This window comes from Streptomyces violascens, assembly GCF_014649955.1.
Classification (GTDB): Bacteria; Actinomycetota; Actinomycetes; order Streptomycetales; family Streptomycetaceae; genus Streptomyces; species Streptomyces violascens.
Genome location: NZ_BMUA01000031.1, coordinates 1 through 84,199, shown reverse-complemented (window position 1 = coordinate 84,199; position 84,199 = coordinate 1). Strand labels below are relative to the sequence as shown.

76 protein-coding genes and 3 tRNA genes are annotated in these 84,199 nt (G+C 69.0%); 49 read left to right on the top strand and 30 right to left on the bottom strand.

The annotated features are described in order from the left end of the window. Nucleotides 1-177: 177 nt before the first annotated feature. Together IE206_RS36250 and dnaB are read right to left on the bottom strand one after the other, a co-directional pair. Nucleotides 178-831 carry a class I SAM-dependent DNA methyltransferase gene (locus IE206_RS36250; protein WP_189969919.1) on the bottom strand — a complete coding sequence of 218 codons (654 nt, stop codon included), beginning with the start codon at nucleotides 829-831 and terminating at the stop codon, nucleotides 178-180. An 81-nt stretch (nucleotides 832-912) separates the two neighbouring features. Next, nucleotides 913-2,406 carry a replicative DNA helicase gene (gene dnaB / locus IE206_RS36245; RefSeq protein ID WP_189969917.1) on the bottom strand — a complete coding sequence of 498 codons (1,494 nt, stop codon included), beginning with the start codon at nucleotides 2,404-2,406 and terminating at the stop codon, nucleotides 913-915. Between the two features lie 423 nt (nucleotides 2,407-2,829). Here dnaB and IE206_RS36240 point away from each other — a divergent pair, with 423 nt between their 5' ends. Continuing rightward, nucleotides 2,830-4,179, top strand: a complete 1,350-nt coding sequence (locus IE206_RS36240) for an MATE family efflux transporter (RefSeq protein WP_189969915.1) — start codon at nucleotides 2,830-2,832, stop codon at nucleotides 4,177-4,179. A gap of 167 nt (nucleotides 4,180-4,346) precedes the next feature. On the opposite strand, the gene rplI is transcribed toward IE206_RS36240, so the two are convergent. The 4 genes from rplI to rpsF form a co-directional block, all read right to left on the bottom strand. Continuing rightward, nucleotides 4,347-4,793: a 50S ribosomal protein L9 gene (gene rplI, locus IE206_RS36235; RefSeq protein ID WP_114038679.1), complete on the bottom strand. Its 447-nt coding sequence runs from the start codon at nucleotides 4,791-4,793 to the stop codon at nucleotides 4,347-4,349. 18 nt (nucleotides 4,794-4,811) lie between these two features. Continuing rightward, nucleotides 4,812-5,048 (bottom strand): 30S ribosomal protein S18, encoded by a 237-nt coding sequence (gene rpsR, locus IE206_RS36230; RefSeq protein WP_005315025.1) that lies wholly within the window; start codon nucleotides 5,046-5,048, stop codon nucleotides 4,812-4,814. Nucleotides 5,049-5,092: 44 nt separating this feature from the next. Continuing rightward, nucleotides 5,093-5,683, bottom strand: coding sequence for a single-stranded DNA-binding protein (locus IE206_RS36225; protein WP_189969913.1), 591 nt, complete (start codon nucleotides 5,681-5,683; stop codon nucleotides 5,093-5,095). A gap of 74 nt (nucleotides 5,684-5,757) precedes the next feature. Then, the gene (gene rpsF, locus IE206_RS36220; RefSeq protein ID WP_053724701.1) at nucleotides 5,758-6,048 is read right to left on the bottom strand and encodes a 30S ribosomal protein S6; all 291 of its coding nucleotides are present in this window, start codon (nucleotides 6,046-6,048) and stop codon (nucleotides 5,758-5,760) included. Between the two features lie 265 nt (nucleotides 6,049-6,313). On the opposite strand from rpsF, the gene IE206_RS36215 reads away from it, so the two are divergent. From IE206_RS36215 to IE206_RS36205, 3 genes are all read left to right on the top strand, one after another. Continuing rightward, on the top strand, nucleotides 6,314-6,628 hold the full coding sequence (locus IE206_RS36215) for a hypothetical protein (protein WP_189969911.1): 315 nt from the start codon (nucleotides 6,314-6,316) through the stop codon (nucleotides 6,626-6,628). Nucleotides 6,629-6,774: 146 nt separating this feature from the next. After that, nucleotides 6,775-7,893, top strand: a complete 1,119-nt coding sequence (locus IE206_RS36210; protein WP_189969909.1) for a lipid II:glycine glycyltransferase FemX — start codon at nucleotides 6,775-6,777, stop codon at nucleotides 7,891-7,893. Nucleotides 7,894-7,959: 66 nt separating this feature from the next. Beyond that, on the top strand, nucleotides 7,960-8,991 hold the full coding sequence (locus IE206_RS36205) for an alanine racemase (protein WP_189969906.1): 1,032 nt from the start codon (nucleotides 7,960-7,962) through the stop codon (nucleotides 8,989-8,991). Nucleotides 8,992-9,080: 89 nt separating this feature from the next. Here IE206_RS36205 and IE206_RS36200 read toward each other — a convergent pair whose 3' ends face one another. After that, nucleotides 9,081-10,589, bottom strand: a complete 1,509-nt coding sequence (locus tag IE206_RS36200; protein ID WP_189969904.1) for a glycosyltransferase family 87 protein — start codon at nucleotides 10,587-10,589, stop codon at nucleotides 9,081-9,083. Nucleotides 10,590-10,723: 134 nt separating this feature from the next. After that, nucleotides 10,724-13,396 (bottom strand): transglycosylase domain-containing protein, encoded by a 2,673-nt coding sequence (locus IE206_RS36195; RefSeq protein WP_189969902.1) that lies wholly within the window; start codon nucleotides 13,394-13,396, stop codon nucleotides 10,724-10,726. Nucleotides 13,397-13,771: 375 nt separating this feature from the next. Here IE206_RS36195 and IE206_RS36190 point away from each other — a divergent pair, with 375 nt between their 5' ends. The 4 genes from IE206_RS36190 (at nucleotide 13,772) to IE206_RS36175 (ending at nucleotide 17,513) form a co-directional block, all read left to right on the top strand. Further along, nucleotides 13,772-14,455, top strand: coding sequence for a PadR family transcriptional regulator (locus tag IE206_RS36190; protein WP_161245733.1), 684 nt, complete (start codon nucleotides 13,772-13,774; stop codon nucleotides 14,453-14,455). Nucleotides 14,456-14,505: 50 nt separating this feature from the next. Then, the gene (locus IE206_RS36185) at nucleotides 14,506-15,588 is read left to right on the top strand and encodes an inositol-3-phosphate synthase (protein ID WP_189969900.1); all 1,083 of its coding nucleotides are present in this window, start codon (nucleotides 14,506-14,508) and stop codon (nucleotides 15,586-15,588) included. 83 nt (nucleotides 15,589-15,671) lie between these two features. Beyond that, nucleotides 15,672-16,940 (top strand): MFS transporter, encoded by a 1,269-nt coding sequence (locus IE206_RS36180; protein WP_189969899.1) that lies wholly within the window; start codon nucleotides 15,672-15,674, stop codon nucleotides 16,938-16,940. A 105-nt stretch (nucleotides 16,941-17,045) separates the two neighbouring features. Next, a complete protein-coding gene (locus IE206_RS36175; protein ID WP_189969897.1) occupies nucleotides 17,046-17,513 on the top strand; it encodes an LppU/SCO3897 family protein in 468 nt (155 codons plus the stop codon). 87 nt (nucleotides 17,514-17,600) lie between these two features. Here the strand turns inward: IE206_RS36175 and IE206_RS36170 are convergent, their stop codons facing one another. Beyond that, nucleotides 17,601-19,043, bottom strand: coding sequence for a CCA tRNA nucleotidyltransferase (locus IE206_RS36170; RefSeq protein ID WP_189969895.1), 1,443 nt, complete (start codon nucleotides 19,041-19,043; stop codon nucleotides 17,601-17,603). 193 nt (nucleotides 19,044-19,236) lie between these two features. Between IE206_RS36170 and IE206_RS36165 the strand changes: the two genes are divergently transcribed. The 7 genes from IE206_RS36165 to trxA all read left to right on the top strand — a co-directional run bounded on the left by IE206_RS36165 (nucleotide 19,237) and on the right by trxA (nucleotide 28,790). Then, entirely contained in the window at nucleotides 19,237-21,555 is a 2,319-nt protein-coding gene (locus IE206_RS36165; protein ID WP_189969893.1) for a DUF6049 family protein, read from the top strand. Between the two features lie 45 nt (nucleotides 21,556-21,600). Continuing rightward, nucleotides 21,601-23,769: a murein biosynthesis integral membrane protein MurJ gene (gene murJ, locus IE206_RS36160; RefSeq protein ID WP_189969891.1), complete on the top strand. Its 2,169-nt coding sequence runs from the start codon at nucleotides 21,601-21,603 to the stop codon at nucleotides 23,767-23,769. Nucleotides 23,770-23,897: 128 nt separating this feature from the next. Continuing rightward, nucleotides 23,898-25,622 carry a protein kinase family protein gene (locus IE206_RS36155; protein ID WP_189969890.1) on the top strand — a complete coding sequence of 575 codons (1,725 nt, stop codon included), beginning with the start codon at nucleotides 23,898-23,900 and terminating at the stop codon, nucleotides 25,620-25,622. A gap of 26 nt (nucleotides 25,623-25,648) precedes the next feature. Continuing rightward, the gene (sigM, locus tag IE206_RS36150; protein ID WP_189969888.1) at nucleotides 25,649-26,353 is read left to right on the top strand and encodes an RNA polymerase sigma factor SigM; all 705 of its coding nucleotides are present in this window, start codon (nucleotides 25,649-25,651) and stop codon (nucleotides 26,351-26,353) included. Further along, nucleotides 26,350-27,306 (top strand): anti-sigma factor family protein, encoded by a 957-nt coding sequence (locus tag IE206_RS36145; RefSeq protein ID WP_189969886.1) that lies wholly within the window; start codon nucleotides 26,350-26,352, stop codon nucleotides 27,304-27,306. Before sigM ends, IE206_RS36145 begins: the two co-directional genes overlap by 4 nt. A gap of 139 nt (nucleotides 27,307-27,445) precedes the next feature. After that, nucleotides 27,446-28,405 carry a thioredoxin-disulfide reductase gene (trxB, locus tag IE206_RS36140; RefSeq protein ID WP_189969884.1) on the top strand — a complete coding sequence of 320 codons (960 nt, stop codon included), beginning with the start codon at nucleotides 27,446-27,448 and terminating at the stop codon, nucleotides 28,403-28,405. A gap of 49 nt (nucleotides 28,406-28,454) precedes the next feature. Continuing rightward, nucleotides 28,455-28,790 (top strand): thioredoxin, encoded by a 336-nt coding sequence (gene trxA / locus IE206_RS36135; RefSeq protein WP_053724716.1) that lies wholly within the window; start codon nucleotides 28,455-28,457, stop codon nucleotides 28,788-28,790. Between the two features lie 79 nt (nucleotides 28,791-28,869). On the opposite strand, the gene IE206_RS36130 is transcribed toward trxA, so the two are convergent. From IE206_RS36130 to rpmH, 9 genes are all read right to left on the bottom strand, one after another. Further along, entirely contained in the window at nucleotides 28,870-29,487 is a 618-nt protein-coding gene (locus tag IE206_RS36130; RefSeq protein ID WP_189969882.1) for a GNAT family N-acetyltransferase, read from the bottom strand. A 306-nt stretch (nucleotides 29,488-29,793) separates the two neighbouring features. Then, nucleotides 29,794-30,891 (bottom strand): ParB/RepB/Spo0J family partition protein, encoded by a 1,098-nt coding sequence (locus tag IE206_RS36125; RefSeq protein ID WP_189969880.1) that lies wholly within the window; start codon nucleotides 30,889-30,891, stop codon nucleotides 29,794-29,796. Beyond that, a complete protein-coding gene (locus IE206_RS36120) occupies nucleotides 30,888-31,964 on the bottom strand; it encodes an AAA family ATPase (protein ID WP_189969878.1) in 1,077 nt (358 codons plus the stop codon). The genes IE206_RS36125 and IE206_RS36120 overlap by 4 nt, the downstream gene beginning before the upstream one ends. A gap of 293 nt (nucleotides 31,965-32,257) precedes the next feature. Then, nucleotides 32,258-32,983, bottom strand: a complete 726-nt coding sequence (gene rsmG / locus IE206_RS36115) for a 16S rRNA (guanine(527)-N(7))-methyltransferase RsmG (RefSeq protein WP_189969876.1) — start codon at nucleotides 32,981-32,983, stop codon at nucleotides 32,258-32,260. A 109-nt stretch (nucleotides 32,984-33,092) separates the two neighbouring features. Beyond that, entirely contained in the window at nucleotides 33,093-33,605 is a 513-nt protein-coding gene (locus IE206_RS36110; protein WP_189969874.1) for a Jag family protein, read from the bottom strand. A 14-nt stretch (nucleotides 33,606-33,619) separates the two neighbouring features. After that, nucleotides 33,620-34,906, bottom strand: a complete 1,287-nt coding sequence (gene yidC, locus IE206_RS36105; protein WP_189969872.1) for a membrane protein insertase YidC — start codon at nucleotides 34,904-34,906, stop codon at nucleotides 33,620-33,622. Between the two features lie 3 nt (nucleotides 34,907-34,909). Then, entirely contained in the window at nucleotides 34,910-35,245 is a 336-nt protein-coding gene (gene yidD / locus IE206_RS36100; RefSeq protein ID WP_078966182.1) for a membrane protein insertion efficiency factor YidD, read from the bottom strand. Then, the gene (gene rnpA, locus IE206_RS36095) at nucleotides 35,242-35,613 is read right to left on the bottom strand and encodes a ribonuclease P protein component (protein WP_078966183.1); all 372 of its coding nucleotides are present in this window, start codon (nucleotides 35,611-35,613) and stop codon (nucleotides 35,242-35,244) included. The genes yidD and rnpA overlap by 4 nt, the downstream gene beginning before the upstream one ends. A 19-nt stretch (nucleotides 35,614-35,632) precedes the next feature. Continuing rightward, on the bottom strand, nucleotides 35,633-35,770 hold the full coding sequence (gene rpmH, locus IE206_RS36090) for a 50S ribosomal protein L34 (RefSeq protein WP_006381191.1): 138 nt from the start codon (nucleotides 35,768-35,770) through the stop codon (nucleotides 35,633-35,635). A gap of 381 nt (nucleotides 35,771-36,151) precedes the next feature. Between rpmH and dnaA the strand changes: the two genes are divergently transcribed. The 9 genes from dnaA to IE206_RS36045 all read left to right on the top strand — a co-directional run bounded on the left by dnaA (nucleotide 36,152) and on the right by IE206_RS36045 (nucleotide 48,781). After that, a complete protein-coding gene (dnaA, locus tag IE206_RS36085; protein WP_189969870.1) occupies nucleotides 36,152-37,975 on the top strand; it encodes a chromosomal replication initiator protein DnaA in 1,824 nt (607 codons plus the stop codon). A gap of 936 nt (nucleotides 37,976-38,911) precedes the next feature. Beyond that, nucleotides 38,912-40,042, top strand: a complete 1,131-nt coding sequence (gene dnaN, locus IE206_RS36080) for a DNA polymerase III subunit beta (protein WP_053724723.1) — start codon at nucleotides 38,912-38,914, stop codon at nucleotides 40,040-40,042. Between the two features lie 132 nt (nucleotides 40,043-40,174). Further along, the gene (gene gnd / locus IE206_RS36075; RefSeq protein WP_114038654.1) at nucleotides 40,175-41,050 is read left to right on the top strand and encodes a phosphogluconate dehydrogenase (NAD(+)-dependent, decarboxylating); all 876 of its coding nucleotides are present in this window, start codon (nucleotides 40,175-40,177) and stop codon (nucleotides 41,048-41,050) included. A 42-nt stretch (nucleotides 41,051-41,092) separates the two neighbouring features. Further along, the gene (gene recF / locus IE206_RS36070; protein ID WP_189969868.1) at nucleotides 41,093-42,214 is read left to right on the top strand and encodes a DNA replication/repair protein RecF; all 1,122 of its coding nucleotides are present in this window, start codon (nucleotides 41,093-41,095) and stop codon (nucleotides 42,212-42,214) included. After that, nucleotides 42,211-42,753 carry a DciA family protein gene (locus IE206_RS36065; RefSeq protein ID WP_189969866.1) on the top strand — a complete coding sequence of 181 codons (543 nt, stop codon included), beginning with the start codon at nucleotides 42,211-42,213 and terminating at the stop codon, nucleotides 42,751-42,753. The genes recF and IE206_RS36065 overlap by 4 nt, the downstream gene beginning before the upstream one ends. Nucleotides 42,754-43,265: 512 nt before the next feature. Continuing rightward, nucleotides 43,266-45,329, top strand: coding sequence for a DNA topoisomerase (ATP-hydrolyzing) subunit B (gene gyrB / locus IE206_RS36060; protein WP_308433975.1), 2,064 nt, complete (start codon nucleotides 43,266-43,268; stop codon nucleotides 45,327-45,329). A gap of 44 nt (nucleotides 45,330-45,373) precedes the next feature. Beyond that, nucleotides 45,374-47,971 (top strand): DNA gyrase subunit A, encoded by a 2,598-nt coding sequence (gene gyrA, locus IE206_RS36055; RefSeq protein ID WP_189969862.1) that lies wholly within the window; start codon nucleotides 45,374-45,376, stop codon nucleotides 47,969-47,971. A gap of 87 nt (nucleotides 47,972-48,058) precedes the next feature. Next, on the top strand, nucleotides 48,059-48,610 hold the full coding sequence (locus tag IE206_RS36050; RefSeq protein ID WP_226598919.1) for a DUF3566 domain-containing protein: 552 nt from the start codon (nucleotides 48,059-48,061) through the stop codon (nucleotides 48,608-48,610). Nucleotides 48,611-48,707: 97 nt separating this feature from the next. After that, nucleotides 48,708-48,781: transfer RNA gene (locus IE206_RS36045), tRNA-Ile, on the top strand. A 343-nt stretch (nucleotides 48,782-49,124) separates the two neighbouring features. Here the strand turns inward: IE206_RS36045 and IE206_RS36040 are convergent. Continuing rightward, a complete protein-coding gene (locus IE206_RS36040) occupies nucleotides 49,125-49,553 on the bottom strand; it encodes a DUF6344 domain-containing protein (protein ID WP_189969858.1) in 429 nt (142 codons plus the stop codon). A 222-nt stretch (nucleotides 49,554-49,775) separates the two neighbouring features. Here IE206_RS36040 and IE206_RS42825 point away from each other — a divergent pair, with 222 nt between their 5' ends. Then, nucleotides 49,776-49,910 (top strand): DLW-39 family protein, encoded by a 135-nt coding sequence (locus tag IE206_RS42825; protein ID WP_003958712.1) that lies wholly within the window; start codon nucleotides 49,776-49,778, stop codon nucleotides 49,908-49,910. 136 nt (nucleotides 49,911-50,046) lie between these two features. Then, nucleotides 50,047-51,348 (top strand): hypothetical protein, encoded by a 1,302-nt coding sequence (locus IE206_RS36030; RefSeq protein WP_189969856.1) that lies wholly within the window; start codon nucleotides 50,047-50,049, stop codon nucleotides 51,346-51,348. A gap of 8 nt (nucleotides 51,349-51,356) precedes the next feature. Here IE206_RS36030 and IE206_RS36025 read toward each other — a convergent pair whose 3' ends face one another. Next, nucleotides 51,357-52,712 (bottom strand): serine/threonine-protein kinase, encoded by a 1,356-nt coding sequence (locus tag IE206_RS36025; protein ID WP_189969854.1) that lies wholly within the window; start codon nucleotides 52,710-52,712, stop codon nucleotides 51,357-51,359. Nucleotides 52,713-52,742: 30 nt separating this feature from the next. Beyond that, nucleotides 52,743-53,291: a helix-turn-helix domain-containing protein gene (locus IE206_RS36020; RefSeq protein WP_189969852.1), complete on the bottom strand. Its 549-nt coding sequence runs from the start codon at nucleotides 53,289-53,291 to the stop codon at nucleotides 52,743-52,745. 152 nt (nucleotides 53,292-53,443) lie between these two features. On the opposite strand from IE206_RS36020, the gene IE206_RS36015 reads away from it, so the two are divergent. From IE206_RS36015 to IE206_RS36005, 3 genes are all read left to right on the top strand, one after another. Beyond that, a tRNA-Ala gene (locus tag IE206_RS36015) sits at nucleotides 53,444-53,516 on the top strand. 146 nt (nucleotides 53,517-53,662) lie between these two features. Next, the gene (locus IE206_RS36010; protein ID WP_189969850.1) at nucleotides 53,663-53,887 is read left to right on the top strand and encodes a hypothetical protein; all 225 of its coding nucleotides are present in this window, start codon (nucleotides 53,663-53,665) and stop codon (nucleotides 53,885-53,887) included. A gap of 119 nt (nucleotides 53,888-54,006) precedes the next feature. Continuing rightward, nucleotides 54,007-55,338, top strand: a complete 1,332-nt coding sequence (locus IE206_RS36005) for a helix-turn-helix domain-containing protein (protein ID WP_189969848.1) — start codon at nucleotides 54,007-54,009, stop codon at nucleotides 55,336-55,338. Between the two features lie 14 nt (nucleotides 55,339-55,352). Here IE206_RS36005 and IE206_RS43295 read toward each other — a convergent pair whose 3' ends face one another. Continuing rightward, nucleotides 55,353-55,475, bottom strand: a complete 123-nt coding sequence (locus tag IE206_RS43295; protein ID WP_264198218.1) for a hypothetical protein — start codon at nucleotides 55,473-55,475, stop codon at nucleotides 55,353-55,355. 465 nt (nucleotides 55,476-55,940) lie between these two features. On the opposite strand from IE206_RS43295, the gene IE206_RS36000 reads away from it, so the two are divergent. The 8 genes from IE206_RS36000 to IE206_RS35965 are packed head-to-tail and all read left to right on the top strand — an operon-like array spanning nucleotide 55,941 to nucleotide 63,236. Next, nucleotides 55,941-56,642 (top strand): heme oxygenase-like domain-containing protein, encoded by a 702-nt coding sequence (locus IE206_RS36000; RefSeq protein ID WP_189969846.1) that lies wholly within the window; start codon nucleotides 55,941-55,943, stop codon nucleotides 56,640-56,642. A gap of 1 nt (nucleotide 56,643) precedes the next feature. After that, a complete protein-coding gene (locus IE206_RS35995; protein WP_189969844.1) occupies nucleotides 56,644-57,900 on the top strand; it encodes an ATP-grasp domain-containing protein in 1,257 nt (418 codons plus the stop codon). After that, nucleotides 57,893-59,194, top strand: coding sequence for an ATP-grasp domain-containing protein (locus IE206_RS35990; RefSeq protein WP_189969842.1), 1,302 nt, complete (start codon nucleotides 57,893-57,895; stop codon nucleotides 59,192-59,194). Before IE206_RS35995 ends, IE206_RS35990 begins: the two co-directional genes overlap by 8 nt. Before the next feature lie 55 nt (nucleotides 59,195-59,249). Then, a complete protein-coding gene (locus IE206_RS35985) occupies nucleotides 59,250-60,347 on the top strand; it encodes an LLM class flavin-dependent oxidoreductase (protein ID WP_189969840.1) in 1,098 nt (365 codons plus the stop codon). Continuing rightward, nucleotides 60,347-61,717 (top strand): MFS transporter, encoded by a 1,371-nt coding sequence (locus IE206_RS35980; RefSeq protein WP_189969838.1) that lies wholly within the window; start codon nucleotides 60,347-60,349, stop codon nucleotides 61,715-61,717. Before IE206_RS35985 ends, IE206_RS35980 begins: the two co-directional genes overlap by 1 nt. After that, nucleotides 61,714-62,238 (top strand): flavin reductase family protein, encoded by a 525-nt coding sequence (locus IE206_RS35975; protein WP_189969836.1) that lies wholly within the window; start codon nucleotides 61,714-61,716, stop codon nucleotides 62,236-62,238. Before IE206_RS35980 ends, IE206_RS35975 begins: the two co-directional genes overlap by 4 nt. Before the next feature lie 18 nt (nucleotides 62,239-62,256). Beyond that, entirely contained in the window at nucleotides 62,257-63,114 is an 858-nt protein-coding gene (locus tag IE206_RS35970) for a 2-hydroxyacid dehydrogenase (protein ID WP_189969834.1), read from the top strand. Beyond that, nucleotides 63,093-63,236 carry a hypothetical protein gene (locus IE206_RS35965; protein WP_189969832.1) on the top strand — a complete coding sequence of 48 codons (144 nt, stop codon included), beginning with the start codon at nucleotides 63,093-63,095 and terminating at the stop codon, nucleotides 63,234-63,236. The genes IE206_RS35970 and IE206_RS35965 overlap by 22 nt, the downstream gene beginning before the upstream one ends. 73 nt (nucleotides 63,237-63,309) lie before the next feature. Here the strand turns inward: IE206_RS35965 and IE206_RS35960 are convergent, their stop codons facing one another. Beyond that, nucleotides 63,310-64,062: a DUF5324 family protein gene (locus IE206_RS35960; protein WP_189969830.1), complete on the bottom strand. Its 753-nt coding sequence runs from the start codon at nucleotides 64,060-64,062 to the stop codon at nucleotides 63,310-63,312. Between the two features lie 258 nt (nucleotides 64,063-64,320). Between IE206_RS35960 and IE206_RS35955 the strand changes: the two genes are divergently transcribed. Together IE206_RS35955 and IE206_RS35950 are read left to right on the top strand one after the other, a co-directional pair. Then, a complete protein-coding gene (locus IE206_RS35955; protein ID WP_189969828.1) occupies nucleotides 64,321-64,854 on the top strand; it encodes a peptidylprolyl isomerase in 534 nt (177 codons plus the stop codon). An 85-nt stretch (nucleotides 64,855-64,939) separates the two neighbouring features. Further along, nucleotides 64,940-65,827 carry a rhomboid family intramembrane serine protease gene (locus IE206_RS35950; protein ID WP_189969825.1) on the top strand — a complete coding sequence of 296 codons (888 nt, stop codon included), beginning with the start codon at nucleotides 64,940-64,942 and terminating at the stop codon, nucleotides 65,825-65,827. A gap of 277 nt (nucleotides 65,828-66,104) precedes the next feature. Here IE206_RS35950 and crgA read toward each other — a convergent pair whose 3' ends face one another. Beyond that, nucleotides 66,105-66,359, bottom strand: coding sequence for a cell division protein CrgA (crgA, locus tag IE206_RS35945; RefSeq protein ID WP_053724735.1), 255 nt, complete (start codon nucleotides 66,357-66,359; stop codon nucleotides 66,105-66,107). Between the two features lie 137 nt (nucleotides 66,360-66,496). Between crgA and IE206_RS35940 the strand changes: the two genes are divergently transcribed. The 6 genes from IE206_RS35940 (at nucleotide 66,497) to IE206_RS35915 (ending at nucleotide 70,798) form a co-directional block, all read left to right on the top strand. Then, nucleotides 66,497-67,276 carry a DUF881 domain-containing protein gene (locus IE206_RS35940; RefSeq protein ID WP_189969823.1) on the top strand — a complete coding sequence of 260 codons (780 nt, stop codon included), beginning with the start codon at nucleotides 66,497-66,499 and terminating at the stop codon, nucleotides 67,274-67,276. A 22-nt stretch (nucleotides 67,277-67,298) separates the two neighbouring features. After that, a complete protein-coding gene (locus IE206_RS35935) occupies nucleotides 67,299-67,982 on the top strand; it encodes a class E sortase (protein ID WP_189969821.1) in 684 nt (227 codons plus the stop codon). A 68-nt stretch (nucleotides 67,983-68,050) separates the two neighbouring features. Then, the gene (locus tag IE206_RS35930) at nucleotides 68,051-68,230 is read left to right on the top strand and encodes a hypothetical protein (protein ID WP_053724737.1); all 180 of its coding nucleotides are present in this window, start codon (nucleotides 68,051-68,053) and stop codon (nucleotides 68,228-68,230) included. Next, complete coding sequence (locus IE206_RS35925) at nucleotides 68,227-68,865, top strand: aminodeoxychorismate/anthranilate synthase component II (protein ID WP_189969819.1); 639 nt, start codon at nucleotides 68,227-68,229, stop codon at nucleotides 68,863-68,865. Before IE206_RS35930 ends, IE206_RS35925 begins: the two co-directional genes overlap by 4 nt. Then, complete coding sequence (locus tag IE206_RS35920; RefSeq protein WP_226598918.1) at nucleotides 68,862-70,031, top strand: class E sortase; 1,170 nt, start codon at nucleotides 68,862-68,864, stop codon at nucleotides 70,029-70,031. Before IE206_RS35925 ends, IE206_RS35920 begins: the two co-directional genes overlap by 4 nt. Further along, on the top strand, nucleotides 70,028-70,798 hold the full coding sequence (locus IE206_RS35915) for a class E sortase (protein ID WP_189969815.1): 771 nt from the start codon (nucleotides 70,028-70,030) through the stop codon (nucleotides 70,796-70,798). Before IE206_RS35920 ends, IE206_RS35915 begins: the two co-directional genes overlap by 4 nt. A gap of 112 nt (nucleotides 70,799-70,910) precedes the next feature. Here the strand turns inward: IE206_RS35915 and pknB are convergent, their stop codons facing one another. The 6 genes from pknB to IE206_RS35885 all read right to left on the bottom strand — a co-directional run bounded on the left by pknB (nucleotide 70,911) and on the right by IE206_RS35885 (nucleotide 79,077). Continuing rightward, complete coding sequence (gene pknB, locus IE206_RS35910) at nucleotides 70,911-72,953, bottom strand: Stk1 family PASTA domain-containing Ser/Thr kinase (RefSeq protein WP_189969813.1); 2,043 nt, start codon at nucleotides 72,951-72,953, stop codon at nucleotides 70,911-70,913. A gap of 188 nt (nucleotides 72,954-73,141) precedes the next feature. Then, the gene (locus IE206_RS35905; RefSeq protein ID WP_189969811.1) at nucleotides 73,142-74,605 is read right to left on the bottom strand and encodes a penicillin-binding transpeptidase domain-containing protein; all 1,464 of its coding nucleotides are present in this window, start codon (nucleotides 74,603-74,605) and stop codon (nucleotides 73,142-73,144) included. Then, entirely contained in the window at nucleotides 74,602-76,023 is a 1,422-nt protein-coding gene (locus tag IE206_RS35900; protein ID WP_189969809.1) for an FtsW/RodA/SpoVE family cell cycle protein, read from the bottom strand. Before IE206_RS35900 ends, IE206_RS35905 begins: the two co-directional genes overlap by 4 nt. A gap of 26 nt (nucleotides 76,024-76,049) precedes the next feature. Continuing rightward, nucleotides 76,050-77,531, bottom strand: coding sequence for a Stp1/IreP family PP2C-type Ser/Thr phosphatase (locus IE206_RS35895; protein WP_226598916.1), 1,482 nt, complete (start codon nucleotides 77,529-77,531; stop codon nucleotides 76,050-76,052). A gap of 129 nt (nucleotides 77,532-77,660) precedes the next feature. Continuing rightward, nucleotides 77,661-78,197 carry an FHA domain-containing protein FhaB/FipA gene (locus tag IE206_RS35890; protein WP_161248201.1) on the bottom strand — a complete coding sequence of 179 codons (537 nt, stop codon included), beginning with the start codon at nucleotides 78,195-78,197 and terminating at the stop codon, nucleotides 77,661-77,663. Between the two features lie 10 nt (nucleotides 78,198-78,207). Next, a complete protein-coding gene (locus IE206_RS35885) occupies nucleotides 78,208-79,077 on the bottom strand; it encodes an FHA domain-containing protein (RefSeq protein ID WP_189969805.1) in 870 nt (289 codons plus the stop codon). A gap of 378 nt (nucleotides 79,078-79,455) precedes the next feature. Between IE206_RS35885 and IE206_RS35880 the strand changes: the two genes are divergently transcribed. The 4 genes from IE206_RS35880 to IE206_RS35865 all read left to right on the top strand — a co-directional run bounded on the left by IE206_RS35880 (nucleotide 79,456) and on the right by IE206_RS35865 (nucleotide 83,972). After that, nucleotides 79,456-79,538, top strand: a tRNA-Leu gene (locus IE206_RS35880). Nucleotides 79,539-79,809: 271 nt separating this feature from the next. Further along, nucleotides 79,810-81,504, top strand: coding sequence for a sensor histidine kinase (locus IE206_RS35875; RefSeq protein ID WP_189969803.1), 1,695 nt, complete (start codon nucleotides 79,810-79,812; stop codon nucleotides 81,502-81,504). 91 nt (nucleotides 81,505-81,595) lie between these two features. Beyond that, complete coding sequence (locus IE206_RS35870) at nucleotides 81,596-82,255, top strand: response regulator transcription factor (protein WP_189969799.1); 660 nt, start codon at nucleotides 81,596-81,598, stop codon at nucleotides 82,253-82,255. Between the two features lie 241 nt (nucleotides 82,256-82,496). Beyond that, a complete protein-coding gene (locus IE206_RS35865; RefSeq protein ID WP_189969797.1) occupies nucleotides 82,497-83,972 on the top strand; it encodes a DUF2252 domain-containing protein in 1,476 nt (491 codons plus the stop codon). Nucleotides 83,973-84,199: the final 227 nt, after the last annotated feature.

Below are 84,199 nucleotides of genomic sequence, written 5' to 3'. Positions count from 1 at the left end.
CTGATAACCGAGCAGTTACAAACGTACACAGCTGAGCAGATCAGAGAGTACGCGGACAGTCGGCCTCTCCCGCTCATCGCGTCCCCCGGCCCGGAACATCAGGAGCCGTCGGCGTGGGTGAACTCAGTTGATTGCGGCCGCAGTTGATCAGTGGGCACCAGCGAGGGAGTCCGTCCACTACTGACTGCCAGTCCGGCGACGCGCGAAGACAATTCCGCCGAGCGGGCTCTCGGCCGAGCTGAGCGTCATCTGCGCCTCGACCGTGAAGCCCGCGTCATCGAGCCAGGCGGAGACTTGGGCCGGCTGACGACGATGCACGTGGACCTTCATCGCGTGACCTCCGTAACCTCGCGTCTTCAGCCTCGACTCATCTCCCACATGAAAGCCGAGCAGCAGCAGTCCACCGGGCCGCACCACCCGCCGGAAGTGGCCGAAGACCGGCCCGACCTCGTCGTCAGGGACGTGGATCAGGGAGTACCAGGCCACCAGCCCCGCCACCGAGGCATCGGCGAGGTCCAGGTCCGTCATGGAACCGACCTCGAACCGCAGGCCGGGGTGCTCACGCCGGGCCGTCTCGACCATCGCGGGCGACAGATCGATCCCGAACGCGTCCAGGCCGAGGCTTCGCAGATGGGCCGTGATCCTCCCCGGCCCGCACCCCACGTCCGCGACAGGACCCCCGTCAGTGGCTTGCACAAGCTCGGCGAACAGCGCCAGGACGGAGCGTTCGTACGGCGTTTCGTCCAGGAGGTCCCGCACCTGGTCCGCGTAACTGGTGGCGACGGTGTCGTAGGACGTGCGAGTGTCGGCCAGCCAGCTTTCGGTACTCATGCCCGGAGACGCTAATCCACCGGCCGAGGCCAGTGAACCCGCCCGGGCGCACCTGCCGAGCGGAGTCGGCCCGTCCCGGGATCAGGTCGCCGCCATGTCCACGAAGCGCGAGTAGTGGCCCTGGAAGGCCACAGTGATGGTCGCGGTCGGGCCGTTACGGTGCTTGGCCACGATCAGGTCCGCCTCGCCGGCGCGGGGCGACTCCTTCTCGTAGGCATCCTCACGGTGCAGCAGGATGACCATGTCCGCGTCCTGCTCGATGGAGCCGGATTCACGCAGGTCGGACACCATCGGCTTCTTGTCGGTGCGCTGCTCGGGGCCACGGTTCAGCTGCGAGAGCGCGATCACCGGCAGCTGAAGCTCCTTGGCGAGGAGCTTCAGGTTTCGCGACATGTCCGAGACTTCCTGCTGACGGCTCTCGGCGCGCTTCGAGCCGCCGGACTGCATCAGCTGCAGGTAGTCGATGACGACGAGGCGGAGGTCGTTGCGCTGCTTCAGGCGGCGGCACTTGGCGCGGATTTCCATCATCGACAGGTTTGGCGAGTCGTCGATGTAGAGCGGCGCCTGGGAGACATCGGGCATACGGCGGGCCAGGCGCGTCCAGTCGTCGTCGGTCATGGTGCCGGAGCGCATGTGGTGCAGCGCTACCCGCGCCTCGGCCGACAACAGACGCATCGCGATCTCGTTGCGCCCCATTTCGAGCGAGAAGATCACGCTGGGCAGGTTGTGCTTGATCGAACAGGCTCGCGCGAAGTCCAGCGCCAGCGTGGACTTACCCATCGCGGGACGGGCGGCGATGACGACCATCTGGCCGGGGTGCAGCCCGTTGGTGAGCGAGTCGAAGTCGGTGAACCCGGTCGGCACTCCGGTCATCTCGCCGCTGCGCGAGCCGATCGCCTCGATCTCGTCGAGCGCGCCTTCCATGATGTCGCCGAGCGGCAGGTAGTCCTCGCTGGTGCGCTGCTCGGTGACCGCGTAGATCTCGGCCTGCGCGGAGTTGACGATGTCGTCGACGTCGCCGTCCGCCGCGTATCCCATCTGCGTGATCTTGGTGCCCGCCTCGACGAGCCTGCGGAGCACCGCCCGCTCGTGGACGATCTCCGCGTAGTACGAGGCGTTGGCCGCCGTCGGCACCGACTGGACCAGCGTGTGCAGATACGAGGCGCCGCCGACCCGGGTGATCTCGCCGCGCTTGACCAGCTCGGCGGCGACCGTGATGGGGTCGGCGGGCTCGCCCTTGGCGTAGAGGTCGAGGATCGCCGTGTAGACGGTCTCGTGCGCGGGCTTGTAGAAGTCGTGGCCCTTGATGATCTCCACGACGTCCGCGATGGCGTCCTTGGAGAGCAGCATGCCGCCGAGAACGGACTGCTCGGCGTCGATGTCCTGGGGGGGCACCCGCTCGAAGCCGGGGGACCCGCCGTCCCAGTCGTCCTGGCCGCGGTCGTGCTGGTCGTCACGGCCCCTGCCGCGACCACGGCCTCGGCCCTCACTGTCGCCGCGCTGGCGGGAAACAGGCAGACGGTCACTTGGACCGGTCTCGGCCCAGGGCTCGTCCAACGGCTCGGGAATGCTCACCGGGCCACCTCCTCCCGTCCGCTCCGCGGACCTAGCCGTGCCACTCTTTCTACGGCACGACACTGACAAAACGAGAAGCCCGACTCCGGTTCCGGCGCGTCGGGCGCCGGACCACGTTAGGCCCGCCGGCGGCGTCAGCCAATCTGGTTATCCACAGGGCATGTGGACGAACGACCGGATGCTGTGGAGAAGTCTTCGGAACCTGTGCACGGACCGGGGGACAGCACTGTGGACAAAGTCATAACCCTTCGACGATGACCACTCTGACCTGCACTTTCTCCATCCACTGGCTGTGGGGGAGAAAAACTTTCCCGACTGGCTCAAGATCTCGGCGAACGACACCCACAAGAAGCGGGCTCCACCTCCGAAGTAAGGATCACAGATGCATTGCGTCCATTACCTGTGGAAGATTAGATTGACCCCATGAAACAGGCCCCCGCGACACCGGAGAGCGACCGGCGCAGCTCCCGGCGCCGCCCCGATCGCGAGATCGTGGCCCTCGCCGTTCCCGCCTTCGGAGCCCTCGTAGCCGAGCCGCTCTTCTTGATGGCCGACAGCGCGATCGTGGGCCACCTCGGCACCCCGCAACTGGCCGGTTTGGGTATTGCCTCCCCCTTGCTCACCACTGCCGTGAGCATCTTCGTCTTCCTCGCGTACGCCGCCACCGCAGCCGTCTCCCGCAGGGTCGGCGCCGGCGATCTGCGGGCCGCGATCCGCCAGGGCATGGACGGCATCTGGCTCGCGCTGCTCCTGGGCGCCGCGGTCGTCGCCGCCGTACTGCCCACCGCCCCCTGGCTGGTCGGCCTCCTCGGCGCCTCGGACACCGCCGCTCCGTACGCCACGACCTATCTCCGCGTCTCCGCCCTCGGCATCCCGGCAATGCTCGTCGTGCTCGCCTCGACCGGTGTACTGCGCGGCCTCCAGAACACCAGGACGCCCCTGTACGTCGCCATGGGCGGCTTCGCAGCCAACGGCGTGCTCAACCTGGGCCTTGTCTACGGCGCCGGGCTCGGCATCGCCGGGTCGGCCTGGGGCACCGTCATCGCCCAGTTCGGTATGGCCGCCGTCTATCTCACCGTGGTGGTGCGCGGGGCCCGACGCCACGGCGCCTCTCTCCGGCCGGACATCGCAGGCATCAGGAACAGCGCCCAGGCCGGCGTACCGCTCCTGGTCCGCACGCTCTCGCTGCGTGCCGTCCTGATGATCGCCACCGCTGTCGCCGCTCGCCTGGGCGACGTCGACATCGCCGCCCACCAGATCATCCTGTCCCTGTGGAATCTGATGGCCTTCGCCCTCGACGCGATCGCCATCGCTGGGCAGGCGATCATCGGCCGCTATCTGGGCGCCGGCGACGCCAAGGGCGCCAAGCAGGCCTGCCGTCGCATGGTGGAGTGGGGCGTCGCCTTCGGAGCGGTGCTCGGCGTGCTCGTGGTGGCGGCCCGCCCGCTCTTCATCCCGCTCTTCACCAGCGACGGGACCGTCCAGGACACCCTGCTGCCGGCTCTGCTCGTGGTTGCCCTCATCCAGCCGGTCGCCGGCGTCGTCTTCGTACTCGACGGCGTGCTCATGGGCGCGGGTGACGGCCCCTATCTGGCCCGGGCCATGCTGGTGACCCTGGTCGTCTTCGCCCCGGTCGCCCTGCTCGTGCCGGCCCTCGGCGGCGGGCTGACCACGCTCTGGTGGGCCATGGCCCTGATGATGACGGTCCGCATGCTGACCCTCGGCTGGCGGGCTCGCTCCGGACGCTGGCTGGTCACCGGCGCGACGCGCTGAGCGTCGGCGCCACGGGGCGGCCACGCGGAGCCCGTGAAACTCCCCGCACGACGTTTCACGTGAAACACAGTCCTCCGCTCGCTGCAGCTCGGTGTGTTTCACGTGAAACACAGCAGAATGGGCCGCACCCCGAGGGGTGCGGCCCATTCTGCTGTGCTGTGCAGTGCTTAGGCGGCGATGACCTCGACGCCAAGCTTCGCGACAACGTCGGCGTGCAGACGCACGGACACCTGGTGGGCACCCAGGGTCTTGATCGGCGCACCGAGCTCGACGCGGCGCTTGTCCACGTCCGGGCCACCGGCAGCCTTGATCGCCGCAGCGACGTCGGCCTGGGTGACGGAGCCGAAGAGACGGCCGGCGTCGCCGGAGCGAACGGCCAGACGCACCTTCACGCCCTCGAGCTGGGCCTTGACCTCGTTGGCCTGCTCGATGGTCGCGATCTCGTGGATCTTGCGCGCACGACGGATCTGCGCGACATCCTTCTCGCCACCCTTGGTCCAGCGGATCGCGAAACCACGCGGGACCAGGTAGTTGCGAGCGTAGCCGTCCTTGACGTCAACGACGTCGCCGGCAGTGCCGAGGCCAGAGACCTCGTGGGTGAGGATGATCTTCATTTTTCGGTCACCCTTCCCTTATCGCGCGGTGGACGTGTAGGGCAGCAGCGCCATCTCACGGCTGTTCTTGACGGCCGTGGCGACGTCACGCTGGTGCTGCGTGCAGTTGCCGGTCACGCGACGGGCACGGATCTTGCCGCGGTCGGAAATGAACTTCCGCAGCATGTTCGTGTCCTTGTAGTCCACGTAAGCGGTCTTGTCCTTGCAGAACGCGCAGACCTTCTTCTTAGGCTTGCGCACAGGCGGCTTCGCCATGGTGTTTCTCCTGTGTGATCAAGAAGTGGGGGTTACGAGCTGCCCTAGAAGGGCGGCTCGTCCGAGTAGCCGCCGCCGGAGCTTCCGCCCCAGCCGCCACCGCCGCCGCTGCCACCCTGCGGCTGTCCGCCGCCGGTCGGCGCGCTGGAGGCCCACGGGTCGTCGGCGGGAGCACCGCCGCCACCCTGCTGGCCACCGCTGGGGGCTCCGCCCCAGTTGCCGCCGCCCTGCTGCTGACCGCCGCCGCCGTACCCACCCTGGCCACCGCGACCGGTGGTCTTGGTGACCTTGGCCGTGGCGTTCTTGAGGCTGGGGCCGACTTCCTCGACGTCCAGCTCGTAGACCGTGCGCTTGATGCCCTCGCGGTCCTCGTAGGACCGCTGCTTCAGCCGGCCCTGCACGACGACGCGCATGCCTCGCTGGAGCGACTCGGCGACGTTCTCCGCCGCCTGACGCCAGACCGAGCAGGTCAGGAACAGGCCTTCGCCGTCCTTCCACTCATTGGTCTGACGGTCGAAGGTGCGGGGAGTCGACGCGACACGGAACTTCGCGACGGCCGCACCCGAGGGGGTGAAGCGCAGCTCGGGGTCGTCGACGAGATTGCCGACGACCGTGATGACGGTCTCGCCTGCCATGGATGAACCTCTCGGCGGGGATTGCTGCTGGCTGCTGTGTTGCTACTCGGACCCGATTACCTCTGAGCGGAAGCTCAGTGGGTCTCGGGACGGAGGACCTTGGTCCGGAGGACCGACTCGTTCAGGTTCATCTGACGGTCGAGCTCCTTGACGACCGCAGGCTCGGCCTGAAGGTCGATGACCGTGTAGATGCCCTCGGGCTTCTTCTTGATCTCGTAGGCGAGACGACGACGGCCCCAGGTGTCGACCTTCTCAACCTTTCCGTTGCCCTCGCGGACGACGGAGAGGAAGTTCTCGATCAGGGGAGAGACAGCGCGCTCCTCCAGATCGGGGTCGAGGATGACCATCACCTCGTAGTGACGCATGTGGAACCCACCTCCTTTGGACTCAGCGGCCACGGTCGTTCCGTGGCAGGAGGGTCGTGATGCGTAAGCAACGGTATCGGCCCCCACTGACAATCCCCCTCCGAGAGGAGCGGGACGGCATGCGGGCACGGCTGACACCGGTGCAGACCGTCCAGAGTACCTGTTGACCCGCTTCCGGTTGAAATCCAGTGGGCAGGGGACGCAATCTGTACACATCGGGTGTGTGCGGCGTCACCCTTCGCCGCCTTCCGCCAGGAGGTGCCCCATGGCACAAGCAGTGCGACCGAACGCCGTCTCCCTCTTCGCCACCGACGGCAAACCCCATCCGCTCCAGGACACGTTCGCGGCCGTCACGGTCGTCCTGGGCGTGCTGGCCTTCACCACGGCGTGGTTCTACAACCTCCACCTGGTCAGCTCGTGGGCCGGCCTCGTCGGCATCCTCACGGGCGCCTACGGCCAGTTCATCTCGGCGACGACGCGCGAACGATTCCTGTTGATCCTCGGCCTCGGCGCATCCGCTGTCGGCTTCTTCCTCGGCATGGCCCACGGCGGCCTCTTCGGCGGTGTCGTCGGCGGCTGAGCGACGCGCGGCACCCCCCACCACCGGATGGTCGTACAGCCCATCGCCGTACGGCCATCCGGGGCGCTCCTGCGGCCCAGTAGGCTTCGGCACGAGAGCCGGAGCCCCTGTACCCATGGGGACACACCTGCCGAGGAGCGCCCCGCATGAGCCTGACCCTGAGGACCATCAGCCGTGAGCAGCATCTGGCGTACATCCAGAGCCTGCCCGCGGCGAGCCACTGCCAGGTCCCGGCGTGGGCTGACGTCAAGACGGAATGGCGTTCGGAGAGCCTCGGCTGGTTCGACAAGAGCGGCGAGCTCGTAGGCGCCGGCCTGGTCCTCTACCGCCAGCTCCCCAAGGTCAAGCGCTACTTGGCGTACCTGCCCGAGGGCCCGGTCATCAACTGGTACGCGCCCAACCTGGACGAGTGGCTGAAGCCGATGCTCGCGCACCTCAAGCAGCAGGGCGCGTTCTCGGTGAAGATGGGGCCGCCGGTCGTCATCCGCCGCTGGGACTCGACGGCCATCAAGTCGGGCATCCAGGACCCCGATGTGAAGCGTCTGCGCGATGTCGAGGCCACCCACATCGAGCCGCGTGCCTTCGAAGTCGCCGACCGGCTGCGGAAGATGGGCTGGCAGCAGGGCGAGGACGGCGGCGCCGGGTTCGGCGACGTCCAGCCGCGCTACGTCTTCCAGGTCCCGCTGGCCAACCGCTCGCTCGATGACGTCCTCAAGGGCTTCAACCAGCTGTGGCGCCGCAACATCAAGAAGGCCGAGAAGGCCGGCGTCGAGGTCGTCCAGGGCGGCTACGAGGACCTCGCCGAGTGGCAGCGCCTGTACGAGATCACCGCGGTGCGCGACCACTTCCGGCCGCGTCCCCTGTCGTACTTCCAGCGCATGTGGACGGTCCTCAACTCCGAGGACCCCAACCGGATGCGGCTCTACTTCGCGCGCCACAACGGAGTGAACCTCTCGGCCGCGACGATGCTCGTCGTCGGTGGCCACGTCTGGTACTCCTACGGCGCCTCCGACAACATCGGCCGCGAGGTGCGGCCCTCCAACGCGATGCAGTGGCGGATGCTCCGCGACGCCTACGCGATGGGCGCGACGGTCTACGACCTGCGCGGCATCTCCGACTCCCTCGACGAGACCGACCACCTCTTCGGCCTCATCCAGTTCAAGGTGGGCACCGGCGGCGAGGCGGCCGAGTACCTCGGCGAGTGGGACTTCCCGCTCAACAAGCTGCTCCACAAGGCGCTGGACATGTATATGTCGCGCCGCTGACCGGTTGCGTAACCTCGTTCTTCGTACCTCCGACACATCGCAGCCATCAGAAAGGTCCGGACGGCCATGGCGCTCACCCTCTATGTCGACTCCGCTCGCTGGCGGGCGCACCAGAAGTCCGTGATCGACCAGTTCCCGGGCATCGTCCCGGTCTGCAAGGGCAACGGCTACGGCTTCGGCCACGAGCGGCTCGCGGACGAGGTGTCCCGCTTCGGCTCGGACATCCTGGCGGTCGGCACCACCTACGAAGCCGCCAGCATCAAGGACTGGTTCAGCGGCGATCTGCTCGTCCTGACGCCGTTCCGGCGCGGCGAGGAGCCGGTGCCGCTGCCCGACCGCGTCATCCGCTCGGTCTCCTCGGTGGACGGTGTGCACGCCCTGGTGGGCGCCCGCGTGGTCATCGAGTGCATGAGCTCGATGAAGCGGCACGGTGTGAAGGAGGAGGAGCTCGGCATGCTCCGCTCCGCCATCGAGGACGTACGGCTCGAAGGCTTTGCGCTGCACCTTCCGCTGGACCGCACCGACGGCTCGGACGCCGTCGAGGAGGTCATCGCGTGGATGGACCGGCTGCGCGCGGCCCGGCTGCCGCTGCACACCATGTTCGTCAGCCATCTGCGCGCCGAAGAGCAGGCCCGGCTGCAGCAGCAGTTCCCGCAGACCCGCTTCCGCGCCCGCATCGGTACGCGGCTGTGGCTCGGCGACCACGAGGCAACCGAGTACCGCGGCTCCGTCCTCGACGTCACCCGGGTCGCCAAGGGCGACCGGTTCGGCTACCGCCAGCAGAAGGTCGCCTCCGACGGCTGGCTGGTCGTGGTCGCCGGCGGCACCTCGCACGGTGTGGGCCTGGAGGCCCCGAAGGCCCTGCACGGCGTGATGCCGCGGGCCAAGGGCGTCGCCCGCGCGGGGCTCGCCACCGTCAACCGCAACCTGTCCCCGTTCGTCTGGGCGGGCAAGCAGCGCTGGTTCGCGGAGCCGCCGCACATGCAGGTGTCGATCCTCTTCGTGCCGTCGGATTCTCAGGAGCCGCACGTGGGCGACGAGTTGGTGGCCCACCTGCGCCACACCACCACGCAGTTCGACCGCCTGGTCGAGCGCTAGACAGAACCGCCCGCAGGGCGCTCAAGACATCGGGCCCCTGGCCGACGACAGCCGCCGTCGGCCAGGGGCCCGAGCTTTTCCACGAGCTTTCAGGACGCGGGGGTTCTCGTCCCCCACTCGACCCGCGGGCCCTCTTCGAGCGTCGCCGCGTGCCGCGGGGGATGCGCCGCCTGTCCCAGCACGAACACGTCCTCGGCCCGGTCCAGAACCCCGCCCGACGGGTCGTCCGAGCCGTCCCGCCGTACGACGTCCCGCTCCGGCATCAGGATGTCGCGCACCACGACGGCGCACAGATACAGCGTGGTCAACAGATGTGCGGCGATGGCCAGTTGATAGCCCTCGGGCGGCAGGCCCTGGTGCTTCTCGCCGCTCATCGTGTAGGCGAGATACAGCCAGATACCCAGGAAGTAGACGACCTCGCCGGCCTGCCAGATCAGGAAGTCCCGCCAGCGCGGCCGGGCGAGCGCGGCCAGCGGGATCAGCCACAGGACGTACTGCGGCGAGTAGACCTTGTTGGTGATGATGAACGCGGCGACGACCAAGAAGGCGAGCTGCGCAAACCGCGGGCGGCGCGGCGCGGTGAGCGTGAGCACCGCGATTCCCGCGCAGGCGAGAACCATGAGGAGCGCGGCAAGAGTGTTCACCATGTCGGTGTCCAGGCCCTTGCCCGTACGCTGCGAAATGATCAGCCAGAACGAACCGAAGTCGACGGACCGCTCCTGGCTGAAGGTGTAGAACTTCTTCCACCCCTCGGGGGCGAGCATCATCACCGGCAGGTTCACGATCAGCCAGGCACCGGCCGCACCCAGCATCGCAGCCCCGAATTCCCGCCATTTCCCGGCCCGCCAGCACAGCACGAGCAGCGGCCCGAGGATCAGTACGGGGTAGAGCTTCGCGGCCGTCGCCAGGCCGATCAGGATGCCGAAGGCGAGCGTCCGGCCACGCGACCACATCAGCATGGCGGCCGCGGTCAGCGCGACGGCGAACAGGTCCCAGTTGATGGTGGCCGTGAGTGCGAAGGCGGGGGCCAGCGCGACAAGGAGGGCGTCCCAGGGGCGGCGGCGGTGCGTGCGCGTGACACAGACGGCGATGACGGCCGTGCAGGCCATCAGCATCCCCGCGTTGACCAGCCAGTACATCTGCTCGCGGTGCTGCATGTCGCCGCTGCCCGGCGTCAGCCAGGAGGCGACCTCCATGAACAGTCCGGTCAGCACCGGGTACTCGAGGTAGTTCATGTCGCCGTTGAGGCGGTCGAAGTACGGCACCAGGTTGTCGGCGAAGCCGCGGAGCGAGTACAGGTGCGGGATGTCGGAGTAGCAGGCGTGCGTGTACTGCGAATTGGCGCCGCGGAACCAGGCCCAGTCGTAGCACGGCAGCTTCTGGGCCATACCCAGGGCGAACATCCCGATCGCGACGAGCACCACGATTCTGATCGGAGTGAGCCAGTGGTAGCCGGGCCTGGCCCAGCGGCCGAGCGGTCCACCGATCAGCTGGCTGCCGGCCGCGGCGACCTCGTCCTGTTCCGTGGGGCGCACGACGGGTTCCGCGGAGTCTCCGCGGCGGTCCTCGTACACACGGGGGCTCGTCTCGCTCGTCATGCCCGACATCCTGCCGTACACCGCTGTGGATACGGGGAGCGGCCGTGTTTCACGTGAAACGAAGACGCTGTTTCACGTGAAACGAGGGGTGGTGTTTCACGTGAAACACCACCCCTCGTCTTCAGTCGGCGCGTCTAGCCGTTGGGCCCTGCGATCCAGCCGCCGGGGCCATTACCGGGTTTCGATCTGCTGGGCGTCGGGCTGGGACTGATCCCGCCGTCCACTCCACCGTTCGTCGGACCCTGATTGGTGCCGCCGGTGTCGTTACAGGTCCAGTCCCACTTGCTGCAGGAACTGCTGGGGCTGGGGGACGGGGACATCGACGGAGTGCTGGAGGGCTTACCGGACGGGGACTGCGAGGGCGAGGGGCTCGAGGACGGGGGTGCGCTGGGTGCGGGCGACATGCCACCGCCGTAGACCTTGTCGCCGATCTTCTCGGGAGCCGGGAAGGTCTCGGCGGGGGAGTTGCCGAGCGCCTGCTCCATGTAGTCGTGCCAGATGGTCGAAGGGAACGACGCGCCGTGGATCTTCTCCTGGCCGCCAGTCCCGAACATCTTCAGGAACTCGCGCTTCTTGCTGGTCTCGTTGTCGTCGAGGCGGTACATGCCGACGGCGGTCGAGTACTGCGGGGTATAGCCGACGAACCACGCCGACCGGTTGCCGTCGGTGGTGCCGGTCTTGCCGGCCACCTGACGCCCGCTGAGCTTGGCGTTCGTGCCGGTGCCCTTGTCGACCACGCCCTTCAGGACGTCCGTGACGTTGTTGGCCACGGCGGCGGGGAAGGCGCTCTTGGTCTGGTCCTCGTGCTTGTAGATCGTGTTGCCGTCCTTCTTCACCGACGTGACGGAGAACGGGTCGCGCTGGGTACCGCTGGCGGCGAAGGTGGCGTACGCACCGGCCATCCGGATCGCGCTGGGCGACGACGTACCGATGGAGAACGACGGCACGCTGGAGGAGGCCATGCTGGTCTTGCTGTCGCGCAGGCCCGCGGCCATGGCGGCCTGCTTCACCTTGTCGGTGCCGACGTCCATGCCGAGCTGGACATAGGGAGTGTTCACCGATTCCTGCATGGCATAGCGGAGGTCGATGGCGTAGCTCGGCGGGTTGTAGGACTCATCACCATCGTTGGTCTGCAGCCACTCGCCGCCGTTCTGGTCCTTCCAGATCGTCCCGTCGTAGTTCTTGATCTTCAGCTTGTTCTTGCCGCTGTAGATGCTGTCCGGCGAGACGGGCGTCCGGGACGAGTCGCTCTGCGACGCCGGCTTGTTCGGGTCGCGCTTTCCGTACTGCATCCCGGCCGCGAGGACGAACGGCTTGAAGGTCGAGCCGACCTGGGCACCGGTTTCGTCGGCATTGTTGGTGAAGTGCTTGGTGGCGTCGTCACCGCCATAGATGGCTACGAGGGCCCCGGTCTTCACATCCACCGAAGCCGCGCCGAACTGGACGAACGTGTCGTACTTGGGTCGCTTCTTCGGATCGATGTTCTTGTCCCGGACCTGCTTGACCACGCTCTCCATCTCCTGGACCTTCTTCTTGTCGAAGGTCGTGTAGATCTGGTAGCCGCCCTTGGCCAAGTCGATGTCCGGGTTGTTGTTCTTCGCGGACGCCTGGGCGAGAGACACGAGGTAGCCGATCTGGCCGCCCAGATTCGCGTTCTTCTTCGGCTTGTCGGGCATCGGGAAGACCTTGTACTTGGCGCGCTCGGCCGCATCCATGTGCTTGTCCTTGACCTCCTGGTCGAGGATCCAGCCCCAGCGCTCCGTGGCGTTCTTCGTGTTCTGCTCGGCGGTGGCCGCCGGGTCGATCTCCGGTGCGCCGGCCGGGTCGAAGTAGGTCGCGCCCTTGAGGAGCGAGGCGAGGAAGGCGCACTGGCTCGGGTCGAGGTCCTTGGCGTCCTTGCTGTAATACGTGCGGGCCGCAGCCTGCAGGCCGTAGGCGCCGCGGCCGTAGTACGCGGTGTTCAGGTACCCGGCCATGATTTCGCTCTTCTGCCTGGTCGCGCCGACCTTGATGGAGATGAAGAGCTCTTTGAACTTACGGGTGATGGTCTGCGACTGGTCGTTGAGCTGGGCGTTCTTCACGTACTGCTGCGTAATGGTCGAGCCGCCCTGGGTCTGGCCGCCCTTGGCCATGTTCAGCACGGCGCGGGCGATGCCCTGGGGGTCGACGCCGCTGTCGGTCTCGAACGTCTTGTTCTCGGCCGAGATGACGGCGTACCGCATCGCCGCCGGGATCTGCTCGTACGGGATGATCTGGCGGTTGACCTCCCCGCCCGTGGCGACCATCTGCGAGCCGTCGGCCCAGTAGTAGACGTTGTTCTGTGCTTTCGCCGCCTGGGCCACATCCGGGATGGCCACCATGTAGTAGGCCACGCCGATGAAGGCGACCAGCAGGCCGAGACAGCCCAGGCAGCAGGCGCTCACAAGCTTCCAGGACGGCACCCAGCGGCGCCAGCCCTGCTTGCCGGAGCGCGGGTAGTCGATGAACCGCTTCTTGGGCGGCCGGCCACCGCCCGCACCGCCCCGGCCCGCCCGGCGTCCCGGTCCGCCCGGAGGCCCCGCGCCGTCGGGGCCGCGCCTGCGGCCGCCTCCGCGCTGGGCCCGGCGGGCCTCGGCCCGGCCACCATGGCTGGACTCCGCATGCGGGGCCGACGGCGATCCGTACGAACCGGACGGCGAGTGGGCCGAAGTGTCCGGGGATCCGGTCGGCCGGGCCGCCCTACGACCGGAGGGCTGTTGCGCGGCGCGCCGGGCCGCGGCACGTCCACCGCCCTGGGGCTGCGGCGGTTTGCGACGGTGCTCGCTCATCGAACGACTACTCCTCGGGCAGGCGAGAGCGCCTGGAAACGGCAGCTGATTTCCTGTCCCCCCGGCGTGAGCGGCTACCCCGTGAAGGGCACGGCCACGCCACAGCCCATGTGCCGATGGCGCTGGACACGCCGACGCCCCCTGACGTCACTCGGCACACAGTGATCTGCATGGCGCACAGACTACGCACGCTCAAAACCGCCCTAGGGCCGAAGTTCACCCCAAATCAGGCATGTTGCTGGCTATGAATTGAGGATGTGACGCCGTTCACCATGGTCCCTCTTGTCGCAGCTGCGGCACCGCTCTATCGTGCTGATGTATCGAGTCGATACATCAGCACGGCATAAAGGTCCCCGAAGGCTGAGGAGGCGAAGGATGAGCAGGCGCTCCGGCATCCTCGAATTCGCCGTACTCGGGCTGCTCCGCGAGGCTCCGATGCACGGTTACGAGCTGCGCAAGCGGCTCAACACCTCGCTGGGGATCTTCCGGGCCTTCAGTTACGGGACCCTCTACCCCTGCCTCAAGACGCTGGTCGCCAACGGCTGGTTGATCGAGGAGCCGGGCAGCGCTCCCGAGGACGCGCTCGCCGCTTCACTCGCAGGGCGCCGCGCCAAGATCGTCTACCGGTTGACGGCGGAAGGTAAGGAGCACTTCGAGGAGCTGCTCTCCCACACCGGCCCCGACACCTGGGAGGACGAGCACTTCGCCGCCCGTTTCGCCTTCTTCGGCCAGACGGAGCGAGAGGTGCGGATGCGCGTGCTGGAAGGTCGTCGCAGCCGCCTGGAGGAGCGCCTCGAGAAGATGCGCGCTTCCCTGGCCCGTACGCGCGAGCGCCTGGACGACTACACGCTCGAGCTGCAGCGCCACGGCATGGAGTCCGTGGAGCGCGAAGTGCGCTGGCTGAACGAGCTCATCGAGAGCGAGCGGGCGGGACGGGATCAGCGATCCGGTCCCGCCACCGGCTCCGCTCAGCAGGATCACACATCAGGAGAGACGGGCGGCCTGCCCCGGCACCGGGACAGCACCCGGCCGGATCCGTCCGAGGACACCGCCAACTGAAGGCCCTGCACACGCAGGACTTCGAAGAGATCGAACAGGGAGCAACCGGAATGGGTTCGGTTCGTGTAGCCATCGTCGGCGTGGGCAACTGCGCCGCCTCGCTGGTGCAGGGCGTCGAGTACTACAAGGACGCCGACCCGGCCACCAAGGTCCCGGGTCTGATGCACGTCCAGTTCGGCGACTACCACGTCGGTGACGTGGACTTCGTTGCCGCGTTCGACGTCGACGCCAAGAAGGTCGGTCTCGACCTCTCGGACGCCATCGGTGCCAGCGAGAACAACACCATCAAGATCTGCGACGTCCCGAACAAGGGCGTCACGGTCCAGCGCGGCCACACCCTGGACGGTCTCGGCAAGTACTACCGCATGACCATCGAGGAGTCCGCCGAAGCTCCGGTCGACGTCGTCCAGGTCCTCAAGGACAAGCAGGTCGACGTTCTGGTCTGCTACCTGCCGGTCGGTTCCGAGGACGCCGCGAAGTTCTACGCGCAGTGCGCCATCGACGCCAAGGTCGCGTTCGTCAACGCTCTCCCGGTCTTCATCGCCGGCACCAAGGAGTGGGCGGACAAGTTCACCGAGGCGGGCGTCCCGATCGTCGGCGACGACATCAAGTCGCAGGTCGGCGCGACCATCACGCACCGCGTGATGGCGAAGCTGTTCGAGGACCGCGGTGTCCGTCTTGAGCGCACCATGCAGCTCAACGTGGGCGGCAACATGGACTTCAAGAACATGCTGGAGCGCGACCGCCTGGAGTCCAAGAAGATCTCGAAGACGCAGGCCGTCACCTCGCAGATCCCGGACCGCGACATGGGCGAGAAGAACGTCCACATCGGTCCCTCGGACTACGTGGCCTGGCTGGACGACCGCAAGTGGGCGTACGTGCGCCTCGAGGGCCGTGCCTTCGGTGACGTTCCGCTGAACCTGGAGTACAAGCTCGAGGTCTGGGACTCCCCGAACTCGGCGGGTGTCATCATCGACGCCCTGCGCGCCGCGAAGATCGCCAAGGACCGCGGCATCGGCGGCCCGATCCTGTCGGCGTCGAGCTACTTCATGAAGTCCCCGCCGGTGCAGTACTTCGACGACGAGGCCTTCGCCAACGTCGAGAAGTTCATCAAGGGCGAGGTCGAGCGCTAGAGCTCGCACCCCTGAGGACTGCCGAAGGGTCCCCGTGCGCCATCCGCGCACGGGGACCCTTCGGGTATGTGACGCTTGCTCACATGCCCGTCGTACGTGATCTCCGCGTGCTCCTGCGCCTGAAGCATTTCCGGCACCTGCTGGCCGTACGACTGCTGTCCCAAGCCGCGGACGGCGTCTACCAGGTAGCCCTCGCCGCGTACGTCGTCTTCTCCCCCGAAAAACAGGCCTCGCCCGGCGCGATCGCCTCCGCCATGGCCGTCCTCCTCCTCCCGTACTCGCTCGTCGGCCCGTTCGCGGGAGTGCTGCTCGACCGCTGGCGACGGCGCCAGGTCTTTCTGTACGGCAATCTCCTGCGGGCCGCACTGGCCGGCTGCACCGCGCTGCTCGTCCTCGGGTCCGCGCCGGACTGGCTCTTCTACGCCTCCGCGCTCGCCGTGACGGCCGTCAACCGCTTCGTCCTGGCCGGGCTCTCGGCCTCGTTGCCCCGGGTGGTGGACGCCGAGCGGCTCGTCATGGCCAACTCGCTCTCCCCGACCGCGGGGACGCTGGCCGCCACCGCCGGAGGCGGCCTGGCCTTCGCGTTGCGTCTCGTGATCGACGCGGATGCCGCGACCGTCGTTCTGGGCGCCGTCCTCTATCTCTGCGCATCCCTGGCCTCCCTGCGCCTGCCGCCCGGCCTGCTGGGGCCGGACCCCACGGCCGTCCAGCCCGGCCTCGTCGCGGTGATCCGCTCCACGGCACGCGGACTGGCCGACGGCGTACGGCACTTGAACCGGTGCAGGCCGGCCGCCCGGGTCCTCACGGCGATGACGCTCATGCGGTTCTGCTACGGGGCACTGACCGTGATGCTCCTGATGCTCTGCCGGTACGCCTGGGCCGACCGGCCCGGAAACGATGCCGGGACCGATGGTCTCGCGCTGCTCGGGCTCGCCGTGGGCATCTCGGGAGCGGGTTTCTTCGCGGCGGCCGTCATGACCCCATGGGCGGTGGCGCGGCTCGGGCAGTACCGATGGATCGTGGTGTGCTCGGCCACCGCCGCGATCCTCGAACCGGCACTCGGCCTGCCGTTCGCCCCCGCGCCGATGCTGGTCGCCGCCTTCGTCCTCGGCCTCGTCACCCAGGGCGCGAAGATCACCACGGACACGGTGATCCAGTCCACGGTGGACGACTCGTTCCGGGGCCGGATCTTCTCCCTCTACGACGTCCTCTTCAACATGGCGTTCGTCGGCGCCGCCGCGGTCGCCGCCCTGATGCTCCCCCCGGACGGCCGCTCACCCTCCCTCGTCATCACGGTGTCCCTCATCTATGCAGCGGTAGCAGCGTTTATGACCCGTTTTCCGCGCGCGTAAGTGTCACATCGGGGCCACAGAGTGGGCCGCGGTATCGGCGTTGACCTGGGGGCCCGCTAACTTACGGGCGTCATACATCGCCATCTTTATAGGGGGACCCTCTCCGTGACCACGCCGCCCCAGGGCCAGAACCCGTACGCCCAGAACCCCAACGCACCGTACGGGCAGCCCGGACAGCCCGGCTTCCCGCCGCAGGGCGCGCCCTACCAGGGTGTTCCGATGGCCCCGCAGGGCGTCCCGACCCGAGGTGGCGCCAAGAATGCGTTCAAGGCGATCGGCATCGTCGTCGCCCTGATCGTCATAGGCGGCTTGTGGCTCTTCAACCACGACAGCAACGAAGACGCCAAGCAACTGGCCGTCGGCGACTGCCTGTACAACAAGGGCACCGACAGCAGCCCCGACATCCAGCAGGTGAGCTGCACGGACAGCAAGGCGACCAACAAGGTGCTCAAGAAGAGCCCCGGCGCCAGCGTTCCTCAACTGACCTGCCAGAACGTCACCGGAACCACGGCAGCCTTCACGTGGAAGGAAAGGGGCAACTCCTTCACGCTCTGCCTGGGCGACACCAAATAGCACCCTGCACGCGGGGGCGGTGTTTCACGTGAAACACCGCCCCCGCGTCATGCTGTCACCCGGTCATGTTTCACGTGAAACACGACCTCAGCCCTGCGCCGCCCACCATTCCTTCAGAGCCGCGACCGCAGCATCGTGCTCCATCGGCCCGTTCTCCAGGCGCAGTTCCAGCAGATGCTTGTACGCCTGACCGATCGCCGGGCCGGGGCCGATGCCCAGGATCTCCATGATCTGGTTGCCGTCCAGGTCGGGCCGGATCGAGTCCAGCTCCTCCTGCTGCTGAAGCTCCTCGATCCGCTCTTCGAGGCCGTCGTAGGCCCGCGACAGCGCGCTCGCCTTGCGCTTGTTGCGCGTGGTGCAGTCCGAGCGGGTCAGCTTGTGCAGCCGCTCCAGGAGCGGGCCCGCGTCGCGGACGTAGCGGCGCACCGCGGAGTCGGTCCATTCACCGGTGCCGTAGCCGTGGAAGCGCAGATGCAGTTCCACGAGCTTCGAGACGTCCTTGACCATGTCGTTCGAATACTTCAGCGCGGTCATCCGCTTCTTGGTCATCTTCGCGCCGACCACCTCGTGGTGGTGGAAGGAGACCCGCCCGTCCGACTCGAAACGCCGCGTCCTCGGCTTGCCGATGTCGTGCAGCAGTGCTGCGAGCCGCAGCACCAGGTCCGGCCCGTCCTGCTCCAGGTCGATCGCCTGGTCCAGAACCGTCAGCGAGTGCTCGTAGACGTCCTTGTGCCGGTGGTGTTCGTCACTCTCCAGCCGCAGGGCCGGCAGCTCCGGCAGTACGTGGTCGGCGAGCCCGGTGTCGACGAGGAGCCGCAGCCCCTTCTTCGGATGGGCCGAGATCAGCAGCTTGTTCAGCTCGTCCCGCACGCGCTCCGCGGACACGATCTCGATGCGGCCCGACATTTCCGTCATGGCCGTGACGACCTCAGGGGCCACCTCGAAGTCCAGCTGGGCGGCGAAGCGCGCGGCGCGCATCATCCGCAGCGGGTCGTCGGAGAAGGACTCCTCGGGCGTCCCGGGCGTGCGGAGCACCCGCGCGGCCAGGTCCTCAAGGCCTCCGTGCGGGTCGACGAACTCCTTCTGAGGCAGTGCCACCGCCATCGCGTTGACGGTGAAATCGCGGCGGACGAGGTCTTCCTCGATGGAGTCGCCATAGGACACCTCGGGCTTGCGCGACGTCCGGTCGTACGCCTCGGAGCGGTACGTCGTCACCTCGATCTGGTAGCCGTCCTTCTGGCAGCCGACCGTCCCGAAGGCGATCCCGACCTCCCAGACCGCGTCCGCCCACGGCCGCACGATCTTCAGCACGTCCTCGGGCCGGGCATCGGTCGTGAAGTCCAAGTCGTTGCCGAGCCGCCCGAGCAGCGCGTCCCGGACCGAGCCGCCCACGAGGGCGAGCGAGAACCCGGCCTCCTCGAATCGGACGGCGAGGTCGTCCGCGACTGGGGAGACCCGCAGCAATTCGGTCACCGCGCGGCGCTGCACCTGGCTCAGTGCACTGGGATTGTCTTCGTTGGCGTTCGGCACAACAGAAAAGGGTACGTGGCCCGGCCGACCGGGGCGTCACCGTTTATGACCGGCCCCGGTACGCACGCTCCCTCGCCGGTACGGCAATCTTCCGATCATGTGGAGCAGTCCGCGGCACTTCGCCACAGTCCGCCTCGTTACCATGCGTGGACGCAGCAACCGACAGCGACGACAGCGAGGGACGGGCGAGCGCGTGGCCGAGGCGGCAGATTCCCAGGGGATGACTCCCTCTCCTGCCCGCCGGTGGTTGCGCCGCACAGCGGCGCTGCTCGTCGGCGCCCCGTTGTTCGCGGGCCTGCTGTCCGCGACGGCCGCCCCTGCGGCGCACGCGGCCGAGGACGCGGTGGGCGGCCAGAGCGTCCAGGTGTCCCTCGACTCGGTGGCCCCCAAGGCCCCCGTCAAGAGCGACACGCTGACGATCTCCGGCACGGTGACCAACAAGGGCAAGCAGGCCGTCACCGGCGCCCATGTGGGGCTCCGGGTGGGATCGAAGCTGTCCGGACGCAGCGGGATCGACGAGACGGCCGGCCGCACCGGCTACGCGCCGGGCACCGACGCCGCGGAGGTCGCCGACGGCCCCACGGTCAAGTTCGCCAAGCTGGAGGCGGGCGTCAGCCAGGACTTCACGCTCTCGGTGCCGGTCTCCAAGCTGGGCCTGGGCGAAGACGGGGTGTATCCGCTCGGCGTCTCGCTGTCCGGCCAGACCCCGACCCAGCAGTACGACCAGGTGCTCGGCATCCAGCGCACGTTCCTGCCGTGGCAGCCGGACGCCGTCGAGGGCAAGAAGAGCCAGCTCACCTTCCTGTGGCCGCTGATCTCCTCGTCCCACCTCACCGCCCAGACGGGCTCGGACGCCCAGCAGACGCCGGTGTTCGCCGACGATTCCCTGGCCAGGGACATCGGCCCCGGCGGCAGGCTGGAGCAGATGGTCTCGCTCGGCAAGCAGCTGCCCATCACCTGGGTGATCGACCCCGATCTGCTGGCCACCGTCGACGCGATGACCCGCAACTACAAGGTCAAGGTCGGCGACAGCCTGGTCAACGGCACCAGCCAGGACGTGGCCAAGGCGTGGCTGAGTTCACTGGAGGCCGCGGTGCAGGGCGAGAAGGTCGTCGCGCTGCCGTTCGCCGACCCCGACCTGGCCTCGCTCGCCCACCACGGCCGGGACGTCCCGGGCTCGCTGGGGCATCTCCAGAGCGCCACCGAGGTCGCGCAGAAGACCATCGACACGATCCTGCACGTGACCCCGTCGGTCGACTACTCCTGGCCCGTGGACGGCGCCGTCGACCCGTCGATCGTCGACGTGGCCACGTCGGCCGGCGCCCACAACGTGATCGCACGCAGCGACAGCCTGCGGGACACCCTCGCGTACTCGCCCACGGCGACCAGGCCGATCGGCGGCGGCGTCAACGCCATCGTCGCCGACGCCCGGCTCTCCACCGCCTTCCAGGGCGATATGTCCATGGCGGACACCTCGGCCCTGGCCGAGCAGCGATTCCTCGCGCAGACCCTCTCGATCACGCTCCAGGACGCCGACAAGCAGCGCAGCATCGTCGTCGCCCCCCAGCGGATGCCGTCCGTCAGCCAGGCGCAGACGATGTCCGCCGCGCTGCACGCACTGGACCCGCAGCGCTGGACCCAGCCCCTCGACCTGTCCGCGGCGGCCACGGCCAAGCCCGACCCGCTCGCCACCACGAAGGTGCCCGGAGCGGGCGCGTACCCGGACGCGCTGCGCCGGCAGGAACTGCCGCTCGACGCCTTCCAGGACATGAAGAACACCCAGGGCACCCTGGACCGGTTCAAGGTCATCCTGAGCGCGCCCGACCGGGTGGTCACGCCCTTCGGCAACGCGATCAACCGGGAGATGTCGACGTCCTGGCGCGGCGACTCGGGCGGCGCGCAGAACTACCGGGCCGGCGTTCAGCTCTACCTGGACGGTCTGGCCGACCAGGTCCACCTCATCCAGAAGTCGACCGCCACGATGTCGGGGCGCAGCGCCACCATCGCCGTCACCGTGCAGAACAAGCTGGTGCAGGGCGTCGACCACCTGGTGCTGAGACTCCAGCCGAAGAGCCCCACCCGCCTGCAGCTGGGCGAGGACGGCGACGCGATCGGCGAACAGCCGGTCAAGGTCGACGGCGACCGCAGCCAGTCGGTGAAGTTCACCGCCATCGCCAACGCCAACGGCCCCGTTCCGGTGACCGCGCGGCTCTACACCGAGGACGGCACGCCGTACGGTGAGCCGATGGAGTTCACCGTCCAGGTCTCCGAGATCACTCCGACGGTGATGCTGGTCATCGCCGGCGGTGTCCTGCTCCTGGTGCTCGCCGGCATCAGGATGTACACCCACCGCAAGCGCTCCATGGCTCGCGAGGAGTCCGAGGGCGATGACGACCCCGGTCAGTCGAACGGTTCGGCGGACGCCGATCCCGGGCAGCCGAGTGACCCGACACCGGACACCGGTCCGGAAAGCGGGGACGCACCCGGCCCGGGTGAGAAAGTGGACCATTGAGCTATGTCGTGGCCGGTCGGCCGGGGACGATGAGGTGGGGTAACCATGAACGCGCCGTACGACGGTGACCGTGGGCAGGGCGCTGGCAGCGGTGCCGCGCCCTCCGGGGGCATGCCCCCGGCACCCGCCCAGCCGGGCCAGGTCCCGCCGCCGCAGTCCGCGCCCGACCCGTATGTCCAGGACGCCTACGCCTATGACCCCTACCGGTCGCAGGACCTCTCCGCCCAGGACCCGGTGGCCGAGGCGCTCTACGACCGCGCCGCGCACCCACCGCCGCCCCCGGGCACCTACGCCGAGCAGCCGTCGCTCTACCAGCAGCCGGCCGCCCAGCAGTACGCGCCCGACCCGCGGATCTGGGCGCAGACCCCGCCGCCCGAGCCCGAGGGTCCCTCGCGCCATCTGCCCTACGGCGACGACGCGAGGACCACGCAGTTCGTGGGCGTCGACGACCTGGTCACCCAGGCGGGTGAGGAACTGCCCGAGCAGGACGCGTTCGCCCACCTCTACCGGGACCAGCAGCAGGCGGGCCAGCCCCCGGCTCCCTCGGCGCCGGAACAGGCCCCCGAGCCGCCCCCGAAGCCGGCCGGACGCGCCTCCAGCCTGATGAAGTCCAGCGCCGTGATGGCCGCGGGCACCCTGGTGTCCCGCCTCACGGGCTTCGTACGCAGCCTGGTGATCACCGCGGCGCTGGGTGCGGCCCTGCTCGGTGACACGTTCACCATCGCGCTCACCCTGCCGACGATGATCTACATCCTCACCGTCGGCGGCGGTCTGAACTCGGTGTTCGTGCCCCAGCTGGTGCGCTCCATGAAGGACGACGAGGACGGCGGCGAGGCCTACGCCAACCGTCTCCTCACCCTCGTCATGGTGGCGCTCGGCACCATCGTCGCGCTCGCCGTCGTCGGGGCGCCGCTGCTGATCCAGCTGATGTCGCCGACCATCGGCAACGACGCGGCCGCCAACAGCGTCGCCGTCACGTTCGCCCGCTACTGCCTGCCCACGATCTTCTTCATGGGCGTGCACGTGGTGATGGGCCAGATCCTCAACGCCCGCGGCAAATTCGGCGCGATGATGTGGACCCCGGTCCTCAACAACATCGTGATGATCTGCACGTTCGGCCTGTTCATCTGGGTGTACGGCACTTCCGCCGAGTCCCACATGGGCGTCCAGACCATCCCGCAGGACGGTGTCCGGCTGCTCGGCATCGGCACCCTGCTCGGCCTGGTCGTGCAGGCCCTGGCGATGCTTCCCTACCTCCGCGAGACCGGCTTCCGCTTCCGGCCGCGCTTCGACTGGAAGGGCCACGGGCTCGGCAAGACGGTCAAGCTCGCCAAGTGGACGGTGATGTTCGTGCTCGCCAACCAGGCCGGCGTCATCGTGGTCACCCGGTTCGCCACGGCCGCGGGCAAGGAGTCGGGGCGCTCCGGCGCCGGCTTCCTTGCCTACTCCAACGCCCAGCTGATCTGGGGCATGCCGCAGGCCATCATCACCGTCTCGGTCATGGCCGCACTGCTGCCGCGCATCTCGCGTGCCGCGCACGACAACGACCCGGGCGCGGTCCGCGACGACATCTCGCAGGGCCTGCGGAACTCGGCGGTCGCGATCGTGCCGGTCGCCTTCGCCTTCCTCGCGCTCGGCGTCCCCATGTGCACCCTGCTGTACGCGTCCAGCGGTGTCGAGGCCGCCCAGTCCATGGGCTTCATCCTGATGGCGTTCGCGCTCGGCCTGATCCCGTACTCGGTGCAGTACGTCGTCCTGCGCGGCTTCTACGCGTACGAGGACACCCGCACGCCCTTCTACAACACGGTCATCGTGGCCGCCGTCAACGCGGCCGCCTCGGCCGCCTGCTACGTAGTGCTTCCCGCCCGATGGGCGGTCGTGGGCATGGCCGCCGCATACGGGCTTGCCTACGCCGTGGGCGTCGGGGTGGCCTGGCGGCGGCTGCGCAACCGGCTGGGCGGCGATCTGGACGGTGCGCACGTCCTGCGTACGTACGCCCGCCTCTGCCTCGCCGCGGTGCCGGCCGCGCTGGTCGGTGGCGCGGTCGGCTTCGGCCTCCTCAGGTTCCTGGGCGAGGGCGCGGGAGGATCGGTCGTGGCGCTGGTCGTCGGCGGTGCCGTGCTGCTGGGCGTCTTCTTCCTCGCGGCCAAGCGGATGCGCATCGAAGAGCTCAACGCCATGGTCGGTATGGTGCGCGGGCGGCTCGGCCGCTGAGGCCGGAGCCCGCGCACAACCATCGTCGGTCACCGCGTGTCGTGCATAGTGCCGGACTGTGGGCACAATTGGCATGACTTTGCATGGCTGGCCTACAGCACGCAACGGATGGGGAGGCAGGAGCGACGGTGGCGGAACGTAGCACGGCTGCCGTCGACGTGGCCGACAACAGCGGCGACAACCCGCTGACCGCCAAGGCGGACAAGGCGACGACCGACGGGGTGACGGAGTCCATCGACACGGCAGAGCAGAGCCCTAACGGCACCGGCGGCGAGCGCAAGGCCACCGAGCCGACGATCGCGACGCCCGAACTGCACAGCGGCCACAAGCTGGCCAGACGCTACCGTCTCGAGGAGTGCGTCACCCGTCTGGACGGTTTCAGCAGCTGGCGTGCCGTCGACGAGAAACTCCGCCGGGCTGTCGGCGTCCACCTGCTGCCCGCCGACCACCCGCGAGCGCGCTCCGTGCTGGCCGCCGCCCGCTCTTCCGCGCTGCTCGGCGACCCCCGCTTCGTGCAGGTCCTGGACGCCGTGGAGGAGAACGACCTCGTCTACGTGGTGCACGAGTGGCTGCCCGACGCCACCGAGCTGACCGCCCTGCTCGCGCTCGGCCCGCTGGAGGCGCACGACGCCTACCAGATGGTCACGCAGGTCTCCCAGGCCATGGCGGCCGCCCACCGCGAGGGCCTCGCCCACCTCAGGCTCACCCCGAGCGCGGTCCTGCGGACCTCGACGGGGCAGTACCGCATCCGCGGCCTCGCCGTCGCCGCCGCGCTGCGCGGCATCAGCTCCGACACCCCGCAACGAAGCGACACCGAGGCCATCGGCGCCCTCCTGTACGCCGTCCTCACCCAGCGGTGGCCCTACGAGAGCGATGCCTACGGTCTGCACGGGCTGCCCAAGGGTGTCGGCCTGATCGCCCCCGACCAGGTACGGGCGGGCGTGCACCGGGGCCTCTCGGAGCTCGCGATGCGGGCCCTGGTCAACGACGGAGCCACCGCGTCCCGCCAGGAGCCGCCCTGCACCACCCCGGACGAGCTGGTCAAGGCCGTCGGGGAGATGCCGCGCATCCGCCCGCCGGAGCCCGCGTTCACCGCGCCACCCGAGTACCAGCGCACCACCTACCAACAGGGGACGTACGGCCGCCCGGCCGCCGGCCCAGGCCCCTCCGTCACCCAGACCGTGACGCCCCCGCCCCCGGCGCTCCAGGGACGCACCGGCAAAGCTCTCAAGTGGGCCGTCTCGGCGCTCCTGATCGCCGCGCTGGGCCTCGGCAGCTGGCAGCTGGCCGACGCGCTGCTGCACCGCGACAAGAGCGGCTCCAACGAGACGGGCAACACCCAGACCACGGACCACGGCGACGGAGACAAGCCGAAGGCTCCCCTCCCGATCAAGATCCAGGACGCCGAGGAGTACGCACCTGACGGGTCGCCGCAGAACGCGGCCGACGTGAAGAACACGTACGACAGCAGTACGACAAGCTACTGGCGCACCAAGAAATTCAACGACGGCCCCGACCTGGTGCCGTCGGTGAAGGCCGGCGTCGGCATCGTCTACGACCTCGGCTCGGCCAAGGATATTTCGACGGCGTCGATACTGTTGCGCTACGGCGGCGATCACACCACCATCACGCTGTACGCGACGGACTCGCTTTCCCCGTCGACACCGGTCAAGTCGATGAAACAGATCGCCACGGTCAAGACCAGTGAAACCAAGGCAGACCTCAAGGCGAGCACCCCGGTCAAGTCGCGGTACGTACTGCTCTGGATGACGGCCATGCCCTACTCGTCCCAGGACAATTACAGCGGCGAGGGCTACAAGCAGGCCATCACTGACGTGAAGTTCGCCGGCTGACCGAACGGCAGGGGGGAGGCTCACCGTTGGACGAGGCCACACTGGGCGACATGAGCGACCAGGACCTCCTGGCTCGCCATGTCGCCGGCGACCCCGACGCCTTCGGTGAGATCGTGCGGCGGCACCGCGACCGGCTGTGGGCGGTGGCGCTGCGCACGCTGGGAGACCGTGAGGAAGCCGCTGACGCCGTCCAGGACGCCCTCGTCTCCGCCTACCGGGCTGCCCACACCTTCCGCGGTCAGTCGGCCGTCACCACGTGGCTGCACCGCATCACGGTGAACGCCTGCCTCGACCGGGCCCGCAAGGCGGCCTCCCGCAAGACGTCCCCGGTCGACGACACCGAACGTCTGGACCAGCTCCTCGAGCCGCACGAGTCGGCCGAGGCTCCCGCCGAACGGCAGGATCTGCACCGGCAGCTCATGGAAGCCCTGGGCACCCTCCCGCCGGACCAGCGCGCCGCACTCGTACTCGTCGACATGCAGGGGTACCCCGTGGCGGAGGCGGCCCGCATGCTCGATGTCCCCACCGGGACGGTGAAAAGCCGGTGTGCTCGGGGGCGGGCACGGCTGTTGCCGCTGCTCACTCATCTGCGTGCTGACGCGGGGGGTAGCGGTGAGTCCGGTGGGGGAAGGAACCGGACGCCGGGGACATCCGTCCCACCGGCGTCGGGCACAAACGATGCAGGACCGAGCGGTTCGGCTGCCGTGAAGGGCGGAGGTGGGCGCACGTGACATCCACGACCGGAACGACACAACACCCGGACGTCTCGGAGATCTCCGAACTCACCGAGGGCCTTCTGTCTCCGTCGCGTACCGCGGACGTCCGTCGGCACTTGGAGGACTGCGCTCTCTGCGCCGATGTACGGGCCTCCCTCGAAGAGATCCGTGACCTGCTCGGCACGCTGCCCGGGCCGCAGCGCATGCCCGCCGACGTAGCCGGACGCATCGACGCGGCGCTCGCCGCGGAAGCACTGCTGAACGCCACGGCCCCCGACGAACCCGCCCGTGAAACCACGCATGTTTCACGTGAAACAGCGACTGCCGCGACCGAACCGGCACGCCAGGCCACCCCGGTCTCCGCCGGCGCCGGCCTCGCATCGGCCGGCCGGCCCGCCGGGCACGGCCGCGCGGCCACCGGCCCCGGTCGCGCCGCCAAGGCACGACGACGCCGTGCGGTCGTGCTGAGCGCGGTGCTCGGGGCCGCGGCCATCGGCGCGGGGATCTTCTTCGTGCAGAACAGCCAGTCGCCGACGTCGCCCTCCCGCGCCGACCACACCACGTCCGGCACGCCCGTGCCCGGCGGCACCGTCTACTCCTCGGGCATGCTCGAAGGGCGGGTCCAGTCGCTCGTTGCAGCTCAGCACGGCCAGACCGCCCAGAACGCGCCCTCGGCGAAGATCGCACCGTCAACGAAGAACGCGCCCAGCGACGAGAACTCTTCGGACAGCGTGCGCTCCGCCGTCAGCGTCCCCGCCTGTGTCCAGGCAGCGACCGGGCAGACCTCTCAGGCGCCCCTGGCAGCCGAGCAGGGCACGTATGAGGGAGCCAAGGTGTATCTCGTCGTGCTGCCCGATCAGGCGAATCCCGCCAACGTGGCGGCGTACATCGTCGACGCGGCCTGCGAGAGCGCCGGCCCCTCGGCCCAGGGGAAACTGTTGCTGACGCATTCCTACCCGCGCCGCTGAGACCTCGCGAAGGCCGCGTCTCCGCGCTGCCCGTCCGGCTCGGGAATGCATCCCCCGTAGGATCCGTTGGGTGGGGTGAGAGTCCTGGACCGGGGCCCCGACAGGCAGTAGGCAGTCCGCAGAGACGAGGAAGAAACCCGTGAGCGACGTCCGTAACGTGATCATCATTGGCTCGGGCCCGGCCGGATACACAGCCGCGCTGTACACCGCACGTGCGTCGCTGAAGCCGCTGGTGTTCGAGGGCGCCGTCACCGCCGGCGGTGCCCTGATGAACACCACCGAGGTGGAGAACTTCCCGGGCTTCCAAGACGGCATCATGGGCCCGGAGCTCATGGACAACATGCGCGGCCAGGCCGAGCGCTTCGGCGCCGAGCTGGTCCCGGACGATGTCGTCGCCGTCGACCTGACCGGTGGGATCAAGACCGTCACGGACACCGCCGGCACGGTCCACCGCGCCAAGGCCGTCATCGTCACCACCGGCTCGCAGCACCGCAAGCTGGGACTGGCCAACGAGGACAAGCTGTCCGGCCGCGGTGTCTCGTGGTGCGCCACGTGCGACGGCTTCTTCTTCAAGGACCAGGACATCGCCGTGGTCGGCGGCGGCGACACCGCGATGGAGGAGGCGACCTTCCTCTCGCGCTTCGCCAAGTCGGTCACGATCATCCACCGCCGCGACAGCCTGCGCGCCTCCAAGGCGATGCAGGAGCGTGCCTTCGCCGACGAGAAGATCAAGTTCGCGTGGGACAGCGAGGTCGCCGAGATCCACGGCGACCAGAAGCTCTCCGGTCTGACGCTGCGCAACACCAAGACCGGCGCCACCTCCGAGCTGCCGGTGACGGGTCTCTTCATCGCCGTGGGCCACGACCCGCGCACCGAGCTCTTCAAGGGCCAGCTCGACCTGGACGACGAGGGCTACCTGAAGGTCGACGCCCCGTCGACCCGCACCAACCTGACGGGTGTCTTCGGCGCCGGCGACGTCGTCGACCACACCTACCGGCAGGCCATCACGGCCGCCGGCACCGGCTGCTCCGCCGCCCTCGACGCCGAGCGCTTCCTCGCCGCCCTGGCCGACAGCGAGAAGGCCGCAGCCGGCGTCTGATCCGCCCGTTCCAGCTCCCCCCTCCCCCCAACCCCCTTAGGAGACTGCCGTGGCCGGCACCCTGAAGCACGTGACCGACGCCGACTTCGACGAGGTCGTCCTCAAGAGCGACAAGCCCGTCCTCGTGGACTTCTGGGCCGAGTGGTGCGGCCCCTGCCGCCAGATCGCCCCGTCGCTGGAGGCCATTGCCGCCGAGCACGGCGACCAGATCGAGATCGTCAAGCTCAACATCGACGAGAACCCGACGACCGCCGCCAAGTACGGCGTGATGTCGATTCCGACGCTCAACGTCTACCAGGGCGGCGAGGTCGCCAAGACGATCGTCGGTGCCAAGCCGAAGGCCGCGCTGCTGCGTGACCTCGACGTCTTCATCGCCGAGAAGTAAGTCTCGACGCGCTCGCTGTTTCACGTGAAACGGGCCCGCTCCCTCATGGGGGCGGGCCCGTTTCGCATGGGAACACCTTCTACAGCGGCCTGAGGGCCGGCTCCTTCTGGACCGCGCCGAGCAGCCGGTCCAGGGCCAGCTCGACGTCCTCCTTCCAGGACAGCGTCGTTCGCAGTTCGAGTCGCATCCGCGGATATCTCGGGTGGTGCCGTACGGTCTTGAAGCCGACCGCCAGCAGATGATCGGCCGGCAGCACACAAGCGGGCTCCCGCCAACGCGCGTCTCCGAACGCCTCGATGGCCTTGAAATTGCGGCGCAGCAGATCCTTGGCGACCGTCTGCACCAGCACTCTCCCCAGCCCCTGCCCCTGATAGCCCGGCATGATCCACCCCGTTATCAGCTGTACGGCGTCGGCGGACACCGGGCTCGTGGGAAACGCGGTGGATCGGGGCACGTAGGCCGGGGGCGCGTAGAGCACATAGCCGACCGGGATGTCGTCGACGTAGACGACCCGGCCGCAGGAGCCCCATTCCAGGAGCACTCCTGAGATCCAGGCCTCTTTCTCCAGTTCGGGTCTGCCCGCCTTTACCGCGGCTTCTCCGCTGACCGGATCGAGTTCCCAGAAGACGCAGCCTCGGCAGCGCTTGGGGAGGTCCGGAAGGTTGTCCAGCGTGAGCGGTACGAGCCGACGCCCCATGGAGGCTGTTCCTCACTTCCCTCGCCTGCCGCACTCTGCGCGGCCGACAGCGCGCTCCGTTCCCGGAGCAGACTGCCGACGAATCCGCCGACCGCCCCGAGACCGAGCCCGGCCGTCACCAGTCGAGTGCGGCTCACCGTTCGCATGGCCCCTGCCCTCCTTAGAGGATGGATCAAGGTGGATGTGCCATACCAGAACGCATCGTATCCACCGCATCACGGCGGGGATACCGTCCGCATGCAAAGGGCGGGCCGTGTTCCGGTATGAACCGGCACACGGCCCGCCCTCAAGCGGCGCCGAACGGACTCAGCTGTCGTCGTCCTCCGAAGCGTCCTCGGCCAGGCCCTTCTCCAGGACCCGTCCCTCGCCCGGGGCGAGGGTGCCGAGAATCCTCTCCAGATCGTCCATCGAGGCGAACTCGACGACGATCTTTCCCTTCTTCTGGCCCAGGTCGACCTTCACCCTCGTCTCGAAGCGGTCCGAGAGCCGGGTCGCCAGGTCGGAGAGTGCCGGAGAGAGCCTCGTCCCCGCCCTCGGCCCCTTGGCCTTGGGAGCGGCCTGGGGCTCCGAGGACATCAGGCTGACGATCTCCTCGACCGCCCGCACCGAGAGCCCCTCGGCCACGATGCGGTGGGCGAGCCGGTCCTGCTCTCCTGTGTCCTCCACCGAGAGCAGCGCCCTGGCGTGGCCCGCCGAGATGACACCGGCGGCGACCCTGCGCTGCACGGGGGCCGAAAGACGCAGCAGACGCAGCGTGTTGGAGACCTGCGGCCGCGAGCGGCCGATGCGGTCCGCCAGCTGGTCATGGGTGCACTTGAAGTCCCTGAGCAGCTGGTCGTAGGCGGCGGCCTCTTCCAGTGGGTTCAGCTGGGCCCGGTGGAGGTTCTCCAGGAGGGCGTCGAGCAGAAGCTTCTCGTCATCCGTCTCCCGGACGATCGCGGGGATCCGCTCAAGGCCGGCCTCACGGCAGGACCTCCAGCGCCGCTCGCCCATGATGAGCTCATAGCGCTCGGGGCCGGTCTGCCGGACGACGACGGGCTGGAGAAGGCCAACTTCCTTGATGGAGGTGACCAGTTCGGACAGCGCATCCTCGTCGAACACCTCGCGCGGCTGGCGCGGGTTGGGCGTGATCGAGTCGATCGGCAGCTCGGCGAAGAACGCACCGGCCGGGGTAACCGGCTCCGGCACGGCCTCCGGCTCGGGCTCCGGAGCTGTTTCACGTGAAACAGGGGCCGGCGGCAGCGTCGCCACCTTGGCGGCCGCCACCCCTCGCTCCGCCGTCAGAACCGGCACCGCCGACGGGGACGTGGAAGCCGTCCCCACCGAGGAGCCCGGCTTCTCCTGCGTGGCGGACGGGATCAGCGCACCGAGCCCACGCCCCAATCCTCTGCGTCGCTCGCTCACTGGATCCCCTCCGACATGCTGTGCTGGTTGTTCTGGTTGACCACATGCGAGTGCGTGGGGTCGTACTGCACTCCGACACCGCGCAGGGCGATCTCGCGGGCAGCTTCGAGATACGAGAGCGATCCGCTGGAGCCCGGGTCATAGGTGAGCACCGTCTGCCCGTAGCTCGGCGCCTCGGAGATGCGGACCGAGCGCGGAATGCTGGTCCGCAGCACCTCCTTGCCGAAGTGGCTGCGCACCTCGTCGGCCACCTGCGAGGCGAGCCGGGTCCTGCCGTCGTACATGGTGAGCAGGATCGTCGACACATGCAGCGCCGGGTTGAGGTGGCCTCGTACGAGATCGACGTTCCTCAGGAGCTGGCCCAGGCCCTCCAGTGCGTAGTACTCGCACTGGATCGGGATCAGGACCTCGGCCCCCGCGACCAGCGCGTTGACCGTCAGCAGGCCCAGCGAGGGCGGGCAGTCGATGAGGATGTAGTCCAGCGGCTGCTCGTACGCCTGGATGGCGCGCTGCAGTCGGCTCTCCCGCGCCACCAGGGAAACGAGCTCGATCTCCGCACCGGCGAGATCGATCGTGGCCGGTGCGCAGAAGAGACCCTCGACGTCCGGGACGGGCTGGACCACTTCGGCAAGCGGCCTGCTCTCGACCAGGACGTCATAGATCGAAGGGACTTCGGCGTGGTGGTCGATACCCAGCGCCGTCGAGGCGTTGCCCTGCGGATCGAGGTCGACGACCAGGACCCGTGCGCCGTGCAGCGCAAGGGAAGCGGCGAGGTTGACCGTGGTGGTGGTCTTTCCTACGCCGCCCTTCTGGTTGGCAACGACCATGATTCGGGTCTGCTCCGGCCGGGGCAGACCCTCGCCGGCACGGCCGAGAGCTTCCACCGCCAGCTGGGCAGCGCGACCGATGGGGGTGTCGTCCATCGGGGGCGGTGTTTCACGTGAAACATCCTCCCCCACCGATTCGGTTCGGGGACCGGGGACCGGATCGGTCATCGGTCCCGCGATGTTGGCGTCGGACCGCAAGGATTCACTCTCCTCGACTTCAGGCTCGCAATGAACAGAGCCTCCCATGTCTTCGGGGTCGTGAACCAGCGAGGCCCGGTCTTCTGTGGATGAATCCACCTCTGTGGACAACTCCGTAGCCCCCGCGGGGGACTCGGGGCCCCCTGCGAACGGCCTACGGTCGCGCGGCGAGGAAGCCGCACGGCCGCGGCTGATGATTCCGTGCAGCAGTGAGCGACGTTTCACGTGAAACACGATGCATCCGCGCTACCTGGAGACCGTTACGACACTCCGAAATGCGTACGTATGCCGCCTTCTATGGAGCATTCGTCCACTGAACGCCCCTGACCGGAGGCGAAAGCTCAGCGACGACGCCGGGTGCGGCTGGTCCTGGCGGCCTTGGCACGCTTCGCGGCGAACCGCACACCGCCGGGGCTCTCGCCGACCTCGACCCGTACGACCGTGGACAGCGGGTCCACAATCCCCTCGCCCACGTGAAGCACCGTGGTCTCCACCACACCGAGCTTGCTCAGTGCGGCGCGCGCACCCACGATCTCCTCCTCGGCCGTGTCGCCCTTGAGCGCGAGCATCTCGCCGTACGGACGCAGCAGCGGCACACCCCAGCCGGCCAGCCGGTCCAGCGGTGCCACCGCACGGGCGGTCACCACGTGAACCGGTGCGACCTTGCCCAGCATCTCCTCGGCGCGGCCGCGCACCACGGTGACATGGTCGAGGCCCAGAAGCTCCACGGCTTCCTGGAGGAAGTTGGTGCGCCGCAGCAGCGGCTCCAGCAGCGTGATCTTCAGGTCCGGGCGCACCAGCGCCAGCGGGATACCGGGCAGCCCCGCGCCCGAGCCGACGTCGCAGACCGTGACGCCCTCCGGGACGACCTCGGAGAGCACCGCGCAGTTGAGCAGATGCCGCTCCCACAGACGCGGCACCTCACGCGGCCCGATGAGACCTCGCTTGACCCCCGCATCCGCGAGCAGCTCCGCATACCGCACGGCCTCCGGGAAGAACTCACCGAAAACCGCCCGCGCCTCTTCGGGCGCCGGGGGAAGCTCCGCTGCTGCCTCTGCCTCCGTCACGGGGACCGTCCTTCCCTACCTCGCGTTACCGCACTGTGGTGGCTGACTATCAGGCTGACAAAGATCGGCCCCGCCTGCGAACAGACGGGGCCGAGAAAGCAATGACCGCTCAGGCGGGCAGCACGACGACGAAGCGCTGCGGCTCCTCGCCCTCCGACTCGCTGCGCAGTCCCGCCGCCGCGACGGCGTCGTGCACGACCTTGCGCTCGAACGGCGTCATCGGGTCCAGCTTCACCGGCGCGCCGGTGCTCTTCACCTCGTCCGCCGCCTTGGCACCCAGCGCGGCGAGCTCCGTACGCTTCTTGGCCCGGTAGCCGCCGATGTCCAGCATCAGCCGGCTGCGGTCACCGGTCTCACGGTGCACCGCGAGGCGCGTGAGTTCCTGGAGCGCCTCCAGCACCTCGCCGTCCCGGCCTACGAGCTTCTGCAGGTCACGGCTGTTGCTGTCACTGATGATCGAGACCGCGGCCCGGTCCGCCTCGACGTCCATGTCGATGTCGCCGTCGAGGTCGGCGATGTCGAGCAGGCCCTCGAGGTAATCGGCGGCGATCTCCCCTTCCTGCTCCAGGCGGGAGAGGGTGTCGACGCCCTCAGCGGCCGGGGAGGTGGTGCCTTCCGTCACGGATGGACTCCTTCTTACTTCTTGGACGGGTGCTTGGGCCGCTGCTGACCCTTGCGCTGACCCGACTTGGCTCGTGCCTGGCCGGCGGTGGGCTTGCCCTGCTTCGGCTTGGCATCCTGCTTGGGCTTGGCGTCCTGCGGCTCGGCCTTCTCCTCGACGGCGTCCGAGGTCTCGGAGGAGTCCTTCGACAGCGAGGTCTTCGCGGCCGCGTCGTCCTGCTGAGCCCCGCCCGACTGCCGCTGCGCCTTGGTCTGCCGCTTGGGCTGCTGACGCTTGGGAGCCGCCGCGCCCTCGGCCTCTGCGGCCGCCGTGTCGCTCTTCACCACGGAGCCGTCCGCCTGGGCCGCGAAGCCCTGCTTGGAGAGCGTGGTGACGAACTTGCGCTCGTTGTCGTTGCGGTCCGGGCCCTTGGCCACGATGGCCTGGACGACGGCACGGCGCCGCTTGCCGCGGACCTCGCCGTGCGCGGAAACGCTCTTGACCAGGCGGTCCAGGTAGTGCGCCTGAGCCTTGGAACCCGGCGTCGGATTCTGGTTGATGACGTACATCTGCTGGCCCATGGTCCACACGTTGGTGGTCAGCCAGTAGACGAGGACACCGACGGGGAAGTTGATGCCCATCACGGCGAACATGACGGGGAAGACGTACATCAGCATCTTCTGCTGCTGCATGAACGGCGTCTTGACCGTGAGGTCGACGTTCTTCGTCATCAGCTGGCGCTGGGTGAAGAACTGCGAGGCCGACATCAGCACGATCATGATCGCGGTGACGACCCGGACGTCGGTCAGCGTCGCGCCGAGGCCCTCGACCTTCGAGGCGCTGTCCATGAACTTCGCGGCCAGCGGGGCACCGACGATGTGGGCCTTCTGGGCGCTCTCGAGCAGCGGCTGGTTGATGACGCCGATGGTCTTGCCGTTGGCGATGCCGGCGAGCACGTGGTACAGCGCGAAGAAGAACGGCGACTGAGCGAGGATCGGAAGGCACGAGGAGAGCGGGTTGGTGCCCGTCTCCTTGTACAGCTTCATCATCTCTTCGGACTGACGCTGCTTGTCGCTCTTGTACCGCTCCTGGATCGCCTTCATCTTCGGCTGGAGCGCCTGCATGTTCCGGGTCGACTTGATCTGCTTCACGAAGAGCGGGATCAGGCAGATACGGATCAGCACCACAAGGGACACGATCGACAGGCCCCAGGCCCAACCCGTGTCCGGCCCGAAGATCGCGCCGTACAACTTGTGGAACTGGACGATGACCCAGGAAACAGGCCAGGTGATGAAGCTGAACAGACTGGCAATCGTGTCCACTAATCAGGCTCCTTGAGCATTGGGCGGGGTCTCTGCGGCCGGGCTTGTCTCGGTCTCAGCGGCGGACTGCCCGCCCTTGTCGCCGCGCCAGGCAGCGCGCAGCGCCTCGTGCCATCGAGGGCGCTTGCGCTCCGGTACGTAGTCCACACCGCCCGGCGACCACGGATTGCACCGCAGAATGCGCCAGGCGGTCAGGGCCGTGCCTTTGACGGCACCGTGCCGGTCGATCGCCGTATATCCATAGTGGGAACACGACGGGTAGTACCTGCAGACGGGCCCCAGAAGTGGGCTGATCGTCCACTGGTACAGCTTGATCAGGGCCAGCAGCGGGTACTTCATCGCGCGCCCCCTCCCAGCAGCCGCGCGAGGGCGGCGTCCAGGTCTCGGGCCAGCTGTGCATGGTCTGCATCACCCGCACCGGGCAATGCCCGTACGACCACCAGGCTACCGGCGGGCAACTGGGGCAGCCGTTCGCGCATGAGATGGCGAAGCCTGCGCTTCACCAGATTGCGGACGACAGCCACGCCGACGGCCTTGCTGACAACGAAACCCGCACGCGTCGGGGGAGCGCTCTCCCCAGGCGCGTGCGGGTCCGTTGTACCGCTGCGTAGATGGACGACGAGGAGCGGGCGGCCGGCCCGGCGTCCTCGGCGTACCGCGGTCGCGAAGTCCTCGCGCCGCCTCAGCCGATTCTCGGTAGGCAGCACGTCATGACCTGTTAGCTGATTACGCGGACAGGCTGGCGCGACCCTTGCCACGGCGGTTCGCGAGAATCGCGCGGCCGGCACGGGTACGCATCCGCAGGCGGAAGCCGTGGGTCTTGGCGCGGCGACGGTTGTTCGGCTGGAAGGTGCGCTTGCTCACTCGGGGGCTCCAGAAATGATTCGTTGGCGGCGGGACATCGCCTGGCTGTCACCGTGCGCCCACGAGTAGCTCGCGTATACGCCCGTGTGCACCGCTTCACGATCACAGATCGTGATCTTTGCCCATCGGAGGCAGGCGGCAGCAGCCATCGACAACTCGACCTGGTTACGGTACGCGCGGCTACGCCATCCGGTCAAACCGGCGTCCTGCCGGGCCCCGGTATGCACAGGCTGTGGACAACAACTTGAACCACGTCAGTGGGCCCGACTACCGTGGCTGAACTCCGAATCTTTTCCCGATCTGTCCTTGCCTGTCTGTCTGTGCCAACCCATCCCGTCCCGAGAACCACACATTCGTGGGACCTGCGAGAGAGCGTGCCCTGTGGCTGACGTACCTGCCGATCTTGCCGCAGTGTGGCCACGAGTGCTGGAGCATCTCCTCGGGGAGGGGCAGCAGGGCATCGAGCCCAAGGACAAGCAGTGGATCGAGCGCTGCCAGCCGCTCGCGCTGGTGGCGGACACCGCGCTGCTCGCCGTGCCCAACGAGTGGGGCAAGCGCGTCCTGGAGGGCCGGCTCGCCCCGCTGATCAGTGAAACGCTGAGCCGTGAGTGCGGCCGCACCATCCGGATCGCGATCACCGTCGACGACTCGGTGGGCGAGCCCACGCCGCCCGCCCCCCAGCAGCCTTCCCAGCAACAGCAGCAGCCGCGCTACCAGGACGACCCCTACGCCCGGCCCGCCGACGACGGCCTGCCCACCGCGCGCCCCGCCTACCCCGGCGAGTACCAGCAGCGCTCCGAGCCGGGCTCCTGGCCGCGCGCCCAGGAGGACCTCTGGCAGCAGCCCCGCCTCGGCGGCTTCCAGGACCGCGACTCCTCGGGCGAGCAGTGGCGCGAGCCCTACGGCGGCGCCCGCCCGCAGCAGCCCCAGCACGACTACCGCTCGCAGCAGCTGCCCGAGCGCGGTCAGTACGACCAGGACCGCGGCCAGTACGAGCAGGGCCGCCCTTCCTACGACCAGCCCAAGACGCAGCCGTTCGAGCAGCAGCGCCACGAGCAGCGGTCCGAGCGGCGTGAGCTGCCGGACGCGCAGCCCCCGCAGCGCGGCGGCTCCGGTCACCTCGCGCCGTCCCCGTCCGGCGGGGCGCCCGCGCAGGGCGGCCCGGGCGAGCCGCACGCGCGGCTGAACCCGAAGTACCTCTTCGACACCTTCGTCATCGGCTCGTCGAACCGGTTCGCGCACGCCGCGGCCGTGGCGGTCGCCGAGGCGCCGGCGAAGGCGTACAACCCCCTCTTCATCTACGGGGAGTCAGGCCTGGGCAAGACCCATCTGCTGCACGCCATCGGGCACTACGCCCGCAGCCTGTACCCCGGCACCCGGGTGCGGTACGTGAGCTCCGAGGAGTTCACCAACGAGTTCATCAACTCGATCCGCGACGGAAAGGGCGACACCTTCCGCAAGCGCTACCGCGATGTCGACATCCTGCTGGTCGACGACATCCAGTTCCTGGCGAGCAAGGAGTCGACGCAGGAGGAGTTCTTCCACACCTTCAACACGCTGCACAACGCCAACAAGCAGATCGTGCTGTCCTCGGACCGGCCGCCCAAGCAGCTGATGACCCTGGAGGACCGGCTGCGGAACCGTTTCGAGTGGGGCCTCACCACCGATGTGCAGCCGCCCGAGCTGGAGACGCGTATCGCGATCCTCCGTAAGAAGGCGGTGCAGGAGCAGCTCAACGCCCCGCCGGAGGTGCTCGAGTTCATCGCGTCCCGCATCTCGCGGAACATCCGTGAGCTGGAGGGCGCGCTGATCCGGGTGACGGCGTTCGCCTCGCTGAACAGGCAGCCGGTGGACCTGGGGCTCACCGAGATCGTGCTCAAGGACCTGATCCCCGGCGGCGAGGACTCGGCGCCCGAGATCACCGCGAGCGCCATCATGGCGGCGACCGCCGACTACTTCGGTCTGACGGTGGAGGACCTCTGCGGATCCTCACGCAGCCGCGTCCTGGTGACGGCCCGCCAGATCGCCATGTACCTGTGCCGCGAGCTCACCGACCTCTCCCTGCCCAAGATCGGGGCCCAGTTCGGCGGCCGCGACCACACGACGGTGATGCACGCCGACCGCAAGATCCGCGCGCTGATGGCCGAGCGCCGCTCCATCTACAACCAGGTCACCGAGCTCACCAACCGCATCAAGAACGGCTGACGAAGCCGGCACGGACACCCGCAAGGGCGCCCAGGGATCCATTCTCCGGGCGCCCTTCGTCGTTCCCGGCGCCCGATCGGCCCCCCGGTCCGGCCCGTCCGGGCGCCGGGGAGGCCCCCGAAACGCCTCCGTGAGGCCCCTGAATACGTGCGTACGACGCCGAAGGAAGCGTGTGTACGAGTCCGGCGGAGCCCCCGGCGTTCGAATACCGGCTGGTCGGAGGCGGTTCTCCACAGATCTGGGGACTTTCCTCCGTCCACACCCTGGGGACTGCGAAGTTGTCCAGATTGCTTCCACAGGCACGGCGGCTGATACTCCATCACCCCAGGTCAACAGCCTGTGGATTTGTGGGCATCCCTGCTCCACAGCTTGTGGACGAATCTTCTGTCCACAGCCTGTGGGTTCAGTTGTCCACCGGCGGCCCACAGGTCTTGATCCGTTGTCCCCAACTTCTCCACACCCCTGTCCACTGTTCGGCAACGAAACACCCGTGATCACCGGACCGAGTGAAAGCCGTCACACGAAGGGGACGGGTTGGCCTGTGGGGAACCTGGGTAAAGCTGGGGACAGCGTTGGGGAGAAGTACCCCTGTCCTGTGCATTGGATGTGCAGAACTTTCGGGCATCCACAGAAACCATGAGTTGTCCACCGGCTCCACCCACAGGCCCGGTGGACAAAAAAGTGGGTGTGACCTGCGTAAACGGGGTTATCCACGGTTTCCACAGGCCCTACTACTACTCCCACATAGAGTTAGCTCGGAATCCGTTTCGAAGTGGGGCCTGTGCACAACTGGCCGCCGGAGCTCCGGGCGCCGCTCGACGCGACTTGACCCCGACTCGCACCGACTGTCAGCGGCGTACGTCAGACTGGTCCCCGGCGATACAGCCGACGACGAAAGCCAGCAGGGCGAGCCAGCAACAGCAGGAGGCGGTTCCGGTGAAGATCCGGGTGGAGCGCGATGTACTCGCGGAGGCGGTGGCCTGGGTGGCCCGCAGCCTCCCGGCCCGTCCGCCCGCGCCCGTACTCGCGGGCCTTCTTCTGAAGGCGGAGGACGGCGCGCTCAGCTTCTCCAGCTTCGACTACGAGGTCTCGGCGCGGGTCTCGGTGGATGCCGAGGTCGACGAGGACGGCACGGTGCTCGTCTCCGGCCGCCTTCTTGCCGACATCTGCCGCGCCCTGCCCAACCGCCCGGTGGAGATTTCCACAGACGGTGTACGGGCGACCGTGGTCTGCGGCTCCTCGCGATTCACACTCCACACCCTTCCTGTGGAGGAGTACCCGGCGCTGCCGCAGATGCCGACCGCCACGGGCACCGTTCCCGGTGAGGTCTTCGCCTCCGCAGCCGCCCAGGTCGCCATCGCGGCCGGCCGCGACGACACGCTGCCCGTCCTGACCGGCGTGCGCATCGAGATCGAGGGCGACACGGTCACGCTGGCCTCCACCGACCGCTACCGCTTCGCGGTCCGCGAGTTCCTGTGGAAGCCGGAGAACCCGGAGGCCTCCGCGGTCGCCCTGGTGCCCGCCAAGACGCTCCTGGACACCGCCAAGGCGCTCACGAGCGGCGACACGGTCACCCTGGCGCTGTCGGGCTCCGGTGCCGGTGAGGGCCTGATCGGCTTCGAGGGCGCCGGCCGTCGCACGACCACACGCCTTCTCGAGGGCGACCTGCCGAAGTACCGCACTCTTTTCCCCACCGAGTTCAACTCGGTCGCGGTGATCGAGACCGCCCCGTTCGTCGAGGCCGTCAAGCGCGTGTCCCTGGTGGCCGAGCGCAACACCCCGGTGCGGCTGAGCTTCGAGCAGGGCGTCCTCATCCTGGAGGCCGGTTCGAGCGACGACGCACAGGCTGTGGAAAGGGTCGACGCCAACCTGGAGGGCGACGACATCTCGATCGCCTTCAACCCGACCTTCCTGCTCGACGGCCTGAGCGCCATCGACTCGCCGGTCGCCCAGCTCGCGTTCACCACCTCGACCAAGCCGGCGCTGCTCAGTGGAAAGCCCGCCCTGGACGCCGAGGCGGACGACGCGTACAAGTACCTGATCATGCCGGTGCGCCTTTCCGGCTGAGTGGCTTGAAGACGTACGCCCCAGGCCTCCCGGGGCGTACGTCTGAGCGGCTGACCCCGCAGGTGTGTACCAAGGCCCCGGCGTAGGCTCGGACGCGGGTACGAAAACGCCACAACGTCAAAGGATCATGTGATGGAGCTCGGTCTCGTCGGCCTCGGCAAGATGGGCGGCAACATGCGCGAGCGCATCCGCCGCGCAGGCCACACCGTCATCGGTTACGACCGCAACCCGGACGTCGCCGATGTCCACAGCCTCAAGGAGCTTGTGGACAGTCTCAAGGGCCCGCGGGTCGTGTGGGTGATGGTCCCGGCGGGCGCCGCGACGCAGTCCACCATCGACGAGCTCGCCGAGCTCCTGTCCCCCGGCGACATCGTCGTGGACGGCGGCAACTCCCGCTGGACGGACGACGAGAAGCACGCCGTCGAGCTGGGCATCAAGGGCATCGGCTTCGTCGACTGCGGCGTATCCGGCGGCGTCTGGGGCCTGGAGAACGGCTACGCGCTGATGTACGGCGGCGACGCCGAGAACATCGCGAAGGTCCAGCCGGTCTTCGACGCGCTGAAGCCCGAGGGCGACTTCGGCGCGGTGCACGCGGGCAAGGTCGGCGCCGGCCACTTCTCGAAGATGGTCCACAACGGCATCGAGTACGCCATGATGCAGGCCTACGCCGAGGGCTGGGAGCTCCTGGAGAAGGTCGACTCGGTCACCGACGTCCGCGAGGTGTTCCGCAGCTGGCAGGAGGGCACGGTCATCCGTTCCTGGCTGCTCGACCTGGCGGTCAACGCCCTGGACGACGACGAGCACCTCGACAAGCTCAAGGGCTTCGCGCAGGACTCCGGCGAGGGCCGGTGGACCGTGGAGGCCGCCATCGACAACGCCGTGCCGCTGCCCGCGATCACCGCTTCGCTGTTCGCGCGCTTCGCGTCCCGGCAGGACGACTCCCCGCAGATGAAGATGATCGCCGCGCTGCGCAACCAGTTCGGCGGCCACGCGGTCGAGTCCAAGTAGCTGTACAGAGCAGTAGGTAAGCCGGGGGAGGTCGGCGACACCATGCACGTCACGCATCTCTCGCTGGCCGACTTCCGCTCGTACGCCCGGGTCGAGGTTCCGCTCGACCCGGGCGTCACCGCTTTCGTCGGGGCGAACGGGCAGGGCAAGACCAACCTCGTCGAGGCCGTGGGCTACCTCGCCTCGCTCGGCAGCCACCGCGTGTCCTCGGACGCGCCGCTGGTGCGCATGGGCGCAGAGCGCGCCGTGATCCGCGCCGCCGTCACCCAGGGCGAGCGCTCCCAGCTGATCGAGCTCGAACTGAACCCGGGCCGCGCCAACCGGGCCCGCATCAACAGGTCCTCGCAGGTCAGGCCGCGCGATGTGCTGGGGATCGTACGCACCGTGCTCTTCGCGCCGGAGGATCTGGCGCTGGTCAAGGGCGACCCCGGAGAGCGGCGCCGGTTCCTGGATGAGCTGATCACCGCGCGCTCGCCGCGGATGGCGGCCGTACGGTCCGACTACGAGCGGGTGCTCAAGCAGCGCAACACCCTCCTGAAGTCCGCCGCGATGGCGCGCCGGCACGGTGGCCGTGGCATGGACCTGTCCACCCTCGACGTGTGGGACCAGCACCTGGCCCAGGCCGGCGCCGAGCTCCTCGCCCAGCGCCTCGACCTGATCGCCGCGCTCCAGCCCCTCGCCGACAAGGCCTACGAGCAACTCGCTCCGGGCGGCGGCCCGTTGGCCCTGGAGTACAAGCCGTCCGCGCCCGGCGACGGGCACACCCGCGAGGAGCTGTACGGCCAGCTCATCGCGGCCTTCGCGGACGTACGCAAGCAGGAGATCGAGCGCGGAGTGACGCTGGCGGGGCCACACCGCGACGACCTGGTGCTGCGCCTGGGCGAGCTGCCGGCGAAGGGATACGCGAGCCACGGCGAGTCCTGGTCGTACGCGCTTGCGCTGCGGCTCGCCTCGTACGACCTGCTGCGGGCCGAGGGCAACGAGCCGGTGCTCGTGCTCGACGACGTGTTCGCGGAGCTGGACGCCCGGCGCCGTGAGCGGCTCGCGGAGCTGGTGGCTCCGGGCGAGCAGGTCCTGGTGACGGCCGCGGTGGACGACGACGTTCCGGGGATCCTCGCGGGCGTCCGGTACGAGGTCGCGGCGGGCGAGGTGACGCGGGTATGAGCGAGGAATCCGGACGGGCCGAGCAGCCGAAGGTGCCCGAGGCCTCCGGCATCGACCTGGCGCGGGTCGCGCTGCGCGCGGCCAAGGAGCAGGCCAGGGCGCGGGGCCAGGCCGCGCAGGACAGGAAGCAGGTCCGGTGGGGCAACGGACTGCGTTCGGGCGCCCGCGCGGACGGGCGCGATCCGTTGCCGCTCGGCTCCGCGATCAACGGGCTGATCAGGGAGAAGGCCTGGGAGACGCCGACCGCGGTGGCCGGAGTCCTTGGCCGCTGGCCGGAGATCGTCGGCGAGGAGCTCGCCAAGCACACGGAGCCCGGCCCGCACGACGCCGAGGAGGGGATCCTCGTCGTGCGGTGCGACTCGACGTCCTGGGCGACCCAGCTGCGGCTGCTCGCCCCCCAGCTGGTGGCGCGCATCAACGCCGACCTGGGCCACGGCACGGTCCGGCTGATCAAGGTCTACGGCCCCAGCGGGCCGCCGCAGCGCTACGGCAAGCTGCGCGCGCCCGGGAGCACCGGGCCCGGCGACACCTACGGGTGAGCCGCCGCGGCGTGCCCCCGGCCGAGCCGGTCGGGGGCACGCCGCGCCCACGTCTTCACGGCTTGTGCCCGCCTCTTGAAGGAGGGCGTCGCGCCCGCTTCCTGAGGAGGCGGGCGTTCGTGCTTCCCGAACGTCTCCCACGCCCCTCCCTGGCACCCCCTGTGACGTGCGAAAACGGGGTGCGAGAGGGCTCTGGAAACCGGTGGGCAACATGAGGCGTCCCTCACGGTAGTCGGAGGTTGACAGGCCGAAGCGCTGAAAGCCCGTGTGAGGCTCTTGGGGCCCCTCCCCGAATATGGGGAGTCGGTCGGCGCCCGCTCAGGGCGGCACATGCGGACTCAGGTACCGGCAAACCCCCATTCATGTCGGCGCTACCGGTAGACTGGTCAATAATCCCGCCGTCCTCGCGGGACCCACCGAAAGACGCGGTCGGACGCTTGCCCCCTCGGCAACGCCCGACGCTGACCATCGCTGAACGACGCAGCCGCTCCTGCCTGTACAGGGGAAGGCTTGTGCTGTGCCAGAAAGGGCGCTTCGTGGCCGATTCCGGCAACCCCAACGAGAACTCCCCGTCCACTGCCGTCGGCGAGAACGGCGAGGTCACCGCCTCGTACGACGCCAGCGCGATCACCGTCCTCGAAGGTCTGGACGCGGTCCGCAAGCGACCCGGCATGTACATCGGCTCGACCGGTGAGCGGGGTCTGCACCACCTGGTGCAGGAGGTAGTCGACAACTCCGTCGACGAGGCCCTCGCCGGTCATGCGGACACGATCGACGTCACGATCCTGCCGGACGGCGGCGTGCGCGTGGTCGACAACGGCCGTGGCATCCCCGTGGGCATCATCCCCTCCGAGGGGAAGCCCGCTGTCGAGGTCGTCCTCACCGTCCTGCACGCGGGCGGCAAGTTCGGCGGCGGCGGTTACGCCGTCTCCGGCGGTCTGCACGGCGTCGGTGTGTCCGTCGTGAACGCGCTGTCCACGAAGGTCGCGGTCGAGGTCAAGACCGACGGCTACCGCTGGACCCAGGACTACAAGCTCGGTGTCGCGACGGCACCCCTCCTGCGCAACGAAGCCACCGAGGAGACCGGCACGTCGGTCACCTTCTGGGCCGACGGCGACATCTTCGAGACCACCGAGTACTCCTTCGAGACGCTCGCCCGGCGTTTCCAGGAGATGGCCTTCCTCAACAAGGGCCTGACGATCAAGCTGACCGACGAGCGCGAGTCGGCGAAGGCGGTCTCGGGCGCGGACTCCGCGGAGGAGTCCGAGGAGCAGCAGCCCCTCTCGGTGACGTACTTCTACGAGGGCGGCATCGTCGACTTCGTGACGTACCTCAACTCGCGCAAGGGCGAGCTGATCCACCCGACCGTGATCGACATCGAGGCCGAGGACAAGGAGCGACTTCTCTCGGCCGAGATCGCGATGCAGTGGAACTCTCAGTACAGCGAGGGCGTTTACTCCTTTGCGAACACCATCCACACGCATGAGGGGGGTACGCATGAGGAGGGATTCCGCGCCGCGCTCACGGGCCTGGTCAACCGGTACGCCCGGGACAAGAAGCTGCTGCGCGAGAAGGACGACAACCTCTCGGGCGAGGATATCCGCGAGGGTCTGACGGCGATCATCTCCGTCAAGCTGGGTGAGCCGCAGTTCGAGGGCCAGACCAAGACCAAGCTGGGCAACACCGAGGCGAAGACGTTCGTCCAGAAGGTGGTGCACGAGCACCTCACCGACTGGTTCGACCGCAACCCCAACGAGGCCGCGGACATCATCCGCAAGTCCATCCAGGCGCAGACGGCCCGCGTCGCCGCCCGCAAGGCGCGCGACCTGACCCGCCGCAAGGGGCTCCTCGAATCGGCGTCGCTGCCCGGCAAGCTCTCGGACTGCCAGTCCAACGACCCCACCAAGTGCGAGATCTTCATCGTCGAGGGTGACTCCGCCGGTGGTTCGGCGAAGTCCGGCCGCAACCCGATGTACCAGGCGATCCTGCCCATCCGAGGCAAGATCCTGAACGTCGAGAAGGCGCGGATCGACAAGATCCTGCAGAACACCGAGGTCCAGGCGCTGATCTCGGCGTTCGGTACCGGGGTCCACGAGGACTTCGACATCGAGAAGCTCCGCTATCACAAGATCATCCTGATGGCGGACGCCGACGTCGACGGCCAGCACATCAACACCCTGCTGCTGACCTTCCTGTTCCGCTTCATGCGGCCGCTGGTCGAGGCCGGGCACGTATACCTGTCACGCCCGCCGCTCTACAAGATCAAGTGGGGCCGGGACGACTTCGAGTACGCGTACTCGGACCGGGAGCGCGACGCGCTCGTGGAGCTCGGCAAGCAGAACGGCAAGCGGATCCGCGAGGACTCGATCCAGCGCTTCAAGGGTCTGGGCGAGATGAACGCCGAGGAGCTGCGCGTCACCACCATGGACACCGAGCACCGGGTGCTCGGCCAGGTCACCCTGGACGACGCGGCCCAGGCCGACGACCTGTTCTCGGTGCTGATGGGCGAGGACGTCGAGGCACGCCGCTCGTTCATCCAGCGCAACGCGCGGGACGTCCGCTTCCTCGACATCTGACTCGGTCTGTCGCTGACCGCTTCGAAAGGACTTGAGAACCAGCAATGGCCGACGAGAACACTCCTACGCCCACTGAAGCCACCGAGGCAGGCCCCGCTCTGCGCATCGAGCCCGTCGGGCTCGAGACGGAGATGCAGCGCTCCTACCTCGACTACGCGATGTCCGTCATCGTCTCGCGTGCGCTGCCGGACGTACGGGACGGCCTGAAGCCCGTCCACCGCCGCGTCCTGTACGCCATGTACGACGGCGGGTACCGGCCCGAGAAGGGCTTCTACAAGTGTGCCCGCGTCGTCGGTGACGTCATGGGTACCTATCACCCGCACGGCGACTCCTCGATCTACGACGCGCTGGTGCGCCTCGCCCAGCACTGGTCGATGCGCATGCCGCTGGTGGACTCCAACGGCAACTTCGGCTCCCCGGGCAACGACCCGGCCGCCGCCATGCGGTACACCGAGTGCAAGCTGATGCCGCTGGCTATGGAGATGGTCCGGGACATCGACGAGGAGACCGTCGACTTCACGGACAACTACGACGGCCGCAACCAGGAGCCGACGGTCCTGCCGGCGCGCTTCCCGAACCTCCTGGTCAACGGCTCGGCCGGCATCGCGGTGGGCATGGCCACCAACATCCCGCCGCACAACCTGCGCGAGGTCGCCGAGGGTGCCCAGTGGTACCTGGCGAACCCGGAGGCCTCCCACGAGGAGCTCCTGGACGCGCTGATCGAGCGCATCAAGGGCCCCGACTTCCCGACCGGCGCGCTGGTGGTGGGCCGCAAGGGCATCGAGGAGGCGTACCGCACCGGGCGCGGCTCCATCACGATGCGGGCGGTCGTCGCGGTCGAGGAGATCCAGAACCGTCAGTGCCTGGTGGTCACGGAACTGCCGTACCAGACCAACCCGGACAACCTCGCGCAGAAGATCGCCGACCTGGTCAAGGACGGCAAGGTCGGCGGCATCGCGGACGTTCGCGACGAGACGTCCTCGCGCACCGGCCAGCGCCTGGTGATCGTCCTGAAGCGGGACGCGGTCGCCAAGGTCGTCCTGAACAACCTGTACAAGCACACCGACCTGCAGACCAACTTCGGCGCCAACATGCTGGCGCTGGTCGACGGCGTGCCGCGCACGCTCTCGATCGACGCGTTCATCCGCCACTGGGTGACGCACCAGATCGAGGTCATCGTCCGGCGTACGAAGTTCCGGCTGCGCAAGGCCGAGGAGCGGGCGCACATCCTGCGCGGCCTGCTCAAGGCGCTGGACGCGATCGACGAGGTCATCGCGCTGATCCGGCGCAGCGACACCGTCGACGTCGCGCGCGAGGGCCTCATGGGCCTGCTCTCCATCGACGAGATCCAGGCCAACGCCATCCTCGAGATGCAGCTGCGCCGCCTCGCCGCCCTGGAGCGCCAGAAGATCGTCGCCGAGCACGACGAGCTCCAGGCGAAGATCGACGAGTACAACGCGATCCTCGCGTCGCCTGAGAAGCAGCGGGCGATCGTCAGCGAGGAACTGGCCGCGATCGTCGACAAGTTCGGCGACGACCGGCGCTCGGCCCTGGTGCCGTTCGACGGCGACATGTCCATCGAGGACCTGATCGCCGAAGAGGACATCGTCGTCACCATCACCAACGGCGGCTACGTCAAGCGCACCAAGACCGAGGACTACCGCTCGCAGAAGCGCGGCGGCAAGGGCGTGCGCGGCACCAAGCTGAAGCAGGACGACATCGTCGACCACTTCTTCGTGTCCACCACGCACCACTGGCTGCTGTTCTTCACCAACAAGGGCCGCGTCTACCGGGCCAAGGCGTACGAGCTGCCGGACGCCGGACGCGACGCGCGCGGCCAGCACGTCGCCAACCTGCTGGCGTTCCAGCCGGACGAGAAGATCGCCCAGATCCTCGCGATCCGCGACTACGACGCGGCGCCCTATCTGATCCTGGCCACCAAGGCCGGCCTGGTGAAGAAGACGCCGTTGAAGGATTACGACTCGCCCCGTTCGGGTGGTGTCATCGCCATCAATCTGCGGGAGACCGCGGACGGTGGCGACGACGAACTGATCGGCGCGGAGCTCGTGTCGGCCGAGGACGATCTGCTGCTCGTCAGCAAGAAGGCGCAGTCCATCCGCTTCACGGCGACGGACGACGCGCTGCGCCCGATGGGCCGCGCGACGTCCGGCGTCAAGGGGATGAGTTTCCGCGAGGGAGACGAACTGCTCTCGATGAATGTCGTCCGGCCCGGTACGTTCGTCTTCACCGCAACCGATGGCGGGTACGCGAAGCGCACTCCCGTCGACGAGTACCGCGTCCAGGGTCGCGGCGGCCTCGGCATCAAGGCCGCCAAGATCGTGGAGGACCGGGGCTCGCTGGTCGGCGCGCTGGTGGTCGAGGAGACGGATGAAATCCTCGCCATCACGCTCGGCGGCGGTGTGATTCGTACGCGAGTCAACGAGGTCAGGGAGACGGGCCGTGACACGATGGGCGTCCAACTGATCAACCTGGGCAAGCGCGATGCCGTGGTCGGCATCGCCCGTAACGCCGAGGCGGGCAGCGAGGCCGAAGAGGTCGACGGGGCCGACGACGCCGAGGGCGCTACTGCCGAGGCTGCTGCCGAGGGCGCCCAGCCCTCGGCCGGGGAGCACGAGGAGTAAAGCGTGAGTGGAGCCACGGGCGCCGGAGCGGCCGCTTCCGGAGCGAACGGTGCCCGTGGCCCTGCCGCGGACTCCCAGGGGGTAACGGTGACGGACACCCGGGGCCCTCAGGGCCGGGCGGAGTACGAGGCCGGGGCGCTGCCCGGCGAGCGCGAGAAGCCGATCGGCGGGCAGCAGCAGCCCTATCACCCGCCGCAGGCGTATCCCGCGCCGCAGCGAGGCGCCGAGGGCGCGCGCCGGCCGCGCACCGGGGCGCGTACGGCGCCCCGTACGCGCAAGGCGCGCCTGCGGGTGTCCAAGGCCGACCCGTGGTCGGTGATGAAGGTCAGCTTCCTGCTGTCCATCGCACTCGGCATCTGCACGGTGATCGCGGCCGCGGTGCTGTGGATGGTCATGGACGCCATGGGCGTGTTCTCCACGGTCGGCGGCACGATCAGCGAGGCCACCGGCTCGAACGAGTCCAACGGCTTCGACCTCCAGTCGTTCCTGTCGCTGCCGCGGGTGCTGCTCTTCACGTCGGTCATCGCGGTGATCGACGTGGTGCTCGCCACGGCGCTCGCGACGCTCGGCGCGTTCATCTACAACCTCTCGGCCGGTTTCGTGGGCGGTATCGAGCTCACTCTCGCCGAGGACGAGTAGCCGCAGTTCACAGCCGCTCGGCTATCGATTTTGGGACTGGCCGTCCCGTGCGCTAATCTTCAGAGGTCAGCGCGCGGGACATCCCGCAAAGCGCGGCGGGGCTATAGCTCAGTTGGTTAGAGCGCATCCCTGATAAGGATGAGGCCACAGGTTCAAATCCTGTTAGCCCCACAGTGACGAAGACCCCCGAGGCGAAAGCCCGGGGGTCTTCGACGTTTGCGGGGGCGGGGCGTGGCGTGGTCGCTCGGGGGACGGCGCGGTCCCGGCTGGACGTGGTGGTTCCGGCTACGGGCGACTTGCGGACCGTACGACTGTGGTGTGCGCCCGGACCAGGGGGTGTGCCGGGTGGCCAAAGAAGAAGGCCCCGGGTGTGCCGGGTGGTGCATGAAGAAGGTCCCGGGCGCCGGGGGCGGGGACGGCGGGGTGTCCGTACGGCGCAGGGCCCCCAGGACACCGAAGAGCCCGGCAACTCGGGGGAGTTGCCGGGCTCGCAGCTCGGGCGGAGCGGGGTGGGTCAGCGGCCAGGGCCGTCGGCCCTGGCCGAGTCGTCCGGGGCCTCCTCGGAGGTGTCGCCGCTGGGTGCCGCCGGGGCGTTGGGCGCTTCCACGGCGGTGTCGCCGCCGGGCGCCGACGGGTCGTAGGCCGGGTCGTCGGTCGAGTCGCGGTCGTCGGCGCGGTGACGCGAGGAGGGCGAGGCGCCGTGGGCCTCGGCACGGATGCGCTGCTTCATGGTGGGCGGCAGGGCGGACGGGGCGGGGACGGCCCAGTGCACGGCCGGAGCAACGGGGATGTCCGGTTCGCTGCGGTTGTACGTCGCGTCGTGCTGCGGTACGGAAGCCGCGGGGGCGGCGGTGGCCTGGCCGGCCAGGCCGAGGGAGGCGAGGAGGGCGACGAGCGCCCCGATGAGTGCGGTCCACCAGGTCGTGAGCTTGCTGGTTGCCATGACGTCCTCGCTTCTTCCGTAAACAGCGTGTGCTGATGGGTTGCCCGAATTGCGTTGTATCCGATGATGTGCGGGGGGTGTCCAGGAGGCGAGGAGCGACGCACCGTATCGGTGGATGTTCCGATGAACTACACACGGATGGAGCATCACCGATTGATATCGATCGGTGTGTATAGTCGGGCGGCAGAGGTCCCTTACGTCAAGGAAAGACGAGGTCGCGCGGTGAAGAAGCTTCTCCTGGTCGCACTGGCCGCCATCGGCGGGCTCCTCGTGTACCGCCAGATCCAGGCGGATCGCGCCGAGCAGGATCTGTGGACGGAGGCGACCGACTCCGTGCCCGCAGGTTCGGGTGTGTGAGACCGAAAGACCCGGTTGCGAAGCCCCGGCCACTGAGGTGGCCGGGGCTTCGTGCTGTCCCGGGGATGCCCCGGGCGCTGTTGAGTTCGCGTGAGCAAATAGTTGACTTGCGAGGGCAAAGGTGGGGCGGGGCGACGTGAGGACGAGGCACAGCAGGGCCCGGCGGGCGGCACGAAGGATCGGGGCGGCGGTGGCCGCGCTCGCCGCGCTCCTTGCGACGCCGGGACCCGTGCACGCGGCCGGGCAACCGTCTTCGTACCGGTTTCCCGACGGCGTGCAGGACGTGTCGGGGGGTGCGAACAACACCGACGGGCCGGTGCTGAAGGCCGACACCGCCTATAGGTCGGTCATCAAGCCCGGTGGCAAGCTCTATTTCCAGCTGGTTCTGGACGGCGAGAACGACGCCTACGCGTCGGTGGTCGCCCTGCCGGGGCCGGCGGGCGCGAAGCTCGCCTACGGCGACTCCATCAAGGTGTCGCTCCAGGACGCCAACGGCGAGGACTGCGACTCCCAGCGCCGTTCGATCGGATCGGCGCAGTATCCGCACCCCATCGCCGCGTACGCCTACCGCGCCCTGCGCAAGAGCCTGTCGGCCTGTCAGGAGCCGGGCACCTACTCCATGGTGGTGGAGCGTCAGAGCGACGCGGCCTCCCCGCCCGCGGACTGGGCCCTCGACCTGCGCTACTCGACCGAGCCCACCCGCAGCGGGGCCGGACCGAGCACGGCGCCCTCCGGCTGGTCCTCCGCGTCACCCGCCCCGCAGACCGCGACCCCGCGCCGCGCCCACGGCGGCACCGGCTTCCACGACGCGACCGCGCTGTCCCCCGGGCAGTGGAAGGACACCATCCGGCCGGGCGAGACCCTCTTCTACCGGGTGCCGCTCGACTGGGGCCGGCAACTCTTCGCCGGCGGAGGCCTGGGCAGCCTCCCGTCCGCAAAGGACGGCTACGTAGGCACCGCCCTCTCCCTGCAGCTCTACAACCCCGCGTGGGGCTTCGTCTCCGGGGCGTCGGCGCCGTACGACGGAAAGCAGAAGGAGGCCGCGCTCGACCCCCTTGCGCCGGTCGCCTACGAGAACCGCTACTCGACCACCGACGAGACCTCGGCGATGCGGCTCAGCGGCTCCTACTACCTGGCCGTCTCCCTCAGCCCCGAGGTCGGGCAGACCTTCGGGAACGCGCCGTACGACCTGACGCTGCGGCTGACCGTGCGGGGCGAGGCGACGGCCGGCCCCGCCTATGCGGGCCACGCGCCCGACTTCGGGGCGGGCGGCGGGGCGAAGGTCGGCGACAGGTCGATGACACTTCTCGCGGCCCTCGGCATCGGCACGGGCACGGTGCTCGTGGCCGGGCTCGCGGTGTGGACGCTGGTGGCCCGCAGGCGCGCGGCCGCGGCCGCCCCGGGGCCGCAGGGCTTCGGACCGCCCAGCGCCTGGTAGCGGGCCCCTCAGGTCTGCGTCAGGGCCCAGAACCCGACCGCGAAACACACCAGCGCCACCAGGAGCACCGGCACCGCGACCTTGGCGGGCGGCCCGGGCCGCGGCCGGGGAGCGGAGGCCACGAAAGAGGTTCCCCGGAGGGGAACTTGGGGCGGTACGGCCGCATTGGGGTACGGCGCCGTGTACGGCGTCGTCGCGGGTGTGGGCGGCGTCTGCTCGTACTGCGAAGGAAGGACGTACGCGGGGGCGGCAGTGGGAGGGGTGGGGGGCTGCTGCGGGAGCGGGGGGACGGTGGCGGGGGCGGGGAGCGGGGGTGCCTGGCCGGATGCCGGGGGGCCGGGCGTGAACTCCTGCGACTGCCCGGTCTGTTGGGGTCCGCCCTGCTGGGTGCCCCCGTGCGCGTCCGACTGCCGTACGTCCTGTTGCTGTACGCCCTCCCTCCTTAAGGAGGCGGACGTTTCCGGGGATGGGGGCCGGGCCGGGTTCTCGGGGCCCTGTTCGGCGAAGCCGGGGGGCAGGGGGCCGATCTGGTCGAAGACTTCGACGGGTTCCTCGTCCGGGTCCTGCTCGGGCAGCAGGTCCACGGCCGAGGCCAGCGCCTTGCGCGCCCCCGTGGCCGTGCGGAACCGGTTCTGCGGGTCCGGCTGGAGCAGTCCCGCCAGGACCTGCCAGAGGGGCTCGGGGATGCCCTGAGGGGCGCCGGGAGTGCCGTGGGCGGCGAAGTACTGGACCAGGGCCCGCGCGTCCGGCTTGCTGCCCTCCAGCAGGTAGAGCGCGACCAGGCCGACGGCGAACAGGTCGGCCGGGAAGTCGGGTTCGGCGCCCATCATCTGCTCGGGCGCGAAGTAACCCGGCGTCCCCACCACGTAGTTGGTCTCCGTGAGGCGGGGCTCGTCCTTGCGCATCGAGATGCCGAAGTCGGACAGCCGCAGATGCGGGCGTCCGCTTCCGGTGGCCTCCAGAAGGATGTTGGCCGGTTTGATGTCGCGGTGCACGACACCCTCCGCGTGGACCGCGGCGAGGCCGGCGAGGAGCTGGTCGAGCAGGGTGCACACGAACCGGGGCGGCAACGGCCCGTAGTCGCCGATCAGATGGGCCAGCGAGCCGCCGCTCACCAGGTCCATGGTGAACAGGACCTGGTCGTCGTCGGCAGCCCAGCTGGCCGGTGCGAGCACATGCGGATGGTCGATCCTGAGGGCCTGCTCACGGACGAACCGCAGCAGGGTGTGGGCATCGCTCTGCTGGAGCACCTTCGCCGCCACATAGCGGCGCCGGCGCCGGTCCCAGGCGCGCCAGACGGCTCCCGCCCCGCCCCGTCCGACCGGGTCGACCAGCTCGTACCGACCGGCGAAGACCTCGCCCACCCGATGCCCCCAGGATCGATCCGACCGTTGTCAGCTCTGGTGCGACTCGTAGTGCGAGACCGCCTCGGCGGTGCGCCCCGCGCCGTACACCCGGAGGAACTCTGCCAGCTCGGGGTGGGCCGGGGCGAGGGTGTCGGCGGCGTCGATGATGTCGCCCGCGGCCGCCACGGAACGCAGCAGCGACTGGATCTCGCGCACCACGCGACGTACCGTCGGGGCGCCCGAACTGGATGTGGTCTGGCCGGTGTTGGTCAGCACCGAGCCTCCCTGGGACTTCTTGATCTCTTCCATCCGGTCGGTGGCCTCCACGGCGCTCACGCTGCCGTCGGCGACCTGCCCGGCCAGGTCCTGGAGTGCCTGGACGCGCTGCACCACGGCCGGATTGCCGATCTTGGCCCGCTGCCCGCTCATCAGCTGCGACAGCATGGGCGCCGAGAGCCCCAGAACAGCGGCGAGCCGGGCCTGATTGAGCCCGAGATCGTCTATCAGCCGTCGGAAGAGCGCCCCCAGTGGCTCCCCGTACCAGCTCCGCTGAAGCTCCCTGGCTCTGGCGGTCGCTTCCTGCTGTGCTGTGTCCATTGCGCGTCTCCCCATCGCTTCCCCATTGAGGCCGCTTCACGGGTGCGAACCTCGACGAGCATCTTACGGAGAGTGGTCGTTCACCGGGAGTCCCAATCCTTTTGCGAGATCCCCGGTTCCACCCGGTACTCTGGTCCCGCAACACCTCGTCCGGGGCCTTAGCTCAGTTGGTAGAGCGCTGCCTTTGCAAGGCAGATGTCAGGAGTTCGAATCTCCTAGGCTCCACATCTCAGAGGCTCCCTGACCTGCGGAAACGCGGGCAGGGGGCCTTTTTCGTGCCCGGGATGATCTTGGATGCCGAGGAGAGACGTAGCCTGGCGGTGGCGTGGCGTCGGACGCCGAACCCCCTACGCGACGAAGGCGAGTTGAGGATGGGAAGCGAGCGGAGTGCGGCCGGCCGGGCCGCCTGGGGCGTCGGCGGCGTCGCCTTGATCGTTCTGGGCGGTGTGCTGATCTGGATCATTCAGACCGGGGGCTTCGGGCAGCTGCCCGAGGATCTCGGCCCGATGGGGAGCCTGGTGGTCCGCTCGGTGACGTTCGTGTTCATCGGCGGCGGCGCCTGGTGCCTGGTGCGGGCCGGAAAGCAGCGGGCCTGACGGTTGCTCCGGCTCTGTGGGCGGCCGGCCGGCGGGCGTGGGAACCGGCTGCCGGAGCGGCTGGATAGCATGGCTCGTTCCGTCCCCCTGTGCGCCCCGCGACCGGTGAAGGAGACCCCGTGAGCACGCCCGCGACCACGCTCGGACAGCGGCTGCGCGCGCTGCGGGCCGCGCGCGGGCTGAGCCAGGCCGATCTCGCGGGTGCCGCCGTCTCCGCCAGCTACGTGTCCCTCATCGAGTCCGACCGGCGCTCCCCCGAACCCAAGGTCGTCGAGCTGCTCGCCGAGCGGCTCGGCACCACCGTCGACTATCTGCTGACCGGGCGGGACCGGGGCGAGCTGAGCGAGCGCCGGCTACGGCTGAGATTCGCCGAGCTCGAGCTCGCCGACGGGCGGGCGGCGGACGCCCGGGAGCGGCTCGTCGAGCTGGCCCGGGACGCCGACGCGGAGCTGCGGACCGAGGCGCTCTGGGCGCTCGTACGCGCCCATGAGGCGCTCGGCGAGCTCGACTCGGCCCTCGACGGTCTGGAGCGGCTCATCGGTGCGGCGCGCCGGGGTGAGGCGGTGCCGGTCGGCCTGCTGCCGCTGCTCATGCGCCGCTGCCGGCTCCTGAGCGAGGCGGGCGATTTCGGGCGCAGTATCGATCTGGGCGAGCAGGCCCTGGAAGAGGTCCGGGGCCTCGGTCTCGAAGGCTCGGACGACGAGATCCGGCTGGCCTCGACGCTGGTCGCGAGCTACTGGGGCCGGGGCGATCTGGTGACTGCGCAGCGCCTGGCCACGCGGGTGGTCGAGCGCGCGGAGCGCAACGGCTCGGCGCGGGCGCGCGGTTCGGCCTACTGGAACGCGGGTCTGGTCGCCGAGGCCCGCGGCGATGTCGTCCTCGCCCTCGGACTCGTGGAGAAGGCGCTCGCCCTGATGGCGGGGGAGGACACCGAGCGCAATCTGGCCAGGCTGCGCATGACGCTGGCCTGGCTGCTGCTGCGCGCAGAGCCGGTCGACCTCGCCCGGGCCGGGCACCAGCTGGACGAGGCATACGCGGTGTTCACGCGGACGGCGAACGCGGGCGACCTCGCCTCCTGCGAGACCGAGATCGCCCGCCTCCAGCTGCTCTCGGGCCGGCCCGCCGAGGCCGCCGAGGTGGCCGGACGAGCCATGGGGCGGCTCTCGGCCCGGCGTTCTGTCGAGCACGGCCGGGCCCGCTGGGTGCTCGGGCTCGCCCTTGTTGCCGACGGGAAGGCCGCGGACGGCCTCGTCGAATGCCGCACCGCCGCCGAGGAACTGCAAGCGCTCGGAGCGCTCCTCGAAGCCGCGCAGGCCTGGCGTGAAATCGCCGAACTGAGTATCGGACACGGTCCGGCGGAATCCGTTTTCGAGGCATTCCGCAAGGCGGTCGACTGTGCTGGTGTGAAGGCACCGCTGCCCTTGCCGAATCGGCGGCAGACCGCCGGCTGAATACGCCGGACTGACTACACCGCGTTCCTTCCGGACAGCGCACAGCACGGTCCGGGCCCGCTATCGGTGGTCGGCAGCGCGACGGCGAACCCGATCAGGGCGGCCACGGCGGCGGCGAGCACGGTGATCCTTTTCATTGTTGTTTTACCTTTCCCCCGGTGAGCGCACGCCGCATTCCAACGACGGCAGGGCGAGGATTGCTTAGTCAGGACTGCCTGTCAATAGATCCTGTGCAGGCTTAATGAACGCGACATGCCAGATTCGCAATCCGGCGGTGTACACCTCGCTGACCTGTGTACTTACGGAATGTGAATCCTGTGTTTCGGAGCTGCGGGGTCCGTTTTGCGAGTCAAGATCCACGGCTTGTACTGGTCAAGAATGGCCTTGACTCACCTCTTGCGTGCTGGGTAGCTTCGAGCTGTTGCAGCGATCGGCCCTGGACATGGGCAGTCAAGATCCTGTGGCGTTGAACGGGGGATGGTGGCACATCTGTGTGCGTCGACAGCCTTCCTCCTTTGGCATGCCGTGCGGAAATAAGAATTCCCCGGCGGTCATGGCAACTTCTAGCGAAAACATCGTCGAAGAAGGGCTGTGGATTCACCGTGTCAAAGCTCGATCGGGCGCGCCTTGAAGGACTTGCCGAGGAACTCCTCGAGAAGCAGTTCCAGCGTGTTCCCAAGCTGCGTGAACTGCACAAGGGCGAATGGATAGACCGCGACTACTACATCCGTCACATCACCGAGACGGTGCTGCGGATCAGGCTCAACAACGAGGTCGACAGCTACGCCCTCTACAAGGTCGGCTCGCAGGACGACTCCCTCGCCGCGAAGCTCGCGAAATACCTCGCCGAGGAATTCGGCCACGAGAACATGTTCACCCGCGATCTGGAGAAGTTCGGGCTCACCATCGAGGAGCTGAACGCGACCCCGGTCTTCCCCTCCACCGCCAAGCTCATGGGCTACCTGCGTCTCGAGGCCGACCGGTCGGGCCCGGCGCCCACCACGATCTGGGACTGGTTCGTGGAGTGGTACTCGGACCGCTACAACCCGGTCATCACCGAGAAGGCGGCCACCGCGTTCGGAAAGGAGTACGTCCACGGCACCCGCGCCCACATCGCGTTCGACGAGTCCCACGACCACGACGAGCTGATGTTCCGCACGGTCGCCCGCGCCGTCGAGAAGTTCAGCAGCCCCGAGCAGGCCGAGGTCTACCTCACGGTCTTCATCGACCTCATCGGCGACTACTTCGCCGAGCTGTACGAGTCCACGGTCGGGGCCCGCGAGGCAGCACTGGTCGGCAGCTGACATGACCGACCTCCGCGACGCGCACGGCGGCCGGGTGCTGGTCGTCGAGCCGATGTCCTCGGGGGCGGCGCTGCTGCGCGCCGCCCATGACCTCGGTCTGGAGACGGTGGTCGCCTCGTACGACGACGCCGACCGCCGGCTCCCCGACCGGGTGCGCGGGGACATCGACACCCTCGTGACCGTCGACACCAATGACGAGGGCGCCCTGCTGCGGGCGGCGACCCGGCTGCACGCCGAGGGCGGGCTCGCCGGTGTCCTGCCGGGCTTCGAGTTCTACGTACCCGTGGTCGCCCGGATCGCGGCCGGCCTGGGGCTCGCGGGCCTCGCGGAGGAGTCGGTCGATCAGGTCCGTGACAAGACCTCGATGCGCCGGCGCATCGATGCCGCCGGGCTGCGCGCACCGCGCCACGCCCCGGCGGCATCGCCCGCCGAGCTCGAGGCGGCGGCCGGGCACGTGGGCTTCCCGTGCGTACTGAAGCCAGCCGACTCGGCCGGCAGCATTCATGTGAGCCGCGCCGACAACCTCGCCGAACTCCGCGCCGCCTACCGCATCCTGGCCGACGACCAGCGCCTCGACCTGGGGCGACGCCTGGACGGCCGGGTCCTCGTCGAGGAGTACCTGGACGGGCCCGAGGTGTCCGTCGAGGGGTGCGTGTCGGCCGCCGGGCAGATCACCATCGTCGCCGTCACCAGCAAACTCCTGGGCCCCGAGCCGTACTTCGTGGAGCTGGGCCACATCGTCCAGGCCGAGCTGACCGGGACCCAGCGGCGTACCGTCGAGTCCTACGTCACCGACGTCGTGGCCGCCCTCGGCGTCACCGTCGGCCCCTTCCACTGCGAACTGCGCCTGCTCGCCGACGGGCCCGTGCTCATTGAGCTCGGTGCGCGTATGGGCGGCGACCACATTCCCGAGCTCGTCGAGATCGCCACCGGTGTGTCCCTGCCACACCTGGCCGTGGCCGCCCATGTGGGCCTCGATCCGCGGGACGTGCCTCTGGGCGCGCCGCGCGCCAAACACGCCGCGATCCGCTTCTTCACCGCGCCCGGGCGCACCCGTTACCGGACCACGCGCGGCCTGGACGCGCTGCGTGCCCGGCCCGACGTGCTCGACGCCGAGCTGTATCTGCGCCCGGGCGACGAGATACCGCCGGACCACGACTTCCGCTGCCGGATCGGCCACGCCCTGTACACCGCGGACTCGTATGCCGACGCCCTGGAGCTCGGACACCTGATCGACCTTGGAGTGAGCTTTGACTAGCACGGCCGCCGCAACCGATTCTGCCGAAACCGATCCCGCCGCAACCGATTCCACCCCGGCCGATTCCCTCCCGCTGATTCTGGTCATCAACCGCTTCGACGACGAATTCGGCGAGTACCACCGCTTCGTTCCCGACGGCACCCACCGCCTGGCCCACCTCACCACCGAGGACGGGCTCGCCCCGCTCGCACAGGACTCGGCGGTCGCGACCGTGGTGGTGCCGGACCTCGACTACGACACGCTGCTCGGCCCGGCCCGCCGCATCGCCGAGGAACACGGCCCGGTCGCGGGGATCGTCGGGGTGTCCGAATTCGACCTGCTCACCGCGGCCCGGCTGCGCGCGGCCCTGGACGTGCCCGGCTGGAACACGGACTACGTCCGGCGCTTCCGCGACAAGACCGTCATGAAGAAGTGGGTCGACCTCGCGGGCGTACGCGTCCCGCGCCATCTGGAGGTCGGCGCGGACACCACCGCGCCGCAGCTCGTCGCGCAGCTCGGCCTGCCGCTGGTCCTCAAGCCCCGCGACGGCGCCGCCTCGCGCGGGGTGCGGCTGATCCGCACCGAGTCCGAACTCACCGGGGCGCTCACGGAACTCGTGGGCGAGGAGTACGAGGCGGAGGAGTACGTCGAGGGGCGCATCCACCATGTCGACGGCATCCGCCTGGGCGGCCGGTACCACTTCGTGACGGTCTCGGAGTACGTCAACACCTGCTTGGACTTCGCGCGCGGCACCCCGCTCGGCTCGGTGCTGCTCGACCCGGGGCCGCTGCGCACCGAGCTCGCCGGGTTCGCCCATGACTGCCTGGACGCCCTGGAGCTGTGGGACGGACCCTTCCACCTGGAGCTGATCGTCACCCCGGCGGGGGAGCCGGTGTTCCTGGAGGTCGGCCTGCGGCCGGGCGGGGCCGGGGTGCCGTTCCTCCACCGCGACCTGTACGGCATCGACCTGTTCGGCGAGGCCTTCCGCACCACCCTCGGCCTCGAACCGCTCAGTGACGAGGGCGAGTTGGAGGGTGTGGAGGCGAGCGGCGGGTGGCTGGTCTTCCCGGAGCCGAGGCCCTGGCCCGCCCGGCTCGTGGACCGCGTATCGCTGTCCGGCGTGGTGCCCGAGGTCTACGCCGAGGCGCTGCCCGCCCCTGGGCACGTCTTCGACGGCGAGGGCGGCTACGACCACGCGGGCGGCCGCTTCCTGTTCCGCGGCGGCAGCCAGGCGGCGGTCCACCGCGCCATCCGCGAGGCAATCGCCCGTTACCGCCTGGAAGTCGAGCCGGTCACGGCGACCGTCGAGCGCTGAGCGGGAATCGGAGACGAACGGTGTTTGGCAACCGGATGACAGCTAAGGACGCGACATGAGTCAGTTGAGGTTTCACTGGGGCTCGGCACTGGACGACGGCCAGAAGAAGTCCACACAGCAGTACGCGTCCGACGTGCTCGACCTGGACGGCGCCATCGAGTTCACCCGCGAGGCCGACGAGCTCGGGGTCGACTCGCTGCTGATGGCCCAGAGCTTCGACCTGCCCGACCCGCTGCCGATCATCGGCGTCTTCATGCGCGAGACACGGCGGCTCAAGTTCATCCTGGCCTACCGCCCGGGTCTGCTGTCGCCGACCCTGTTCACGCAGGTCGTCAACACCTTCTCGTGGATGTCCGAGGGCCGGATCTCGCTCAATGTCATCGCGGGCATCTCCCCGGCCGAGCAGGCCTACTACGGTGACTTCCTGGCGCACGACGCCCGCTATGAGCGCGCGAACGAGTTCCTGGAGATCCTGCACGCCTTCTGGCGCGGTGAGACCCCGCTGACGTACGAGGGGAGTCACTACCGGCTCAAGGACGCCCAGCTGAGCCTCGGCTACCACGGAGGCGGCCGGCCCGAGATCCTCATCAGCGGCGCCTCCGGGGTCGCCCAGCGGACCGCGGTGCGCCACGGTGACGTCTGGTTCCGGTACGCGGACACCCCCGAGGAGATCGCGAAGTCGGCGGCGCCGGTGCTCGCCCAGGGCGGCCGTGTCGGCCTGCGCATGCAGGTGCTGACCCGGGACACCCGCGAAGAGGCGCTCGCGGAACTCGCCGAGGTGATGAGCGGCGCCACCGAGGAACGCAAGAAGTGGGTCGCCGACTTCGTCGCGACCGCCGACTCCCAGGCCGTGCACAACTCCTTCCGCCTCGCGGACGAGGCGGGCCACGGCTGGATGTCGCAGGTTCTGTATTCCGGCGCCGTCGCCTATCGCGGCGGGCCGGCGCTCTGCCTGGTCGGCAGCCACGCGGAGGTCGCCGCGTACCTCATGGAGTACAAGGCCGCCGGTATCGGCGAGTTCATCTTCTCGGGCTGGCCGGCCCGAGACGAGATGCGGAACTTCTTCACCCGCGTGCTGCCACTGGTGCGCGAGCTGGAGGAGAAGGAGGCGGCGTCGAGTCCGGCCGCCGGCGCGTCCATGCCGACCGGCTGATGGCGCGCCCCCGGACGCGGCGGACCCTGTTCGCCGGTGGTGTCCTGACCGGTCTGATGGCTCAGCAACTGGTCCTGTTCGCCGTGCCGTTGATCCTGTTCCAGGACACCGAAGAGGTCTCGACGCTCGGCATCGCCTATGCGCTCGAATGGCTTCCCAATCTGGTCGCCTTCCCGTTGGCCGGGCTCCTCGCGGACCGTGACGGCGGGGTCCGGCTCTTCCGGCGCGCCAATCTCGCCCGGGCCGGCGCCCTCGGGCTCGTCGCGGTGCTGTGCCTGGTGACGCCGTCCTGGTCGACCGCCGTCCTGATGGCGAACGGGGCCCTGCTCTCCATTCTGATGGCTCCCGTGCACATGGCGGTCGAGAAGGTCGTCCCGCAGGTCGCCGAGGGCGAGGACCTCGCGAGGACGCAGTCGGTCGTGCAGAACATGGAGCTGCTCTCCATGGCTCTCGGCCCCGGCCTCGCGATGGTCTCCGTCCTCGTCCTCGGCAAGGTCTGGCTGCTCGTTCTCGCGGCGGCGATGTTCGCCCTGGCCGGGGCCTGCTGGCTGCCGCTGCCGCACCGGGGGCCGGAGAAGGGCGGGGCGGGCGGGGGGAGCGCGCGGGAGGCCGTCACCGAACTCCGGCTCGGCTGGCGGCTGTTGACCGGGAACCGGCCCGTACTGCTGCTTGCCTGCTTCAACTTCTCGATCAACCTGGTCGTCTCGACCGTCCTCGCGGCGAATGCCGCTGTGATCACCGGTGTGTTCAAGGCGCCGGATTCCTCGTTCGCACTGCTCAATATGTGCGTCGGCGTCATGGGCCTGGTCAATCTGCTGATCACGCCTCTGCTGCTGAGGAGATTCGAGGTCGGCATGCTCGGGGTGATCGGCTTCACGGTGGTGTGCGGCGCCCTGCTCCTGCTCGGCCTTGCCTCGTCGTTCGCGGTCTACGCGGTCGCCTTCGTGGTGATGCTGGTGGGCGACGCGTATTTCAATGTGTTCAACCGGACCCAGCGTGTGAAGGTCATTCCGAGGGAGCATCTGGGAAAGGTCATGGGGTCGTTCTTCATCATCAACGACCTTTCCTTCCCGATCGGCGGCATTCTGATCGCGACGGTCGTGGGAACCGCGGGCCCGCAGGGCCTGGTCGTGGTTCTCACCGCTCTGCTCGTGATCTTCGGAGTGGTGTTCCTGCCGCTGACGATACGGGGATTCGAGCGGGCGCTCGCCGAAATCCAGGCCCGCGAGGAAGCCGGTTCCGAGACTCGCGAGGAAGCCTGCGAAGAACGCATCGAGCGACTCCGCCAAGAACCCCGTACAGAAACCCGTACGGACATCCTGGAAACCCAGGGGAGCCTGGAAAACCTTACGGAGAGAGGGAGTTCATGAGCGCTCGGACCAAAATTGCGCTTTCCCCGCCGGGGCCGCCCGTCGCGGTGGACGGCGAGACGTTCCGCGAGGCGATGTCGCACCTGGCCGCGCCGCTGACCGTCGTCACCACCCGGGACGGGCAGGGGCGCCGGCGCGGCTTCACGGCGAGCTCGGTGACCTCCGTCTCGCTCGACCCGCCGCTCGTCCTTGTCGGCCTCTCGAACGGGTCGAGCTGCCGCGAGGCGCTGCTCGGCGCGGGCGAATTCATCGTCAACGTACTCGGTGAACAGCACCGCGGCGTGGCCACCGCATTCGCCGAACACGGCGCCGACCGATTTCAGGGCCTCGCCTTCGACACCTGGCCCGGAACCGAGCTGCCGTATCTGACGGGAGCGAACGCGGCATTCCGATGTACCCGGATACGCCATGTCCCGGTCGGCGACCACCACTTGGTGATAGGCAAGCTGACCGGCCTGGTGGCAGAGGGCACGGACAAACCCCTCCTCTGGTACCGGCGGGGCTTTTCCACAGCGAGTTGAGAACATGAGGAGCTGACCATGAGCGGTCGCAGAGTGGTCGTGAGCGGCGCGACGTTTCCCCGGTCCGCGCGGCACGCACTCGAAGCCGGCGGACTGACCGTCGAAACCATTCCCGGAGACCTGGACGAAGCCGGGGTGATAGAAGCCCTGAGAGGCGCCTGGGGATATGTGCTCGGCGGGTCGGAACGCATGTCGGCGAAGGCCTGGGAGCAGCTCCCCGGTCTTGAGGTCGCCTGTTTCATGGGCACTGGATTCAAGACCTTCATGGAAATCCCCGACGGCCCGTCGCCGGTCAGGTTCACCTATACCCCGCACGCCAACGCCTTCGCCGTCGCGGAATTCGCGCTTGCCCAGACCCTCGATCTGGTCCGCTCGATCACCCGGACCGTCGACGGGGTCGCCGCCGGCCGCTGGAGCGAGCGGGCCACTCCCTCGCTCGGCAGCGTCCGGCTGGGGATCGCGGGCCTGGGGCACATCGGGCGCGAGCTCGCCCGCATGGCACACGCCGCGTTCGGCACCGAGATCGTGTACTGGAACCGCAGCCGCCGCCCCGAGTTCGACGCCCTCCCCTACCGGGCCGTCGGCTCCCTCGACGAGCTGTTCGCGGCCGCCGACGTGGTGTCCCTGAACTTCGCGTACGAGCCGGGCGGGAACGACGCGGTCGTGGGCGCCGAGCAGTTGCGGGCGCTCGGCCCGGACGGCTTCCTGGTGAACGTCTCGCGGCGGAACTGCTCGATCCGGTCGCCCTGCGGACGGCGCTCGCCGAGCGGTGGATCGCCGGGGCCGCCATCGACGGCTACTACATCGAGCCCACCCCGGACCCTGCCGACGACCCCCACGGTCTGCTCGCCTTCGTGCCCGAGCGCCTCCTCGTGACGCCGCACAGCGCCTATCTCAGTACGCACGCGATCGGCAGGATGGCGGACATGGCCGTGGCGAACCTGCTCGCGGTCGCCCGCGGCGAGGTTCCCCCGAACGAGGCCGTCGCCGTCCCTTGACAGCGACGGGTGTCCGCCGGTCTCAGGGGACCGCCGGACACCCGGGGGCTGTGCGGTTGCCTAACGCCGCTCGTCAGCGCCGCTCGTCCCGCTCAGCCGCCTCTTCCGCGGCCTGTTTGGCCTGGACCTCGGGGTCGAGGGCGTCGGTCGTGCTGCCGTCCACGGAGGTGAGCGGGGGGCGGTCGGTGACCTCGGTCGGCTCCGGGGGCTCGACCAGCCAGTCCGGGTTGGCCTGCTTGTCCCACCAGCGCCACGCGGCGAACGTGCCGCCCGCGAGGATGCCGAGGATCACGAGGCCCTTGCAGGCGCGGGCGGCCCTGGCCCGGCGCTGGTGCCGGCGCGCGAGCTTCTCGATCTCCTGCGTCGTCACCTGCCCGCGCAGCGCGGCAAGCGCCGCCGCCGAGCGTGCCATGGCCTCCTCGCGCAGCGGCTGGGCGGCGGCGACCGCCTGTTCCACGCGCGGGGCGGCGTAGTCGGCGGCCTGCCGGGCGGCCCGGCGCGAGCGCTCCGCCGCCTGGTGGGCCACCTCGTCCACCCTGGACGGGACGCGCGGCGCGAGGTGGACGTCGTACTGCTGCCGGGCCTGGGTGCGGGCCTGCGCCGCTGCCTTCGACACCTTCGGCGCGACACGTACGCGCGCCTCCTGGGCGTAGTGCTGGGCATACTGTGCGGCCTGCTGCCTGGCCGAGTCGGCGTAGGGCGCCACCACTTCCGCGGCGTGCAGCACGCTCTCCTTCGCCGTTCCGGTCGCGGCGCGCACGCTCTCCATGCGGGTCACGTGATCCTCCTCCTTGGTGGCGGTTCGGTATGTCGCCTTTCCACCCATCTCGAAATCATGCCTGTCCTGCGGGTACCCGGCATGTGCTCCCAGGCATCCGGGTGGGCAGCGAGTCTTTTGAAGCACCTGGGAGCGCGGGGGCGGAGCGCAGTGCTGGAGGGAGCTTGCGGTCGACAATGCCACGGTTGCGGGCAGTACGGCACCGTTCAGCGGGTATCTGTCGGTAACCGGGCGAATTCCCGTTCGCCGGTGCGGTCCGTGCGAGGATCGTGGGACGTCAGTGCAGACCTCTAAGGAAGGCAGATCGTGGCCGAGCAGCTTTACGCCACCCTGAAGACCAACCAGGGCGACATCGAGATTCGGCTCCTGCCGAACCACGCACCCAAGACGGTCAAGAACTTCGTGGAGCTCGCCCAGGGCGAGCGCGAGTGGACGAACCCGGCGACCGGCCAGAAGAGCACGGACCGGCTGTACGACGGCACCGTCTTCCACCGCGTGATCAGCGGCTTCATGATCCAGGGCGGCGACCCGCTGGGCAACGGCACCGGCGGCCCGGGCTACGAATTCGCCGACGAGTTCCACCCGGACCTCGCCTTCGACAAGCCGTACCTCCTTGCCATGGCCAACGCCGGCCCGGCCACCAACGGCTCGCAGTTCTTCATCACCGTGTCGCCCACCGCGTGGCTGACCCGCAAGCACACCATCTTCGGCGAGGTCTCGAACGACGCCGGCCGCAAGGTCGTCGACGCCATCGCGGCCACCGAGACCAACTCGCGCACCGACCGCCCGGTCAACGACGTGGTCATCGAGTCGGTCGTCGTGGAGACCCGCGAAGGCTGATCTCCGGCTCCGCAGGGAACCTTTCCGCCCCGCCCGTCCGTATGACGAGCGGGGCGGAGCTGCTGCACGAGGACGAGGGAGCCCGATGAACCAGGAAGAGGACCAGGCGCGGCAGGCCGGCCTGCCCGGCTGCTACCGGCACCCGGGGGTGCACACCGGCATCCGCTGTGCCCGCTGCGAGCGCCCGATCTGCCCCGAGTGCATGATCAGCGCCTCCGTCGGCTTCCAGTGCCCCGACTGCGTGCGCTCCGGCTCCGGCACCGGCCACGCCCGTACGGCGAACCAGCCGCGCACGCTGGCGGGCGGGACCCTGGCGGCGGGCGACCCGCAGCTGTTCACCAAGATCCTCATCGGGATCAACGTCGCCGCGTTCGTGGTGCAGCAAATCGTCGGGTTCCGGTTCACCGGCGCGTTCTACCTGCTGGGCGGATGGCCGGTGCAGGGCTTCGACGGCGTGCAGGGCGTGGCCGAGGGCCAGTGGTACCGGCTCCTGACCTCGATGTTCCTGCACGGCAGCTACATCCACATCGCCTTCAACATGCTCAGCCTGTGGTGGCTCGGCGGCCCCCTGGAGGCGGCGCTCGGCCGCGCCCGCTATCTGGCGCTGTACTTCGTGTCGGGCCTGGCGGGCGGCGCACTGACGTATCTGCTCGCCGCCCGCGACCAACCCTCGCTCGGCGCCTCCGGGGCGATCTTCGGCCTGTTCGGTGCCATGGCGGTGCTGATGCGGCGGATGAAGTACGACATGCGGCCGGTCATCGGGCTGCTCGTGGTCAACCTGATCATTACGTTCGCGTGGTCGGGCATCGCCTGGCAGGCGCACGTGGGCGGTCTGGTGGCCGGTGTTCTGGTCGGCATCGGCATGGTCCATGCCCCGGCGGAGCGGCGCGGCGTGGTGCAGTGGGGGACCTGTGCGCTGGTGCTCGCGGTGTCGGTCGTCATGGTGCTGATCCGCACCGCGCAGCTCACCTGACCACAGCGGGTACGAGCTTTCCCCAGAGTTGTCCACAGAGGGTGCCCGAACTTGTGCACCGGGTGGGGAACACCTGCGCCCCTCGCTCCTGACCTGGGTCTTTCCAGGCGGGGCAAGGGGCGCATGGGATGGGGAGACCGGCGGAACCAGTCACACCGGCGTCAACCTTCCGGAAGTTATCCACAGATCGTCTGAGTTATCCACTCCCCGTGGATAGCGCTGTGGATAACTGGGGGCAGAGCTTGCTTTCGCCGCTTCCGCCCCTATGCGAACAGCGCTACTTCCACTGCGTGGAAACGCCGAAGCCGCCCGCGATGAAGCCGAAACCGACGACGATGTTCCAGTTGCCGAGCGCCTTGAGCGGCAGGTCTCCCTCGGTCACATAGAAGAGGACGATCCAGGCGAGCCCGATGAGGAAGAACGCCAGCATCACCGGGGCCACCCAGCCGCGGCTGCCCAGTTTGATGGCGGTCGCCTGCTTCGCGGGCGGCGGCGTGAAATCGGCCTTCTTGCGGATACGTGACTTCGGCACGAGGAACTCTCCTGTCGATGCGCTGCGTGACCGCGCAGGGAACTGTGGCGGCGCCGGGGGACGGGACTGCGGGGGAAGCCTCCCCCAAGCGTCCGTTAGCGTAGTGCTTCCGTGGCGCCGAAGGAGATAAGGGTACGTTGAGCAATTCTGCCGACTCCCCCGACCGGGTCCCCGAGCAACCCCGGCGCCGCCTGCGCGCCCGCCCCGTACGGCTGCTCTCCGCCGCCGTGTTCGCGCTCGCCGGCCTCATCTTCGTCACCAGCTTCAACACGGCCAAGGGCACCAACATCCGCACCGACGCCTCGCTCCTGAAGCTGTCGGACCTGATCAAGCAGCGCGACCACAAGAACAAGGAACTCGGCGACTCCACCGCGGCCCTGCGCGGCGACGTCGACGCGCTCGCCCAGCGCGACGACGGCTCCACCAAGGCCCAGGACCAGCTCCTCAACGGCCTCAAGGACGCCTCCGGCACCGCGCCGGTCTCCGGCAGGGGCCTGACCGTCACGCTCAACGACGCCCCGCCCAACGCCACCGCGGCCCCCGGCTACCCCGCCCCGCAGGCCAACGACCTCGTCATCCACCAGCAGGACCTGCAGGCCGTCGTCAACGCGCTGTGGCAGGGCGGCGCCCAGGGCATCCAGGTCATGGACCAGCGCCTGATCGCCACCAGCGCGGTGCGCTGCGTCGGCAACACGCTGATCCTCCAGGGCCGCGTCTACTCGCCCCCGTACAAGATCACGGCGGTCGGGGACACCGGGAAGCTGCGCGGGGCGCTGAACGCCTCCAAGGCGATCCAGAACTACCAGCTGTACGTGAAGGCCTACGGGCTCGGCTGGAAAGTCGACGAGCACAAGACGATGACTCTCGCCGCCTACTCGGGCACAGTGGATCTCCACTACGCGAAACCGGTGAAGTAGCGCGCGGGAGGGGGCACCTGCGATGTCCGTGCGGATCGTCGTGAGGACCTTCAGCGAACTGTGCCTCACCGTCGGCACCCTGATCGTCCTGTTCGTCGTGTACCTCCTGTACTGGACGGGCGTGAAGGCCGACAACGCCGCGAGCGACCAGATGTCCGGCCTGCAGCAGCAGTGGGCGCAGTCCCCGCCGCCCCTTCCGGCCGCGCCGCAGAAGGCCGCCCCACCGCCCGCGTACAGCGAGGGCCGCTCCTTCGCCGTCATGTACATCCCGCGGCTCGGCAAGGACTGGCACAAGCCCGTCCTCGAAGGCACCGCCGTCAAGGACCTCCAGAAGGGCCTCGGCCACTACGCGAACACCGCCCAGCTCGGCCGGCAGGGCAACTTCTCCGTCGCCGGCCACCGGCGCACCTACGGCGACCCGTTCAAGGACTTCCCGGAACTGCGGCCCGGCGACGCGGTCGTCCTGCGCGACGACACCACCTGGTACACCTACCGCATCGACAACAAGCCCTACCGGACCGTGCCCGGCGACGTCGGCGTCATCGACCCCCTCCCCGCCAAGTCGCCGTTCCGCTCACCGGGCCGCTATCTGACCCTGACCACCTGCGACCCGGAATGGGGCAGTAGCCACCGGCTGATCGTCTGGGGGCACCTCGACTCCACGCTGCCCGTGACGCAGGGCAAACCCACAGCTTTGGACGGCTGACCCCCAACCACAGCCGGGCCCCTTAGTCTGGTGCCGTAACGATCGTCGGAAGGGACAGCGGGGACAGCATGTACGGCTGGATCTGGCGGCATCTGCCGGGCAACGCGTGGCTGCGGGCGCTCATCTCGCTCGCGATGGTGCTCGTGATCGTCTACGTGCTCTTCCAGTACGTCTTCCCGTGGGCGGAGCCGCTGCTCCCGTTCAACGACGTGACGGTGGACCAGGGGATGGGGACGGCAGCCCGGTGAGCGCGCGCATTCTCGTAGTCGACAACTACGACAGCTTCGTCTTCAACCTGGTCCAGTACCTGTACCAGCTCGGCGCCGAGTGCGAGGTCGTCCGCAACGACGAGGTCTCCCTCGGACACGCCCAGGACGGCTTCGACGGCGTCCTGCTCTCCCCTGGCCCCGGCGCGCCCGAACAGGCGGGCGTCTGCGTCGACATGGTGCGCCACTGCGCCGCAACCGGCGTCCCCGTCTTCGGCGTCTGTCTCGGTATGCAGTCGATGATGGTCGCGTACGGCGGCGTCGTGGGCCGGGCCCCCGAGCTGCTGCACGGCAAGACGTCGCCGGTGCTGCACCAGGGCACAGGCGTTTTCGCGGGGCTCCCCTCTCCTTTCACGGCGACCCGCTACCACTCGCTGGCCGCCGAGCCGGCGACCCTGCCGGGCGAGCTCGAGGTCACCGCCCGCACCGAGGACGGCATCATCATGGGGCTGCGCCACCGTGAACTGCCGGTCGAGGGCGTCCAGTTCCACCCCGAGTCGGTCCTGACCGAGCACGGCCACCGCATGCTGGCCAACTGGCTGGTCCGATGCGGGGACGCGGGGGCCGTCGAGCGCTCGGCGGGGCTCGCGCCGGTGGTGGGCAAGGCCGCGGCGTGACCGCCGTGCGTCCGGAGCACGAGTACGACCCGCTGACGGACCCGCTGCCACCGGGCGGGCACGGCTCGCCCTGGTTCCGGGCCGACAACCTGCCACCCGAGGCTTCAGCCCCCGTACAGGAGCCCGTATCCGGGCCTGTGGCCGAGCCCATGGCGGCGCCCGCGCCGGAGCCGCTGACGGAGCCTCAGCAGTGGTACGAGCCGGGCCCCGTGGCCCATCAGCAGGACTGGTATCCCGCCCGGGAGCCGATATCCGAGCCGGTCGCACCGCAGTACCAGGCCTCACCCGGGATACCCGTCTCGGAGCCGATATCCGTCCCGTCGGCCACTGAGGTCCCATCGGTTACCGCGGTCCCGCCGGCCACCGGAGGGCGGGCCGAGCGGCGCAGGGCCGCCAAGGGCAAGGGGCGTGCGGCTCCCGCTCCCGCTCCCGTTCTCGAGCCGGACGGGCGGCGGCTCACCCGGGCCGAGGCGCGCAGGGCGGCCAAGGCCCGTAAGGACAGCGCGGCGGTGATCGCCAGCCGGATCCTGGGCGAAGCCTTCATCACGCTGGGCGTGGTGATGCTCCTGTTCGTGACGTACCAGCTGTGGTGGACGAACGTCCGCGCACACCAGGAAGCGGGCAGCGCCGCCAAGAAGATCGCGCAGGACTGGGCGGACGGCCGCAAGCCCGGCACTTTCGCACCCGGTCAGGGCTTCGCCATCATGCACATCCCCAAGCTGGACATCGTCGCCCCCATCGCGCAGGGCACCAGCAAGCCGAAGGTCCTCGACAAGGGCATGATCGGCCACTACGACGAAGGCTCCCTCAAGACGGCCATGCCGGGGGACAAGACCGGCAACTTCGCGGTCGCAGCCCACCGCAACACCCATGGCGAGCCGTTCCGGTACATCAACCGGCTGAAGGCGGGCGACAAGGTCGTCGTCGAGACGCAGGACGCGTACTACACCTACGAGATCACCAGCGAGCTCCCGCAGACATCGCCCGCGAACGTGTCGGTGCTCAAGCCGATCCCCGCCGGATCCGGATTCACCAAGCCCGGCCGCTATCTGACGCTGACGACCTGTACGCCGGAATTCACGAGTACCTACCGGCTGATCGTGTGGGGCAAGATGGTCGACGACCGACCGCGCAGCAAGGGCAAGCCCGACGCGCTCGTGGAATGACCGAACGGACAGCAGGGGCGGGTGCGGTGGCGACAGGAACCGACCACGAGGAGCGGACCGGCACGCCCGAACCGGCTGCGGCCCGGCGCGGCCGCAGCATCGTCGCAGGCGTCATCAGCGTCTTCGGTGAACTCCTCATCACCGCGGGCCTGGTGCTCGGCCTGTTCGTCGTCTACTCGCTGTGGTGGACGAACGTCATGGCCGACCGCGAGGCATCCGCACAGGGCGACAGCGTGCGCCGCGACTGGGCGGCATCCACCGGACCGGGCGCCCTCGACACCAAGGGCGGCATCGGCTTCCTGCACGTGCCGGCGATGAAGAACGGCGAAGTGCTCGTCAAGAAGGGCACCGACACCGACGTCCTCAACGGCGGTGTGGCCGGCTACTACACGGATCCGGTCAAGGCGACGCTGCCCGGCGCGGGCAAGAACGGCAACTTCACGCTCGCCGCCCACCGGGACGGCCACGGCGCCAAGTTCCACAACATCGACAAGGTGAAGACCGGCGATCCGGTCGTCTTCGAGACCAAGGACACCTGGTACGTCTACAAGGTGTTCGCGGAGCTGACGGAGACGTCGAAGTACAACGTCGACGTACTGCAGCCGGTCCCGAAGGAGTCGGGCGCCAAGAAGCCCGGCCAGTACATCACCCTGACGACCTGCACCCCGGTCTACACCTCGAAGTACCGCTACATCGTGTGGGGCGAGCTGGTGCGCACCGAGAAGGTCGACGCCAAGCGCACCCCGCCGGCCGAACTGCGCAAGTAATGAGCCCGGTTGCTACGGCACCGCTCGTACGGCGCTGAGACCGAGCCAGTACGCCACTGAGCCCCGGCACCCTCGCAGGGTGCCGGGGCTCAGTGCTGAGCGCGGTGGCGGGCTAGGTCAGCGGTCCGCCGCCGGTGGGCCCGCCGAACGGGAAGTTGCTGCCGCCGTCCTGGCCCTGGGAGCCGCCGATCGTCGTAAGCGTGACCGGCTGGTTCGGGTCGGCCATCGTGCCCGAGCCGGGCGTGACCACCGTGACGCGCGCCTTCTCGTCGTCCGAACTGCCGGGCGTGAACTGGATGTTGCTGAAGCCGGCGTCGTTCAGGATCTGCGTTGCTTGCTTGACGGTCTTCAGGACCAGCCCCTGCGGGATGGCCACCTGGCCGCCGGGCGGAGTCTGGCTCTGCGGGCCCTTGGAGACCTTCAGGACGATCTGGACGTCCTTGGGCTGGCTGGTGTTGCCGGTCGGGGTCATCGAGACGACCTGGTTGAGCGGCTTGTCCGCGGAGTCCACGTCCTGGCGGGAGACGTTCGTGAAGCCGACGGCACTGAGCTGCTGGATCGCGACGTTGTAGTCCTTGTTCGTCACGTCGGGCAGATTCGACGTCTGCTTCTTGGCGATCTGAAGCGTGACCGTCGAGTTCTTCTCCGCCTGCGAACCGCCCGTCGGGTCCTGGCTGACGACCGTGCCCGGCGTCGAGCTGGACTCGACCTCCTTGGTCTTCACCTGGAAGCCCTTGGTCTGGAGCAGCTGGGTGGCGCTGTCCTTGTCCTTCTGCGTGACGTCCGGAACCTCGATCTTGGGCGCGCCCGTGGAGACGGTGACCGAGACGGTCTCGCCCTTCTTCATGTTGCCGTTGGCGGGGCTCTGCGTGCAGATGTTGCCCTTGGGCTGGTCCGCGCACGGCTCGTTCTTGGTCACGGACATCTTGACGCCGGCGTTGGTCGCCAGCTTCTCCGCGTCACCCTGGCTGTTGCCGACGAGGTTGGGCACGTTCACCGTGGTGCTGTCGGCGCTGCCGCTGAAGACGGACTTGCCGATCAGGATCGCGCCGACCAGCACCAGGACGCCCGCCAGGATCAGCAGGATCGTCGAGGTGTGGGACTTCTTCTGGTTCTGGCGCCGTCGGCCGGGGCGGTCGTCGTAGCCGTAGCCGCCGTCGTCCGGATTGACCGGCGGAAGCATCGAGGTCTGGCCCGCACCCGAGTCGGCCTGGCGCAGCGCGGTGGTCGGCTGGTCGTTGCCGTAGCCGTTGTTGTAGCCGTCGTACCCGTTGCCGTAGCCGACCGCGCCCAGGGCGGCGGTCGCGGCGACCGGCTGGCCGTCGAGGTAGGCCTCGATGTCGGCGCGCATCTCGTCGGCCGACTGGTAGCGGTAGTCGGGGTCCTTGACCAGCGCCTTCAGGACGATGGCGTCCATCTCGGGCGTGATCTCGGAGTCGAAGTTCGAGGGAGGCTGCGGCTCCTCGCGTACGTGCTGGTAGGCCACGGCGACCGGCGAGTCCCCGACGAAGGGGGGCCGGACGGTGAGCAGCTCGTACAGCAGGCAGCCCGTCGAGTAGAGGTCGCTTCGCGCGTCGACCTGCTCGCCCTTGGCCTGCTCCGGGGAGAGGTACTGGGCGGTGCCGATCACGGCGGCCGTCTGCGTCATCGTCATGCCGGAGTCGCCCATGGCGCGGGCGATGCCGAAGTCCATGACCTTGACCTGGCCGGTGCGCGTCAGCATGACGTTCGCCGGCTTGATGTCGCGGTGGACGATTCCGTTGCGGTGCGAGTACTCGAGCGCCTGGAGGATGCCGATGGTCATTTCCAGGGTGCGCTCGGGCAGCAGCTTGCGCCCGGAGTGCAGCAGCTCACGCAGGGTCGAACCGTCGACGTACTCCATCACGATGTACGGGATGGAGACGTTGTCGACGTAGTCCTCGCCGGTGTCGTAGACAGCGACGATCGCCGGGTGGTTGAGCGAGGCGGCCGACTGGGCCTCACGGCGGAACCGGGCCTGGAAGGACGGGTCGCGGGCGAGATCGGCCCGCAGCGTCTTCACGGCGACGGTGCGGCCGAGCCGGGTGTCGTGCGCGAGGTAGACCTCGGCCATGCCACCACGGCCGAGCACCTGGCCCAGCTCGTACCGGCCGCCGAGGCGACGCGGCTCTTCCATAGCTAATCCAGCCCTCTCCGTCTGTCCCGACCGTACCCATGGGTGGTCCGGCGGTGTGCTGTTCGCGCATACGCTACCGGGCACCGCAAGCCGATCAGCTCGCGACCGCCACCTGATACCGGACCGGTACAGGGCACGTGTGATGTTTCACGTGAAACGAGCGACCGTTTCACGTGAAACAGCCCGGATCACTTCTTGCTGTCGAGCACCGCCTTCATCACGTTCTTGGCGATGGGGGCCGCAAGCTTGCCACCCGCGATGTCGTCGCGGGTCGTGTCGGAACCTTCGATCACCACGGCGACCGCGACCGGGGAGCCGTCCCCGGACTTGGCATAGGAGATGAACCAGGCGTACGGGTTGCCGTTGTTGTCGACGCCGTGCTGGGCGGTACCGGTCTTGCCGCCGACCGTCACTCCGGGGATCTGGGCGTTGGTGCCGGTGCCGTCGGTGACCACGAACTCCATCATCTTCTGGAGCTTCTGGGCGTTGGCGGCCGACAGCGGCTGGCTCATCTGCTCCGGCTGGGTCTTGGACAGCACGTCCACGTTCGGCGCCTGGAGCTGGTCGACCATGTACGGCTTCATCAGCTTGCCGTCATTGGCGACGGCGGCGGCGACCATGGCCATCTGGAGCGGGGTCGCACGGTTGGAGGCCTGTCCGATGCCCGCCATGGCGTTCTGCGGGCGGTTGTCCTTCGGGTAGACGCTGGCATCCGTGCGGACGGGGTTGAAGATCTCCTTGTTGAAGCCGAACTTCTCGGCCTCGGCCTTCATCTTGTCGTTGCCCAGATCGGCACTGATCTTGCCGAAGACGGTGTTGCAGGACCACTGGAGAGCCACCTTGAGTGTGGCGTTCTCACAAGGGATGTTGCCCTCGTTGTTCAGAGGTTGGTGGGCGGTGTCCGGCAGGATGTACGGCACGGGCGACTTCGTCGGCTCGTCGATGCCCGAGTACAGGCCGTTCTCCAGCGCCGCGGCGGCGGTGACCACCTTGAAGGTGGAGCCCGGCGGGTAGGTCTGGCGCAGCGCCCGGTTCAGCATGGGCTGGTTCTTGTCGTCGAGCAGCGTCTTGTAGTTGCTGCCGTCCTTGTAGGTGTTGCCCGCGAACACGGACGGGTCGTACGACGGCGTCGAGGCCAGCGCGAGGATGGCGCCGGTCTGCGGGTTGAGCGCCGCGACCGCGCCCTTCTTGTCGCCGAGGCCTTGGAACGCGGCCTTCTGGGCGGCGCTGTTCAGGGTGGTGACGACGTTGCCGCCCTGCTTCTTCTCGCCGGTGAACATCGAGAGGGTGCGGTCGAAGAAGAGCCGGTTGTCGGTGCCCGACAGGACGCTGTCCTCGATCTTCTCCAGCTGGGAGGCGTCGTAGGTCTGCGAGGCGTATCCGGTGACCGGCGACCACATGGCGCCGTCCTTCCAGACCCGCTTGTACTTGAAGTCGGTGCCCGAGGTCTCGGTGGAGCCGGTGATCGTCTGGCCGTCGGCCGTGATGATGTTGCCGCGCTCGTGGGCGAAGCGCTCGATCTGGACGCGGCGGTTGTACTTGCTCGCGTTCAGCTCGTCGGCCCGGACGTACTGGAGCCAGTTGTCGCGGATCATCAGCGAGAGGACGAGCAGCCCGCAGAAGATCGCAATCCGGCGCAGGGGCTTGTTCACGGGCGGACCACCTGGGTCATCTCGGCGTCGGGGGACGGGGCGGGGGCCGGCGCGGGGCGGCGCGCGGTGTCGCTGATCCGGATCAGAATGCCGATCAGCGCCCAGTTGGCGATGACCGACGAACCGCCCTGCGCGAGGAACGGCATCGTCATACCGGTCAGCGGGATGAGGCCCATCACACCGCCGGCCACGACGAAGACCTGGAGCGCGAAGGCGCCCGAGAGGCCGATCGCGAGGAGCTTGCCGAACGGGTCGCGGGCGGCGAGCGCGGTGCGCACCCCGCGCTCCACGATCAGGCCGTAGATCAGCAGCAGCGCCATCATTCCGGCCAGGCCCAGTTCCTCGCCGACGGTGGAGAGGATGAAGTCGGCGTTGGCGGCGAAGCCGATGAGGTCGGAGTTGCCCTGGCCGAGTCCGGTGCCGAGGGTGCCGCCGGAGCCGAACGACAAGATCGCGTCGCCGATCTGCTGGCAGGCGCCGGTCTTGTCGGTCTTGTAGCAGGCGAACGGGTCGATCCAGGCGTTCACGCGCGACTGGACGTGGGGCTCGAAGGAGGCCACCGCCACCGCGCCGACCGCCGACATCAGCAGACCGAACACGATCCAGCTGGTCCGCTCGGTGGCGACGTACAGCATGACCACGAACAGGCCGAAGAACAGCAGCGAGGTGCCGAGGTCGGTCTCGAAGACGAGGATCAGGATCGACAGCGCCCAGATGACCAGGATCGGGCCGAGGTCACGGCCGCGCGGCAGGTACAGGCCCATGAAGCGGCGGCTGGCCAGCGCGAGCGCGTCCCGCTTCACCATCAGATAGCCGGAGAAGAAGACCGCGATGATGATCTTCGCGAACTCGCCGGGCTGGATGGTGCCCAGGCCCGGAATCGAGATCCAGATCTTGGCACCGTTGACGGCCGGGAAGAACATCGGCAGGACCAGCAGGAACAGCGCCACCGCCATCGAGATGTACGTGTAGCGCTGCAGGATGCGGTGGTCCTTGAGCACCAGCAGTACGCCGATGAACAGGGCCACACCGATCGCGGTGTACAGAAGCTGGTGGGGGGCGTCCGGGGAGAACTTGCCCCAGGCGTTCTTCGCACGCTGGATCAGCCGCGGCGACTGGTCGAGGCGCCAGATGAGCACCAGGCCGAGCCCGTTGAGCAGCGTCGCGAGCGGCAGCAGGAGAGGATCGGCGTACTTGGCGAACTTGCGCACCACCAAGTGCGCCACACCCGCCATCAGGCCCAGGCCCAGGCCGTATCCGAGCATGCCGGAGGGAAGCTTGCCGGTCATGGCAAGCCCCACGTTGGCGTACGCGAACACCGGGATGGCCACCGCGAAGATCAGCAGGGCCAGCTCGGTGTTGCGGCGGCTCGGTGCTTCGATCGCGCCAATGGTGGTCGTGTTGGTGACAACGCTCATGGTGTGGAAAGGCCCCCTACGGCTGCCTACTGCTTACCGCACTGCGAGACCAGCTTCTGCTCGTCCTCCGAGAGGCTGGGGCCGGGTGTGGGAGATGCGGTGGTGGTGGGATTGCTGGACGGGGCGCCGGTGGCGCCCGTGCCGGGCTTCGAGGCGTTGTTGCTCTCGGCGGCGCGGCGCGCCTCCTCCTTCCGGCAGGCGGACGCCTGGGTCGCGAACTCCTTGATCTTGGCCTGCGCCTTGTCGAGGCTGCTCGCGGCGATCGTCGAGTCGATCTGGTTGCGCTGGTACTGCGGAAGGTACTTGAGTTCGATCTCGGGGTGATCGGTCTCCACCTTGGAGAGCTTCACCCACGCCAGGTCCTGGCTGATGCCCCGGTACAGCGCCACGTGCGGCGCACCGTCGCTGTTGGCGCCGATGTAGTACTGCGTCTGCGTCCAGCGGTAGCCGCCGTACAGACCGCCGCCGACGACCGCCAGGGCCAGCACGATGTACAGGGACCGGCGGATCCACCGGCCCTTGCCGCGCCGGCGCGGCTTGACGAAGTCCTCGTCGGTGTACGAGCCGAAGGCGCCCTCGGGCGGGCTGCCGTAGCCGCCGCTGTCCTCACCGCTGCCGGGCGGGCCGAAGCCGCCCGGGGGCGAGGGCGCGGGGCGGCCGAGCCCTGAGGCGCGGCCCGCCGGGGTCTGCATGGCGCCGCCGTCGTTCAGCTGCAGCTGGTTCTCGGCGACCGCGCCCACGATGACCGGTGTGTCGTTGAGCTGCCCCGCCAGGGTGTCCCCGGAGTCGACGTCGAGCACATCGGCGATGATCACCGTGATGTTGTCGGGGCCGCCGCCGCGCAGCGCGAGCTGGATCAGCTCCTGCACCGTCTCCTGCGGGCCCTGGTAGCTGGCGAGGGTCTCCTCCATCGTCTGGTGGGAGACCACGCCCGACAGGCCGTCCGAGCAGATCAAGTACCGGTCGCCGGCCCGCACTTCACGGATCGACAGATCGGGCTCGACATGGTCGCCACTGCCCAGCGCGCGCATCAGGAGCGAGCGCTGCGGATGGGTGGTGGCCTCTTCCTCGGTGATGCGGCCCTCGTCGACCAGCCGCTGCACCCAGGTGTGGTCCTGGGTGATCTGGGTGAGGACGCCGTCGCGCAGCAGATAGGCGCGCGAGTCGCCGACGTGCACGAGGCCGAGGCGCTGACCCGTCCACAGCAGAGCGGTGAGCGTGGTGCCCATCCCCTCCAGCTGGGGGTCCTCCTCGACCATCATGCGCAGCTGGTCGTTGGCCCGCTGCACGGCGGTGCCCAGCGAGGTGAGGATGTCCGAGCCGGGTACGTCGTCGTCGAGCGTGACAAGGGTGGAGATCACCTCGGAGGAGGCGACCTCGCCGGCGGCCTGACCGCCCATGCCGTCGGCGATGGCGAGGAGACGGGGACCGGCGTAACCGGAGTCCTCGTTCCCCTCGCGGATCATGCCTTTGTGCGATCCGGCGGCGAAACGCAGGGAGAGACTCATGCGCACCTCGCCTGTCGGCTCGGGGTACAGCCGGTCATGTCGAGCCACACTGCCCACCCTCCGGTCGGGAGCCCGTCCCGGTCCCTGGGGACCGCCGCGGCTCGCTCGCTCCGCTCGCTCATTGTCGTACTACTTCCGCAGCTCGATGACGGTCTTGCCGATGCGGATCGGCGCGCCCAGCGGAATCGGGGTCGGGGTGGTGAGCCGGGTCCGGTCCAGATAGGTGCCGTTGGTGGACCCGAGATCCTCGACGATCCAATTGCCGTCCCGGTCCGGGTAGATCCTGGCATGGCGGCTCGACGCGTAGTCGTCGTCCAGGACGATCGTCGAATCGTGCGCCCGGCCCAGCGTGACGGTCTGGCCCTGGAGCGCGACCGTGGTGCCCGTGAGGGTGCCCTCGGAGACGACCAGCTTGGTGGGGGCGCCACGGCGCTGCCGCCCGCCGCCACCCTGCTGCTGGCCGCGCTGGGGCGGTGGTGCGGCGGCCGCGGCGGCCTGCCTGCCGGTCTGCTGCTGCCGGTTCGCGTCATTGCCCCGGCGCGAACCGCGCTGGGTGACGCGCGTACCGAACAGGTCGCTGCGAATGACCTGAACGGCCACGATGACGAACAGCCACAGTACGGCGAGGAAACCCAACCGCATGACCGTGAGGGTCAGCTCTGACATTGCCCCCGCTTCACCCTTCGGCTTGCCGGTAAACGATGGTGGTGCTGCCCACGACGATCCGCGAGCCGTCGCGGAGCGTAGCGCGGGTGGTGTGCTGCCCGTCCACCACGATGCCGTTGGTGGACCCGAGATCCTGGATCGTCGGGGGCGTTCCGGTCCGGATCTCACAGTGCCGGCGCGAGACGCCGGGATCGTCGATCCTCACATCCGCATCGGTGCTGCGGCCAAGGACCAGAGTCGGGCGGGAGATCTGGTGGCGGGTGCCATTGATCTCGATCCAGCGTCGCACCTGGCCGTGCCCGCCCGGCATCGGCCCCGGAGCCGCCGGACGGCGGTCGGCGGGCGAGGCGCCAGGGCGGCCCGGAGGCGGCGCCGCGGGCATGGGCGGGGCGGCGGCCGGCGGGTAGCCGTAGCCCCCACGGCCGCCCTGAGGGGCCGCGGGCGCGGGACGCTGCGGGGCACCGGGGCCGGGGCCCTGGGGACCCTGCTGGCCCTGCTGGTCGGTGCTGGACGCGAGTGTGCGGCTGCGCACCCGGTACAGACCGGTGTCGAGGTCCTCGGCCTTCTCCAGGTGCACCTTGATCGGGCCCATGAAGCTGTAGCGCTGCTGCTTCGCGTAGTCGCGCACCAGGCCGGACAGCTCGTCGCCGAGCTGGCCCGAGTACGGGCTGAGCCGCTCGAAGTCCGGAGCGCTCAGCTCGACGATGAAGTCATTGGGGACGACCGTGCGGTCCCGGTTCCAGATCGACGCGTTGTTGTCGCACTCGCGCTGGAGCGCGCCGGCGATCTCGACGGGCTGGACCTCGGACTTGAAGACCTTCGCGAAGGTGCCGTTGACCAGGCCTTCGAGACGCTGCTCGAAACGCTTCAGGACTCCCATGGGGCACCTCCTCCGTCGTTGCCGTCCTGGTGTTGCTGCCGGTTCTGCTCCGGGTCGCTCTCTTGGTACTGCTTACTGATCGTATCCACGCGTCGGGAAATCGGCTGGTTCCCCTTCTGTGCCTTGTGGACGAGTGTCACCTCTCACACGCACCTCTCGTACGGATCGTAGAGGTGGCTTCCCGACAGTGTCCCGCACCCGGGGTGCACTCAGGAGGAGCGGGTAACGATGCCGGGGGTTGCCTCTCTCCTGATCTGCTCCTGTCCACACGGGTCGCCGCAAACAACGGATGTGAATCCACCCTGCGCAGCGTGCTAATCTTCTCGACGTCGCCAGGCAATCGCACCGAAAAGTGAGAGAGCCCAGCACACCACTCTTGCGCGAGTGGCGGAACGGCAGACGCGCTGGCTTCAGGTGCCAGTGTCCTTCGGGACGTGGGGGTTCAAATCCCCCCTCGCGCACAAGTCGGAAGCCCCGCAGATCCCCGGATCTGCGGGGCTTCCTTCATATGTCCGGGCTCTGTGCGGGCGCCCGCGGCCCACGTTCTGTCTCACGTTGTTCTCTCTCACAGGACCTGTCCCTTCTTGCTGTTTCTTCTGTGTCATATGTCGCGTTCCAGGGCGGGCAAACCCATGAAGGGCCCGGGGTGCCTCGAACAGGTCGACTTTTGTCGCGGCGAGGCGCGACGAAAGAGAGCCGTCCCCGAGGGGGCGCGCTGCCTAGGGTGCGGGCGTGGATGTGTCATCGAGGGTCCGTAGCGGATGGTGCCTGCTGAAGGGGCCCGAGCCCTGGACGCGGCGCCGGATCGCCGGCGAGGCCGCGCTCGCGCTCGTACTGGCCCTGATGGCGGGCGGGATCGGGCTGCTGGCCACAGGGCCCCTGAGGGCCGCGGCCGTCGCCCTCGGCGTGGCGGTGCTGTCGCTGCTGCGCCGCTCCCTGCCCGCGAGCGTGCTGCTCGCGGCGGCCGCCCTGTCCATGGCGGCCGGCGAAACAGCCCCGCTCCTGATGGTCGCGGCCTGGTCCGCGGGACGTCGCATCGTCGGCGCGGGACGGGCCCTCGCCGCCTTCACGGCGGCCTTCGTCATCTACCAGGCGCTCGGCGTCATCACGCTGTGGCCCATCGCACAGCCCATCCTCATGGGCATCTTCAGCACCCTGTTCTTCCTGGCCGTGGCTGTCGTACCCGGCCTCACCAGCCGGTACTGGTCCCAGCGGCGCACCCTGCTGAGCGCCGTGCGCGAACACAACGCCCAGCTGCTCCGCGAACGCGCCATGGTCGCGGGCCAGGCCCGGCTGCGTGAACGCCAGCGCATCGCCCAGGACATGCACGACAGCCTCGGCCACCAGCTCGCCCTCATCTCCGTGCACACCGGCGCCCTCGAAGTCGACCCCGAACTGACCGGCCGCCAGCGCGAGGCCGTCGGCGTACTGCGGCAGGCCTCGGTCGCCGCCATGCACGAACTGCGCGAGGTCGTCGGCATCCTGCGCGACGGCATCGAAGCCCCCGCCGTGCCCGACGGAGCCCAGCCCGCCGCCCGCGGCACCGCCGGAATCCAGGCGCTGGTGACAGCCGCACGTGCCGCCGGGAACACCGTGGAACTGCGCACCGGCGGCGAGCCTCGCACCCTGGCAGCCGCCGGCGACCACGCGGCGTACAGGATCGTCCAAGAGGCCCTCACCAACGCGTACAAGCACGCCCCCGGCGCCCCGATCACCGTGGAACTGCGCTACGAACCGGACTCCTTCGTCGTCGAGGTCGTCAACGGCGTCGTCGACCGCGCGGCCGCCCACCAGGCCGGCGAAGTGGTCAGCGGAGGCCAGGGCCTCACCGGGCTGCACGAGCGGGCCCGGCTCGTCGGCGGCATGGTGCACACCGGCCCCACCGACGACGGCGGCTTCCGCGTCGCCGGCGTGCTGCCCTACGGGGCGGCCGAGGCCGCGACGTTCGTCGACGCCCCCGACGACTTCCGACAGCAGTCATCCGCCCCGCCGCTCGGCGACGGTGGTCCGGTCGTGGACTGGAACATCGCGGAGAAGGAGCTGGGCATGGGCGGCAGAAACAGGGCCGGAGGCGTCGCGCTGGGCTGCGGAATCGCCGTAGGGGCGGTGGTACTGCTCGCGATCGCGGCCGGAGTGGGCCTGTTCTTCCTCGCAGGATCGGCCGAGAAAGGCATGATCGACCCGTCCGAGTACGAAAGGATCAAGGTCGGCACGCCCGAGGCGGAGGTCCGCGCCGAGCTGCCGAGCGGCGACACCGTGCTGACCTCCGGTCTCTCCGGAAAAGGCCCTGCCGAACCGGAAGGCTCCCAGTGCCTGGTCCTGATGTCCTCCGACACCGGCGAGGGCCTCAAGACCGAGCCGGTGTTCCGGTTCTGCTTCAAGGACGGCAAGCTGATCGAGAAGAAGTCGTACGAAGTGGCGCGCTAGCCGCGACGAGCGGCGGCCGGGGGCCGACCGGGCAGGCTCGCTCGGGTGCGGCCCGGCGGCGTACAGAACAGGATCAGGACAGGATTTGGGTGTGACGGGACCACGCATCAGGGTCGTGATCGCCGACGACGAGCCCCTCATCCGGGCCGGGATCCGCATGATCCTCACCTCGGACGCGGCGATCGACGTCGTCGCGGAGGCCACCAACGGCCGCGAAGCCGTCGAACTCGCCCGCTCCCACGCCGTGGACGTGGTGCTGCTCGACATCCAGATGCCCGAGATGGACGGCCTGAGCGCCCTGGCCGAGCTGCGCCGGACCGTACCGGCGGCGCGAGTGATCATCCTCACCACGTTCGGGGAGCGGGAGAACGTCCTGCGCGCCCTGGAACACGGCGGCGCCGGATTCCTCCTCAAGGACACCGCGCCCGCCGAACTGATCCGCGCGGTACGCGCCGCGGCCGCGGGCGACGCCTACCTCTCGCCCGCCGCCACCCGGCACGTCGTCGACCAGCTCGCCACGGGCCGGGCCGCGGCCCGCGCCGACGAAGCCCGGCGCCGGGTCGGCGTGCTGTCCGAGCGCGAGCGGAACGTCCTGGCTCTGCTGGGCGAAGGGCTGTCCAACGCGGATGCCGGGAAGCGGCTCCACATGAGCGAGGCCACGGTGAAGACGTACGTCAGCCGCATCCTGGCGAAGCTGGACTGCGAGAACCGGGTCCAGGCGGCGCTGCTGGCGCGGGACGCGGGGTTGTAGGGGGCTGGGTTGGGCTCCGCCGTTTCACGTGAAACGGCGGGATGTCCCGTTGTCGAGAGGAGTGCCGGCGGGCTCCTGTGCCGACGCGGTCGACACAAGCGGATTCCGGGCATCCGCAAAGTTGTCCACAGGGGGAGACGGGCTTTCGCCAGCGCCTGTACCGTCAGGGGCAGTTGAGCTCTCGACGGTGTACGAGAGCGCTGCACAGGGACGTTGTACGAGACGGGGGAGGCGGCACGCCATGGGCGAGGTCGACATGGTGGTTCCGGCACAGCGGGCCGGGGCGGCCGGGGCGGAGGACGGTCGGGGACGGATCCCCGAGGTCTCCGGGTTCGCCCGGCGCCCGCACACACCGGGATCCGGAAACCGACGGGCACAGGCAGCGCCCAAGGCCGAGGGGAAGGCGCTGCGGGACCGGTTCCCGCGCGCCTCGCACGACTCGCTGGTGCTCTCCGCGGACCGGCCGGACGCCGTCCGCGCGGTGGAGGAATCCAACGCGGGCCGGGTGCCCGAGCTCACGCCGATACGCGTGGGCCGCATGGCCGCCAGCCCCTTCGCGTTCCTGCGCGGCTCGGCCGGACTGATGGCACACGACCTGGTCGGCACACCCGTCACCGGCGTCGGCGCGCAGATCTGCGGCGACGCGCACGCGGCCAATTTCGGCCTGTACGGCGACGCGCGCGGCAGCCTCGTCATCGACCTGAACGACTTCGATGAGACCGTGACCGGCCCCTGGGAATGGGACGTGAAACGGCTTGCCGCATCGCTGGTCCTGGCCGGCCGGGAGGCCGGCGCCGACGAGGCCACCTGCCGGGCAGCGGCGTTCGACGCGGTCGGGGCCTACCGCCGCACCATGCGCCTGCTCGCCAAACTGCCGGTCCTCGACGCGTGGAACGCGATAGCCGACGAGGAGCTCGTCTCCCACGCCGACGCTCACGACCTGCTCGGCACCCTGGAACGGGTCTCCGAAAAGGCCCGCAACAACACCAGCGCGCGCTTCGCCACCAAGGCGACCGAGCAGGGCGAAGACGGCAGCCGGCACTTCGTCGACGCGCTGCCGGTGCTGCGCCGCGTGACCGACGCCGAGGCGGCAACGGTCGCCGCCTCGCTTGAGCAGTACCTGGGCACCCTGTCCGAGGACCGGCTGCCGCTGCTCGCCCGGTACGCGATCCACGACGTGGCCTTCCGGGTGGTCGGCACGGGGAGCGTCGGAACACGGTCGTATGTGGTGCTGCTGCTCGACCACCGGGGCGAGCCGCTCGTGCTCCAGGTCAAGGAGGCCAGGCCTTCGGCGCTGCTGCCGCATCTGGCGAAAGCCGGGTTCAAGACGCCCGACGCCGGGCACGAAGGGCGCCGTGTGGTGCTCGGGCAGAAGCGGATGCAGGTGGTCAGCGACATCCTGCTCGGCTGGACGACCGTGGACGAACGGCCCTTCCAAGTGCGGCAGTTCAGGAACCGCAAGGGCAGCGTGGACCCCGCCGCGCTCGCCGCCGACCAGCTCGACGACTACGGGCGCATGACGGGCGCGCTGCTCGCCCGGGCGCATGCGCACAGCGTCGACCCGCGCCTGATAGCCGGGTACTGCGGAAAGAACGAGGAGCTCGACGAAGCGGTGGCAGCCTTCGCGGTGACCTACGCCGACCGCACGGAGGCCGACCACGCGGTACTGACCGCAGCCGTACGGGACGGGCGGATCGCGGCAGAGCTGGGGGTCTGAGCGGGGGCCAGTGCCGGGCCTGCTGAGGAGCGCGGCCGAGGGCCTGTGGCCGGGTCGGGGCATGGCCGAGGTGCGGGTGAGGGCTGGGTGGGCTGGGGGTGGGGAGGGTGGGGGCCGGGGGGGTGCCCCTATGACTTTGGTCAAGGGGTCGGGGCGGGTTGGGGGTCGTAGAAGGTGCCGTCGCGGAGCATGGCGAACAGGACGTCGGCTCGGCGGCGGGCGAGGCA

Coding starts and splice junctions, on each gene's coding strand:
- IE206_RS36250 (WP_189969919.1), bottom strand. CDS start 831: ATGAGTACCGAAAGCTGGCTGGCCGACACTCGCACGTCCTACGACACC.
- IE206_RS36240 (WP_189969915.1), top strand. CDS start 2,830: ATGAAACAGGCCCCCGCGACACCGGAGAGCGACCGGCGCAGCTCCCGG.
- rplI (WP_114038679.1), bottom strand. CDS start 4,793: ATGAAGATCATCCTCACCCACGAGGTCTCTGGCCTCGGCACTGCCGGC.
- rpsR (WP_005315025.1), bottom strand. CDS start 5,048: ATGGCGAAGCCGCCTGTGCGCAAGCCTAAGAAGAAGGTCTGCGCGTTC.
- IE206_RS36225 (WP_189969913.1), bottom strand. CDS start 5,683: ATGGCAGGCGAGACCGTCATCACGGTCGTCGGCAATCTCGTCGACGAC.
- rpsF (WP_053724701.1), bottom strand. CDS start 6,048: ATGCGTCACTACGAGGTGATGGTCATCCTCGACCCCGATCTGGAGGAG.
- IE206_RS36215 (WP_189969911.1), top strand. CDS start 6,314: ATGGCACAAGCAGTGCGACCGAACGCCGTCTCCCTCTTCGCCACCGAC.
- IE206_RS36210 (WP_189969909.1), top strand. CDS start 6,775: ATGAGCCTGACCCTGAGGACCATCAGCCGTGAGCAGCATCTGGCGTAC.
- IE206_RS36205 (WP_189969906.1), top strand. CDS start 7,960: ATGGCGCTCACCCTCTATGTCGACTCCGCTCGCTGGCGGGCGCACCAG.
- IE206_RS36200 (WP_189969904.1), bottom strand. CDS start 10,589: ATGACGAGCGAGACGAGCCCCCGTGTGTACGAGGACCGCCGCGGAGAC.
- IE206_RS36195 (WP_189969902.1), bottom strand. CDS start 13,396: ATGAGCGAGCACCGTCGCAAACCGCCGCAGCCCCAGGGCGGTGGACGT.
- IE206_RS36190 (WP_161245733.1), top strand. CDS start 13,772: ATGAGCAGGCGCTCCGGCATCCTCGAATTCGCCGTACTCGGGCTGCTC.
- IE206_RS36185 (WP_189969900.1), top strand. CDS start 14,506: ATGGGTTCGGTTCGTGTAGCCATCGTCGGCGTGGGCAACTGCGCCGCC.
- IE206_RS36180 (WP_189969899.1), top strand. CDS start 15,672: ATGCCCGTCGTACGTGATCTCCGCGTGCTCCTGCGCCTGAAGCATTTC.
- murJ (WP_189969891.1), top strand. CDS start 21,601: ATGAACGCGCCGTACGACGGTGACCGTGGGCAGGGCGCTGGCAGCGGT.
- IE206_RS36130 (WP_189969882.1), bottom strand. CDS start 29,487: ATGGGGCGTCGGCTCGTACCGCTCACGCTGGACAACCTTCCGGACCTC.
- IE206_RS36120 (WP_189969878.1), bottom strand. CDS start 31,964: ATGGGAGGCTCTGTTCATTGCGAGCCTGAAGTCGAGGAGAGTGAATCC.
- yidD (WP_078966182.1), bottom strand. CDS start 35,245: ATGAAGTACCCGCTGCTGGCCCTGATCAAGCTGTACCAGTGGACGATC.
- gnd (WP_114038654.1), top strand. CDS start 40,175: ATGGAGCTCGGTCTCGTCGGCCTCGGCAAGATGGGCGGCAACATGCGC.
- recF (WP_189969868.1), top strand. CDS start 41,093: ATGCACGTCACGCATCTCTCGCTGGCCGACTTCCGCTCGTACGCCCGG.
- IE206_RS36065 (WP_189969866.1), top strand. CDS start 42,211: ATGAGCGAGGAATCCGGACGGGCCGAGCAGCCGAAGGTGCCCGAGGCC.
- gyrA (WP_189969862.1), top strand. CDS start 45,374: ATGGCCGACGAGAACACTCCTACGCCCACTGAAGCCACCGAGGCAGGC.
- IE206_RS36040 (WP_189969858.1), bottom strand. CDS start 49,553: ATGGCAACCAGCAAGCTCACGACCTGGTGGACCGCACTCATCGGGGCG.
- IE206_RS36020 (WP_189969852.1), bottom strand. CDS start 53,291: ATGGACACAGCACAGCAGGAAGCGACCGCCAGAGCCAGGGAGCTTCAG.
- IE206_RS36010 (WP_189969850.1), top strand. CDS start 53,663: ATGGGAAGCGAGCGGAGTGCGGCCGGCCGGGCCGCCTGGGGCGTCGGC.
- IE206_RS43295 (WP_264198218.1), bottom strand. CDS start 55,475: ATGAAAAGGATCACCGTGCTCGCCGCCGCCGTGGCCGCCCTGATCGGG.
- IE206_RS35995 (WP_189969844.1), top strand. CDS start 56,644: ATGACCGACCTCCGCGACGCGCACGGCGGCCGGGTGCTGGTCGTCGAG.
- IE206_RS35985 (WP_189969840.1), top strand. CDS start 59,250: ATGAGTCAGTTGAGGTTTCACTGGGGCTCGGCACTGGACGACGGCCAG.
- IE206_RS35980 (WP_189969838.1), top strand. CDS start 60,347: ATGGCGCGCCCCCGGACGCGGCGGACCCTGTTCGCCGGTGGTGTCCTG.
- IE206_RS35975 (WP_189969836.1), top strand. CDS start 61,714: ATGAGCGCTCGGACCAAAATTGCGCTTTCCCCGCCGGGGCCGCCCGTC.
- IE206_RS35970 (WP_189969834.1), top strand. CDS start 62,257: ATGAGCGGTCGCAGAGTGGTCGTGAGCGGCGCGACGTTTCCCCGGTCC.
- IE206_RS35960 (WP_189969830.1), bottom strand. CDS start 64,062: ATGGGTGGAAAGGCGACATACCGAACCGCCACCAAGGAGGAGGATCAC.
- IE206_RS35950 (WP_189969825.1), top strand. CDS start 64,940: ATGAACCAGGAAGAGGACCAGGCGCGGCAGGCCGGCCTGCCCGGCTGC.
- IE206_RS35935 (WP_189969821.1), top strand. CDS start 67,299: ATGTCCGTGCGGATCGTCGTGAGGACCTTCAGCGAACTGTGCCTCACC.
- IE206_RS35930 (WP_053724737.1), top strand. CDS start 68,051: ATGTACGGCTGGATCTGGCGGCATCTGCCGGGCAACGCGTGGCTGCGG.
- IE206_RS35915 (WP_189969815.1), top strand. CDS start 70,028: ATGACCGAACGGACAGCAGGGGCGGGTGCGGTGGCGACAGGAACCGAC.
- pknB (WP_189969813.1), bottom strand. CDS start 72,953: ATGGAAGAGCCGCGTCGCCTCGGCGGCCGGTACGAGCTGGGCCAGGTG.
- IE206_RS35900 (WP_189969809.1), bottom strand. CDS start 76,023: ATGAGCGTTGTCACCAACACGACCACCATTGGCGCGATCGAAGCACCG.
- IE206_RS35895 (WP_226598916.1), bottom strand. CDS start 77,531: ATGAGTCTCTCCCTGCGTTTCGCCGCCGGATCGCACAAAGGCATGATC.
- IE206_RS35890 (WP_161248201.1), bottom strand. CDS start 78,197: ATGTCAGAGCTGACCCTCACGGTCATGCGGTTGGGTTTCCTCGCCGTA.
- IE206_RS35885 (WP_189969805.1), bottom strand. CDS start 79,077: ATGGGAGTCCTGAAGCGTTTCGAGCAGCGTCTCGAAGGCCTGGTCAAC.
- IE206_RS35865 (WP_189969797.1), top strand. CDS start 82,497: ATGGGCGAGGTCGACATGGTGGTTCCGGCACAGCGGGCCGGGGCGGCC.